Here is a 111,336-nt window from a genome sequence, read left to right on the forward strand (position 1 = left end):
ACCTGCTGTGCCGCAGCCCGCTGGGCAAACGGCCGACGGTGCTGATGCTGATCCTGTTCGCGATCATCGTGGTGATGGCGTGGGGCTATACGCAGGTCTTCACGGGTCGCGCCGCGCTGCTGCATCTGGGAGCCTTCACCGGCACGATCATGGTGGCCAATGTCTTTCTGGTCATCATGCCGAACCAGCGGATCGTGGTGGCGGATCTGAAGGCCGGGCGCGTGCCGGACGCCAAATACGGCCAGATCGCCAAGCTGCGCTCGATGCACAACAATTACCTGACGCTGCCGGTGATCTTCCTGATGCTGTCGAACCACTATCCGCTGGCCTTCGCCAGCCAATACAACTGGCTGATCGCAAGCCTTGTGTTCCTGATGGGCGTGACGATCCGACATTACTTCAACACGATGCACGCCCGGCAGGGTCGCCCGAACTGGACATGGGCCGCCACGGCCATCGTCTTTGCCGCGATCATGGCGTTGTCGTCGGCACCGATGTTCAAGGGCGACCCCTATGCCGAAGAGGCCGCCCTGCCCTCCCATCTGGAACCAGTCGTCGCCGCGGCCGGGTTCGAGGAGGTGCGCGATATCGTGCAGGGCCGCTGTGCCATGTGCCACACCGCCGAACCGCTTTGGCCCGGCCTGCGCGTGCCGCCGAAACATGTCCGCTTCGACACCGACGCACAGATCGCCGCCCATGCGCGTGAGGTTTACCTGCAGGCGGGGTTGAGCCATGCCATGCCGCCGGGCAACGTCATGATGATGCAAGATGCCGAGCGGGCACAGATCGTTCGCTGGTATCGCGGGCTGTCTACTGCCCCGACATACTGACACACAGGCCTGGCGGACCGCGCCTGCACCCGTGGGGGACGGATACAGACGCGGCCCGGAGCATACGCCCCGAAAAGCCCGCAGGGAACGGACCCGTCGCCGTATCCGCGGGACCCTGAATGTAATCCCGCCGATATTTGTTAACCAACCTTACCCACAGATGCGGTCAATGCGTCACACCGTCAGGGCGGCAAGCAGCGGGGTCCACTGTGCGCGCATCGGCGCATAAAGCTTCTGGGGCTTGTCGAAGACGGTCAGCCCGACCTCGGCCAGGTCGCCATAGGCGACACGTTCCGCAATCGTCGCGACCGGCATTTGCCCCATCTTCTCGGCAAAGGCGGCAAGCCGGGTCGCATCGCGCCCCCGCGCACGCACGCGGTTGGCCACCAGTTCGACCCCGACCTTGCCCTTTCGGATGCGCTTGATCCCGTCGATTTCCTTCAGGAACCGCCGCGTGGCATCGGCATCGAAGAACGACGGCAAGACGGGCACCACCACGGCCTTTGCCTCAGCCACCAACTGAGCAGCCGTTTCTTCGTAGAGAGACCCGGGCGCGTCCACGATGATCCAGTCGGTCCCTTTCGTACCCTTGCCCAGCATCGCGGGTTCCGACCAGTCCAGCGGGCGGATTTCCGGCACGTCTTCCGGCCGCCGCTTCAGCCAGCGCCACGATGATTTCTGCGGATCGGCATCGGCCAGCGCCACCTTCCAGCCACCGTCGGCCAACGCGGCCGCCAAGGTCACCGCAATCGTCGTTTTCCCGCAACCGCCCTTGCGATTGGCAATCAGAACGGTCTTCATCCCGTTTTCCTCCACCGCCACCTCGCGCCAACCATACCCGATGGAAATGGCTATGCAATGTATATACGGACCTTGAACCCGACCGCTTGACAGGCCGAAGCAAGCAGGCCGATCATGTCGGGCATCTGAAGGGAGTTTGCCGGTGCCGGAAACCATTGTCGTCGCAACCGACCTGTCCCCCCGTGCCGACCGTGCCGTGCAGCGCGCCTTTCGCCTTGCGAACTGGCATGATGCCAAGCTGCTGCTTCTTTCGGTCATCGATGAAGCCCTGCCCGCCGAGATCGCGACCCAGATGGGCGAGGCCGCCGAACTGCGCCTTGCGCAATTTGCCGCCTCTGTCCCCTATTCGGGCGAGGTTTGCCACGACACCCGCGTGATCGTCGACGACCCGGCGCATGGCATCCCGGCGGTGGCTGCGGAAGCGGGGGCCGATCTTCTGGTTCTCGGCCTGCATCGGCCGCGCCCCTTCCTCGACCTGCTACGCGAAACGACGATGGAGCGGATCGTGCGGCTCTGCCCCGTTCCGGTGCTGCTGGTCCATGACCCGGTCGATCACACCTACTCCACCGTGCTGGCCGCGCTTGACTTCAGCCCCGCCTCGACCGCTGCGACAGACCTTGCCGCGACCCTCGCCCCCGAGGCCGATCTTTTCGGCGTCCATGCCCTGCATATTCCCTATCACGGCTTCATCGCGCCGGTCGGCTCCGCCGGGGCCGAGGCGCCGTTTCACCGAGAGGCGGAAGACCGCCTTTCGGCATGGCGGAAGGACTCAGCCATAGCCGCGCGTCTGAAAGACGTCACCATCGCCGAAGGCGCCGCCCATCAGGTGCTGGCCGAACGGATCGCCGCGCTGAAACCGGACCTTCTGGCGCTTGGCGCCCATGGCCGCGCAGGGGCCGCGCCCTCGATCCTCGGCAGCCTTGCCAACGACATGATCCGTGAACCACCCTGCGACGTGCTGATCGCGCGGCCCCAAAAGGTATAGATCACCGGCTGGGATCGTTTGGCGGTCGCCGTCTGAACAGCCCGGCCCACCGACCGCAAACGAAAATGGGGCGGGTCCAGGACCCGCCCCATTCAAGACGTTCAAAAGACTATGGATCAACGCGTCGCGCGACGGCGGGAGACCACCATGGCGCCCAGGCCGGTCACCAGAAGCACGCCACCCGCCGGCAGCGGGACCGGATCGGGGTTCGGGCCAACATAGCCGTCATACAGGAATTCCTGCGTGTTCAGCACAACCTGCGCTTCGTTCGCGTCGACAGAGTTGAGCCAGTCGATATCGCCGAATGCCGCAATCCGGCCAGCGCCGAGATCGGTTTCGTCCCAGCCAGCCGCCACGGCCCGGCCGGTCACATCGGACGACACCACGACGTTGCGGCCGCTGACACCCGAAATCTGACCCGGGGACGACGGAGGCCAGCCCACGGCCAGATCGGCGTCAAGGTTCCCGATGGCGTTCGCGTTGTAGGTGAAGGTGCCGGACACGTCACCAAAGCCGCCAACGGTCACATCGCCGGCCAGCAGGCTGGAATCGATGATCCGTTCCACACTGTCATTCGCCGCTTCGCAGCAGGGACGTTCAAAGGTCAGGTAAAGCCCCCCGCCATTGGCGACGAAGTCAATCAGCTGGTCTTCAAGCGCCGTCCCGTAGGACGAGTTGTAGCTGAGCGACCAGACGGTGTCGAACACGCTCAGGTCAACCGGAACGCTCGAACGGCTCACATTCGTGACCGTATCGCCCTGCCCTTCAAGGATGGTCTGCACTTCGTCCTGCGCATAGCCGCGATCGCCGAAAATCAGCACATTTGCTGCAGACGCAGCATTCGCGGTCAGGGCCAAGGCCGCGACCGCAGTCAAAGTCTTCTTGATCATAGATCTAACTCCATCTGTTTTCTGGATACAATGTACCCACCCCAGCGACAGATGCCGCCAATACGCGGCACAAGTCAGGGCCGATTTCTCGGCCTATCCCCACGTCAACGTTAACACCGGTTAAGGGGCCGGGAAACAGGAAAGTGATCGAAAATCAGCCACTTAAGGTTGCACTGTGGGGGCGGGATGCGCGCATTCGGTGAGGCCGTCGAAAACCTGATCGCAACGCGGAAGCCGGGCCTCCGTGCAGTTGGCGCACAGGACCGGGGGGCCTAACGCCTCGGAACCACCCGATCGGCTTGCGGCAGCGCCAGTGGGGAACCATGATGCCAACGCGCTTGACACAAGCCGGGATGTCTCAAGAGCGGGCCTCAGGGAGCTATCGTGAGGATTTGTCATGCGCCACTTGATTGCTTCCGCTATTGCGGCAGCAGTCTTTTGCTCGGCGGCGTCAGTTTCGTTGGCACCAATCCCAGTTTCCTGAACGAAGCCTTCCTTGGCTATGTCGACAACGTCTTCATCTTCGACGAAGCGCTGTCCGACAGCGACCTTGACGCCTTCCGGCTGAACGGTGGGCCGTCGCAGGTGCCGCTTCCAGTCCCCGCCGCGCTTCTGCTCTCCGGGCTGGGCGTGGTCGCGCTTGCCGGGCGGCGCCGTGCCTGAGTTTTCCCCGGCCAACCGGGCCGGGGCCGTTCGTCAGACCTGCATTTCCTTGGTCGCGGACAGCGTCAACTCCGGGTGGTCCCGCTGCACCCGGTCGATGTCCCATTGCAGCCGGGTCATGAAGACAGCATCGCCGTCATTGTCGGTGGCCATGTGCTGCTTGTTCTTCGCGGCGAAGGCATCGACCGCGGCCTTGTCCCCATGCACCCAGCGGGCAGAGGTGAACTGGGTTGGTTCGAACCGCACGGGCAGCCCGTATTCCAGTTCGATCCGGCTGGCCAGAACCTCGAATTGCAGGGCACCGACGACGCCCACGATAAAGCCCGAGCCCATCATCGGCTTGAACACCTTCGCGGCCCCTTCCTCGGCAAACTGCATCAGGGCCTTGTCCAGATGCTTGGCCTTCATCGGGTCGCCCGCGCGGCAGTTTTTCAGCAGTTCCGGCGCGAAACTCGGGATGCCGGTGACCTTCAGCGCCTCGCCCTCGGTCAGGGTGTCACCGATGCGCAACTGCCCGTGGTTGGGGATGCCGATGATATCGCCCGCCCAGGCCTCTTCCGCCAGTTCCCGGTCAGAGGCCAGGAACAGCACCGGGTTCGACACCGTCATCGGTTTCTTCGACCGCACATGGGTCAGCTTCATGCCCCGCTTGAAATGGCCCGAGGCCATACGCAGGAACGCCACCCGGTCCCGGTGCTTGGGGTCCATGTTGGCCTGCACCTTGAAGACGAAACCGGCGACCTTGTCTTCCTCGGGCGCGATCTGGCGGGGTTCGGCGGCCTGTACCTGCGGTTCCGGCCCATAGGTGCCGATCCCGTCCATCAGTTCCTTGACGCCGAAGGAGTTGATCGCCGAGCCGAACCAGATCGGGGTCATATGCCCCTCCAGCACCGATTGGGGGTCAAGCGCGGGCAACAGCTCGCGCGCCATCTCGACCTCTTCCAACAGCTTCACCAGCAGATGTTCGGGCACATGTTCGGCCAGCTTGGGGTCGTCCAGCCCCTCGATCTTGACCGACTCCGCCACCTTGTTCCGGTCGGCACGGTCCATCAGTTCCAGCCGGTTGTTCAGCATGTCGTAGCAGCCCAGGAAATCGGACCCCACACCGATGGGCCAGCTTGCCGGCGTGACGTCGATGGCCAGCATTTCCTGGATCTCGTCGATGATCTCGAACGTATCGCGGCTTTCGCGGTCCATCTTGTTGCAGAAGGTCAGAATCGGCAGGTCGCGCAACCGGCAGACCTCGAACAGTTTCTGCGTCTGGCTTTCCACGCCCTTGGCCCCGTCGATCACCATCACCGCGGCATCGACGGCGGTCAGCGTGCGATAGGTGTCTTCGCTGAAATCACTGTGGCCGGGCGTGTCGACAAGGTTGAAGCGGAACGTGCCATAGTCGAAGGACATGGCCGAGGCCGAGACCGAAATGCCCCGGTCCTTTTCCATCTGCATGAAGTCCGACCGCGTCCGCCGCGCCTCCCCCTTGGCGCGCACCTGCCCCGCCATCTGGATCGCGCCACCGTAAAGCAGGAACTTCTCGGTCAGCGTGGTCTTGCCGGCATCGGGGTGGCTGATGATGGCAAAGGTACGCCGCCGGGCAATTTCCGGCGGCAGTTGCGGGCGGTTTGTGGGCGCGTCGAGCATGGGCGCGGATATAGGGGAGCGGGCGAGGGGAGGCAATCGGGATTGGGTGGAGCCGTCAAACGGTGATGACGGGTGGGGTCGGCTGCGGAGGCGGTGGCATGCCGCCGGGAAAGGCGTGGTGCCAGATTCCCTTGACTGCGTGCAATATGGGTTCCCCACCCATCAGGATCGCACTGGTGAGAAGTGCGCCACCTGTAGCACTCGCCACCCCAACGATGATCTGTTGGGCCATCGTATCGTTTGCATTGGCGAGCGCAGTTTCCAAAGCACGTATCTGGCGTTCCAGAAAGGCGATCTTTTCTTCCAGCGCGGCAATCGTCGCGTTGCGCTGTTCAACGGCGCCGTCAAGCGCATTTGCATCGGCAACAAGCTCTCCGATCCGCTGGAAAGCCAGACCTAGGACGCGCAAGGCTTCCATCTCGGGCGGCAGTTGGTTCGGGCGACCCGCGGCCTCCATGTAGGTCTCGATGGCCAGATCGATCTGCGCTGCCGAAAACTCCGCCGAGGCGATGGCTTGCGGTCCAAGCTGGACAAGCAGCGACACTTGATCCCTGAACCGGCTGAGGTCACGAGCAGATGTTTGCTCGATAGCTTCGGCGGGTTCCATAGGTTCCGCACCTTCATACTCCGGCAGGGAATTCGCCTCTTCGCTGGTTTCGCCCTTTTCCGCTTGTTTCCAATCGGACCAGTCTTCCGGGCGGTGCAACCCCTCGGGCAGGATGGTACTCATATCACCTAGCATCGTGTTGACCTGATCTTGTGTCAGGCCTTGCGCCATGGACAAATCCGTCCGAACAATAAATGGTATGACGGTTAGGCGCTTCGGATCTTCACGTGAGCGGACATCTGCTTTAGCCAAATTCGCTTTGTCGAGCTTCGCGCCGTGTAAACGCGCACCCCTTAGATCCACCCATCCTAAGTCTGCTCCAGAAAGGTCTGCTTGCTCAAGGTCAGCGCTCATCAGGCACGCTCGTCCGAGTTTTGCACCCCTAAGGTCTGCCTTGGTCAAGGTCGCTTCTGTTAGGTCAGCTTCCATTAGGTCAGCTGACACAAGTCTTGCATCAGTCATATCAGCCTTCCATAAAGTCGTTTTTTGAAGATTGGCACCATTCAACACAGCCCCAGCCAGGTCCTCATTCCTAAGGTCTGCATCAAAACCTTCTGAGCGCCTCCGCCTATTCCACGCCTCTACGCCGTCGAGCAGCCATTTTACATGTTGCGGGTTACCCATCGCCATCCCTCCTTGACCCTTGCATGCAGGTTAGGGGCAGCCGGCGCGGCGGTAAACTCGACAGACCGCCCCGGGGACGTACCGTCTTGGCCCCGCCGCAGAATGCAGGCAGGATCACCCCACAGGGATCAGCAAACGGAGGCCCCCATGACGCTGGAAGAGATTGCCGCGGAGCTTGTTGCAGGCGTGAAGGAGAACCGGGCGAAGGAAAATCTGGAGACGCTCTATGCGCCCGACGCGGTCTCGGTCGAACCGATCGACATGGGCCAGGGGCGGGAGGCTGAGGGGCTGGACGCGATCCGGGCCAAGCATGACTGGTGGGAAGGCGCGATGGAGATGCTGGAGGCCAGCCATGACGGGCCGTTCCTGCATGCCCCCGACCGGTTTGCCGTCTACTACAAGATGAAGACGAAGGAGATCGCCACCGGCAAGGAGCACGCGATGAGCGAGGTGGGTCTTTACACCGTCGCGGACGGCAAGATCGTGCGGGAGGAGTTCTTCTACTCCGCCGACTGACCGCCCCGCGGACGAAGGTGTCGGGCGCATCCTGAACCGATATCGCCAAGGCGCCGGGCATCGCGGCCCGGCCCCCTGCCCTATGGGGCTGCGCTCAGTCCTCCGCGCCCTCCAGATGGTCGGCGATGATCTCCACAAGGCTGCCCAGCTTGCCCTGCCAGTTCAGCGCGGTCTTGCTTTCGTCCATCGTCAACCGGCAGTTCGAACAGGACGAGACCAGCATGTCGGCCCCGGTCGCCTCGGTCTGGGCGGTCTTGATGCGGAACACCTTGTGGCGCAACTCCGCCGCGCGGCCGATGGCCTGCACGCCGCCGCCGCCCCCGCAGCACCAGTTGTAATTGCCGGTCGGCGTCATTTCCCGGAAGTCTTCCGCGAAATCCTCCAGCAGATAGCGCGCATCGTCGGCCGCACCGCCGCGGCGGGAAATCTGGCAGGGGTCGTGATAGGTCATCGAGGTCTTAAACGGCGTCAGCTTCAGCTTACCGGCGCGCTTCAGGTCCGCCATGTATTCGGTGATATGGCGCACCTCGAACGGCAGGGGGCGGCCGATGGTGTTGGCGCCCGCCCAGCGCAGCACGCCATAGGCATGGCCGCATTCGGGGATGATCAGCGTCTTGATGCCCAGTTCCTCTGCCGCCTCGACCAGCCGCATGGTCATCGTCTTCGTGATATCGCCCCGCCCGGCCAGATAGCCGAAATTCGTGGCCTCATAACCCTTGGTGGAAAACGTCCAGCTGATCCCCGCATGATTCAGGATCTTCGCCATGGCCGCCAGACTGTCGGGGTATTTCATCGCCTCGACCGAGGACACGGTCAGCATGACCTCGGCGCCCGCCTTGTCGATCGGCATCTCGGTTTCGTTCTCGTCCTCCAGCCACTCCACCCGGTCGCGCAGCTTTTCAGGCGTCAGGCCCAGGGGGCTGCCGTGATCTTTCGAGTTCTGCGCGGCCTGCATCAGGTCGGCCGGCCCCAGCCCCGCCGCGACGAAGGCCTGCCGCGCCTGCCCGATGATCGAGGCGATATCGATCCCCATCGGGCAGATCGTGGTGCAGCGCCCGCACATGGTGCAACTGTCGAACAGCAGTTCTTCCCACTCGCTCAGATCCGCCTCGGTCAGCTTGGGCGTGAACAGCGACCACGGGAAACGGGCGTTGCGATGGGCCTTTGCCAGCGGGAACAGCTTGTAGGCGGGCGTGTGGCGGGGATCGCCCGTCGCCTCGTGGAAATGGCAGGCCTCGGCGCACAGCCCGCAATGCACGCAGGCGTCGAGAAAACTGACCAGATGGCCCTCCGTCTTCGAAAGGAAGACGTCGGTTGCGGCCTTGACATCAACGGGGGCGTTCATGGCTCAACTCACCTTGATCTGGACCAGCGGATCGCCGTCGGGGTCCACGACATGGACGGCACAGGCGATGCACGGGTCGAAGGAATGGATGGTGCGCTGGATTTCCAGCGGCTGGTCCGGAACGGCCAGCTTGTGTCGGTCCATCAGCGCGGCCTCATAGGCGCCGGGCTTGCCTTCGACATCGCGCGGGCCGGCATTCCACGTGGACGGCACGACCGCCTGATAATTGTCGATGGTGCCGTTCTTGATCACCACCCAATGGGCCAGCGCGCCGCGCGGCGCCTCCATGAAGCCCACGCCCTTGGCCTCAGCCGGCCATGCGGACGGGTCCCACTTGGTTTCATTGTGGACCGACAGATCGCCTGCGCGGATATTGGCGATCAGCGCGTCGTACCAGACAGTCATCTGATCGGCGATGATCTTGCTTTCCAGCGTCCGCGCCGCCGTGCGCCCCATGGTCGAGAACATCGCCTCCAGCGGCAGGTCGAGCTGCGACAGCGCCTTGCCCGCCAGATCCTTGGTCGGCTCATGCCCCTTGGCGTACAGCATCAGAACGCGGGCCAGCGGGCCCACCTCCATCACGTTGCCCTTCCAGCGGGGGCTTTTCAGCCAGGAATAGTCCTTCTCGACATCGAGATGGCTGTAGGGCGGCTTCGGCCCGGTATAGTTGAGCTTGGTCTCCCCCTCCCACGGATGCAGGCCAGCGTCCTTGCCGCCCTTGTAGTCGTACCAGCTATGGGCGACGAATTCCTGCACCTCGTCCGGCGCGGTGATGTCGACGGGGTGGATGGTGGACAAGTCGCGGTTCAGGATCGCACCGGACGGGATCAGCCAGTCGGCCGGGTCCTCCTTGCCCGTCTCGGGGAAATCGCCATAGGTCAGGAAATTGCCGACCCCCTCCCCCCGGGCGAACCAGTCCTTGTAGAAAGACGCAATCGCCAGCGTGTCGGGCACATAGACCTGATCGACGAAGGCCTGCATGTCGCGGATGACCGAGCGGATCTGTTCCAGCCCCGTCATGTTCACCGCGGTGGCCGACAACGCCCCCTGCGCCTGAAGGCTGATCGGGGACGGCGCGCCGCCCACGAGGAAATTGGGATGCGGGTTCTTGCCGCCGAAGATCGTGTGGATCTGCACGACATTGCGCTGCCATTCCAGCGCCTCAAGGTAGTGGGCCAGCGCCATCAGGTTCGCCGCCGGCGGCAGCTTGTATTCGGGATGCCCCCAATAGCCATTGGCGAAAACGCCCAACTGCCCCTGTTCGACGAAGTTGCGCACCTTGGTCTGGATGTCGCTGAAATACCCCGCCGAGGATTTCGGCCAGGAGGAGATCGATTGCGCCAGCGCCGCGGTTTCCTTCGGGTCGGCGGACAGGGCAGAGACCACATCGACCCAGTCGAGCGCGTGCAGGTGATAGAAGTGCATCACATGGTCATGCACATATTGCGCGGCGACCATCAGGTTGCGGATCAACTGCGCATTGGGCGGGATCTCATAGTCCAGCGCATCCTCCACCGCGCGGACCGAGGCGATGCCATGGACCAGCGTGCACACCCCGCAGATACGCTGGGCGAAAGCCCAGGCCTCGCGCGGGTCGCGGCCTTGCAGGATCACCTCGATCCCGCGGACCATGGTGCCCGAACTCCACGCGCCGGTGATGGTGCCGTCCGCGGCGGTCTCTGCCTCGATCCGCAGGTGACCTTCGATCCGGGTGATGGGGTCGACGACGAGTCTGTCATTCATGGGTCAGTCCCTTTCCCGCACGGCTCAGATGGAAACGCCGCGACGGCGGTAGAAGATTCCCGTCTGGCCGCGGGTGATCCAGACCAGCACGGAATGGAAAAGCTTGCCGAAAGGCAGCCAGATCAGCATCGCGGCGACCGAGAGGATATGAAGGGCCAGAAGCGTGTCGTAGCGGACGAACAAGTGCGATTGCGCCATCAGCCCGGTCAGAACCGGCAGCATCGTCAGCAGCCAACTGACATAGTCGTCGATCCCGGACAAAAGCCGCAGCACCGGGCTGGCCACCCGCCGCACCAGCGCGGCGACCAGAGAGGCCAGCGTGATGACCGACACGACGGTGACGAAACCCGTCGGCAGGCCGGGCCATGCAAAGCCGAACAGCCCCTCCCACACAAGGATATGCTGGGTGAAGAAGAAGGCGATGATGAAAAGGCCGATATGGAACACATAGCCGTTCCAGACGGCAAAGCGCGGCGCAGCGCCAAGGCCCTTGGCAATCTTCATATGCGACACGATCCCGGCGGCGGCGGCCTGTATGCGCCAAGGTGCGCGCTCGCGGGGCTTGGACCGGTCGCGAAGGCGCGGCAGAAGCAGCAGCGCCACCAGGCGCCAGACGACACCGGCCAGAAAGACCGCGATGGCCACGTTCATCGCCGGTCCGCGGGCGAAATCCAGAAGTGTCATTCCTGCGTCCCCTCTTTTGCCTTTTGAACCGACGCCTCGGCCGCGGCCTTGCGCTTGCGCGCCAGCACCGCGCTGGCCGTACCCGCCGCGGCGCCGGCAACCACGGCCGCGCCGCCGACCAGCGCGGGCTTGCCCATCACCACCGCCGATAGCGGTTGATAGATCCCGCCCCTGTCCCAGAAATCGGGTTCGGAACAGCCAATGCAGCCATGCCCCGACTGGATCGGGAAGCTGGTGCCGCCGTTCCATTTCAGCGTTGCACAGGCGTTCCACGTCACCGGCCCCTTGCAACCCAGTTCATAAAGGCACCAGCCCTTTCGCGCACCCTCGTCATCGAAGGCCTTGGCGAACTTGCCCTGGTCGTAGAATGTCCGGCGGTAACAGCGGTCGTGGATGGAATCCCCGAAGAAGGCAAGCGGCCGGTTCAGATGGTCGAGGTCCGGCAGCTTTCCGAAGGTCACGAAATAGGCCACGGTCCCGGCGATGGCCTCTGGGATCGGGGGACAGCCGGGGATGTTGACCACGGGCTTGTCCTTGACGATGTCGGCAATGGCCTTGGCCCCGGTGGGGTTCGGGTCGGCCATCGGCAGGCCGCCATAAGCCGCGCAGGTCCCGACACCGATCACCGCCGCAGCATCGGCGGCGAGGTCTTTCAGCGTGGCAAGGTTCGTCTTGCCCGCATTGGTCGAATAAGCGCCCTCCAGCCCCGTTGCGACGGAACCGTCCACGACCAGCACGTATTTGCCCCTGTTTTCCTCTCGCGACGCCTCCAGCGCCGCTTCCGCCGGTGCGCCGGAGGCCGCCATCAGCGTCTCGTGATAGTCGAGCGAGATCAGATCGAAGATCAGGTCTTCCAGCGTGGGGCTGAAGGAGCGCGTCAGGCTTTCGGTGCAGCCGGTGCATTCCTGAAAGCTGAGCCAGATCACCGGCTGGCGGGGTTGTCCGGCCAAGGTTTCGGCCATCACGCGCGAGGCCGTCGGCGGCAGCGCCATCAGGCTGGCCAGCCACGCGGTATAGCGCAAGAGCGCCCGGCGCGAGATCCCGCGGCGGGCAAGCCCCTCGCCGATGGTTTCATGATGTGACATGGGTCTCCTCCCCCTCGGACAGGGCGTTCAGCGTGGCGGCCAGCCGCGCGGATGCGGCGGCGATGTCGGCCGGTGCGGCGGCCAACGCCTCTGGCACCGTGGCAATCTCAAGACGTTCGGTCAGCAGGCGGTCCCCCGCCCCCAGATGCCGCACCCACCAGAGCCCGGGATAGGCGGTTTCCGCCACTTCTGACCGGCCGCCGGACTGAATGGTGGCCGTCACCTCCCCCCGGCCAAGCGTCGCCTCAAGCCGTTCGCGGCCCTGGGGCGTGATCGGCAGACTGCGCAGGTCGATTGCGGCGGGTTCACCGGTAAGGGCAAGGTGGTCCAGATGCCGGGCGAGTTCGGCCAGAAGGCTGAGGACCACCGGGTCAGGCATCGGTCAAACTCCATGTCCGGTGAAGGTGCATAACCGCATCGACGGCAAGGGGCACCGCCGCGGCGACCTCCGGTGTCGGCTCAAGCCCCCATTCCGTCGAAACGGGCTGAATGGCGACCAGCGCCCGGTGCGCGGGCAAGGCCCCCGTCAGGCGTGCGGCATCCAAGAGATCGGCCAGTGCCACCTCATGTGCAGAGCGTTTGGTGCCGCGGAGCATCGCATCCATCGCGACGCCCTCAAACACACGCAACTCTCCGGGCGCAGCGCCCATGTTGCAGGCATCGACAGCAATCAGCGCCGCGGCGGCAGCGACCTCGCCCAGCAGGGCAAGACCGATGGTGCCGCCATCGCATAAAAGAATGTCCGGGGGCAGGTCACGCGCCCGAACCGCGTCAAGCACATGCAGCCCGACCCCGTCATCGGACAGCAGGCTGTTGCCAACCCCCAGCACAAGCGTGGACCGTTCTCCCGACATCGCTGTTGCGACCCCTCCCGTCGACAGCCTTACAGTCAGCATCCGCGCAGGTTGCCGCGCAAACCTTGATGCAGGTCAAGGACGGCGCGACTTGTGCCCGCACAGAAAATACCAGTTCCAGGGGGGAAGCTGGCATGTGCATGGGGATTCCGATGCGTGTGGTGAAGGTCGACGGCCTGACCGCAAAGTGCGAGGCAAAGGGAATCTGCCGGGATGTCTCGCTCTGGATGCTTCAGCACGAGACCGTCGCGCCCGGGGACCACCTGCTGACCCATCTCGACAATGCCGTTCGAAAAATCACGGAAGACGAGGCGCGGGAAACCTGGGCGCTGCTGGATCTTGTGCTAACCGCATCGGGCCCGGCCCAACCGGCTTAGGCCCTGCGAAACGCCTGACCCACTTGCCCCGCGGAAAAGAAAAGCCCCGCCAAGGCAGATGCCTGGCGGGGCCGGTCTTGCGTCAGGTCGCTGTAAGAGCGATCACTCCCGGTTGCCGAGGAACTGCAACAGGAACATGAACAGGTTGATGAAGTCGAGATAGAGGTTCAGCGCCCCCATGATCGCCGACTTGCCCAACCATTCGCTATCGGCCATCTGCGCGTGCTGGATGTAGTCCGTCTTGATCCGCTGCGTGTCGTAGGCGGTCAGGCCCGCGAAGATCAGCACGCCGAGGATCGACACCGCGAACATGACCGCAGGCGACTGCAGGAAGATGTTCACGATGGACGCCACGACCAGACCGATCACGCCCATGATCAGGAACGACCCCCAGCCGGAGATGTCCTTCTTGGTGGTGTACCCCCAAAGCGACAGGCCCGCGAACGCGATCGCCGTGATCAGGAAGGTCTGCACGATCGAAATGCCGGTGAACACCAGGAAGATCGAGCTGAGCGACAGACCCATGACGGCCGCGAACACGTAGAACACGGTTTGCGCGGTCGAGGCCGACATGCGGTTGATGCCGGCGCTGAAGCCGAACACGAACAGCAGCGGCGCGAACATGATCAGCCATTTCAGCGGCGATGCATAAAGCGCCTGACCCAGCCCGGTCAGGTATTTGTCAGCACTGATTTGCGCGACGGCGCCGGTGGGGTCGGTCGTTACCGCAAGGCCCGAAATCGCCCAGGCCGCGGCCGCGGTCACCAGAAGGCCCACCGACATGGTGCCGTAGACCTTGTTCATGTGGGCGCGAAGGCCCTCGTCGATCTGCGCGGTGCGGACACCTGCCTGACCGGCGCGGATCGTGTTGTAGTCAGCCATTGACTGCCTCCTGTTTGGTCCAATACCGGCGGCAGCATGAGAAAACGCCCCGCCATTGCCGGGAAATATCGGCAACAGGGGGCGTCATTTCAAGGCATTCCCACGCGAAAACGCAGCATTTCGTTAAGGTTTCGGCCAGCGCCTTGGCGCTTTAGCGCAACCAGCTTGACGGAACATCCCAGACCGGACGGCGCGCCTCGGCAAGGGCGTCTTCGGGCGTCAGACCGATATCGCGCAGCAAGGCCGGATCAAGGGTTGCAAGCCTGCGGCGCTGCTCTGCCGCGCGCAGGCCCAAGGCAATCCGGCGGACCAGTTGAACGGGCGAAACGCCGGAACGAAGATGGGGGACTGTCGAAATATGGGTCATGGCGACACCTTGTTAACCATTGGTGATGTGATGCGCGTCAGGCATCACGCTTCTTGATACTTATGCCGAAACCTGCTTCATTCTTCAAACGAATGATCGTTATCAATTGAATCAGGAATCGTGATGTGCCTCGCAACCTGGACATGACCGCGCTCCGCTCTTTCGTGGCGGTGGCAGAGGCTGGCGGCGTGACCCGCGCCGCGGGATATCTGAACCTGACGCAGTCGGCGGTGTCGATGCAGTTGAAACGGCTGGAACAGGCGCTCGATCTGCAGTTGTTCGACCGGTCCGAACGCCGGATTCGGCTGACGGCATCCGGGGACCAGCTCCTGGCCTATGCCCGGCGGATTCTGGCCCTGAATGACGAGGTCTATGCCCGCATGACCGCGCAGGAATTCGAAGGCGAAGTCATCCTGGGCGTACCCCATGACATCGTCTATCCGGCGATCCCGATGGTGCTGAACAGTTTCGCGACCGATTATCCGCGGGTGCGGGTGCAGTTGCTGTCCTCCTACACCACGCGCTTGCGGGAACTGTTCGCCAAGGGCGAGGTCGACATCATCCTGACGACCGAGGACGGCTGCGGCGAAGATGGGGAGACGCTGACCGAACTGCCGCTGGTCTGGGTGGGCGCCATCGGCGGCTCGGCCTGGAAACAGCGGCCGCTGCGGCTGGCCTATGAACATGCGTGCATTTTCCGCAAGGGCGTTCAGGCCGCGCTGGACAAGGCCTGCATTCCTTGGGAAATGGCCGTGGAAAGCGACAGCATCCGCACGGTAGAGGCCAGCGTCAGCGCCGACCTCGCCGTCCATACCGTATTGGAGGGGGCGATGCCGCCTTACGTGGAGCGTATCCAGCATGGCGGCGCCCTGCCCGACCTGACCACGACCAAGATCAACCTGTATGTGTCAGACCTGTCGGCAGGACCGATTGTCGAAGAACTGGCCGAGGTGATCCGCAAGGCCTATCGCAACAGCTAGGGCCACACCCGGCCAAATCGTCAGTCGGCCGCGCCCGCCATCGTGATGACGACCTTTCCCGTCGCCTTGCGTTGGCGCAGCAGGTCCAGCCCCTCCTCCACCCGGTCGAGCGGCAGGATGTGACTGACATGGGGCGACAGGCCCCCTTCGGCATACCAGGCGAACAGCCGTTCAAGGCTGCCGGTCAGAACCTCTGGCCGGAAGGCCAGATAGCCCCCCCAGTAAAGCCCCATGACGGTCAGGTTCTTCACCAGCAGATGGTTGGCCGGGATTTGAGGAACGTCACCGCTGGCAAAGCCGATGACCAGCAGCCGCGCCTCGGGCTTGCAGGCACGCATCGCGGCCCGGAACAGGTCTCCGCCCACGGGGTCATAGACGACATCGGCGCCGCCAAGCCCCTTGACAACCGACCGCAGATCGTCGGTTTCGCTGTCTACAAGTTCATCGGCACCGGCGGCCTTCGCGACGGCCAGTTTCTCGGCGCCCCGCGCGCAGGCGATGACGCGCGCGCCCATCCGCTTGCCGATCTCGACCGCTGTCAGGCCCACACCACCGGCCGCGCCCATCACCAAAAGGGTTTCGCCTTCTTTCAGTCGGGCCTTGTGATCCAGCGCGACATGGGACGTGCCATAGGCGACCTGGAACGCCGCCGCATCGGAGAACGGCATCGCATCGGGCAAGGGCACGCAGCGACCCGCCGGAAAACAGCCATAGTCGGCCAAACCGTCCGCCCCGGCGAACACCGCGACGCGCCGCCCGGCCAGCGACGGATCGACCCCCGCGCCGATGGCATCGACCGTTCCGGCCAGTTCCATTCCCAGGGTGAAAGGCGCCGGCGGTATGTCCTGATACTTGCCTTCGATCATCAGCAGATCGGCGAAATTCAGCCCGCAGGCCGCAATGCGCACGCGGACCTCTCCCGGCCCGGGTTCGGGGACGGAGAGGTCCTGCACCACCGGCCCGGTATCCTGCGTCAAGAGTCGAAATGCCCGCATGGTGTCAGTTCCTTCGCGATTGCCGGTCGACGCGTTACCTCTCCCATCGCAGACGGTCGCGCAAGGGCGAACGCCATACGGACGAGTTTGCGAAATGCAAAACAACCGGAGGGATCGGGCTTTCGCATTTTGCGAATTTCTGTGAAGATATTCGCGCATTGCAACCAATGAGCGAGCCGCATGGGACCATTTCCTGCCACCCAAGGCACCCCGGCGGGGTTCACAGAAAATTAATTCCTTTCCTTCTTAACCGCTTGGTGAGAAACTGCAGGCGAGCAAGTCCACCCAACACAACTTGGCATGCAGTTTGCTTCACTAGCCCGTGTGATGTAAGGAGTGCACCTATGAAACACCCAGTAGATGTCCATGTGGGCAAACGTATCCGGCACCGTCGCTGGATGGTCGGCATGACGCAGCAACAGTTGGCCGAACGGGTCGGGATCAAGTTCCAGCAGATCCAGAAGTACGAGACGGGCATGAACCGTGTCAGCGCATCCCGGCTTTGGGATATCGCGGACGCACTGGGCGTTCGGGTGAGCTTTTTCTTCGAGGGCTTGACGGCAGCCACGAGGAAGCAGTTGCCGAAGGTCTGCCCGATGATCTGCTGTCGGACAAGGAAGCGCTTGAACTTGTCCGGTCTTACTATGCGATTCCGGAAAACCAGCGGCGGCGCCTGTTCGAACTGGCCCGCGTGCTGAGCGACGTGGCCTGAAAGCGGCGCTTGACGGACGGCTCCGATCAGGGCTAGCGCCCTGTCTGAAGTGCAGAACGCACTCCGTCCGTATCAAAGCCCGGAGGCCCGATGCATCTTGACGATGCCGACAGTCTGATCAGTACTGCGCACGCCCTCGCCGATGCGGCGCGTGTTTCGACGCTCGCCCATTTCCGCACCCGGGCGCTTTCCCTTCAAAACAAGTCCGGCGACGGGTTCGACCCGGTCACGCAGGCCGACCGCGAGGCGGAGGCGTCTATGCGTGGTCTGCTGGCCGAATTGCGTCCCGATGACGGAATCCTTGGCGAAGAGCTGGACGATATCGCCGGGGCGACCGGCCTGACATGGGTGATCGACCCGATCGACGGCACCCGCGGCTACATGTGCGGCACGCCGACATGGGGGGTGCTGATCGCCCTGTCCGATGAAACCGGCCCGCGGCTTGGCATCATCGACCAGCCCTATATCGGAGAGCGTTTCGTCGGCGGGCTGGGTCAGGCCAGCCTGACCGGCCCCGACGGCGTCCGGCCGCTGGAAACACGCGCGCCCCGGCCCTTGTCAGAGGCCTGCCTGTTCAGCACCTTCCCCGAGGTCGGCACGCCCGCCGAGGCCCGCGCCTTCGCCGAGTTGTCCGCCCATGTGCGGCTGACCCGTTACGGGATGGATTGCTATGCCTACGCCCTGATCGCGCTTGGCCAGATCGACCTTGTCGTCGAGGCGGGGCTTCACCCCTATGACATCCAGGCGCCGATTGCAGTGATCGAGGCCGCGGGCGGCGTGGTGACCGACTGGCAGGGCGGCCCGGCGCATCAGGGCGGCCGGGTGCTGGCTGCGGCCAACCCGCAAATCCATGCCGAGGCTTTGGCAATCCTGTCCGCTGCGGGAGATTGACCCATGAACCACGTGCTGATCCGCAATGCGGACCTGATCGTCACCATGGACGACCGGCGCAGCGAACGCGCCGGGCATGACCTGCGCCTGCGCCACGGCGTCGTGGCGGAAATCGGCCCGGACCTCGCACTGGAAGACGCCGAAATCGTGCAGGCGGAGGGCTGTCTTGTCACGCCCGGCCTGGTGAACACGCATCACCACCTGTCCCAATGCCTGACGCGCGCGGTTCCCGGCGGGCAGGACGCGCTTCTGTTCGGCTGGCTGCGTACGCTTTACCCGATATGGTCGACGTTCGGGCCCGAGGAATTTCGCGTCTCGGCGATGATCGGCCTTTCGGAACTGGCCCTGTCGGGCTGCACGATGAGTTCCGACCACCAGTACCTGTTCCCCAACGGCGCGCGGCTGGACGACACCATCGCGGCGGCGGGCGAGGTCGGCCTGCGTTTCCACGCCACCCGCGGCGCGATGAGCATCGGAGAGTCGAAAGGCGGCCTGCCCCCGGATTCCCTGACCGAGGCCGAAGACGCGATCCTTGAGGACTGCATCCGCGTGATCGACGCCTTCCACGACGACCGCGATGGGGCGATGGTGCGCGTGGGCGTCGCCCCCTGTTCCCCCTTTACCGTCAGCCAGGACCTGATGCGCGATGCCGCGCTTCTGGCCCGCGACAAGGGCGTGCGGCTGCATACCCACCTGGCCGAGAATGCCGAGGATATCGCCTATTCGCAGGAGATGTTCGGCTGCCGCCCCGGCCAGTATGCCGAGGATCTGGGCTGGACCGGCGACGATGTGTGGCACGCCCATTGCGTGAAGCTGGACGGGGCCGAGATCGATCTGTTCGCCCGGACCGGCACCGGCGTGGCGCACTGCCCCTGCTCCAATTGCCGTCTTGGGTCCGGCATCGCGCCGGTTCGGGCGATGCGGGATGCGGGCGTTCGGGTCGGGCTTGGCGTCGACGGATCGGCCAGCAATGACAGCGGCAACCTGATCGCCGAGGCGCGGCAGGCCATGCTGTTGCAGCGCGTCGCCAACGGCGCCAATGCGATGAGCGCGCGCGAGGCGCTGGAGATCGCGACCCGCGGCGGTGCCGATGTACTGGGCCGTCCCGATTGCGGGCGGCTGATGGTGGGCAAGCGGGCCGATGTCGCGATCTGGGACATGCGCGGGATCGAGGCCGCCGGGCTTTGGGACAAGGCCGCGATCCTGCTGGCCGGGCCGACCCGGGTGCGCGATCTGTTCGTTGAGGGGCGGCAGATCGTCCGCGACGGCCATCTCAAGACACTGGATCTGCCGCGTGTCATCGAAACCCAGAACCGCATCGCCCGCAGGCTTGCCGGGGGCTGATAGCCCTTGTCAGCGCCCGGTTCTTCGGCGCAGACCGGAGACCTGCAGATCGGTCCGGCTCGATAGCCTTTGGTATCAGTACCGGTATGGCTGAAAGTCGACGACCTGACCGTTCTGGCTGATCGCCACCAGATAGCCAATCGCCCCGGCCGCCAGCGCGGCCAGCACCGCGGCCAGCAGGATCTTCCAGACCGACCAAGGGCGTTCGCCCTGCACCCGCCCCGTCCGCCCGTTGACCACGAAGCGATAGGTGCGCCCGCGATACTTGTAGGCCGCCAGCCAGACCGGCAGCAGGACATGCTTGAAGGTGACGCTTGAGATATCGGTATCGAGCGACGTGATCTGCTGCTGGTCCCCGCCGATGTCGAATTTCACGTCGCGCCGGATCACCCGGTCCATATAGGCCCGCGCCTCCCGAAACCCGTCCTCCAGCCCGACGGTGTAGCCCTCTGCCCGGAACCCGGCCAAAAACTCCGGCCGGTAGGGGTCGAGTTCGGACAGGTCCCAAGGCTGCAACCCGTCGGTAAAGCGTTTGGGCAGGCTGTGCGAGGCCAGAACCAGAACATCGTCGAAGAACCGCGCCACCCGGCCCGACACCGGCGTCCAGCGCACCTTGGGCACCTGGATGGTCTGTGTCTTGCCGTCCCGGATCACCCGCCGGGTTTCATAATAGACCGTCCCCCGCGCCCCGGAATAGCGCGACCGGGTATCGGCATCGAAGGTCCAGTAGGGCACATAGATGCCGTCCATCTTGCGGCCCTTCCGGGCATATTGCTTCAACCCGTTCGGTGCGAACCACAGACGGCCCAGCCAGTCGGTCATCGCCTTGTGGGCGTCGCGTTCTTCCAGCGCGAAGGGCAGAACGCCCTTGGGCTTGATCCGGCGTTGGCGACCGGTGTCGGTGACCACCGGCGTCGCGCAGAACGGGCATTCGGTGGCATGGGCATCCGGGCCCATCTCGACCTCGGCCCCGCAATTGGGGCATTTCAGGTGCCGGACCTCCTGCATCTCGGCGCCCGGCAAATCGGCCGCCAGACCGGCCTGAAAATCCAGTTCCGCAACGCTGCCCCTCCAGGGGCCGGCCATCTCGATCGCCTCGGTATGGCCGCAATGATCGCAGACCAGCCGGGCAGAGCCCGGGGCAAACCGCAGATCCGCACCGCATTGTTCGCAGGGGAACCGATGTTCTTGCGGCGCAATCGGGGGCACGGTGTCAGGCATGGGCACAGGCGAAACAAGGCATCAGTCGCGCTTACGCATCATGCGGCGGGGGCGGTGGCAGAACGGTGAAAAGCTGCGCCAGTTCGGCCACGTCCTCGGCCCGCTTCCAGCCATCCTGCCCCGGTGTCCAGACATAGGTTTCGCGGCCCACCGCCCCTTCGGACGCCATACGCCCCAGATCGGCGCGAGAGAATGGCCCGCGCGTCGCGCCATTCTCGGCGATGTGCCACACATGTTCCACCGGCGGCGGGGGCGGCATCTGCCGGGCGGACGCAACCGCAGGCGCCGCCCCCCACGGCCCGTGATGGCCCATGTTATGCGCCATCGCCATTCCCATGCCCGCGCCCAGACCCGCCGCCATGCCACCGCCCGCGGGGTTCTTGGCCGCCTCGGTCATCGCCTCGGCCGCGGAATACTGGGTGTAGCGGCCCAGATCGCCCGCCAGCCCCATCGAGGTGCGCTTGTCCAGCGCCGCCTCCACCGCGGGCGGCAGGCTGATGTTCTCGATATAGAATTCCGGCAGGGTCAGCCCGTACCCGTCCAGCGTTTTCGACACCTCGGTCGCAATCAGCTTGCCCAGATCGGCGGTGTTCGCCGCCATGTCCAGCACCGGGATGCCCGATCCTGCGATCACCCGGGAAAATTCCTGCACGATGACGTTGCGGATCTGAAAGCTGATCTCGTCCATCGTGAATTCGCCATCGGTGCCCACGATCTCCACCAGGAATGTCGCGGGGTCGGTCACACGCACGGCATAGGTTCCGAAGGCACGGATGCGCGTCGGCCCGAATTCGGGGTCGCGCAACATGATCGGGTTCTTGGTGCCCCATTTCAGATCGGTAAAGCGGGTGGTGTTGACGAAGTAGATTTCCGACTTGAAGGGCGATTTGAACCCGTGATCCCAGTGCTGGAGCGTCGTCAGCACCGGCATGTTGTTGGTTTCCAGCATGTAAAGACCGGGGGTGAAGACGTCGGCCAGTTGCCCCTCATGCACGAAGACGGCCGCCTGCCCCTCTCGCACGGTCAGCTTGGCACCGTACTTGATCTCGTGCCCCTCACGCTCGAACCGCCAGACCATGGTGTCGCGGGTGTCGTCGACCCAGTGGATGACGTCGATGAACTCACCGGAAAGGAAATCGAAAATGCCCATATGGCCCGTCCTCCGTTCGCAACACTCTGACTATAGGCGACCGAACGCCATCCGGTCACCGGTTACCCGCTTTCCTCCGGCATCAACTCTGCCGCGATGGTCTCCACGATCGGGCGCGCCTCGTCCTCGGTCATGCCGGGGCTAAGCCGCCGGTCGTAAAGGATGCGTAAAAGCATCTCGTCATGGCCAGTCAGCAGTGCGAATTCCTCATCGTCGTTGAAGATCGAGGGCCGGGCTGCCGGGCTGTCATTGGCCAGCCCCATGCCCTGGGCCAGTTCCTCGTGAATGCAGGACTGGCGCAAGCGTTCCGGATGTTCGCCGCGGATCACGGCGATGGCGCGGGAATAGGTGCTGGACGAGCCTTCGGAAAAGGCCAGGACAAGGCAGAAGGTCGACCGCGGCACATCCGTCACCGTGCGAATACCCGTGGCGTCGATCCCCGGCACCAGCCGTTCAAGCTCTGGCCCGAACGCGCGGCGCTCGTCCTCGTTCATCACCAGAACAAGATAGTTCGCATGATCGGCATCGGTCATGCGGATCGGAAGCCCCGTGAGCGCGGACAACCGGCTGGCATAGGCTGCAATATCGGCCCGGTCCGCCTTGCGACGGGACGCGGGGATGGTATCGCCGAAAACCAGCCCGATCCGGATCGGCTGGCCCCATCGGCGCAGGCGGCTTTTGGTTTCGCGGGCGACCAGTTGCCCCGAGCGCGGCACATACTCGTCATAAAGAGCGATCCGCAGGAAATTGCGCACCAGTGTCCGGCGCGAGAAGGGCACATCGTCCAGGCCGGAATCGGTCCGCAGCAGCCCACGGCTGACGAGGTCGGCCTCGACACGGGCATAGTGCCGGGCCAATGCCTCGCTTTCCGCCGAACTGCGGGCCGGTCTTTCGGCCGGATGCGCCGCCGACGGAAGATAGGTCACCGCGCGCGTCGATGTCTGGCAGCCGGCAAGGGCAGACGCCACCAGTATCAACGCAAACAGGGCTCGGGGTGCGGGTTGCACGGTCTTGTCACGCCCCCGGCACAGACCCGCCGGCCTGGGCCCGGGATTTGGCTGCGGCAAGCGTGTCGCGCAATTCGGCCTCCATCTTCCTCAGGTCCTGTTCGGCCTTGGCGCGGCGCGCCTTGCCCTCATCCGCGATCTGCAGGCTTTCCTCGATCGTCGCGACCAGTTCGGCGTTGGCCTTCTTCACCGCCTCGATGTCGAAGACGCCGCGCTCCATCTCCTGGCGCACCGTCTTGTTGGCGGTGCGCAGGTTCGTGGCGTTCGCGGTCAGCAGTTCATTGGTCAGATCCGACGCCGCGCGCACCGCTTCTGCGGCCTCTTTGGACCGCTGGATGGTCACCGCCTGGGCCAGTTGCGTTTCCCAAAGCGGCACGGTGTTGACCAGCGTGGAGTTGATCTTGGTCACCAGCGACTTGTCGTTCTCCTGCACCAACCGGATCGAGGGCAGCGATTGCATCGTCACCTGACGGGTCAGTTTCAGATCGTGCACCCGGCGTTCCAGATCGTCCCGCGCCGCGCGCAGGTCGCGCAGTTCCTGCGCCTTCATCACCTGATCGTTTTCATCGGCCGCATCGACGGCAGCCTGACACGCGGGGATCTCTGTCTCGTCGATATCCTTCAGCTTGCGTTCGCCAGCCGCGATATACAGCGCAAGCTCGTCATAGAAATTCAGTGTCTTTTCATAGAGTTTATCGAGCGACTTGATGTCTTTCATCAAGGTGTGCTCATGGGTCAGAAGCCTGTCGGTAATGCCGTCGATCTGCCCCTGCACCGTTTCATAGCGCGCCACGAAACTGGCAAAGGGCGCGGTCTTGCCCATCAGCTTTTCCCACCAGCTTTGGTCGCGGCGAACATCCAGTTCCGACACCGAGAACCCGCGGATCGTCGTCACCATCTCGCGCAGGGAGTCGCCCGCCGGACCGGCATCCTTGTTGCGCACATCGGCCAGCATGGCCTGGCTGATCTCCTGCAACTCTCCTTGGGCGGCCGACCCGAACCGGATGATCGAATTGCTGTCGGTGATGTCGAGTTCACCCATCCGCTTGCGGATCTCGTCAGCCATTTGCGGCTCCGCCGCCTCCAACGGGACCAGATCGCCCGCGGGTTCGGGCAACAGCGCGGCACTCAACTTTTCGACCTCGGCAACATCGGCGGCGGCCTTCCGGCGCACTTCATCGGGCATTGTCACTCTCCACGGTTGTGCGTGGCCGTCTCGGGGCGCACGCCTTCACGCTGCAATCTTTCGCGCAGCACCTCGATCTCGACATCCAGATCGGTGCGGTTGTCCTGCATCAGGGCCCGGGTCCGAGCCGCGAAATTCTGTTCCAGATCATCCAGAAGCGAAACGTAGTCCGCCCGGGCACTTGCATCACGGGTCCGGGCAAAAAAATCGGCGAACTTGGTGGAGGCATCCCGCGCCCCCAGAAGATAAACGACGAGGTATTTCCGGGCCGCGGTCAGATCGCGCGGGTCCTCCTCCACGGTCCGGAGCATGTCGCGCACGGTCTCTTCGAACCGGGTGATGCGGGCCTCCAGCGTGCGGTCGCCGATGCGACTGATCGCTTCCGACATCGTTTTCAGATGCGCTTCGGCCTCCTCGACGACCTTTGCCACGCGGTCCTGCTGGAAGGTGTCGATCCCCTCCATCCCCTTGTCCTTCATCGGGTCCACCCCGAAGGTCAGGCTGTGCAGGACAAGGCCCATAACCGCATAGATCGACGGTTCGAGAAAGCCCGCCCCGGGGCCCATCCCGGCAAGAAAGAGCCCTGCCCCGGTCAGCGCGGACCCCATCATCTTGCGCGGCATCGCGGGCCGCCGGGCGACCTTGCGCGCCGACCACGCATCCTCGGCCCTCAGCCCCTCGCGCGTCAGCCACGCGGCCAGCAACAACAGGCCCAGCGCGCCCAGCGTCAGGCCCATCCCCACGGGATCAGAGGAAAACGCCCGCGGTATCAGGAAGATCGGCACGAAGAACATGAAATTGGCCCGGGCGCCCGCCCGGCTGGGCCGCTTGTTCTGGAACGGATGGCGCGGGGGGATGACCCTCACGCCCTCGGTCTGCGCGGTCGGGCTGTATTTGCCGCCGTAACGCTCTGCCATCATGCGCCCCCCGTGAAGGCGACATAGATCACCAGCGCGACCAGCAAGGAGAAAGCCAGCTTTTGTAGACCGGTCTCGGACATACCCAACCCCATGTACTTCGCTCTTGCCTTATACATGGGATGCGACAGCGATACGAAAAGCAAGCCCCGTGGAAATCTGTCGGCAGAGGTTTACCGGTTGCGGCGGCGCGTGCGCGCGACCTTGGGCCGTGCGACCGCGGTTCCGGTGGGTTTCTCGTCGGACCCAAGCCCCAGTTGGTCACGCATGACCCGGGCGCGCACTTCTTCCACCTCGCCCGCCTTCAGCTCACCCAGACGGAAGGGGCCATAGCCCACCCGGATCAGCCGGTTGACCGAGAAGCCAAGGCTTTCCATGGCCCGGCGGATTTCGCGGTTCTTCCCCTCGCGCAGACCGATGGTCAGCCACGCATTGGCCCCCTGCTGCCGGTCGAGCGTCACGCTCATCGGCTGGAACCGCTCCCCTTCGACCGTTACGCCCTTGCGCAAGGGCTCCAGCGCCTCGTCGCTGGGCGCGCCCTTGATACGCACGCGGTATTTCCGCACCCAGCCGGTCGCGGGCAGTTCCAACCGCCGCTTGATTTCCCCGTCATTGGTCAGCAGCAGCAAGCCTTCGGAATTGAGGTCCAGCCGACCGACCGACATCACCCGCGGCATGTCCTCGGGCAGCGCGTCGAAGACCGTCGGCCGCCCCTTTTCGTCCCGCGCAGTGGTCACCAGCCCGGCGGGCTTGTGGTAAAGCCACAGCCGCGACGGTTCGGGCTCGGCCACCTCCTGCCCGTCGACGGCGATCTTGTCGGCCGGGGTCACGTTCAGTGCGGGGCTGGTGATACGCTGACCGTTGACGGAGACGCGCCCGGCCTCGATCATCCGCTCGGCCTCTCGGCGGGAGGCGATCCCGGCCCGGGCCAAAACCTTCGCGATGCGCTCGCCTGTGGGAGAATCCTTTTCCATGGCTGATGGTCTACGCCCGTTCCGTGATCGGGGAAAGCGGCTTGCGACCGGGCCGGCCCCGCGGCATGAGGGTGAAATGAGCCCCTTTCGCAGCCATATGGACGCGGCCTTGGCCGAGGCGCGCGCCGCCGCCGCCCGCGGCGAGGTGCCGGTAGGCGCGGTCGTGGTCGCCCCCTCGGGAGAGATCGTGGCCGCCGCTGGCAACCGCACGCGAGAGTTGTCGGATCCCACGGCGCATGCCGAGATCCTCGCCCTTCGGGCGGCCTGCGCGGCAGCGGGGTCGGAACGCCTGCCCGGCCATGATCTGTACGTGACGCTGGAACCCTGCCCGATGTGTGCCTCGGCCATCAGTCAGGCCCGCATCGCGCGGCTTTACTATGGCGCGGCGGACCCGAAATCGGGCGGTGTGGCCCACGGGCCGAGGGTTTTCGAGCATCCGCAAAGCCACCACGTGCCCCAAGTCTACGATGGTATCGGCGCGGCGCAGGCCGAGACTCTTCTGAAAGACTTCTTCGCGGACAGACGGTGACGAATACGGCCCGGCACATCGCCGGGCCGCAAGGGACCGCCCGTAAAGGGACGATCAGAGTTCGATCGGGACCAGAACCTCGGGCTCGATCACATCGACGCCCGGCAGACCCTCTTTCAGCGCATCCGCCGACTGCTCCAGCAGCGGGAAGGTCTTGTAGTGGCAGGGGATCACGGTCTTGAAGTCGAAATAGGTTTTCGCCGCATAGGCCGCCCGCTTCATGTCCATGGTGAAATGACCGCCGGCGCACAGGATGCCGATATCGGGCGCGTGCAGGGCGTTGAAGACCCCCATGTCGGCCATCACGTCGGTATCGCCCGACACATAGATGGTGCGGCCCTCACCCGAAATCATGAAGCCCGACTCCGTCCCGGTATAGACCGGCCCGTTCGGCCCGCCGATGGACGCCGAGTGGGTGGCGTTCACCATGGTCACGGCCACGTCACCCAGCTGTACGGTGCCGCCCTTGTTGAAGCCGATGACGTTGATTTTCTCCTGCTCTTCCCACCAGCTCATCAGGTCAAAGATGCCGACGGCGGGAATGCCGAGTTCGCGGCAGATCGCGACGGTGTCGGCGATATGGTCGAAATGGCCATGGGTCACCAGAAGATGGGTGGCCCCTGAAATGGCCTCGGCGCGGCGATCCTCGGGGAACATCGGGTTCCCGACAAGCCAAGGGTCGATCAGCAGAACCTGATCGCCGATCTCGATCCGAAAGCCGGAATGGCCAAGCCATGTGATTCTCATCTTACACTCCGTATATTGTTAATGAATAAGGCTTCCCTAGCAGACAAATGGCACGGGTTTAATGAACTGGACCGAACAGATTGACGCGTATTGCGAACGGACCGACCCGACCTACTGGTCGGAGCCGATCAACGCCGTGACCAACGCCGCCTTCGTGATCGCCGCGCTGGTGATGTGGCCGCGGGCAAAGGGGCAACCGCTGGCGCGGGCACTTTGCATCGTGCTCGCGGTGATCGGGGTCGGCAGCTTTCTGTTCCACACCCACGCGACGGCATGGGCTTCGATGGCGGATGTCCTGCCGATCCTTGCCTTCATCCTGCTCTATCTCTTCGCGGCGAACCGTCACTATTGGGGGCTGCCGCTCTGGCCTGCGCTGGGGCTGACGGCGTTGTTCTTCCCCTATGCCGCGGTGACGACGCCCGTCTTCACCGCGATGCCTTGGCTGGGATCGTCCGCCGCCTATGCGCCGGTGGCCCTGCTGATCCTGCTCTATGCGGCGCTTCTGGCACGGCGACTGCCGAATGTGGCGTGGGGTCTGGGGCTTGGCGGGGGGCTTCTGGTGCTGTCGCTCACCTTCCGCACGCTGGACGGCCCGCTTTGCCCGAGCCTGCCCGTGGGCACGCATTTCATGTGGCATATCCTGAACGCCGTCATGCTGGCCTGGATGATCGAGGTCTACCTGCGGGCCGTTCGCAGCGCCTGAGGCTGCGGCCTGAGGTCAGGCGACGTTCCGGCACCGCGCAAGCGCACGGCGCAGGAAGTCCTCTTCGCTTTCCGGTGTCGAGAAATGGAAGCCCTGAAGCACGTCGCATCCGATCTCGGCCAGGATGTCGGCATGCGCCTGCGTCTCGACCCCTTCGGCGACGGTACGAATGCCCAGCGTCTGGGCAATCTCGACAATCGCGCGTACGACGGTACGGGCGCCCTCGTCATCGGCAACCGGGGCCACGATCCGCCGGTCAATCTTCAGGGCAGAGGGCGCGATCTCGGTCAGGCCGATGATCGAGGCCTGTCCCGATCCGAAATCGTCCACCTCGATATCGATCCCGGCCTCGCGGATCTTGCGCAGGCCGTGTGCGAGGGCCGTACTTTCATCCTCGACCAAGATCGACTCCATCAGTTCGAAGGCAACCTTGGTCCCCTCCCCGCTCATCTCGCAGGCCAGCGACACCAGATCGGGGTCCTGAACACGCCCGGCACAGACGTTCATGCTGATCTTCGGGATCACCAGCCCGTTCGCGCGCCAGCGCGCCAGCGCATCGCGGGCCTTTCGCATGACCATGCGGTCGATTTCGGGCACCAAGCGAAGCTGTTCGGCCACGCGCAGAAACGCGTCCGGGGTCAGCAGGCCCCGTTTGGGGTGGTTCCAGCGCAGCAGCGTTTCCACACCGACGACCTCGCCGGTGCTGACGGAGATCTGCGGCTGGAAATACGGAAGGAACTGGTCGCGTTCCAAAGCCTCGTGCAGGTCCTTGGCCAGACGGCGCTCTTCCAGCAGTTCACGGTGAAGATCGGCCGTGAAGAACTCCATCCGGTTTCGCCCGCCCTCCTTCGCCCGGTAAAGCGCAGCATCGGCAAAGACCTGAAGTTCGGCGCCGAATGCGGTGATATCGTCGGCATAGGCGATACCAAAGCTTGCGCCGAACCGGCAGGGCCGGCCATTATACAGGAAGGGTTCGGCCAACTGGGCCTGAATTCGTTCCACGATTTCCCCCGCATTGCGGCGGGACATGGATGGGCCGAGAATGATCGAGAATTCATCGCCCCCGATCCGGGCTGCGAAATCGCCCGCGCGAATGTTGTCGCGCAAGACCCCCGCCACCCGCAGCAGCACCTCGTCACCCGCTTCGTGGCCCAGCGTGTCGTTGACATATTTGAAATGATCAAGGTCGATGCGGATCAGGGCACAGCCTTTCGGTCCGTCGGCAAAGGCGCCCTCCAGCCGCTTGGCCAACATCTGGTCGTAATAGCGGCGGTTCGGCAGGCCGGTCAGGCCGTCATGCAGGGCCTGACGTTCGTTCTCGGCCCGCATTTCCTCGGCCAGACGATGGGCGCGGCGCAGTTCGGCCTCGCGCTGAACATCCTGCGTGACATCGTTCATCGCCCCGGTCCAGATGACGCTGCCATCGGGGTCACGCCGCGGGATGGAGGCACCATGCAGCCAGACCATGCCCCGCTGCGGATGGGTCAGCCGGAACCGCATGTTCCAGGGCGTCAGGGATTTCGCGCTTTCCTCGGCGCGGGCCAGAACCTCTGGCACGTCGTCCGGATGGATACGCCCGAAAACGCCAGAGCCAAGCGCCTCGATCTCTGCCCGGTCGAACCCGATCAGATCCTCGAACCGGGCGCTTGTATAGGGAAAGTCGATCTGGCCGTCGGGCGCCATCCGGTATTCGTAAAGGCCAGCAGGCGCGATATCGGCCACGGCGCGCAAGCGTTCATGGGCCTTCTGCACTTCCTCGGCCGCTTGCGCTGCGCGGCCTTCGGCCTCCATCTCGCTCGTGATGTCGATAATCGAGCAATAGAAGACCCGCGTTCCGTCCGCGAACGCCGTCGGCTTGAAAGATGATACCACCCAGCGCAGGCCCTTTTCCGGATGCACGATCCGGTGACGCACGTTCGCGGCAGTCATGTCCTTGCCCGCCGCATCGCGGGTCTGTCGCAAGGCACCGAGGTCCTCGGGGTGGATATGGCGTTCAAAAGCGGTGGAATCGGTCGCGATCTCGTCCCGTGTGACACCCGTGATCTCACACAGCTTGGCGCCGAAATAGGGCAGGCTGACCGACCCGTCGGCGGCGACACGGTATTCGAACAGCGCACTGGGGGCGTTGAAGACCAGCGTGTTCAGGCGGTCGCGCGCGCGCCGCGCGGACTCTACCGCATCCGAAAGCCGGGCCTGATCGTGCTTGCGTGCCGTGATGTCGGTTAGGCTGCCGCAGATCATGGAGGGCATGGAGGCCGCGCTGCGGTCCACCTTCTTGCCCTTGGAGGCCAGCCAGCGCCAGCTTCCATCCGCATGGAGCACCCTGAATTCCGCCTCGAACGTCTCAGCCTCACCCGCCTCGATTGCGGCTTGGCGGTCGGTGACTGCTTGTGCATCGTCGGGATGGATGCGGCGCCGGAATTCGGCAGACGTAAGTTGCGTCTCGGCCGGCAGACCGAGGACGGTATTGAGGTTCTGTCCGAACCACGATGCCCCCGTCTCGGGAATACGGTGCCAGGGCACGACGCCGCCGTTTTCCGCGGCCACGCGCAAGATCTCGGCTGTCTCGACCGCCTGCGTCGGTGTGACTCGACCAGCCGGGGCCGCGGACACCGGCACCCCATGCGCCGTCAGGGTCCCGCACACAAGTTCGGCGTGATGCGGCGCCGTGCGCACCCGGCGTTCGCCGGTGGCGCGAAACCAGATTTCTGTTCCATCCGTGCCGATCAGCCGAAAGGCCACCTCGAAGCTCCGGCTTTCGCCGCGCATGACCCGGCGAAGCCCGCATAGGGCCGCCTTGCGATCCGCTGGATGGATGGATGAACGCAGTCGGTGGAAAGACAGCCGCCCCCCGTCCAAGGCATGCCCCAGCACATCTTGAATGCTATCGGAAAGCTCAATCGCGCCGGTTTCGAGATCGACCAACCATTCGCCGGCGCGCGGTCTTTCCCGCGGGACGGACACATCACTCGCCCGATTGAACTGAACCAGCGCCGCGACGGTCTTTCCCTGTTGAACGACCGGTGTCAGGAAACCGCCGCAGAGGTCCCGGCCGGCATCCCCGCGCAAGGCAACCGGCGCGTGGGCCTGCGGGCCAGCGACGCTTTCCAGCGCGGCAGAGAGTTCACCGAAAAGCGGCCCCCCGACATCGTGCAGCGTGCTGCCAATATCGGCGCCGATCCCGGCACTTCGTGCTGCGGTGTTGAGATCGATGAGGTCACCCGCCAGCGACAGAAGGACGGCGGGACAGGCGCTTTCGCCATGCATGGTCTTGAACGACTGAATGATCTGGTCCACCGCACCAAAGCCCTTGTTACCCGGCCCTGCCACAGGACCCGCATCCTTTGCGTAAAATGATTGGCGAATTGATCGAGCATTGGGTGTTTCCGCGGCGGATTTGGGGCAATTGCTAACGAAGGGTTTCGGAAATACATCCTTGGGTTGCGTCGCTGGAGCGCGGATAAATGCAGCGGCGGAACCGTGTCCGTACCCGTGCGCATCTTGTCTGGATGAGGTTCGGGGATCGAAAGCAGGGAACAATTTGCGCCTGCCGGCGCGAAGGCGCACGACCGGTGACGCGTCAGCGTCAGAGGGAACAGCCAATGGCCGTCGACGAAGTCGAGGGCAAGACGTTCATCCTTTCCCCGCCTGCGATTTCAGAACCACGCAGGTACGCGGATCACACGCGCCTTTCTGAAGGGGTCTTCGTCGGTCTGAATCGGGCTATCCCCGTCGCCTCCGGCTCTTGCCCCCCCTCTGCCCCGCCTTGCCCGCGGTCGACCGTCCCTTGGCGCTGACCGCGGCCTCGACCGCGTCGTCCACCGCCGATTGCCGGGCAAGGGGGTCGTCGGCCACGGCCAGATCCACCGCTTCGAGACGCTTGATTTCGTCGCGCAACCGCGCGGCTTCCTCGAACTCCAGATTCTCCGCCGCTTTGCGCATCTCGGCCCGCAGCCCGTCCAGATGGGCCCCAAGGTTCGCGCCGTGCATCGGCTTGTCGATCCTTGCCGTCACGCGCGACTGGTCGGTGTCGCCCTGATAGAGGCCGGCAAGGATATCATCGACATTCTTCTGCACCGTCTCGGGCGTGATACCGTGCTCAAGGTTATAGGCGATCTGCTTTTCGCGGCGGCGCTCGGTCTCGCGCAGGGCACGCTCCATGCTCCCTGTGATCCGGTCGGCATACATGATGACGCGGCCGTCGGCGTTCCGCGCTGCCCGCCCGATGGTCTGGATCAGAGAGGTCTCGGAGCGCAGGAACCCCTCCTTGTCCGCATCAAGGATCGCGACCAGCCCGCATTCGGGGATGTCCAGACCTTCGCGCAGCAGGTTGATCCCCACCAGCACGTCGAAGGCGCCGAGCCGCAGGTCGCGCAAAATCTCGATGCGTTCGATCGTGTCGATGTCGGAATGCATGTAGCGGACGCGGATGCCCTGTTCGTGCAGGTACTCGGTCAGGTCCTCGGCCATGCGTTTGGTCAGAACGGTGCAAAGGGTGCGATAGCCCGCGGCGGCGACCTTGCGCACCTCATCCAACAGGTCGTCCACCTGCATCTCGACCGGGCGGATCTCCACCTGCGGATCCAGCAGCCCCGTGGGCCGGATCACCTGTTCGGTAAAGATACCGCCGGTCTGTTCCAGTTCCCAACTTCCGGGCGTGGCGGACACAAACACCGATTGCGGGCGCATTGCGTCCCATTCCTCGAACTTCAGGGGGCGGTTGTCCATGCAGCTTGGCAACCGGAACCCGTGTTCGGCCAGCGTGAATTTCCGCCGATAGTCGCCCCTGTACATGCCGCCGATCTGCGGCACGCTGACATGGCTTTCGTCGGCAAAGACGATGGCGTTGTCGGGGATGAACTCAAACAGCGTGGGCGGCGGTTCGCCGGGCGCGCGGCCGGTCAGATACCGGGAATAGTTCTCGATCCCGTTGCAGACGCCGGTGGCGTCCAGCATTTCAAGATCGAAATTGGTGCGCTGTTCCAGACGCTGCGCCTCCAACAGACGCCCCTCCTGCACCAGTTGGTCCAGCCGCTGGCGCAGATCTTTCCGGATTTGCTGGGCGGCCTGCTGAAGCGTCGGTTTGGGCGTGACATAGTGGGAATTGGCGTAAACCCGGATCCGGTCGAACGTGTCGGTCTTCTGCCCGGTGAGGGGGTCGAATTCGGTGATCGTCTCAAGATCCTCGCCGAAAAACGACAGACGCCAGGCCCGGTCTTCAAGGTGGGCAGGCCAGATTTCCAGCACATCGCCCCGAACGCGGAAACTGCCACGCTGAAACGCCTGATCGTTGCGCCGGTATTGCTGAGCGACCAGATCTGCAATCACCTTGCGCTGGTCGTAGTCCTGCCCAACCATCAGGTCCTGGGTCATCGCCCCATAGGTTTCGACCGAGCCGATACCGTAGATGCAGGAGACCGAGGCCACGATGATCACGTCATCCCGTTCCAGAAGCGCCCGGGTCGCCGCGTGACGCATCCGGTCGATCTGTTCGTTGATCTGGGATTCCTTCTCGATATAGGTGTCCGACCGCGGCACATAGGCTTCGGGCTGGTAGTAGTCGTAATAGCTGACGAAATACTCGACCGAGTTGTCGGGGAAGAAGCCCTTGAATTCGCCATAAAGCTGGGCGGCAAGCGTCTTGTTGGGGGCAAGGATGATGGCGGGGCGCTGGGTTTCCTCGATCACCTTGGCCATGGTGAAGGTCTTGCCGGTTCCCGTGGCGCCCAGCAGCACCTGATCCCGCTCTCCCGCGCGCACGCCCTCGGCCAGTTCCGCAATGGCGGTCGGCTGGTCGCCCGATGGCTTGAACGCGGTCTGCATGACAAAGCGTTTGCCGCCTTCCAGTTTTTCCCGTTCAGCCACGGGCGGGGCGGGGGCATTCAGCGCTGCGGGTTCTGTCGAATAGGGCAAGGCGGCGATTCCTCTTCTTCTGTGCAAGAGTTGTCGCCGGGCCGGACGGGTTCAAGGGGCTTTCGGCGCGGCGGTCGCGTCATGATGCACAATCCTGTATCCCGCCGCATACAGACCTCTTGCACTTGTCGCCGGGCGTGCCCATAACTGATGCAAATTCCTATGGGGGAGGTGCAGGAAAACGATGCGTGCGCGTATCTATCAACCGGCCAAGACCGCGATGCAGTCGGGCATGGCAAAGACCGAACATTGGGTGCTGGAATTCGCGCCGGCCTCGGCCCGCGACATCGACCCGCTTATGGGCTGGACGGGGTCGACCGACACCCAGGCCCAGGTGCGCATGAAATTCGACACCCGCGAAGCCGCCGAAGACTATGCCCGCCGCCACGGGATCGAAGCCACCGTGCTGCACCCCAAGAAGCGCAAGCACAATGTCCGCCCCACGGGATATGCGGAGAATTTCGCGCCCAGCCGCAGGGGGGCGTGGACCCACTGAAAGCCCGCCACTGGGCCGCTGGCCGAAACGGCCCGATGGCGCCGTGAGCGGGAGGCCGGGCCGCTTGGCATCCACAACGTTGACATGGCGGCCCAGATCAACCAAGCACGTTGCGAGGGGCCGTTAGCTCAGTGGATAGAGCAATCGCCTTCTAAGCGATTGGTCGGGGGTTCGAATCCTCCACGGCCCGCCACCTTTTCGGATCTGCGACAGCCCCCTTCTGGCGATCGGCCGGCGCCTGCACGCCCGTCTTGAACGCGTGTTCAAACGGAGTGCCGACCCGCACCCATCACCGCCTTCTGGGGCAATACGGTATCCGCCAAGGCCGGGAAGAGCCGCGACCAGTGGCTGAAGAAGATGAACTGCCCGGCGTCCTCGTGCACCTCGAACGTGATCCAGGGGTAGTCCTCGCGGAACTCGGCGACCGTTTCGGGCGGGGCGATCGGATCGGTGGCGCCGTTGATGAAGCGCACCGGAATCGTGTCACGCGTGGCCTGAACCGCGCGTTTCCAGTCGCCACGGGCGAATTCACACATCTCCTGCGCATAGGCCCGATGAGCCAGATGGCGGGGCGATACGGCGACGCGGGTGCCCGTCAATATCGCCTCTCGTGCCGTGGCATCCGCCATCACGGCCACGTCGGGGCGTGAACTGCCATAGACCTGTCGCACGAACTCCTCCCGCCCGATGCGTGCAGCGAAGTGAAACCCGCCCCGGGCCACCAGCGGGATCAGCGACGGTGTGTAACGCGCCGTGCCCACGACGAAACGATGCCACTTGTCCATCCGGCTGTACTGCACCTCGCGCGTCATTGGCAGGACACCCGCAAAGGCGACCAAGCCCGCCACGCGCCCGGGGAACCGTTCGGCGAAGCAGAAGGCGAGGAAGCTGTCGTTCTCAAGCGATACGAGCGTCACCTTCCCGGCAGTCTCCCGGTCGAGGATCAGCAGGATATCCTCGAAGATTCGGTCCAGCACGTCTTCCCCGGCCTCCCGGCCCGAGGTGTTGCCGTAACCGGGCCGGATCGGCACGATCACGCGATAGCCGCGCCGCGCGGCCTCTTTCTCGGCCAGGGCGGGCCACTGGCAAAAGCCGTAGGTTCCGTGAAAGAACAACAGCGTCTCGCCCCCCGGCGCACCAAAGGCGCGATAGGTCACCGTCCGGCTGCCGTCACATATGAGTTCCTCGTCATCGAAGAACGGCAAGGCGCAGGCCCGCCCCTTGCCGCCGCCCACCGACGGATCGGCAAGCGGGGGGTCGCGGTACATGGAGGCACTGATCAGCGTCAGTTCAAGCTGCGATTGGGCGCCGGTCTTGTCGAAAATCCGCTTGGTCTGTTTCTTGACGGTTTCAGGCGAGACATCGCGATGGACCGCGATTTCCTTTCGGCTGAGACCCTGCAACGACAGGCCCAGAACCTCTTGTTCTGCCGCGGTCAGGTCGAAGGCGCGGGCGATCTGCCCCGCCACCCGGGAAATGGCGGCACGATCAAACAGAATGACGAATTCGCAGGCGGTCGACCCCTCGATATCGACGGGAAGCCGGCGCACGACCGACCCGGGCAGTTTCCCCCGCAGCAGGCCCTGGGCCGTCCGCCGTTCCTGCCCTGCATCACGCGGCCGGTCCGCACGAGACTGGGCCTGACAGGTCGTGTCAGGCGCCAAGAGGCTCTGGGCCTTCGGGTTCGCCCGCAGGACGACACCGTCCTTTGACAGCAGCAGCGCCGGCAAATGTTCGTAGACCGCAAAAAGCTTGTCGATTTCCGGAAACGGCGTGGTGGTGTCGAAGATGCGCTCCGCCTGCCCCACATGGCGCGAGGCCGCCTGCGGGTCGAGGGGAGAGCCGGCAAGGGGCGAGGCGACGGCAAGCGCCTTTTCCCAACTGTCGACAAGGCGTTCATAACGCTCGGGGTTCAGGGCGGTGCCGTAGATTTCGCAAATCAGATCGCTCTCCACCGAAAGCGGTGTGCGCGCGTGGGCGCCCCCGTCGTAAAGCAGTTGTCCCGGCTTGTTCATTCGGAAACCCATCGGAAAGATATATAAATATAGTGCGGACCACGGGGGCACAAGCTCCCATCGGTGGATCCGCCTGTATGTATCCCAATAATGCCATGAGGTTATGACGCTTGGGCGGGCACGCGCAACGCCGCGCATCCCAGGCTGCCCGTCGATTGCGGCGATTGTCCCGATGCGTTCATCAATGCCGCTTTTACAGGCTGATTTCCGCCGGATGCGGCCCCCGAACCGGCGATTATTTGCCGGTCCCGAGCAGCCCCAGACAGATTGAATACCCCAGCTGGGGAATGGAAGCAGGCGCGCCGATTTCACTATTGTCGCGGTAGAGCAGTCCTGACGGTTTTCAGGCGATGGTTCGGGGAAAGGGGCACGAACGCTGTGCCCCCGCCTGTCCACTGCCGGAAGCCGTGATCCAGCAAGCGCGGAGGGCCCGGCGCCGTGTCCGATTTACGGTTTGCGGCAGCAATGCACGCGACACACCCCGGCCGGGTCGAGCCGGTCGCCGCCACGTCCCCGTTCCGGAGGCAACGAAATGGTTCAGACCCTCATCGCGATCACGGCCGTCGCAATGGCCGTGACGCTGTTTCAAACCTCGGTTCTGCTGATCGGCGGGTTCATCGGGAAAGAGATGCTGGCCCCGTTCTACCGCGCAGTCCCCACATGGTGGCAGCGGATGCTGCTGGTGATCATTCCCCTGTCGGGCACCGGGAACCTGCTGGCCGCCTATGCCTTTCGGATCGATCCGATGGCCGCGGGCGTCGGCCTCGCGGTCTTCGGCATCTGGACCCGGCTTGTTGGCGGCGTGATCGTGCAGGGCAAACCGCTCGACGCGGTGAGCCTCGGGCTGGTGGCCGCGATCACGCTGCTTGGCCTGGCGCTTGGCCTGCGTGCCTGAAGCTGGGGCGCCGCCCAGTGCAGCCGCCGCCCCCTGATTTTTTGTACTGAAGAAGGAGAACCCGATGACCCGTTTTGCCTTGCGCCCCCTCATGGCCGCGGCCCTTGCCCTGGCGGCAACGCCCGTGGCGGCCGAGATGACCCTGACCTCGCCCGATATCGCACCCGACTCCGCCATCGGTGCGGATTTCGTATTTGACGGGTTCGGTTGCACCGGGCCGAACCTTTCGCCCGCGCTGGAATGGTCCGGCGCCCCCGAGGGCACGGGCAGCTATATCCTGACCGTCTACGACCCCGACGCGCCCACCGGTTCGGGCTTCTGGCACTGGTCGCTGTTCAACCTGTCCGCCGACACCACGTCCCTGCCGCAAGGCGCAGGCAAGACGGCAGACCTGCCCGATGGCGCGGTGCAGGCCCGGAACGACTATTCGCAGAACGCCTATGGCGGCCCCTGCCCGCCCGAGGGCGACGCCCCCCATCGCTACATCTTCACGATCTACGCCATGCCGCAGGACAAGCTGCCGATCGGTGAAACCGCATCGGGGGCCTTTGTCGGCTTCTTCGCGCACACAAGCGCGCTGGACAGCGCCAGCTTCACCGCGCTCTACGGGCGCTGACGGGGATCGGACCCGGCCCTGTAACCGGTTCGGCCGACGCAAAGATATCCGCGTCGCAAGTTCAAGATACGCCCGGTCCATCGGCAATGGCGGCCCACGGGGTCGCCATTGCTGTTTCACATTATGTCCCAAGGAACGAAGGTTCACGCTTCCGTGGCCGCGGAAACCGCTATTCGGGTGCGTTCGGGAAGAAGAGCTGCTGCCCTGACACCTTGTAGGCCGCAATACTGGTCTGCCCGTCGTCCGACAGCAGCCAGTCGATAAAGGCCTGCCCCTCTTCGGCATTCACGCTTGGGCATTTCGCGGGGTTCACGAGGATCACGCCATACTGGTTGAAAAGTTCCTCGTCCCCCTCAACCAGTACCGCATAGTCCTGCTTGTTGCCGAAACTGATCCACGTCGCCCGGTCGGTCATCACATAGGCGCCCATCCCGATCCCGGTGTTCAGCGTCGCCCCCATGCCCGACCCGGTTTCGCGATACCACGTCCCCGATGCCGCCGTGGGGTCGATGCCGGTTTCCGACCACAGCGCCATTTCCTTCTTGTGGGTGCCGGAGTCGTCCCCGCGTGAGGCAAAAAGCGCGCCTGACCCCGCGATCTTGCGCAGTGCCTGCCGCACCTCCGTCATCCCTGCGACACCGGCCGGGTCAGCCGCGGGCCCGACGATCACGAAGTCGTTGTACATCAGATCCGTCCGCGCGACCCCGCCGCCATCGGCCACGAATTTCTCCTCTGCCGGTTTGGCGTGAACCAGCAGCACGTCGCCGTCGCAGTTTGCGGCATTGCGGATCGCCTGCCCGGTGCCCACGGCAACCACATGCACCTTGATCCCCGTCTTGTCCTGAAAGATCGGCAGGATGTAGTCGTAAAGACCCGAATTCGCCGTCGAGGTTGTCGACTGCACGATGATTGCATCCTCTGCGGCCTCGGCCGGCAGGCCCAACAGGCCAGCCGCGGTCATTGCCGCGATGAACAGTCTTCTGGTCAGCATTTTCGCCCCTCCCTCCAGATTTACAGAACAAGGCGCCCAGCCAGATGGGCGCGGGCAACCTCTGTCTTTGGATTTTCAAAGAATTCCCGCGCAGGCCGGTGTTCTGTCACCCGGCCGCGATGCAGGAACACCACGTCATCGGCCAGCCGGCGCGCCTGCCCCACGTCGTGGCTGACAAGGATGACGCGCACGCCATTGCAGGCCGCATCACGGATGATCGACTCGATCGCGTGGCAGGAGGACGGGTCGAGGCTGGCCGTCGGTTCGTCCAGCAGCAGAACCTCCGGCTCCGTGGCCAATGCCCGGGCAAGGCAAAGCCTTTGCTGCTCTCCCCCCGACAGATGGCGCGCCGCCTGCCCGGCCTTGTCCGCCAGACCGACCCGCGCCAGCAACGCGTCGCGCCGCCGCCGATCCACGCCGCGCGCGCGCAACACGAAGTCGACATTCGCGGCCACCGAGCGGCGTAGAAGGACCGGCTTCTGGAACACCAACGCCTGCCGCCGCATAACCGCGGGCGACATCGGCAACCCGCCCCAGCGGACCGTTCCGCGACTCGGTGCGATCAAGCCGTGCAACAGGCGCAAAAGCAGGCTCTTGCCCGCGCCGTTGGGGCCCATCACCACGGTCAGACCCGTCGGCCTGAGCCGCAGGTCGAGGCCGGAAATAAGCTCGCTCCCACCAAGGGTCAGGCCCAGCCCTGTCACCTCAAGCGGCATTAGCGGCGGCAGGATCGGCCGACCCGCCGGTACGACCGGCCCCGGGGGATGCACCGTTTCACGCACAGGCTTGCCGTATCGCGGTCAGCCGCACGCCCTGAACCACCGCGTTCACCGCCAGGGCAATTGCCATCAGGACAATGCCCAGGGCCAGGGCCAGCGCCAGATCCCCCTTGGAGGTTTCCAGCGCAATCGCCGTCGTCATCACACGGGTCAGATGGTCGATATTGCCACCCACGATGATCACCGCGCCGACCTCGGCAATGGCGCGCCCGAAACCGGCCAATCCGACCGTCAGCAGGGAATAGCGCGCATCCCACAAGAGCGCCCGCACCACCTGCCCGCGCGACAGGCAGAAAGACCGGAACTGCTCGGCATATTCCTCGTGCAGATCCTCCAGAACCTGACGCGACAGGGCCGCAACGATAGGGGCGATCAAGATGGTCTGGGCAATGATCATCGCGGTCGGCGTATATAGCAGCCCCAGAAAGCCCAGCGGCCCGGCGCGTGACAGGTGCAGATAGACCAGAAGCCCCACCACCACCGGCGGCAGGCCCATCAACGCATTCACGGCCACAAGCGCCGCCTGCCGTCCCGGAAAGCGCGTAACCGCCAGAAACGCCCCAACCGGCAGTCCCAACAGGCAGGACAGCGCCGTCGCCGTCAGGCTGACGCGCAAGGACAGGCCGACGATCTCGATCAGATCGCCGTCACCCGATGCGACAAGAGACACGGCCATTCCCAGGGCCTCTCCGAAATCCTGCAAGATTTCCTCCCAGATGCAGATTTTTCGGACACGTTGAGCGTAGAAAGCGAATTGCATTGCGGCAAGCGATTTCAACCGCGCCAGTCATAGACGTAGCGTCCCGATCCAGAGGAAAAGGCCAGAGGTCTGGGCCGGGCCGTTCTGCAAAATCTCGCAGAACTTTGCATATCTTGCAGAACGGTCGAGATCCCGATCTTCCCCTCGACAGCGGCGTCCGGCGCCGGATACGCTTCGGCGTCAGGGAGGACAGGGCTTTCAGCGGCCGCTTGGGGTCATCTTGGCGTAAGGTCGGGGCACTGGGGCCGATCCGTCCTTGGGTCGACCGATGCGACACCGCGAAAGCCCATCGAGAAGAGGGAAACACCGACGACCATGCCGGAGGTGCAGGACAAAACATCACCACCCGAATTCCTGACGGTCCGGGAACTGGCCGATCTGTTGCGGATCAAGGAACGGAAGGTCTACGAACTGGCCGCCTCGGGCCAGATCCCGGTGTCACGCGTGACCGGCAAACTTCTGTTCCCCGAACGCGACATCCGCGCCTGGATCGCAGGCGGCAGCAGCGGCGGCCCGGCCCCCGCCGACGACAGGCCCCCGGAAATCTTTCTGGGCAGCCATGATCCGTTGCTGGACTGGGCCATCCGACAGTCACGCTGCGGGCTTGCCACGCGCTTCGACGGCAGTCTGGACGGGCTTGCCCGGTTTGCCGCAGGCGAAGGTGTGGCCGGTGGGTTGCACATCCATGATGCGGAAACCGGGGGCTGGAACCTGCCGCAGGTAACAGCCGCCTGTTCGGGTCAGAACGCGGTCCTTATCGCATGGGCGCGGCGCAACCGGGGGCTGGTGATCCGCCCCACGGACGTCGGCGCGATCCGCTCCATGGCCGATCTGGCCGGCCGGACGGTTGTCCCGCGCCAACCCGAGTCCGGCACCCAGACAGCCTTTGAAAAACTGCTGGCCGCGGACGGGCTGTGCCAAGGGGACCTGTCCCTTGTCGAAAGCGCCCCGACCGAGGACGATGCGGTGATGGCCGTGGCCCAAGGCAAGGCCGAGGTCGCCTTCGGGCTGGAATCGGTCGCCCGAATCTTCGGCCTGCATTTCGTGCCCATCATCGAGGAACGCTTCGACCTTTTGGTCGACCGCCGCGCGTGGTTCGAGCCGCCGCTGCAACGCCTTCTTTCCTTCTGCCGATCCGAGAGCTTCCGGACCCATGCAAAGGAGACGCCCGGTTATGACATGGGCGAGCTTGGCACGGTGCGCTGGAACGCCTGACGACCCGGGGCGAGTGCCATTTTCACGACCTTCGCCCCTAGGGTTCCGGTGACGCTATCGCGCCGGAATTTCGTCGCCGAAACCCTGACGGCGCGCCTCACACCTTGCGTCTTGGCGGAGTGTTGCCACCGGCCGGCATCGGCGCGCGTTTTCTGGAAAGCCGCTTGCCGGTATCGGCCGCGGGGTTGCGCTTTTTCGGGGCCGGTCCATCGCCACGCGGTTTCTTGGCAACCCCCTCAGCCGTCCGGTCCGCGCGGTCGCTGGCGCGGGGTTTGTCCTTAGGTTTGGCCCACCCCTTCTTCAGGGTCGAATGGCGCGCCTTGCGCGGCTTGTCCTTGACCGGGTGTCGCGCAACCTCCGCGTCGGACCGGGGGGCAGGTGTAGGCGCAGCCTCTTCGGCGCGCGGCGTCGGTGTCGGAACCTGTGCAGCCCGTGGCCCCGCGTCCCTTTCAGGAACTGGCCGCCCACGACCCGCGGACGGTTTGCCATGGGGTTTGGCGGGCCTTTGCGGTGCCGCGCCATCCCGTGATGCAGGGCGCGGCCGCGCCGGGCGCTCTTGCGGCTGACTTGATCCTTCGGGGACAGCATCCAGCTTGCGGGCGCTCACATCGTCTTCCAGAATCCCCTCCGGCCCCAGACGGTCTAGGAAGCCAGGCAGCGCAGGCTCGGCGATTTCGACAAGTGTCGTCTCGGGCATCACGCGGATCTTGCCGATCTGCGCCTTGTCGAGATCCCCGGCACGGCACAAGAGCGGCAAGAGCCAACGCGCCTCTGCCCGGCGATCCTGCCCGATGGACAGTTCCACCCAGGCCGACGGGCCGAAAGGCGCGCGTTCGGGGCGCGCCGCCCTTGCCGTGGGTGCATTCAGTTCCTCGGGCGCGGACAGGTTGGCACGGTAAAGCCGCAGGCAAGCGGCTGCGATCTGCTCCGGCCCGTAATCGGCCATCAGCTTCGCGGCAAAGGCCGCTTCGGTCTGAGACAGCTCCGCCGCCCATATCGGATCGGACAGAAGGCGGCTTTCATCCAGCGCAAGGATTTCCTCGGGGCTCGGGGCAAAGGTCCATTCGGCCCCGATCTTGGCCCATTTCAGCAGGCGTGCGGCCTTTTTCGACACCTTGTCGGGCACGATCAGGGCAGAGATCCCCTTGCGACCTGCCCGCCCGGTGCGACCGGACCGGTGCAAGAGCGCCTCGGTATTCGTCGGCAGATCGGCGTGGATCACCAGATCGAGATTGGGCAGGTCGATGCCCCGCGCCGCCACATCGGTGGCCACGCAGACCCGCGCGCGCCCGTCCCGCAGCGCCTGAAGCGCATGGCTGCGCTCATCCTGGCTCAACTCCCCCGACAGGCTGACGACCGACAGGCCCCGGTTGGCAAGGCGCGCGGCCAGACGGGCGACCGCGGCGCGGGTATTGGCAAAGACGATGGAGGTCGGCGCATCATGATAGCGCAACAGGTTGATGATGGCATGTTCGGCATCGGCCGGTGCCACCTGAATCGCCTGATAGGCAATATCGGTGTGCTGCTCACCCCGCGACAGCGTGGTGACCCGAACCGCGTCGCGCTGATACTGCTTGGCCAGATCCGCGATCGCCGGCGGCACCGTGGCCGAGAACAGAAGCGTCCGCCGGTCCGACGGGGCCTCCCCCAGCATGAATTCCAGATCCTCGCGAAAGCCGAGGTCCAGCATCTCGTCGGCCTCGTCCAGCACCACGGCCCGGATATCGCCAAGATCGAGCGATCCACGGGTGATATGGTCACGCAGACGCCCCGGCGTTCCCACGACGATATGCGCGCCGCGGTCCAGCGCCCGGCGCTCGTCCCGCGCATCCATGCCCCCGATGCAGGACACCACCCGCGCCCCCGCCTTGGAATACAACCACATCAGTTCCCGCTGCACCTGAAGCGCCAGTTCCCGCGTCGGCGCGACGACCAGCGCAAGGGGGGCTGCGGGGGCGGCCAGCCGCTCCTCCGACCCCAGAAGCGTTGGGGCGATGGCCAAACCGAAACCCACCGTCTTGCCCGACCCGGTCTGGGCCGACACCAGCAGGTCGGCCTCCGAAAGGTCCGGGGCCGTGACGGCCTTCTGAACCTCGGTCAGCGTGTCGAACCCGCGTTCGGCGAGGGCGTCGGAAAGAGTCGATATCATGGGGAGAGCATCCGTGGGAGGCCGCGCCAGCATGGCACGGTAAAGAGGGCAGGCATAGGGGATTGTGCCCCCCATGTCCAGCAAAGACTGGGCGAGGCAGGACCGTGCAGGGACCGGCGCGGCCCGCTGATTACCCTGCACTAGCTGTCTTGTCCAGCCTTCAGGGCCGCCCTCAACTCCGCTTGCCGGGCCTGGAATCCTTCGGCATCTCCGAAATCCACGAAACGGCCATAAGAGGCATGAGGCTCCGCCACGCGTCGGGCATGCTTGATCGGGCACCAGAATTGTTCGGTCCGCGCGGCGATCTCCCTCACGAAGGCGATCAACCCGTTGGCATAGCCGCAATAGATGCAGTTCAGCTTCTGCAATCCGTTCAGATAGGCCAGTTGGTGGCGGTCGATCACGATGTGATCGGCACGGCGCACTTTTTCGATCCCGTAAACGGGAAAACACACGGCCTGATACAGCATCACCGTCAGGTCCAGCAGCACAAGCGGCACGATCAGGACATAAATGAACGGCGCTGTCAGGATGAACAACGGCCGGGGATTGCGCAGAAATGTCAGCAGGCTGACCCGCAGGGCGTTGTGGCGCGCCAAGACTTCTGCCTCAAAGCGCACCCGGCCCTGCTCGATCCGATAGCGGAACTCCGCCCGCTTTTCGTCAAGCTCGTCCTGCAGGCTTTGCTGCAACTCCCGTATCCGGGCGAGCAGGCTTTCGACATTGGGCGTCATGGCACGTTCCCTTCCTGTTCGATCCAGTTGACCACAAGGGCGCGGAACGTGCCACAACCGTGGTTAATCGATCGAGACCAGTTCGATCCGGAACGTCAGGTCCTTGCCCGCCAGCGGGTGGTTGGCGTCCAGCACGACCTCCGTCTCGGTCAACTCGGCCACGGTCACCGGGATCACCTGCCCCTGTTCGGTCTGCACCTGCAGCGATGCGCCGACTTCCAGCGGCATGTCGGCGGGCACCTGCGCACGCGGGATCGCCTGCCGCGCCTCGGGCCGGGCCTCGCCGTAGGCATCGGCGCAGGCGATTTCCACGGTCTTCTTGTCCCCCGCGCTCATCCCCGGCAGCGCGGAATCAAGGCCGGGGATGATCTGCCCCGAACCCACGGTGAATTCCAGCGGATCACGCCCTTCGGAACTGTCGAAAACGGTGCCGTCCGACAGGGTGCCGGTGTAGTGGATGCGAACCTTGTCGCCCGCCTTGACCTGGGTCATCGGTCTCTCTTTCATATGTCGGGGGTGAATTTCCAAAGGCCGCGCCACCAGCGCGCGGGTGCTTTGATCGGTTACCCCAGCGTAAAGGGAAGACCGGCGATGTAAACCCCGTGCCTCAGGCGGGTTTGATCAGCCCGAAAGCGGCGCCCGTAGGATCGGTCACGATGGCAACGCGGCCGACAAACGGGATCTCGAATGGCTCCTTGATCACCTGCCCGGCGCGTTCACGCGTTTGCTCAACCGCCTTGTCCACGTCCTTGACGGCAAAGTAGGAAAACCAGTGCGGGGGTCGCCCCTCGGCCTCCTGCAGGTTGCTCATGTCCATCACGCCGAGCACGGCCTGATCCCCGCGCTTGCCGACATAATAGCCGGCCGGCCCCATCGGCACCTGCTCGAAATGCCAGCCGCAAACAGCCCTGTAGTATTTCAGCGCCCCCTGAACGTCCCGCGTCCTCAATTCGGTCCACCAGACCTTTCCGTGGTTCTGCGACATCGCATTCTCCTTCTGCGTTCGCATGGCTGTTAATGCTTGAACGTAACACGCATGTGCACGGACGCTCTTTCCCAGTTTGCGCGCCTGTGCCACTGTCGCCCGGCGAGGGAGGAGAAATGACGACAACGACCTGCATCTTCGATGCGTATGGCACGCTGTTCGACGTGGCCGCCGCCGCGCGGCAGGCCGCGGCGGAACCGGGGCGGGACCGTCTGGGCGATGTCTGGCCGACGCTGGCAGAGGACTGGCGTCAGAAGCAGTTGCAATACAGCTGGCTGCGCGCGGTCACGGGCGCCCATGCGGATTTCTGGCAGGTCACGCAGGACGGCCTCGACTGGGCGCTGGAGGCGTCCGGGCTGGACGGCGATGCCGGGTTGCGGGCGCGGCTTCTCGACCTTTACCGGGAACTGTCCGCCTATCCAGAGGTGCCGGCGATGCTGTCGGCGCTGAAACAGGCGGGCAAGGCGACCGCCATCCTGTCGAACGGGTCGCCGGATATGCTGGCGGCCGCGGTTGCCTCGGCCGGGATCGGCGATCTTCTGGACGATGTTCTGTCGGTGGAACGGGTCGGCGTCTTCAAGCCGCATCCGTCCGTCTACGATCTTGTGGGACAACGCTTTGGCTGCGACCGGGCAGAGGTTCTGTTCGTCTCGTCCAACGGATGGGATGCGGCGGCGGCCACGGGCTTTGGGTTCACGACCGCCTGGGTCAACCGCGCGGGCGCACCGATCGACCGTCTGCCCTGGCGGCCGGCACATGTGCTGACCGACCTGACCGGCATTCCCGCACTGGCGATGGGGGCGTGATGCAACGTTTTGCCGCCGATGACGGCCTGATGCTGGCCTATGACGATCAGGGCGCGGGCGCACCGGTTCTTTGCCTGTGCGGGCTGACCCGCAACATGGACGATTTCGAGCCGGTGGTAGAGCGTTTCGCGGACCGCGCGCGCATCCTGCGGCTGGACACCCGCGGGCGGGGTGCCTCCGATCACGATCCCGACTTCATGAACTACAACCTGATCCGCGAAAGCCGCGATGTCCTTGCGCTTGTCGATCACCTCGGGCTCGACCGGGTCGCGATCATCGGCACCTCACGCGGGGGGCTGATCGCGATGACCCTGGCCGCGGGCCATCGCACCCTGCTGTCCGGCGTCTGCCTGAACGATATCGGCCCGATGATCGACCCCCACGGCATGGGCTATATCATGAGCTATCTGGGCCAGCGCCCGGGCTATGCCAACTACGACGATGCCGCGGCCCAGCTTGAAACGAAGATGGCCGGGCGCTTTCCCGGCGTGACGCGCGACCAGTGGCGCGCCTATGCTCGCCGCGTCTGGTCCGAGGCGCCGGACGGGTTGGCGCTGCGCTATGATCCGAACCTGCGTCGGGCGGTGGCAGAGGCATCCGCGGCGGGGGCGATGCCCGATCTCTGGCCGTTGTTCGACGCGCTGAACGGGCTGCCCGTCGCACTGATCCGGGGGCAGAATTCGGACATCCTCTCATGTGAAACCGCCGAGGAAATGCGCCGCCGCCGACCCGACATGATCTATGCCGAGATCCCCGACCGCGGGCATGTGCCCTTCCTTGACGAACCCGCCGCGGTCGAGGTGATCGCGGCCTTTATCGAGCGCCTGACATGACCATCGACGCCATCGAGGCCGCCGCCGACCGGCTGAAGGGCCGCGCGCGGCGCACGCCGCTCCTCTCCTCTCCGTTTCTGGACGAGATCGCCGGGCGGCGGGTGCTGGTGAAGGCCGAATGCCTGCAACACACCGGCAGCTTCAAGTTCCGTGGCGGGTGGTCGGCGTTGTCGGCCCTGCCCGAGGCGGCCCGTGCCAAGGGCGTGATCGCCTATTCCTCCGGCAACCATGCGCAGGGGGTGGCGCGGGCCGCGCAAACCCTTGGCGTTCCGGCCGTCATTCTCATGCCGTCCGACGCGCCGAGCTCCAAGATCGACAACACCCGCGCGATGGGGGCCGAGGTGGTGCATTACGACCGCGCAACCGGGGACCGCGACGCCATCGGCGCCGCACTGGCCGCGGAGCGTGGACTGACACCGGTGATGCCCTTCGATGACCCCAATGTCATCGCGGGGCAAGGCACCTGCGGTCTGGAAATCGCCGAACAGGCGGCAGAGGCGGGCATCGGCGGTGCCGATGTCCTGATCCCCTGCGGCGGCGGCGGGCTGACCGCGGGCACCGCGCTGGCGCTGGAGGCCCGGGCACCGAGGCTGCGCGTCCGCCCGGTGGAGCCCGAAGGCTTCGACGACACGGCCCGGTCGCTGGCCAGCGGCCGGATCGAGCGGAACGAAAAGACCGCCGGATCGGTCTGCGATGCGATCCTGACGCCGTCCCCCGGCAAGCTGACCTTCCCGACCATCGCGCGTCTGTGCGGCCCGGGCCTTGTGGTCAGCGAAAACGACGCCCTGCGCGCCATGGCCGCGGCCTTCGCCCGCCTGAAGATCGTGGTGGAACCGGGCGGCGCCGTCGCACTGGCCGCAGCGCTTTATCACCCCGCGCAATTCGAGGGCGACGCGGTGATCGTCATCGCCTCGGGCGGCAATGTGGAACCGGCGCTGTTTGCCGAGACGCTGGGCCGCTACGGGGACGGGGCATGACCCGCTTCACCATCGCCAGTTTCAATGCCCAGAACCTGATCGGCCCGGACCAGACCTATTACCGGTTCGAGAAATACACCCCCGCCGACTATGCGTGGAAGCTGGACTGGATGGCCGGGCAACTGACCCGGATGAACCCCGATATCGTCGGGTTTCAGGAAATCTTCGATGCCGATGCCCTGAGGGAGGTCATCGCCGCCGCCGACCGCAAGGGGGAGGCATCCGACATGGCGATCCTGCCCAGCGGCGACAGCCCGTTTGGCCCCAAGGCGATCTTTCGCAAACCGGCCTATGACGCCTATGGCGACGCCGCGCTGGCCTTTGCCCCGAACGTGGCCGATGGCGGCCCCGGCGACCGGCGGCCCGGTGTGGCGATCCTGTCGCGCTTCGGCTTTGCCGAGGACCCGCAGTCGATCCAGTTGCTTGACCCGCCGGTCGACGTCCCCTTCCTACACCTCGGCGGCGGCGATGCCGGCAGTTACCAGATAAAGCGGCTTGGTCGCCCGATCCTCAAGGTCCGCGTGCCGGTCGGCGGGCAGGTGATCACCGTCTTCAACACCCACCTGAAATCGAAGCTGGGGGAGTTCGTCCGCCCCCAAAGCGCGCCCTTCTCCCCCGAAATCGACCTGCTGAATTACAACGCCGCAGGCCGGGCGATGGGCACCCTGCGCTCTGCCCTGCGCCGGATGGCAGAGGCCTGGGTGCTGCGCACGCTGATCCTGCAGGAACTGGATCAAGGCCGCCCGGTGATGGTGCTGGGCGATCTGAACGACAGCGGCCATTCGATCACGCAGGAAATCCTGTGCGGGGAAAAACCGCTGCGCGACTACACGCGGATGCGCCGCCCCGACGCGACCGCGGCAGACGATTTCTATACAGCCGAGGATGCCGCAGAGATCACCGAGAGCATCGACCGGGTTCGGCTTTACTCTGCCGAACGGCTGTTCATGCGCAAGTCGCTGCGGGATCTGGTGTTCACGACATCCTTTGGGGGCGGCTTCCAGACGCTGGACGCGATCCTGATGTCACGGCAGTTCCATCCCGAATGGCCCGACCGGATCGGCGAGATGGAGTATTTCAGCGTCTACAACGACCATATCACCGACGCGGCCAGCCCCGGGGCGCCCGAGGACCGGATCACCTCTGACCACGGACAGGTGATGGCCCATATCCGGCTGACCGAGTGATGGACGCCCGGAAACCGCTGTTGCAGCCGGTCGGGGCTTGTCCGAAGATGCAGGGCCTGACGGATCAAGGGAGACTGCCGTGAAGATCGCCGATCTGGGGGACGTGGCGCTGCATTATCGCGAAGACGGCGATCCCGACGGCGCGCCCGTGGTGTTTTCAAACTCGCTGGGCTGCGATCTGCGGCTTTGGGACGATGTCGTCGCGCTTTTGCCCGATGGCGTGCGCGCAATCCGCTATGACAAGCGGGGCCACGGTCTTTCGTCCTGCCCTGACGGGCCCTATTCAATGGGCGCGCTGGTGCGCGATGCCGAACGCCTGCTGGAATTTCTGGGCGTCGCCGACTGCGTCTTCGTGGGACTGTCCATCGGTGGCATGATCGCACAGGGGCTGGCGGCGAAGCGGCTGGACCTCGTGCGCGCCATGGTGATTTCCAACACCGCCGCCAAGATCGGTACGCGAGAGATCTGGGCGGACCGGATCGACGCCGTGCGCGCGGGCGGCATCGCGGCGCTGACCGAGGGCACGATGGAACGCTGGTTCACCCGCCCCTTTCGCGAAAGCCCCGACTGCGCACTCTGGCGCAACATGCTGACCCGCCAGCCGGTGGAGGGGTATCTGGGCTGCTGCGCGGCAATCTCCGGCACCGATTTCTACACCACGACCGCGGGCCTGACCCTGCCGACGCTGGCGATCGCCGGCAGCGAGGACGGATCGACCCCGCCCGATCTGGTGCGAGAGACCGCGGCGCTGGTGAAGGGATCGACCTTCCACCTGATCCGCGGTGCGGGCCACCTGCCCTGCGTGGAAAAGCCCGGCGACTATGCCGAGATTCTCAACCGTTTTCTGAAGGACATCGGCCATGCCTGACCGCCACATGACAGAATTTCTGTTCGTCCACGGCTCCAACCACGGCGCGTGGTGCTGGCGCGACGTGCTGACCCCGCTGGAACGGGCGGGCCACGCCGCGCGCGCCATCGACCTGCCCGCCGCGGGCCTTGACCCCACCCCGCCCGAGGGCGTGACGATGGACGACTACCGCGACGCCGTGGTGGCCGCGATCACCCGCCCGACGATCCTTGTGGGCCACTCCTTCGGCGGCATGCCAATCACCTTTGCCGCGGCGGCCGCGCCCGAAAAGATCAAGGCGCTGGTCTACCTGACCGCATGGGCCCCGAAAGAGGGCGACAGCGCCCGCGACCTGCGCGCGCGCTATGGCTGCCGCAACCTGATGTCGGCGATGCGCCTGAGCGAGGACAAGGCGACCTCCACCTTCGCCGACGAGACGCTGGAGCCATTGTTCTATCACGACTGCCCGCCGGGCACGGTCGACTATGCCCGCGATCACCTTGTGCCGCAGGCCACCGCCCCGGGTCATGCGCCCGCACCGGCCCTGCCCGGGGGGATCGCGCGCCACTATATCCGCTGCACAACCGACAAGATCATCCCGCCCGAGGCACAGGAAGACATGTCGCGCGACTGGCCGGCCGATTGCATCCACGACATCGCCTGCGGTCATTCGCCCTTCTTCGCCGCGCCCGACCGGCTGGCGGAGATTCTGGCCGACATCGCCGGGCGAAGCTGACCCCCGACCATGAGCGACAAGGAAAACCGCCTGCCGATCGTCTTCATCCTGATCACGCTGGTGCTGGACGCCATCGGGATCGGCCTGATCCTTCCGGTGATGCCCGACCTGATCAAGGATATCGAGGGCGTCGGCCTGTCGGATGCCGCCGTCTGGGGTGGCATCCTCGCCACCTGTTTCGCGATCATGCAGTTCCTGTGCGGCCCGCTGATCGGCGGTTTGTCCGACCGGTTCGGGCGGCGGCCGATCCTGCTGTTGTCGCTCGCCACGATGGCGCTGGACTACGTGGTGATGGCGCTGGCGGGATCGATCTGGCTGCTGCTGGCGGCGCGGGTCGTCGGCGGTGTCACCGCCTCTACCCAGGCGACGGCCAGCGCGTTTCTGGCGGACATATCGAAGCCCGAGCAGAAGGCCGCCCGCTTCGGCATGGTTGGCGCCTCCTTCGGGATCGGCTTTGTCATCGGGCCGCTGATCGGCGGTTTCCTGGGAGAGCTTGGCCCCCGCGCGCCGTTCTGGGCCGCCGCGGTTCTGGCCACGGCGAACCTGACCTTCGGCTGGTTCGTGCTGCCCGAAACCGTCACCGACCGCATCCGGCGAAAGTTCGAATGGCGCCGGGCCAACCCGCTTGGCGCGTTCCGGCAGATCGGCGCCCTGCCCGGCGTGCGGCCGCTTCTGCTGCTGTTCTTCCTCTATGAATTCGCGATGTGGATCTATCCCGCGATCTGGGCCTATTTCACCCAGTACAGGTTCGGCTGGTCGCCCGGCACGGTCGGGATTTCGCTGGCCATGTTCGGCATCGGCGTGGCCGCGGTTCAGGGCGGGCTGATCCGGGTGATCCTGAAGGTGCTGGGGGAGCGTGTGACCGTCTGGTACGGGCTCAGCTACAACTTCGTGGCGTTCCTTGCCATCGGCTTCGTCGACAGTTCCACCGCGGTTCTGGTGATGACCCCGCTGATCGCGCTGGGGGCGGTGGTCACGCCCGCGCTTCTGGGGATCATGTCCAAGGCCGCCGGCGACGACCAGCAGGGGGAGCTACAGGGGCTGATCAGTTCGATCCGTTCGATCTCCATGGTCGTGTCACCCCTGGTGATGACCCAGCTTTTCGCCGCCTTCACGCGGGACGGCGCGCCCTTGATCCTGCCCGGCGCGCCCTTCCTTCTGGCCGCGGCCACGATGATCGTCTGCGGGGTCGTCTTCGCCGCGCGCCCACGGGCCGGCACCACCGCGACACATGCCGAATAAGGAGGCCCCCATGCGCCCGATCAAAGCCGCCGTCTGCCGCGAATTCGGCGCCCCCCTGACGATCGAAACCCTGCACCTGCGCCCGCCCCGAACCGGTGAGGTCGAGGTCACGCTGGAGGCCGTTGCGGTCTGCCATTCCGACATCTCGATGGCCGAGGGCGGGTTCAACCGCAGCCTTCCCGCCGTCTATGGGCACGAGGCAGCGGGGCGCGTAACCGCCGTGGGCGAGAGTGTGACAGGCGTGGCCCCGGGCGACACGGTGATCGTAACCCTGATCCGGTCCTGCGGCACCTGCCCCACCTGCGCGACGGGTCGCCCGACGATCTGCCGGACCAAGCCCAATGACGGCGACACGCCGATCTTCACGGCGGACGGCGACCCGATCCATCACGGGCTGGACACCGGCGCCTTTGCCGAGGCCGTCGTGGTCCATGAAAGCCAGATCGCGAAGATCCCCGACACCGTTCCGATGGAGTCCGCCTGCCTGATCTCCTGCGGGGTGATCACCGGGCTGGGCGCGGCGGTCAACACCGCCGCCATTCGCCCCGGCGAAACGGTCGTGGTGATCGGCGCGGGCGGCGTGGGGCTGAACGCCATTCAGGGCGCGCGGCTGGCGGGTGCCGCGCGGGTGATCGCCGTGGACCTTCTGGCCGACAAGCTGGCGGTCGCCAAGGACTTTGGCGCCACCGATGGCGTGCTGGCGAGCGATGCGAAACCCTGGAAGGCGGTGCGCGCCATTGCCCCCCGCGGCGCCGATGCGGTGCTGGTGGCCGTGGGCGCGCCTGCGGCCTATGACACCGCGCCGCGCTATTTGCGCGCGGGCGGGCGGATCGTGATGGTGGGCATGCCCCATGCGGGCCAGACCGCCGCCTATGAACCGATGGCGATTGCCCTTCTGGGGCAGGATCTGCGCGGGTCGATGATGGGGGATACGGTGCTGACGCGCGACATCCCGTGGATCATCGACCTGTACCAGCAGGGTCGGATCAAGCTGGACGAGCTGATCTCGGGCCGCTGGACGCTCGACCAGATCAACGAGGCGATTGCCGACACGAAAACCGGCGCGGCCCGGCGCAACGTGATCCTGTTCTGAGGCTCAGAGGATGTCCAGCACCAGCTCTGGCGGGCGGCCCAGCACCGCGCGGCCATTGGCAAAGACAATGGCGCGTTCGATCAGTTTCGGGTTTGCGGCCATCGCGGCCAGCAATGTCTCGTCGTCATCGTCCTTCGACAGGCCGAGGTCACGGAAGAGCGTTTCCTTCACGCGCATCATCTCGATGGCGCGCAGACCCAGCGTTCCTTGCGTGGCGCGCAGCTCCTCAAGGCTGGGCGGATCGTCCAGATAGCGGCGGATCACCGGGGTGATCCCGCGCCCCTCGATCAGCTTCAGCGCCTCGCGCGACTTGGAACAACGCGGATTGTGCCAGATGACGACCTCGGTCATGTCCACTCCTCCCGGCCCGTGCCCACGGCCTCGGCCACATTGGCAAACCCGTCGCGGGCCAGCAACCGATCCAGCCCCCGGGCGATGTCGCCCACAAGGCTGAGCCCGTTGTAGACCAGCGCGGTGTAAAGCTGCACGGCAGAGGCACCCGCCCGGATCTTGGCATAGGCGTCTTCGGCCGAAGACACCCCACCCACCCCGATCAGCGGCAGCGCGCCCCCGGTCAACTCCGACAGCCGCGCCAGCACCCGGGTCGACCGCGCAAACAGCGGCGCACCCGAAAGCCCACCCGCCTGCCCCGCATCCGCGCTTTTCAGGCCCACACGGGCCAGCGTTGTGTTGGTCGCGATGATCCCCGACAGACCGCTGGCCAGCGCAACCTCGGCAATCTCCGCGATCTCGGCATCGTTCAGATCCGGCGCGATTTTCAGGAAGACCGGGATCGGCTTGGGCAGGTCTGCACGGACGGCCATCACGCCCTCCATCAGCGCAGTCAGCGCCGCCTTGCCCTGCAAATCGCGCAGTTTCTCGGTATTGGGAGAGGAGACGTTGACCGTGGCGAAATCCACATGCGCGCCGCAATGGGCCAGCACCGCGGCATAGTCCGCCGCCCGATCGACGCTGTCCTTGTTCGCGCCCAGGTTCAGGCCGATCACGGCGTCCTTCGGCCGCGCGGCCAGCCGGGCCCCGATCGCCACCATGCCGTCATTGTTGAAGCCGAAGCGGTTGATCGCCGCCCGATCCTGGGTCAGGCGAAACAGGCGCGGGCGCGGGTTTCCGGGCTGCGGACGCGGGGTGGCCGCGCCGACCTCGATAAACCCGAACCCCGCCCGGGCCAGCGGCACCAGAGCCTCGGCATTCTTGTCGTAACCGGCGGCAAGGCCCACCGGGTTGGGCAAGCGCAGCCCCGCCACCACCGTTTCGAGCCGTTTCGTGGCGACGACCCCCGGCAGCGGCACCAGCCCCGATTTCAGCGCCGTCAGCGACAGGCTGTGCGCGCGTTCGGCATCCATCCGGTGAAAGGCGGCAAGGCCAAGACGCTCCAGCGGGGTCATACCACGCCCTCTGGGAAGATATGGCCCGACGCGCCCATCGGCAGCGATTTGTCCCAGACCACATCGGCCATCCGAAGATCGCGGTAGAGATGCGGGAACAACGCCCCCCCGCGGGATGGTTCCCATTTCAGGGCATCGCCCATCCGCTTGGTGTCGACGGCCACCAGCACAAGATCGCTTTCGCCCGCGAAGTGCCTTGCCGCCGTTTCGGCCACCTGCTCGGCCGTCGAGAAATGGATGAAGCCATCGGCAAGGTCCACCGGGGCACCGGCGGTCCGGCCCACGGCGCGAAAGGCATCCCATTCGGGGCGGCGGAAGATCTTGTACATCAGCATGCAGCCGGAATGCCCGTAGAAGTGACTTCGGTCAAGCATCTACAGCTTTGACAGACCCACCGGTCTGCCCCACCTTTCATCCATTGATCACACAGGGAGAATCCCGATGAAGATGCGAGTCCTTTCCACCGTGGCGGCGCTGGCCCTGACCGGCGGCGCGGCCCAGGCCGACTTCACATTGACCATCCTTCACACAAACGACTTCCACGCACGGTTCGAACCGATCTCGAAATACGACTCCGGCTGCAGCGCCGAGGACAACGAGGCCGGCAAATGCTTTGGCGGCACCGCGCGTCTGGTTACCGCGCTGGCCGAGGCCCGGGCCACGGCGGAAAATTCCATCCTCGTCGATGCGGGCGACCAGTTTCAGGGCACGCTGTTCTACAACCAATACAAGGGCAAGGTCGCGGCCGAGATGATGGAAAAGCTCGGCTATGACGCGATGGCCGTCGGCAACCACGAATTCGACAACGGCCCGGAGGTTCTGCAAGCCTTCGTCGATGAGGTCGACATTCCGATCCTGATGGCCAATGCCGATCTGTCGGGCGCGCCTGAACTTCAGGACATCATCGAGAAATCGGTGGTGATCGAAACCGGCGGCGAAAAGGTCGGGGTCATCGGCCTGACACCGATGGACAATGACGAATTGTCGAGCCCGGGCCCGAACATCGTCTTCACCGATCCGGTGCAGGCCGTGCAGGCCGAGGTCGACCGCCTGACCGCGGATGGCGTGACCAAGATCGTGCTGCTCAGCCATTCGGGATACACGCTCGACAAGCAGATCGCGGCCGGAACGACCGGTGTCGACGTGATCGTGGGCGGGCACAGCCACACGCTGTTGTCCAACACCAGCGACCGGGCCGCGGGCCCCTACCCGACCATGGTGGGCGACACCGCCATCGTGGCGGCCTATGCCTATGGCAAGTATCTGGGCGATCTGACCGTGACATTCGACGATGCGGGCAAGGTAATTTCGGCAGAGGGTGAGCCGATCCTTCTGGATGCCTCGGTCGCGGAGGACGCCGACATCAAGGCCCGGATCGCCGAACTGGCCCAGCCGCTGGAAGAACTGCGCCAGCAGGTCGTGGCCGAAGCCGCCGAACCCATTGGCGGCGAGCGCGCCGATTGCCGGACGCGGGAATGCCCGATGGGCAATCTGGTGGCCGATGCGATGCTGGACCGGGTGATGGATCAGGGCATCCAGATCGCGATCCAGAACGGCGGGGGGCTGCGTGCCTCGATCGATGACGGTCCTGTCACGATGGGCGAGGTGCTGACGGTGCTGCCGTTCCAGAACACGCTGTCGACCTTCTTCGTGTCCGGCCAGACGATCATCGACGCGCTGGAAAACGGGCTGAGCCAGGTCGAGGAGGGCGCCGGCCGCTTCCCGCAGGTCTCCGGCATGCGCTTTGCCTGGGATCCGGCGGGCGAACCCGGCAACCGCGTCCGCACCGTCGAGGTCATGGAAGATGGCCAGTGGACCCAGATCGACCGCGCCAAGACCTATGGCATGGTGTCGAACAACTATGTCCGCAATGGCGGCGACGGGTATTCGGTGTTCAAGACCGCCGACAATGTCTACGACTTCGGCCCCGATCTTGCGGATGTGACGGCCGAATACCTCGCCACCCGGTCGCCCTATCGGCCCTATACCGACGGCCGGATCACCGTGGCGCAATGACGATACGGGCCGGGGGCATCGATCCGCCCCCGGCCTGCCCCTTATTCCCGGCGCCGACTGGACAGCGCGAAGGCCCCGATTGCGGACAGAACCAGCGGCAAGCTCGCTGGCACGGGCACGGCACCTGGTTGCAGATAAAAGATGACGTCGGGATCGGTCAGGTTTTCGTTCAACCCCTCGTCGGCGCGTATCTTGCCGATTCCGGGGGCGTAGTACTTGAACTCCCTGAGGCTTGGGTCGATCGCCGTGGTCTCATACATGATGATCACGTCTTCGAACCATCCCAGCCCGGGGATCTCGACATCCTGATCGACGGCGTAGACCAGCGCCTCGTCCAGGGCCTCGTCGGCGGCGGCGTATTCCTGATAATAGCTGAGGCCCAGCGTCGGGGTTGCGGGCATCATCCAGCCCGGAAGCGCGCCGTTTTCTCCCGCGATCCAGGCCGAGTGATCGTCGGTTCCGATCAGGTTTCCATCGTCGTCGTAGTAATAGTTCACCACGTCCTCGCCGAAGTACCAGACATTGCCGGAGGTGTCGGCGGCGTAGTAGTCGTAGGTATCCTCGATCAGGACATCGTTCTCATAGGCACTGTCCCGGATCGTTCTCATAGGCACTGTCCCGGATCGCGACGGTCTGAACCCCGAGGATTTCCCTGCCGTCACCGACAACCCTTTGCACGGATTTCTCGACAAAGGGGTTTCCGTCCTCGTCGACACCGGTGGCCAGCGTGACCTTGGTCTCTGTGTAGTTAAGGGGGAAGTAGGTATTGACCGGGCTCTCTCCGGTGAACGCCTCCGGGTTGAATGCCGGAAGCATCGTGGTTGCAGACGCGGCCAGCGGGGCCAGAAACGCGCCGCCGAGCGTGACGGCCAGAATTGTGCGTAGGGTCATCGGGCAACTCCCTTGCCTGTTTTGAAAGTGCCGTCATCAGGCCGAATGGCGCGCCTTTGGTCGATCCGACCTCTGGCAGACAGGGGCGCGGTGCCATCCCGCATGGGGCGATCCGGCAAATGGCAGATGGACCGGACGCGGCGCTTTTGGCAGATTATCCGCGTCGCAATCCGCAAGGGTGGAGCCCCCGGAACATGAAACCCAAGCTTTCGCGGGCAACGTGGTTGCTGATCCTGTCTGTCCCGGTTCTGTCCGCCGGCATGCTGGGCATCGACATGATCATCGAGGGCACCGTTCCCCGGCTTGCTGAATTCGCGCTTGATTTCGCCGAGAAGTGTTTCCTCTTCGGCAGCATGGTCCTGATCGCGATGATGGTCGGCCGGGTCGATACGCTGGAGGCCGACAGCGTGGCGCTCCGCCGCGATCTTGCTCTTGCCACGCAAGCGGGCGAGGCGTGGCGCCAACAAAGCCGGAAGCTGATGCAGGGGCTGTCGGATGCCATCACCCAGCAATTCGACCGCTGGAACCTCAGCCCGGCAGAGGCCGATGTGGCGGGCCTGATGCTGAAGGGGCTGTCGCTGCGCGAGATTGCGGGGCTCCGGCAAAGCTCTGAGGCGACGGTGCGCCAGCAGGCCCAGAACGTCTATCGCAAGTCGGGTCTTGCCAACCGGGCCGAGTTGTCGGCCTATTTCCTGGAGGATCTGTTCGCCGTGGCGGGCAGCGGCCTGTCCCCTGATGCAGAAAACGGCGCCGTCACGAACTGACCGCCCAACCGCACACCCGTTGACGCATTACGCTTGCCAGAGGACGCGGACGACCGGTAACGGGAGTGTATGCAAACCTGTTTCGCCAGTACCGGATTCCGCACGGCATGACCGCGCGGAAGGGATTCCTGCTTGGCGGCGAAACCGTGCCGCCCGGCGCGCGCGCCACGGTCGATCTGCCGGTGTCGGTTCTGTCGGACCACACGCCGGTGACGATGTCCGCCCATGTGATCCACGGCCGCCGCGCCGGCCCCGTCGTCTTCGTCACCGCCGGCGTGCATGGGGACGAGGTCATCGGGGTGGAAATCGTCCGCCGCCTGCTGGGGCTGCCGGCGCTGGGCAATATGCGTGGCACGCTGATCGCCATCCCGATCGTCAACGCCTTCGGCTTTCTCAACCTGTCGCGCTACCTGCCCGACCGGCGCGATCTGAACCGTTGCTTTCCGGGGTCGGCGACCGGGTCGATGGCCGCGCGTCTGGCCAAGCTGCTGATCGATGAGGTCGTGGCCCGCGCCGATCTGGGGATCGACCTGCATTCGGCCGCCATTCACCGCACCAACCTGCCGCAAATCCGCGTCACCCCCGGCGATCCCGACCTGATGCGGCTGGCACGTATCTTCGCAGCACCCGTCATCCTGCGCTCCGACCTGCGCGAGGGATCGCTCCGCCAGGCAGCGCAGGAGCGCGGCGTCAGCATGCTGCTATACGAGGCGGGAGAGGGCCTGCGCTTTGATGAAACCGCGGTCCGGGCCGGTGTCTCGGGCATTCTGCGGGTTCTGCATGATCAGGGCATGATCCCGGCAAAGGGCGTGCCGCGCGCGCGCCGCCCCTCGCTCGTCTGCCGCGCCTCGCGCTGGCTGCGCGCGCCACAGGGCGGGCTGGTCCGCATGTTCCGCTCCGAAGGGGATGTGGTGGCGGAAGGGGAATTGCTGGCCATCGTCTCCGACCCGTTCGGAGAGATCGACGCCGAGATCACCGCGCCCGAGGCCGGGATCATTGTCGGCCGCGCCGTGCTGCCCGTGGTGAACGAGGGCAACGCCGTGTTCCATCTGGCCGCGATCACCCCCGACGACCGGGCCGAAGACCGGATCGACGCCTGGACCGCGGAACTGGAAACCGACACCTTGTTCGATGAGGACGAGATCCTCTGACGCGCGCGCTACCAGCGGCCGCGCATCGCCCGCCACAAAAGCCCGCCGCGCCGGCGAAAGTCCGACGGGACAAGCCGCCCCTCTGCCACCCGCGCGGGGTCATCGACCGCGCGCGTCAGGATCGGCCCGGCCAGCCATGCGATCCGGGCCGCCGGGATCGCGCATTCGGGGATCGCGTCCCGCTCTGCCTTCAGGGCCGCCAGATCCGCCGCCGCCCGCGCGGCCAGTTCCCGCACCGCGCCCGGTCGCCCGTCAACCAGCGGCACGCGCCCCCGCGCCTCCAGTTCCGGCACGGCAACCAGCCAGTTCGCGACGCCCATCGCATGGCCGAGCCGCCTGAGCGCGGCCTCCCCCCTTTCCGCGCCGAGAACACGCGCCGCCACCCAGAGCAGCGCGCCCGACGTCGCATCGATATGCGTCTTGAACGCGGCGGCATCGTCGAACGGGTCGCGATAGATATCCCAGCGGCGCGCGGCGACGAGCCCGTCAAGAAGCCTTGCCTCCTCCGCCCCCAGAACCGACGCCAGCGGGGTCGCAACCTCATGCGCACGCACCGTGCCCCCGGCCGCGATTTCGCCCAGCACGTCGCGCCACCATTGCAGGCGCATCTCGGCAATCATCGGCTCCGCCGTCACCCAAGGGGCGCGGGCGACCTCCACATTGAAGGCGAACAGCGGGAACAGCCGGGCCCGCGCATCCACCGGCGCCGCCATGGTCGCGAGAAACCGGTCGGGATCGCCACGGCGGACGATATCGGCGCAGGCATCCAGGCTCACGGATGGGGCGCCTTGTCCCGCACCAGTTTCCAGACGATCGCGTCCAGCAGCGCCTCGAACGAGGCATCGACGATATTGGCCGACACGCCCACCGTGGCCCAGCGCCGCCCCTGCCCGTCTTCGCTGTCGATGATCACACGGGTCACGGCCTCGGTCCCGCCATTGGTGATGCGCACCTTGAAGTCGACCAGCTTCATGTCGTCGATATAGGACTGGTAGGGTCCCAGATCCTTGGCCAGCGCACGCGACAACGCGTTGACCGGCCCGCTGTCGGTGCCATCGGGCCCAAGGCTTTCCGAGACCGACAATTTACGCTCCCCGTCCACCAGCACGACGACCACGGCCTCCGACAGGCTTTTGGGGCGGCCCTGTTCGTCGCGGCGGCGTTCCACGGTCACGCGATACCGCTTGACCCGGAAGAATTCGGGCAACTGCTCCAGATGCCGCCGGGCGATCAGTTCGAAACTGGCCTGCGCGGTATCATAGGAATAGCCCTGCCCCTCGCGCGTCTTGATCTCGTCCAAGATCGCGGGCAGGCGCGGGTCGTCCTTGGCGATCTCGATCCCGGCCTCGGTCAGGCGCTTGCGCAGGTTCGACTGCCCCGCCTGGTTCGACATCGGGATGACGCGGGCATTGCCGACCAGCGCGGGGTCAATATGTTCGTAGGTCGAGGGGTCCTTCAGGATCGCGCTGGCATGCAGCCCCGCCTTGTGCGCAAAGGCCGAGGCGCCCACATAGGCCGCCGCCTTGCGCGGCACGCGGTTGAGGATATCGTCCAATAGGCGCGAGGCCCGGGTCAGCCCGGCCAGCGCCTCGTCCGTCACGCCGGTCTGGAAACGGCTGGCATAGGGTTCCTTCAGGGTCAGGGTCGGGATCAGCGTGGTCAGGTTGGCATTGCCGCAACGCTCCCCCAAGCCGTTGAGCGTGCCCTGAACCTGCCGCGCGCCCGCATCGATGGCCGCAAGGCTGCCCGCGACCGCATTGCCGGTGTCGTCATGGGTGTGGATGCCGATGGCCGTGCCGGGGATACCGCCCGCGATGATCTCTGCGGTGATCTCGCCCACCTCATGGGGCAGCGTGCCGCCATTTGTGTCGCACAGCACGATCCAGCGCGCCCCGGCCTCATACGCCGCCTTGCAGCAGTCGAGCGCATAGGCGGGGTCGGATTTCCAGCCGTCAAAGAAATGTTCCGCATCGAACAACGCCTCGCGCCCCTGGGCCACCACATGGGCGATGGATTTCGCGATGTTCTCGATGTTCTCGTCGTGGGTGATGCCCAGCGCGGTGGTGACGTGGAAGTCATGGGTCTTGCCCACAAGGCACACACTTCCCGTGCCCGCATTCATCACCGCGGCCAGCACTTCGTCATTCTCCGCGCTGCGGCCCGCGCGTTTGGTCATGCCGAAGGCGGTCAGTTTCGCGCGGGTCTGCGGGGCGGCGTCGAAGAACGCGCTGTCGGTGGGGTTCGCCCCGGGCCAGCCTCCCTCGATATAATCCACCCCAAGATCGTCCAGCGTGGCCGCGATGCGCAGCTTTTCGTCGGTGGAAAACTGCACCCCTTGGGTCTGCTGCCCGTCGCGAAGGGTCGTGTCGTAGAGGGAGAGGGGTTCCTTCGTCATTGACGTGCCTCCATCCCCATCTGCCCCTGTTCGGGCCGATAGCCCGGACAGCGCCCGACCGTTCTACGGGCGCTGGGGCATGTCATGCAGACCAACGGGCTCACGCGACCCCCTCCAGCTTCGCCGCATCGAACCCGGCGCCCGGCACCAGTTCGACGCCTGCCTTGCTCATCCGGACCTCGACACCCGCCGCGACAAGCGCCGCCTTCAGGCGGTCCACTTCCGCGAAGTTCTTTGTTTCCATGGCTTTCGCGCGTTCTGTTGCCAGCCGCTCCGCCCAACCGTCAAGATCGCTGGCACCTGCGTCTGCCCAATCCCCCAGATCGTCGCCCAAAAGGCCCAACAGCCCGGCCGATGCTTTCAGGGCCGCCGCCTCACCTGCACCGGCCAGCGCGTGCAACGCCGCAATCGCGCCCGCGGTGTTCAGATCGTCCCTCAGCGCACCGATCACCTCGGGCGCGGGGCTCGACGCGGGTTCGATACCCGCGGTGAGCCCACGCCACTTGCGCAGCGTGCCCTCTGCCTCCCGCGCCTTCTCCGCCGTCCAGTCCATCGGCTTGCGGTAATGCGTGCCCAAAAAGACGAAGCGGATCACCTCACCCGGGATGCCCTGTTCCAGCAGTTCATGCACGGTGAAGAAGTTGCCCAAGGACTTGGACATCTTCTTCCCCTCCACCTGCAACATCTCGTTATGCATCCAGACCCGCGCGAAATCGCCGCCCGGATGGGCACAGCAGCTTTGCGCGATCTCGTTCTCATGGTGGGGGAACATCAGGTCGTTGCCGCCGCCGTGGATATCAAAGCTCTCACCCAAAAGCGCATGGCTCATCGCCGAGCATTCGATATGCCAGCCCGGCCGACCACGGCCCCAGGGGCTGTCCCACCCCGGCTGATCGTCCGAGGACGGCTTCCACAGCACAAAATCCATCGGGTCGCGTTTGTAGGGCGCAACCTCCACCCGCGCGCCCGCGATCATGTCGTCCAGCGACCGACCCGAAAGCCGGCCATAGGCGTCATAGCTTTTCACATCGAACAGCACATGCCCCTCGGCCGCATAGGCATGGCCGCCCGCGATCAGTGCCTCAATCATCGCGATCATCTCGCCGATATAGGCGGTGGCATGGGGTTCGATGAACCGCGGATCGGCGGAGTAATCCACGCCCAGCGCCGCCATGTCGTGGTGATACCACTCGGTCGTCGTGCGGGTCAGCTCGTCGATGGAAATCCCCCGCTCCGCCGCCCGGGCGATGATCTTGTCTTCCACATCGGTGATGTTGCGCACATAGGTGACGTGGTCGGCCCCGTAGTGGTGCTGCAACAACCGGTAGAGCACGTCGAACACCACCGCGGGACGGGCATTGCCCATATGGGCGCGGTCATAGACGGTGGGCCCGCAGACATACATCCGCACATTCGACGGGTCGATCGGCTGAAACCGCTCTTTCTGCCGGGTTTTCGTGTTGTAAAGGCGGATGTCGGTCATGGGCAAAATCCTTCACGCGCGTCCCGCGGCGGGTTCTGGCACATATCCAAGGTGAAGGAAATACGACGCCGGCCCGCCCGATCGGGTGTCAGCCGGGAATGCAGCAGGGGGTGTTGCAGCGGTTCGTCATGGCAGTGTCATAGCAGCGGGTCCAAACTCTGCCAAGACCGCGTGAACAGTGCCCCGAGTCGAAGGAGCGCCCCATGACCGAAGACCAGATCATCGCCTTTTGCGACGCCCTGCCGGGGGCCGTGCGTGACCACCCCTTCGGCCCGGAAACCGACGTCTGGAAGGTCGGCGACAAGATCTTCGCCCTGATGGCCGTGGGTTCTGCCCATGTCTCGCTGAAATGCGCCGACCCGGACTATGCCGAGATGCTGATCTCGGTCGGGCGTGCGGGCAAGGCGCCCTATCTGCCGCGCGGCGGCTGGATCTATGTCGATGCGACCGCGCTGGACGATGACGAGATGACCCATCGCCTGCAGGAAAGCTACGACACGGTGCGATCGCACCTGCCCAAGCGGGTGCAGGCCGAACTGGGCTGAGGCGTCGCGGGCCCTTGTCCTGTCCTTTCGCCGGCACTAACCCGGCCCAAGACAACTGACGGGACATGGGCGATGAACCACGACGATCTGGCGCATTGGTCGAAACGCGCGGCCGACTGGATCCGCGCGTATCACACCGGGCTGCGCGACCGGCCCGTCCGGCCCCGGGCCACCCCGGGCGAGACGGCGGCGAAACTGCCCGCGCAGGCCCCCGAGACGGCGGAGCCGATGGACGCGATCTTCGCGGATTTCGAGGCGCTGGTGCCCGGCGCCATGACCCATTGGCAGCATCCGCGCTTCTTTGCCTATTTCCCGGCAAATGCCGCGCCCGCCTCGATGCTGGCCGAGCAACTGGCCAACGGGATGGCGGCGCAATGCATGCTCTGGCAGACCTCCCCCGCCGGGACCGAGATCGAAGAGGTCATGGTCGGCTGGATGCGCGACGCGCTGGGCCTCTCCCCCGAATTCACCGGCACGATCCATGACAGCGCCACCACCGCCACGCTGTCCGCGATCCTGACCATGCGCGAACGCGCCTTGGGCTGGGCCGGGCTGGATGAGGGGCTTTCGGGCCAGCCGCGCCTGCGGCTTTATGCCAGTGGTCAGGCCCACAGTTCCGTGGACAAGGCCGCACGTTTGTCGGGGATCGGGCAGGCCAATCTAGTCAGGGTCGCGACCGATGCCGATGATGCGATGGATCCGGGCGCGCTTGACGCCGCGATCCGGGCCGATCTGGCGGCGGGATATCGGCCAGCGGGTCTGATCCTGTGCGTCGGGGCGACCGGCGTCGGGGCCTGCGACCGGATCGAAGAAACACTTGCCGTCGCCCGGGCGCATGACCTTTACACCCATGTCGATGCGGCATGGGCCGGATCGGCGATGATCTGCCCGGAATTCCGCCCGCTCTGGCATGGCATCGACGGGGCGGATTCCATCGTGGTGAACCCGCATAAATGGCTGGGCGTGCAATTCGACTGCTCCCTCCAGTTCCTTGCCGATCCTGCGCCGCAGGTACAGACGCTGGGTTTGCGACCGGACTACCTGCAAACGCTGGGTCAGGCACAGGTCACCGATTTCAACGAATGGACGGTGCCGCTGGGCCGCCGCTTCCGGGCGCTGAAATTGTGGTTCGTGCTCAGGGCCTATGGGTTGGAGGGTCTGCGCGCCCGCATCCGCAACCATGTCGCCTGGGCGGCAGAGGCGCGCGATGCCCTGGCTGCCCTGCCGGGGGTCAAGATCGTCACGGAACCGCGCCTGTCGCTGTTCTCCTTTGCGCTGGACGACGATGCCCGGACCGAAGCGTTGCTGCGGCGCATCAATGATGACGGGCGGATCTACCTGACGCAGACGCGCCATGCGGGCCGGTTCGTGATCAGGGTTCAGGTCGGGCAGTTCGACTGCACCCGCGACGACGTGATGATGATCCCGACCGTGGTCGGCGCGCTGCTGGACTGAGCCCGCACCGCACATGGGTGCGCCGGGACTGTCTTGACTTCCGTTCCGGTTGTCCGACACTCGACCTGTGGAGTCGCGCGCTTGCGAGTGTCGGGCCATCCCGTCGCGATCCGGCCTTTCGGGCCTTGGCCCGCTTGGTCCGAACACGGGCCCCAGTGGGCGGCACTGGCGGCAGACCCGACAGACCGCAGCGCCAAACCCGGAGGGAGAAGCAATGGATCCCGTCCACGAAGCGTTACGCCGATGCGTTCTGCACGCATGGACGAACCTTGCCGGCCAGCAGGCGTTCAAGAACGTGGCCATCGACCAGAACCTGATCGACTGGAAGATCGAAGGCATGGCGACGGCCAACGAACAGATCTCGGCACGGCTCAGTTGCGGCGACAGCGCCAATCGTATGTGCGAAATCCTGTCGGGATCCGCGATGGCGAACATCAAGAGCGCGGATAACGCGAATGCGGTGGACTTGTCCGACGACCAACGGGTTCTGGGCGCGCTGCGATCGATGAAAAGCCTGCCGGGATATATCCTTGTCCGGATCAACGTCTCGGGCGGTGCGGCCGGCCATGCCTATATCTTTCTCAGCCTCGACCGGGGCACCAACGATCCGTTGACCGGGCATATCTACCAGACCAATGTCGGCATCCATCGCGACACGGCCTTCGGACTGAAGCAATGGGTCGAGGATCCGAAATCGCAGACGGTCGTCGATCTGGCTGAGCATTTCGAGGAGTTGAGGTCCCTTTGCGGGATCGGCGACGGGCCGCATACCCTTCCCAACCTCGTCTACGAAAAACAGTTCACGCTGACCGACACGCCGCTGAAACTGTCCGACGCACTGGGCATCCAGAGTGCAAGGCAGACCGGGAACCCGGCCTCGGTCAGCTTCATGTGGACCCCGATGAACGGGTCGGTGCTTTACAAGAACGTCGTCAAGATCAGGGCGATCACAGAGGCCGGACAGATCAAGGCCCAAGGCACGTTCTTCTAGGCTTGGGATGACCTAACAGGCTGCTGAAAAAGCACACGACATGCGTCTACGGTCGAGAGCTTTCGGAACATCGTCCCCAAGCTGGTCCGGGCGACCAGCCCGGGCCGCGCCCGACCCTCCCCGCGGGAGGGCGCATTGGCGATGTCCTCCAGATCCCGTAAGTCGTTCGGACTTTTGAGATTAACCGATCGGCACGAGCGCTTCGATGCGCCCACCCAGGGTCGGGCGCGGCCCTACTCGCCTTGCTGCACCGTTGCTTACAACGAACGGTATTCTCTTGCGATGGCGGGATTTCTGGTTTTTCAGCAGCCTGCTAAAACCGGAACGAGGCGCGAAGCCCCGCGGTAGTGGCATCGGCCCCGGTGCCAGAATTACCGAACTCGTCGAAATCTTGATAGGTCACCTCGGCCCCCAGAACGAAGGACGGCGTCACCGAGAAATCCACCCCCGCCCCAAGCAGGACACCGGTGCCCTCGCCCAGCGACGTCTCTGCCGTGGCGGCCCCGGCGGTCGCATAGGCCATCGTCCGCCCGAAATCGAACCCGTACTGGCCCTTCAGCCGAAGGACGTGGTCGATATCCTCGTCCATGACCGTCAGGTCGGGGCGTGCGTAATCGACCTCGATCCCCATCACGTGCCGGCCAAGATCCCAGCGATAGCCCGCGTGAAAGCCCGTGACCGCCCTGTCGTCGTCGCCACTGGCACTGTCCAGATCCGAATAGACGAACTGAATACCCGCATAGCTGCCTTGCCAGTCACCGCCGGTTCCGGACGAACCGACGTAAGACAGAACCGGCCCCTCTTCCGCAGCCCCGGTGCCCTCGGCCGCCGCGGGCATGGCAAGAACCGCAGCCAAGCCGAGCGCGAGCAGCACGGATTTGCGATGCGGTCTCATGACGGGCCCTTCGGGTTTGGGGGATTCGCAATGAATCCCGCTGCTTTGGGGTAATTCTACATTCAATTTCTTAACCCTGCTATCACAATGAAATTTGATGGATTTTCCGGGGCCGAACGTGACGCAGACGCGACAGGCCCGGATGGCTTGCCATGCAGAAATGCCGCCCATAGCCTTGGGGACAGCCCCCTTCGCCTGCAAGGTTCCCATGATCCACCTGCGCCTGATCCCCCTGCTGCTGTTGCTCCTCTGGCCAACGGCCAGCCTCGCCCAGTCGGACCGGTGGCCGGACCATGCGGACCTATACGTCAACGATATCGCCGGGATCATCGACGCCCCGGCAGAGGACCGGTTGCGGGCGATCTTACGGGCGCTGCGGTCTGACACCGGTGTCGAGATGACCGTACTGACGATCGGGGCGCGCCGGGATTATGTCGAGGGCGAAACCCTGGCCGGTTTCGCGAAGACCCTGTTCAACATCTGGGGCGTCGGCGATGCCGAGCGGAATGACGGCATCCTTGTCCTTGTGGCACATGACGACCGGGCAATGCGCATTGCGCTCGGGTCGGGCTATTCCAGCGACTGGAACACAGTCGCGCAGGCGGTGATCGACGACAGCTTCCTGCCCCGGTTCCGGGAAGACCGATATTCCGCGGGGATCTTGGAAGGCACCGAGGCCACCATCGCCCGGATTGCCCGCCCCCACGCCGCGGGCGCGGAACCGCCCCAGGGTACCAGTTTCTCCCTGCGCGATCTGGCTGTCCTTGCGGGCTTCTCGATCCTTGCGGTGTTTCTGGTTCTGAAAAGGAAGCTCGGGGATGTCGGCTACCGTATGCGCCGCTGCCCGAACTGTGGGCAGAGGGGTCTGCACCGGGACCGGCGGGTCCTGTCGAAAGCCACCCCAAACACGCCGGGCCTGCGCGAGACCGAGATTACCTGCCGCAACTGCGACTATCGCGACCGTAGGACCGAGGACATTCCGCCCCGATCCGCAAAGGGCGACCCCGGTGATTTCGGCGGCGGCACGTCCTCTGGCGGCGGCGCCAGCGGGCGTTGGTAGAGGGCTCTGGACAAGCCTTGCCCGGCCCGGCTAGCTCTCGGTGCGAAGAAGACGGGGTGGGAGACTTCCATGCAGATCAGTGAGACCAAGGCCATCGTGACCGGGGGCGCATCGGGGCTGGGGGCCGCGGTGGCGCGTGCCTTGTGTGCCGAAGAGGCAGCGGTCACCATCCTAGACCGCGACACGGACCAGGGTATGGCACTGGCCAGCGAAATCGGCGCGGGGTTTCAGCCCGTCGACGTGACAGAGGAATCGTCTGTCGAACAGGCGATTGGAGAGGCCGCGGCACAGATGGGCGGCATCACCGCCTGCATCAATTGCGCCGGCGTCGTGATCGCGGAACGCACACTGGGCCGCAACGGTCCCCACGCGCTGGAAACCTTCCGCCGGACCGTCGAGGTCAACCTGATCGGCAGCTTCAACGTGCTTCGGCTGGCCGCAGAGGAAATGGCGAGGAACGCCCCCGACGGCGACGGTTGCCGCGGGGTGATCGTGAACACGGCCTCTGTTGCGGCCTTCGACGGGCAAAAGGGTCAGGCGGCCTATGCAGCCTCCAAGGGCGGGATCGCGGCGATGACCCTGCCGCTGGCCCGCGACCTGGCCAGCCAGAACATCCGGGTGATGGCCATTGCGCCGGGCGTATTCCGCACGCCGATGCTGGAAAGCCTCGGGCAAGAGGTGATGGATGGCCTGGCCGCGGACGTGACCGCGCCGCAAAGGCTGGGCGAGCCGCAGGAGTTCGCAGCCCTTGTCCTGCATATCCTCGGCAACTGCTATCTGAACGGAGAGGTGATCCGCCTGGACGGGGCGCTGCGGATGCGGTGACCCACAGTAGAACCGTGGGCGGCGGCCCCACGGTTCACGCCTGCGTCCCCCGCCGCCGGTCGCGGCGACCGCCCGGCGGGGGAATTCATGAACATCCGGGCCGTTTTACGCCCTCACGCGACGTCCCACTCCAGCCCGACATTGGCGATGACTTGGAAGGTCGCGGCCCCGTCGGTCATCTCCCACCAGCCGACCTGACCGGTGTCCTTCCGCCACAGGACATCATCGGTGCCGTCGCCATTGAAATCTCCGACATCCGCGACAGACCAGTCCGTGACGGCCCAACCGATGGCGCGATAGGTCTTCTGCCCATTCTCCATCTCGAAATAGCCGACATGGCCGGTGTCCTTCCGCCAAAGGATGTCGTCCGTATCGTCGCCGTTGAAATCGCCCGTGCCCGCGACAGACCATTCCAGCCCGGCCCAGCCGATGGCGCGATAGGTCTGCTGCCCATCGTTCATCTCGAAATAGCCGACATGGCCGGTGTCTTTCCGCCACAGGATGTCGTCCGTCCCGTCGCCGTTGAAATCGCCCGTGCCCTCAACCGTCCAGTCCAGCCCCGACCAGCCGATGGCGTGATAGGTCTGCTGCCCTTCGTTCATCTCGAAATAGCCGACATGGCCGGTGTCTTTCCGCCACAGGATGTCGTCCGTCCCGTCGCCGTTGAAATCGCCCGTGCCGTCAACCGTCCAGTCCAGACCTGACCAGCCGATGGCGTGATAGGTCTCTTGCCCATCGTCCATCTCGAAATAGCCGACATGGCCGGTATCCTTCCGCCACAGGATGTCGTCGGTATCGTCACCGTTGAAATCGCCCGTGCCCTGCACGCTCCAGTCGGTGCCGGCATAGCCGATGGCGTGGAAGGTCTCGTCGCCGTCCTGCATCTCCCAATAGCCGACATGGCCGGTTTCCTTGCGCCAGAGCACATCATCGGTGCCGTCGCCGTTGAAATCCTGACGCGTGTCGGCCCCCGACGCATAAAGCGGGTTGGCGGTGACAAAGACATCCTCGGCATAATTGGTGTCTCCCACCACGAAGTTGTCCGCATAGGACAGGAAGGTGATGAACTGGCCGTCTGCGGAAATCGACGGGTCGCTGCTACTGCCGTTCCCTTCGGCCCCGTCGCTTGCGACCGAGACGCGTGCGGTTTGCCCGGTCTGGCGGTCATGCACGAAGACGTCCAGCATGCCGTTCGTATCTTCTTCGACCAGGTTGGTGGCCCAGGAGTCGAACACCACAAAGCGCCCATCGGCCGAGATCCCGGCAAACCGGTGGAAGGCACTGCCATTATTGGCTTCGGCCCCGTCGCTTGCCACCGAGACCCGCTCGGTCTCGCCCGTCAGGCGGTCGTAGACGAAGATGTCGTCCTCTTCGTTCGTATCGCCGGTAACGAGGTTGCTGGCGTTGGAGTTGTACACGACGAAGCGGCCATTGCCCGAGATCGCCGGATTCCGATGGTCGCCATCACTGACACCATCGTCGAACGCGGCGGTCACGAGTTCGGTCTCGCCCGTCTGGCGGTCGTGCACGTAGATCTCGCCCGTGGCATTGGTATCGCCGGCCACCAGATTGGTGGCGCTGCTCAAGAACGCGACATAGCGGCCATCATCCGACAGGGAGGCGTTGGAGGACGACAGATCAGCTTCGGAGCCATCGCTTGCGACCGAGACCCGTTCGGTTTCGCCCGTTTCAAGGTCACGAACGAAGACGTCGGTGTAGCCGTTCGTGTCATCGTCCACGAGGTTGGTGGCCTCTGACGAAAAGGCGACGAAACGGGCATCCGGCGTCATGGCGACCCCATAGCTCGCGCCGTCAGCGTCGGTCCCGTCGCTGGACAGGGCGACCTGCTGGGTCTCACCCGTGTCACGGTCGTGAATGAAGACATCCCAGGCCAGTTCGTTGGATCCGTCGTCCACGAGGTTCGTGGCCGTGGAATCGAAAACGACATAGCGACCATCGGTGGAAAACGCCGAAATACGGGTCGCGTAGCTGAAGCTGTCGGCCTCGGACCCATCGCTTGCGACCGAAACCCGCTCGGTCTCGCCTGTCTGGCGATCGTGAACGAAGACGTCTTTGACCCCGTTGGTATCCCCGTCCACCAGGGTGTTGGCAGTCGCGTGAAACGCAACGAACCGACCGTCGGGCGAGAGCACGGGATTGTCGCTGCCGGTATTGCTCTGAGTTCCGTCGGTGGCCACCGACACGCGCGTGATCTCTGTGGGCAGTGTTGCATCGGTCACCGCCGGAAGGGCGCTGGCAACGGCCTCGAATTCGTCCATGTTATCCTCCGTCTTAAGGATTTTCGCCTAATCGAGTAGCGTCAGACCGACTGCAACGGGCTGAAATCCCTGAACAATTGCGAAATCAGCTTGCGCAAAAACCCAAACGGAAGAGCGTTTATCCCCAGCGCGCAAGAAATCGTTAAGACCGCACAACTCTAGGCCTTGCGGGGCTTGAGTCGTCAACCTCGATCTTGTCGTGCGAAAATGCCGCGGATGTGCTGCGCGGAAGGCCGCCTACCCCGCGCTTTCGGCCTTTTCGGCCAGCGTCATCCATTCCTCTTCGGCCTCCGACAGCGCGGTCTGCCGTTCGACCAGGGCCTCACTGGCCTTCCGAAACTTGACCGGTTCGCGGGTGAAGAGGTCCGGGTCGGCCAGGAACTGCTCCAGCTTCGCGATCTCGGCCTCCAGCCGCTCGATCACCGCGGGCAATTCTTCCAGCCGGTGTTTCTCGGTGAAGCTCAGCCCCTCGGGCTGTGACGGCGCTTTCGATTTCGGCGCGGCCTTGGGCGTATCCGGTTTCGGTGCGGGTTTCGCGGGGGTCGTCTGCTCCCCCCGCTGGGCGCGATAGTCCGTCCAGCCGCCCGCATAGACCGTGGCCCGCCCGTCCCCTTCCATCGCGATGGTGGTCGAGGCGACACGGTCTAGGAAATCGCGGTCGTGGCTGACCAGCAGCACCGTACCGTCATAGTCCGACAGCAGTTCCTGCAACAGATCCAGCGTCTCGACATCCAGATCGTTGGTCGGTTCGTCGAGCACCAGAAGGTTGCTTTCCCGCGCCATGATCCGCGCAAGAAGCAGCCGCGCCCGTTCTCCGCCCGACAGCGATCTTACCGGCGCCCGCGCCTGCGCATCGTCGAACAGGAAGTCCTTGAGGTAGCCCACCACATGCCGGGGCTGTCCGCGCACCAGAACCTGATCGGCCTTGCCCGACACCCGCATATCCGGATCGCCGGTCAGGCTTTCCCACAGGGTCATGTCAGGGTCGAGCGCCGTGCGGTTCTGATCGAACACCGCCATTTGGATATTGGTGCCCAGCACCACATCGCCGGTATCGGGGACCAATTCCCCGATCAGCATCTTCAAAAGCGTCGTCTTGCCCGCGCCATTGGGGCCGACCAGCGCCACCCGTTCGCCCCGCTGGATACGCAGGGAAAACTCGCGCAGGATCGGACGGTCGCCGAAACGCTTGGATATCCCGCGGGCCTCGATCACCCGCTTGCCCGATTGCGGACCGGATTCCAGCGCCATCGCCGCGGTGCCCTGCCGGCGGATCATGCTGGCGCGTTCCTCGCGCAGGCCCTGCAGTGCGCGCACCCGGCCCTGATTGCGCTTGCGCCGGGCCGAGATGCCCTCCACCGCCCAGCGCGCCTCGGCCTTGATCTTGCGGTCAAGCTTGTGGCGCGCCTCGTCCTCCTCGTCCCAGGTCTTGTCGCGCCATTCCTCGAAATGGGCGAAGCCCTTGTCCTGCCGCCGCACCTGCCCCCGGTCGATCCAGAGCGTGGCCCGGGTCAGCGTCCGCAGGAACGCCCGGTCGTGCGAGATCAGCACATAGGCCGATTTGGTATCCGCAAGCTGCGCCTCAAGCCAGCCGATCGCCTCGATATCCAGATGGTTCGTGGGCTCGTCCAGCAGCATCAGCGCCGGGGCCTCGGCCAAGAGCTTGGCCAGCGCCGCGCGCCGGCGTTCCCCGCCCGACGCGGTTTCGCACGCCCCGGCGGGGTCCAGCTTCAGCCCCTCGGCCACCATCTCCACCCGGTATTCTTCGCCATGGGCCAGACCGCTGGCGGCGAAATCGCCCAGCGTGGCAAAGCCCGACAGGTCCGGTTCCTGCTCCATATAGCCGACGGTGGTACCGGGAGAGAGAATCCGCGCGCCCGAATCCGGCTCCACCATCCCCGCCATCACCTTCATCAGCGTGGACTTGCCAGACCCGTTCCGCCCCACCAGCGCCACGCGGTCGCCCGGCTGGATCACCAGATCCAGACCGGCAAAGACGGGATCGCCCCCAAAGGTCAGCGCGATGTCGGAAAGTTGCAAAAGCGGAGCACGGGCCATGGCCGCTGCCTACGGTGCAGGCCATGCGCGGTCAAGACGGGCTGCGCCCTCGACCGGGCGGGACAAAGCGGTCATGCTTGGGCCATGGAACCGCAACCGATCCCGGCGCCCGCGGCCCGCGCCCTGTCGCGATGGGCAGGCTTGGCGTATCTTCTGATTATCCTGTGTGGCCTGTCCGGTGAATTGGCCATTCGCGGGCCCCTGATCGCGCCCGACGACGCCAAGGCCACGGCCACGGCGATCCTTACTGCAGAACCCCTGTTCCGACTGGGCCTGTTGCTGGATCTGGCGATGCTGCTGTCGGACGCGGCACTGGCGGTGCTGCTCTATCTGCTGTTCCGGCCGGTGCATGCGGGGCTGGCCCTGACGGCGATGGTGTTCCGGCTGGTCCAGACGGCGGTGCTGGCTGCAAACCTGATGAACCTTCAGGTCGCCCTGACCCTGATGAAGTTGGGGGACGTCCATGCAGCGCTCGCCCTTGCCCATCTGAACGCCCATGCGGCGGGTTACGATCTGGGCCTCGCCTTCTTTGCTGTCACCTGCATCATTCTGGGGCTTCTGGTGCGCCGGTCCGGCTGGTTTCCGGCCGGGCTTGGATGGCTCTTGACGGCAGCCGGGGCGATTTATGCTACCGGCGCCGCCATCCGTTTCGGCAGCCCCGAACTGCTTTCGCTGGTTCAGCCGCTTTACGCTATCTGTCTGATCGCAGAGTTGGCGTTTTGCCTGTGGCTCCTGCTGCGCGGGCCGCGAGTGCGTCAGTGACCGCCGGGCCGATCACTCTGTGCCGGGCCGATGTCGAGGTCCTGAAGCACCTCGACCGCCAAGCCATAAATGCGGGAGGCGATCTCGATCATCTCACCCCGCGCCTTGCCGGACCAACGGGTTCCGGTGTCATAGGCCAGGTTGTCCACCAGACGGTTCGACAGGCCCAACACGATCAGATCGGACGCTTCCGGCGACAGGCCCTGAATCGCGGTCTCAACCTCGCCAAGCAGGTGTCCAATCACAGTTTCCAGCAGTTTCGGACAGGCGCCGACATTCTCGTTCGACATTTTCCGCTCCACGAACGACTGCGCCCGTTTCGCGGAATGATGGATAGGGGCGCCTTCCTTCCGCGCGGAAACCGACTCAACCGACAACCGCAGCGGGAAATTATTCTCAGACCCACTCCAAATCAATAATGCGGTCCGTGAATATCGGCCGCGTGGCGCCGGCGCATCACCGCCCGGGGTCCGCCGACAAAGCCACCATGCGGACGGTTTTCCGGCGCCTGCGTGCGTGGCGGGCCCGGTCAGCTTCCGGCGGCGCGCAACAGCCGTTTTCGCGCGGGCGGGATCGCGCGGATTTCCAGCCCGGTGAAGACATGCAGCGTGTTGAGGTCCCGGTCGACCACCGCATGGTCCGACACCCAGCCCCCCATCACCAGGTAACTGCGCAGAAGCGGCGGCATGCCCAGCATCGCGCGCTTGGCATCGGGTTTGCCCAGCCTCAGGTTCTGGGCAAAGCGGAACACGTTCGGCGCCTTGACCCGCGGCAGCCAGCGTTTGGGCGCAAGATGGCGCTCTTTCAGCAGGGCGAAGGCATCCATATAGGCCTCTGCCTCCGTCCCTTTGAAGGAGGAGCAGCCAAACAGCATCTCCACCCCCTCTTCATCGACGAATCGGGTCATCGCGCCCCAGGCCACCCGCAGGATGTCGGGGTCCTTGCAGTCGGGATGGATACAGAACCGACCCATCTCGACCATCGGACCATCGAAGGACGCCAGGCCCGACAGTTCGTAATATTGCGCGGAATAGCTTTGCCCGATCTCGGACCCGCCCTTCAGCGGCAACAGGCGGAAACAGCAGACAAGCCGACCAGTCCGCGTTTCCTCGACAAGGACGTGACGGCACATTGCGTCATAGGCATCGGCGTCAAGCCCGCCGGGCTGGGTCTCGGTCGCGCGGAATGTGAGATAGCGCAAGCGCTGGGCGGCTTCGACGTCGTCCGGGGTTTCGGCAAGACGGGCCGCGTACCGGCCCTTGCGTAGTGACAACATTGTAACCGCTCCACGACTGGCGGGCCGTGACAGCCCGCCTAGATATCCATCCGGGCGCGTTATCACACAAGACATGACAATTGTTTGACGGCAGAAGCGAGACGAAATGACCCAGAAGACTGCGAAATCCGATGCCGAGTGGCGAGAGGAACTTTCCGACCTCGCCTACAAGGTGACACGCAAGCACGGGACCGAGCGGCCCTTCACCCATGACGATTTTCCGAAAGGTCCGGGCACATACCGCTGTGTCTGCTGCGGTGCGTCCTTGTTCGACCAGAAGGACAAGTTCGACAGCGGGACGGGGTGGCCCAGCTTCACCCGACCCGTTTCCGACAAGGCCGTGGGCGAACAGACCGACCGCAGCCTGTTCATGACCCGGACCGAGGTGCATTGCAGCGCCTGCGCGGCGCATCTGGGCCACGTGTTCCCCGACGGACCGAAGCCGACCGGCCTGCGCTACTGCATCAACGGTGTCGCGTTAAGCTTCGACAAGGCCGACGGGGCGGATTAATTGGCCGTGAACTGTTCCGGCGTGACCTGTCCGATATTGCCCAGAAGCTGGCGCAGGAACGAGATGCCCTGAATGTTGGATTCGGTCACCCGGCGGTTCAGGGCGATCACGCGTCCGTCTTCCAGCCCGAACCGTTCGATATTGGCGACGGTCCCGTTGCGGTCAAAGGAAATCGCCACGACCTGCCGGTCGGTGATTTCCGGCGCGCGGTATCCGATCGTCCGCCACCGGCTTTCGACATAGTACCAGGCATTGTCCCGCATCACGCCGCTGACGGTGGGGGAGCCGACCACATCGGCGACCGTGTCGCGCGTATCGACGCCGACGACGATCTCTTCCAGATCGGCCTCTGTCGGCGCGTAGCCGTGGTTGCGTATGATCGGCGTACAGGCCGAGAGGGTCACGGAAACCACCGCGACACATACAAGTCCAGCGACACCTGCCCGGGGCCTTCCCATGCAAACCTCTTGTCTTGGGGGCCTAAGCCACCTAATCCGCTTACAGAATGAAAGCCTCCGGTTCAAGAATGGAAGGCCATCCGCAGACATGCCGGAAATCACCGATACCAAAATACGACTGGCCCGGCTGAGCGAACGCGCGCCAACCCGCTTCCGCATCGTCCCCGATGCGGAAAGTTGCGCCGAAATCGCCGAACGGCTGGGCCTGTCGGCCCTGCGCAAGCTGCGCCTCGAAGGGGAACTGGTGCCCGAAGGTCGCGCCGACTGGCGTCTGGCCGCGCATCTGGGCGCCACGGTCGTACAGCCCTGCGTGGTGACACTCGCCCCCGTGACCACACGGATCGAAACCGATGTGACGCGGGTCTTTCGCGCGCGCATGCCCGATCTTCCGTCGGGCGATGAGATCGCGATGCCCGAAGACGACACCGAGGAGCCGCTGCCCGATGTCCTCGACCTGTCAGCGCTGCTTGAGGAGGTGTTGGCGCTTGCGCTTCCGCTCTACCCGCGTGCCGAAGATGCCGAACTGGGAGAGGCCGTCTATGCCCCGCCCGGCGCGAAGGCGCTGCGCGATGCCGATGTGAAACCATTCGCCGCGCTGGCCGATCTGAAGAAGAAGCTCGACGGTTAGGACAAGGCGAGAAAACACTTGCGCCCTGCAAGAATCGCAGTATGTTCCCGGCCTCGCTTGCTTGATGGGTAGGACGCCGCGCCGCGGGCGCCTTTGTGGCGCGTTTCCCCAATAAATGAATGACCGGGGCCCCGCGCCCCCGAAACACCGAGGTTGAGACATGGCTGTCCCTCAGAATAAAGTTACGCGTTCGCGCCGCAACAACCGCCGTTCGCACGATGCGCTGGTGCCGGGCAACCCGGCCGAATGCTCCAACTGCGGCGAACTGAAACGCCCGCACCACGTCTGCGCGGCCTGTGGCCATTACGACGACCGTGAGGTCGTGGCCCAGACGGAAGAGTTCGACCTGGACGAAGACGACGCGGCCTAAGCCGAAACGGCGGGCGCGCGTTTTCAGATGACTGTCGAACAGAGCTCAAAGCTGCGCGCCGTCACGCAGACCGTGATTTCGGTCGATGCGATGGGCGGCGACCGCGGCCCGTCTGCTGTCGTGGCCGGAATCGCCAAATCGGCGGCAAAGAATCCTGAACTTCGGTTCATCCTGCACGGGCAGCACGACGTGCTGGACCGGCTGGTTGCCAAGCGCAAGGTCCTGAAGGGCCGCGTGGACATCCGCGACGCGACCGGCGTCGTCACGATGGATGCAAAGCCCAGCCACGTGATGCGGCATGGCAAGGACACCTCGATGTGGTCCGCCATCAACAGCGTGCGCGAGGGCGAGGCGACGGTTTGCGTCTCTTGTGGGAACACCGGGGCGCTGATGGCGCTGTCCATCGTTCGGCTGCGCAAGCTGCCCGGCGTCAATCGCCCGGCCATTGCCTGTCTCTGGCCGTCGCGAAACGCCCATGGCTTCAACGTGATGCTGGATGTCGGCGCCGATGTGCGCGCGGACGAAAACGACCTCCTGCAATATGCGCTGATGGGGACGTCCTATGCCCGCAACGGGTTGGGGCTCGAATGCCCCCGGATCGGCCTCCTCAATGTCGGTACGGAAGAGAACAAGGGCCGCGCCGAACTGAAGGCCGCCCATGATCTGATCGCCGACTGCGCCGACAAGGCCAATTACGAATTCATCGGCTTTGTCGAGGGCGGCGATATTCCCAGCGCCCATGTCGATGTCATCGTCACCGACGGCTTTACCGGCAACGTCGCCCTGAAAACCGCAGAGGGCACCGCGCGCCTTGTCGGCGATGTCCTGAAGGATTCGTTCAAGGCGACGCCGCTGTCGCGCGTTGCCGCGCTCCTCGCCTACACGTCGCTGCGGCGCCTGAAGAAACGCATCGACCCGCGGCGGGTGAATGGTGGCGTCTTCCTTGGCCTGAACGGCACGGTGGTCAAGTCGCATGGCTCTTCCGACGCGACAGGTGTATCGGCGGCTGTCAAGCTGGCCTTCGATCTTGCGAGATCGGGGTTCACGGACCGGCTGGCGGCGCGGGTTGCATCCGCGAAATGCCCGGTTCAGAATGATTACAAAGACGTGGCCGAGGGGTAGGGTGTCGCATGGGTATGAGGGCCATTGTCAGGGGCGTCGGGCATTATCTGCCTGAAAAGGTTGTCGAAAACGCCGAATTCGAGAAAACGCTGGATACGTCGGACGAGTGGATCAGGAGCCGCTCGGGGATCGAGCGGCGGTGCCTTGCGGCCGAGGGGCAGACCACGTCGGATCTGGCAATCCGGGCCGGCCGCGCCGCGCTTGAAAATGCCGGCCTGACGGCGGACGACATCGACGCCATCGTCATGGCGACATCGACCGCCGATCTGACCTTCCCGGCCGCCGCGACCATGGTTCAGGCCGGCCTTGGCATGACCCGGGGCTTTGCGTTCGACGTTCAGGCGGTGTGCGCGGGGTTCATATTCGCGCTCGCCAATGCCAATGCGCTGATTTCCACGGGTCAGGCCCGCCGCGTGATGGTCATCGGCGCGGAAACCTTCAGCCGCCTGATGGACTGGGAAGATCGGTCGACCTGCGTTCTGTTCGGCGACGGCGCCGGCGCGCTGATCCTTGAGGCCGGCGAAGGCGCCGGCACCGCCGCAGACCGCGGCATCCTTTCGGTCGACCTGAATTCCGACGGTCGGCACAAGGATATCCTGTATGTGGACGGCGGTGTGTCAACGGGCCGCACCGGCCATCTGCGCATGGCCGGCAAGGAAGTCTTTCGCCACGCGGTCGAAAAGCTGTCGGACACGGCCCATGCCGCGCTAGAAAAGGCGGGGCTCACCGGCGAGGATGTCGACTGGCTGGTGCCGCATCAGGCGAACCTGCGGATCATCAAGGCCACCGCCCAACGGCTGCAACTGCCGATGGAACGGGTGATCGTGACGGTTCAGGATCATGGCAACACCTCTGCGGCGTCGATTCCGCTGGCGCTTTCGGTTGGCAGCGCCGAGGGCAAGATCCAGCCCGGCGATGTCGTGGTGACCGAGGCGATCGGCGGCGGCCTGGCCTGGGGCTCGGTCGTTCTGCGCTGGTAAGGCGCCGCGCGAACTCCCGACCTCAAGCCGTTGAGATTGACTCGGAAATTCTTTTCTTCCTAAGGTTTTGAATATTAAGGGTGGCGCGAGTCGGGGAGGAAACGGCCATGTCGGGACAAACGCTTACACGCATGGATTTGACCGAGGCGGTGTTTCGCGAGGTGGGCCTGTCCCGCAATGAGTCGGCTGAGCTGGTCGAAAGCGTGCTTCAGCACATGTCCGATGCCCTGATCCGCGGAGAGTCCGTCAAGATTTCATCCTTCGGAACCTTCTCCGTCCGGGAAAAGGCCGCGCGTGTCGGCCGCAATCCGAAAACCGGCGAAGAGGTCCCGATTTCCCCCCGCCGCGTTCTGACGTTCCGCCCATCGCACCTGATGAAGGATCGCGTGGCCGCGGGGAATGCGGGAAGAAAGGCGTAAGTTCCATTGACGACCGATAAATCGCCCGACGCGTTTCGCACGATCAGCGAGGTATCGGCGTGGCTGGGGACTCCCGCTCATGTGTTGCGCTTCTGGGAAAGCAAGTTTTCCCAGATCAAGCCGGTCAAGCGCGCAGGCGGGCGGCGTTATTACCGCCCTGCCGACATGCTGCTTCTGGGCGGGATCAAGAAGCTTCTGCATGAAGACGGGCTGACGATCCGCGGCGTTCAGAAGATCCTGCGCGAACAGGGCGTCAAGGCCGTGGCCGCGCTGTCCCCCGCGGTGGAGGAAGGCTTTGTCATCGACATGCTGGATGACGAGGCGGACACGCCCCCCCTTGTCCCGGACACCGGGGAGTCGGGGCCAGACATCGCGACATTCCATCACGAGGACACTCTGCCCACGCCAGAGCCCCCTGCCCCGCAATCGTTCGATGCGGACGAGGCTGCCCCCGACCTCGGCAGCCGTCCTTCCGAACCGGCGCAGCCCGAGGCGGTAGACCCCGACGCGGACGAGCGGCGCGATGAATTGCCGCCGGTGGATTATCTGGAGACCGCCCGCGAAAATCAGGACGAGGCGGGGCCGGACGACATCGTCACGGGTCTTGGCGGGGGGCACCCCGAAACCTCCACCACCCGCGCAGAACAGGCCGCCGAACCCGCCGCCACCGCGCCCCCGGTCGAGGAACCGCCGGAACCGGCCCCTGCCCCAGAAAGCCCCACAGCGGCGGCCGAGCCATCGGAAGAACCCGAAGCAGAGGAAGAGCAATACAACCTGCTGCTGGAGGAGACCGAACCGGAGGACGCCGCTCTCCCCGACCAAGTCGCGGTTGAACAGGACGAAGAACCGGCGGAAGCGGAGATGGCTGGTTCGGCAACCCCCACCCTCGACGCGGAGGATGACGGCGCCGAGGCGCCCGGCCGGGCCGACGAGCTTCAGTCGGCCCTGGTTGCCGAGACCGACATGCCGGACGCCGAGGCCGAGGATGACGAGGCCGCCGCCCCTGCCCCGGACGAAAGCGGCACGGGCATGTTTTTCCACCGCACCGAGGGGGCGGAGGGCGACACGCCGTCCGAAGCCGCCGCAGCCGAGCCTGAGGAAGCGATCCCCCCACAGGAACCCGCCACCGACGGACGGCCCGAACCGGAACCGGAGCCATCCGAGGAGCCGGAGCCGGCCACGGAACCCGAACCGTTGGGCGCGGATATCCCGATCGAGGATCCGGCCGACGACGATCCGGCCTTTGTTCCCGATGCGCCGCCCCTTCGTTCGCTCGTGGCCCGGCCCGCGCTCGGCACGGCGCTCTCGGCCGATCCCGAACGTGCGCAGGCCGTGATGGCGCAGCTTCAGGCACTGGCTGCACGGATGGAAACCGGCGCCGGATCAAAGGCCGAATAAGGGGTGTTTTGACGCTTGCCCCTGCGCGCAAACATGGTATGAAACGCCCCACGTCGGGCTATGGCGCAGTCTGGTAGCGCGTCCGTCTGGGGGACGGAAGGTCGTAGGTTCAAGTCCTGCTAGCCCGACCAACATCACAACCGCCCGCGCGCCAACCGGCCGCGGGCGGTCGTGTATCTGGCCCGGGCGCAAGAAGGGAACTGCGATGACCGGCACCGGCGTGCTGCCAGCCCAGACCATTCGCGAGCTTGTCCAATCCGGGGCCATCGGGATCGAGGCCCCCTTGGCCGAGGGCCAGATTCAGCCCGCCTCGCTCGACCTGCGGCTGGGATCGGTGGCCTATCGGGTCCGTGCCTCGTTCCTGCCGGGCCGGGGCCGCACCGTGCACGACCGGCTGGCCGATCTGGAAATGCATCGAATCGACCTGTCCGGTGGGGCCGTTCTTGAAAAGGGCTGCGTCTATGTCGTGCCGCTGATGGAGCGACTGGCGCTGCCCGACGATATCCAGGCCGTCGCCAATGCCAAAAGCTCTACCGGGCGGCTCGACCTTCTGACCCGCGCGATCACCGATGAAGGGGTAGAATTCGACCGGATCCGGCCGGGCTATGACGGCCCGCTATATGCCGAGATCTGCCCGCGCTCCTTCTCGGTCCTTGTCCGTCCGGGTCAGAGATTGAACCAGATCCGGTTCCGCCGCGGCCAGGCCGTCCTTTCAGATACCGCATTGCAGGATCTGCACGACAGGGTCGGCCTCGTCACCGGGGGACCGGCCGTGATCTCTCAGGGGCTCGGTTTTTCGGTCGATCTCAAACCCTCTGGCAGTGATCTGGTCGGCTATCGGGCCAAGCCGCATTCCGGCGTGATCGATCTGGACGGCATCGGCCGCCACGACCCCGCCGATTTCTGGGAAGAACTGCACACCGACCGCGGCCAGATCATCCTGGACCCCGGCGCCTTCTACATCCTCGTCAGCCGCGAGGCCGTGCATATCCCCCCCGACCATGCCGCCGAAATGGCCCCCTATCTGGCGATGGTAGGGGAATTCCGGGTGCATTACGCAGGCTTCTTCGACCCCGGCTTCGGCCATGACGCGGCGGGCGGCACAGGCTCCCGCGGGGTGCTGGAGGTCCGCTGCCACGAAGCGCCCTTCGTGCTCGAACACGGGCAGGTGGTGGGACGGCTGGTCTATGAACGCATGGCGGCCCGGCCGGAAACGCTCTACGGGCAAGGGATCGCATCGAATTATCAGGGCCAAGGGCTGAAGCTGTCGAAGCACTTCCGCGCGGGCTGACCGGTCTTCGGTTTGAGCGACAGCAGAAGGCCGCGCCCGACGGACGCGGCCCGTTGATCTCACAGGCCCCGATGGCGCCTCAGACCGCCTTGCGGCGCAGCGCGATAAGACCACCGATCCCCGCAACGAGAAGCGGCAGGGAGGCCGGGACCGGCACGTCAGCCGATACTTCGGTCAGGGTGATACCGTCGATCTGCAAGTACGATCTGGAACCGGTGGCGAGGACGAAACCGATATCGTGAGACGTTGCGGTCGCAACGAAGTTCACTGATTCATCGTACCAGCTGCTCCCGACACTGTGCAACGCACCGGTACCAATACCCACGCCGTCAAGCAGGGCCTCTATCCCGTTGTCGCCGTCATAGAGCGGCGAGGAAAACCCGAAATTCGCCGTTTCCCAACCAAGGGTATAAGCCTGCCCCACGATCAGGTCGGTAACGGTCTGGTAAAACGATTCTATGAAATTCCCTGCGTCATCGCGAGCAATACCGACCCAGGTTCCGCCGTCTGACGAGTTCGTCGCCGCGACGGCGTAGTTCGTTCCCAGAAAACCGGCGGCCGCGTCAATCTGGTTCGTATCCGGAGATCCCAAGCCGATCGTCCATCCGGACGGCACGCCGTTGTTTGCAAGTGAACCGCTGAGGGACCCGTTCGTCAGCGTTGCGGCAGAAACCTGCCCCGCCACCAGCGCCAGTGCGCCGACAGTCGTCAATATCACAGTTTTCATGTTCTTCCCCAATTAAGCAATAAGTGTCGCCAGATGCATCCCCAACAACAGGTGAAAAGCTAACACAGAACAACTCGACTTCAATTGATCCTTTCACGCTGCCGCCAGAGCAGCAGCGCGTTCATACATGGAAAGTACGGAATTCGTTGGAAGAAAGCGGGTAGCGCGATTGCCATCAGATCGCATTCTGGCGTCAAGCGGATCGCCCTGCCAACCGCGATAAGCTCCACAATATCAGGGTCGTCCCCGAAGCGCCGGCTTGATTTTTCGGGCCACCTTGACCGCCTGTCGCGTGCGCTTGACCGCCGTCTTCGCGCGCGCCTCGACCTTCGCGGGGTCTTCACCCTCTGGCGTCATATGGCGGGCATATTCGCGGGTCGCGATGTCAAGGCCCACCTCGATACCCTTGTGGGCTGCCTTGTGTGCCAGACGGCCGGCGGCGAATTTCAGGCCCAGAACGACCAGATGCGGGGGAAGAACGATCATTGCCTTGGTCCCTCAGCTTTCGTCCTCGAACATTTCGCCCTGCCCGTCCTCGTCGGTTTCGTCCCGGTCGGGGCCGGGCATCGGGCGGCTGTCCAGCAATCCGGCGGCGCGCAACTCCTTCAGGCCCGGCAGGTCGCGGGCGCTTTCCAGCCCGAAATGGTCAAGAAACTCCTCGGTGACAATATAGGTCACCGGGCGGCCCGGTGTCATCCGTCTTCGGCCAAAGCGGATCCATTCCAGTTCCAGCAGTTGATCGATCGTGCCCCGGCTGACGCTGACACCGCGGATTTCCTCGATCTCGGCCCGGGTCACGGGCTGGTGGTAGGCGATGATCGCCAGCGTCTCGATCGCCGCACGGGAGAGCTTGCGAAACTCCACCGTTTCCTTCTGCATCAGGTAGCCAAGATCCGGCGCGGTCCGGAACGCCCAAAAGTCCCCGACCCGGACCAGACGCACCCCCCGCCCCTCGTATCGGCGGGCAAGATGCGCCAAGGCCTCGGCCGCGTCGCAGCCATGGGGCATACGGGCGTTCAGATCAGCCACACGCAACGGGTCGGCGCTGGCAAACAGGATCGCCTCGACCATGCGTTCCTGCTCCGCCATCGGCGGAGCCTCGAAAAGGCTCTCCTCCTGTTCCGGGGGAAGGTCGGACATCAGCGGGTTTTCCGGCGAATCTGGATGGGCGCGAAGGTATCCCCTTGGCGTAGCTCAAGCATGCCCTGCTTGACCAGTTCCAGCGAGGCCGCGAAATGGGCGGCGGTGGCGGCGCGGCGGCGGGTGGGGTCAACCTCCCACCCTTCGGGCAGCCATGACGACAGGTCCACCCATTCGCCCGCATAACCCAAAAGCCCGCGCATCCGCTCCAGCGCCTCTTCCATCGTGTAGACCGTGTCGCGGTCAAGGATATAGGGGCGGAAGTCGTCCTTTGTGCGAATACGGGCATAGGCCTGCATCAGGTCCAGCAGCGTGGCGGTATAGCTGACCCTGCGAATGCGCGTCACGTCTTCGGGGATGCCGCGCACGAAGAAATCCCGCCCCTTCCGATCGCGCCCCATCAGCCGGGCCGCGGCGGCGCGCATCGCCTCCAGCCGTTCAAGCTGAAACGCCAGATGGGCGGCCAGTTCCTCCCCCGTCGGCCCCTCATCAGTCGGATCGGGGGGAAGCAAAAGCCGCGATTTCAGGAAGGCAAGCCACGCCGCCATGACAAGATAATCGGCGGCGAGTTCGATGCGCAGCGCCTTGGCTTTCTCGATGAAGACAAGGTACTGCTCGGCCAGTTGCAGGACAGAGACGCGCCGCAGGTCGACCTTTTGCGTCCGCGCAAGCGTCAGCAACATGTCCAGCGGCCCTTCGAACCCCTCGACATCGACGATCAGCGCCTCCGCCGCCAACCGGTCGGCCACAACATCGCGCGGCGGCCCCTCGTCGAAGCGGTCGTCCCCGGCCTCAGCCATCGCGACCCCGATCCATCAGGCGCTGCAACTCTGCCATGATGCCCGGAATGTCGGCCGGTTCCGCCGGGCGGCGCCGGGCCAGCGCCCGGCCCAGACGCGCCGAGGCGCTGCGCGACAAGGTTCCGCAAGCGTCGGCCACGATGGTCATCTCTTCGAAATTGCCGTTGCAATGCAGGACGGCGTCGCATCCGGCCGCCAGGCTGGCCTTGCAGCGGCTGGGAAGATCGCCGGACAGGGCCTCCATCGAGATATCGTCGGTCATCAGGAACCCGCCAAAGCCGATATCGTTGCGGATCAGCGAAATCGCCGTGTGCGAGGTGGTGACCGGGTTGTCCGGATCGATCGCGTCAAAGACGATATGGGCGGTCATCCCGAAGGGCAGGTTCGACAACGACTGGAAGGGCACGAAATCGGTCGATTGCAGCGCCGTCCAGGACGCATTGACCCGCGGCAGTTCCAGATGGCTGTCGACCAGCCCGCGACCGTGGCCGGGGATGTGTTTCAACACCGGCAGAACGCCGCCCCGGCGCAGCCCTTCGACGGTTGCGCGCGAGATCGCCGTGACGACATGAGGCGTGGTGCCATAGCAGCGGTCCAGAAGCACCTCATGCGTTTCGGCGCGGGCGATGTCGGCGACGGGCACGCAGTTGACGTCGATCCCGACCCAGTTGAGTTCCCACGCGATCAGCCGCGCGCGCAGCATCATGGAGCGGGAGGCAAGTTCCCGCCCCACGGCCTCGATCTGCTCGGCAGCGGGCAGCCAGGATTCCCAATGCGGCGGGCGCAGGCGCTGAACCCGACCGCCCTCCTGGTCGATCAGGATCGGCACATTACGCCCCACGACCATCCGCAGTTCCGATGTCAGCGACCGCAGCTGGTCGGGTTCGACCACGTTGCGGGCGAACAGGATGAACCCCACCGGGTTCACCTCGGCGAAGAACTCCCGCTCCTCATCGGTCAGTTCGGGCCCGGAGCAGCCCAGAATGCATGCCCCGACGCCCTTTCTCACCGGGCCACCACGGGAATGCAATCCGCGCCCTCGGCGGTCAGCGCGGCACAGAACCGACGGGCGTCGTCAAGGTTTTCGAACCCCGCGGCGCGCAGCCGATAGAACACCTGATCCCCGCTGCCCGCCTGCTGCACGACGCGCGACTTGGTCTCGAAAAATGCCGCAAAGCGCGACCGTCCGGCCAGCCTGTCCCATCCGGCGCGGGCGTCCTCGGTCGAGTTGAAGGCCCCCAGTTGCACCAGCGCGGTTCCGGCGATCACCTCTGCCGCGGGTAACTCACCCGAGACGCGCGGCTGGGCCAGCGCAGCCGTCGCCGCGGCAATCGCGGCGCGGGCGGCCAGATCGGTATCGGGCCGCGGTTGGGGCCGCGGCGAAACGCGCAGCGCACCGGGCGGCAGGTCCAGGACCTCTTCGCCCAAGACCTCTTCGCCGGTCAGGGGGGCCTGTTCCATATCAGCGCCCAGGGGCAGTTCGTCGGAGATATCGATCAGCGCGATGTCAGCAAGAGGCGCGTCCGGTTCCGGCACCGCGCCGGTCACCGCGCGAAGGTCCGTCCCCCGCCCGCGCGGGAACGCTGCCTGCGGCAGGTCTTCGTCGGCCAGTGACACCGGTTGCGGTGCAAGCCGCAGCGTATCGGGCGGCGGGGCGGCCTCGCCCTCTGCCGCGACGCGGTTGACCGCCAACCCCTGATGCTGGGCCAGTTGTCCGCCGGGATTGTCGGGTGCCACGCGCATCGGCCCTTCCAGCGCAACCACCACCGGCACGCCGGACACGTCCCGCACCATGATCTGGATGCCCCAGTTCACCAGCCCCGCCACCAGCGCAAGGGAAGCAACGCCCCCCGCCCAGTTCAACACCGTCTTGATCGGTGGGAAAGAGGCACTGCCCCCGAACCCGCCGACCGAATTGAAATCCATATCTGCCATTGCCGCCTCATCGCCCGGCAACATATGCGTCACGCGGGTCGGTTCTTGCCTGTCTCACACACCGCCCGGACGCGCCTTGTGGTCAGCGCATTTCCTCAAGCGGCTTGACGCCAAGAATACCCAAGCCCGCCGAAATCACAACGGCGACGGAACGGGCCAGCGCGATTTTGGATTGGCTTGTGGCAGGATCGCCCTCTTGCAGGAAGCGCACCTCGGGCACCTCGTTGCCACGGTTCCAGAGCGCGTGGAGGTCCGACGCCAGTTCGTACAGGTAGAACGCAACCCGGTGCGGTTCATGGGTGCGCGCCGCGATCTCGACCAGACGGGGCCATTCGGCCAGCTTTTTGGCCACGGCCAGTTCCGCCTCATGCCCCAGTCTGGACAGGTCGGCGCCTGCCAGCGTCGCGTCATCCGCGGCAATCCCGGCCTCGGCCGCCTTGCGCAGGACGGAACAGACCCGGGCATGGGCATATTGGACATAGAAGACCGGGTTGTCCTTCGACTGCTCCAGCACCTTGTCGAAATCGAAATCCAAGGGCGCGTCGTTCTTGCGGGTCAGCATCACGAAGCGGGTCACATCCGGCCCCACCTGATCGACCACATCGCGCAGCGTCACGAAGGTGCCGGCGCGTTTCGACATCTTGAAGGGTTCGCCGTTCTTGTAGAGCTTCACCAGTTGGGTCAGCTTGATGTCAAGCGGCACCGTGCCATCCGACAGCGCCGATACCGCGGCCTTCATGCGCTTCACATACCCGCCGTGATCTGCACCGAACACATCAATAAGCTGGTCGAAGCCCCTGGAAATCTTGTCGAAATGGTACGCGATATCCGGGGCGAAATAGGTCCATGACCCGTCCGATTTCATGATCGGCCGGTCGACGTCGTCGCCGTGGTCGGTGGATTTGAAGAGGGTCTGTTCGCGCGGCTCCCAGTCCTCGGGCGTCTTGCCCTTGGGTGGTTCCAGCACGCCGACATAGATCAGCCCCTTGCCCCGCAGCGCGTCGATGGCAGCCTCGATCCGGCCGGTGCCGTACAGCGATTTCTCGCTGAAAAACTGATTCATCGTCACGCCAAGCGCGGCCAGATCGGCGCGGATCAGGTCCATCATCCGGTCGGTGGCGAAATCGCGGATCTCTGCCAGCCAGACATCCTCGGGCTGATCCACGAAGGCGTCGCCGACCTTGTCCTTCAGCGCCTGCCCGACCTCGATCAGATAGTCGCCGGGATAGGTGCCGTCCTCGAACGCGACCTCTTGGCCATGCGCCTCCAGATACCGCAGATAGACGGAGCGGGCGAGCACATCGACCTGCGCGCCCCCATCGTTGATATAATATTCGCGGGTGACGTCATGCCCGGAATAGGCCAGCAGGTTCGCCAGCGCATCGCCGAAAACCGCGCCTCGGGTGTGGCCGACATGCAACGGACCCGTGGGGTTGGCCGAGACATATTCGACATTGACCTTCTGCCCCTGCCCCAGACCGGAGCGGCCAAAGGCCGTGCCCCTACCCAGCACCTTGGCCACGACATCCCGCCAGACATCGGGCGAAAGCCGCAGGTTGATGAAACCGGGCCCGGCGACCTCGGCCAGATCGACGCGCGGATCGTCGGTCAGGCGCGCGGCCAGTTTCTCGGCGATATCGCGCGGCTTGGCCTTTGCGGGCTTGGCCAGCACCATCGCGGCATTGGTCGCCATATCCCCATGGGCAGGGTCGCGGGGCGGCTCCACGGCCACGTTGGCAGTATCCAGTCCCGCGGGCAGGTCGCCCGCCGCGGCCATCGCGTCGATGCTCTCGATCACCAGCGCGCGCAAGTCGTTAAAGAGGTTCATCTGCATCCCTTTCGGCTTGGCGGCGGTTTATCACCGGGCGTCCCGGCGTCAACCGGCGGCTTTCGCGGGCGCCTCCTCGGGCGGGACCATCGCAACCAGACGACTGCCGGCGGTATTGCGCGCCTCTTCCTCGTCCGAAATGACGCGGGGCACGCCGCCGGGGCCGATCTGCATCAGGATCACCGCCTCGGGGTTTTTCTCGCGCCACTGCTCAAGCGTGAATTCCTCGGACAGCTTCGTCGCGCGAAAGCCCCAGCCCTCGGTCATCAGGCGGTTGATTTCCCAATAGCCCTGCCCCTTGCCGATGGGTCGCCCGCCCAGTGTGGTCGGCAGGGCATGGCGGCTGCTCTCCTGCTTGGTCCGGCGCAGTTGGAAGACGTTTTCCCGCCCGAATTCCGGGGCGACATCGGTGGCAACCAGCGTGTTATAGGCGTCATTGTCGGTCGCGGCGATGACGGTGCCATAGCTGACGAGTTCAACGCTGTGCTCTGCCGCTTCTGACAGGATATCGCCGTAGAAGACCGGCACCCCCGCCTCGCGTGCGCCCCGCAGCCTGGCATGGTTCGGGTCGGCAATCAGAACCGGCACCTCGGCCTTTTTCAGCGCCTCGGCAAAACCGGTGGCCCAGCGGGAGCCCCCGACGAAAATCACCCCCGGCGTCGACGCCCCGGTCAGCCCCAGCCAGCGGGCCAGCGGCGTCAGCGTGAACCCATGAAGAACCACCGTCGCCGTCACCAGCGCAAAGGCCAGCGGTCCGATGCGTGCGCCGTCTTCCAGCCCCAGCGCCGTCAGCCGATCCCCGAAAAGTCCCGCCACCGCCACCAGCACCACGCCCCGCGGGCCGGTGAAGGCCACCAGCAGCCGTTCGCGCCACGGCACCGGCGAGAACAGAAGGGACACAAGAACGGTCAACGGCCGCACGATCACGATTGCGGCCAGAACGAACGCCGCCGACCGCCAGTCCAGCGTCGAAAGCGCCGCGAGGTTCATGTTCGCGGCCAGCAGGATGAACACGCCCGAGACCAGCAGGATCGTCGCATGTTCCTTGAACCGGCGAAGTTCGGTGTAGGACGGCAGATCGGCATTGGCGATCACGAGGCCCATCAACGTCACGGCCAGAAGACCGCTTTCATGCAGGACCGCATCGGACAGGGCAAACACGGCCAGCAGAACCGCGAACAGCACCGGCACCTTCATGAATTCGGGCACAAGCGCGCGGCGGAAGGCCGTCGACAACCCCCAGCCGACCAGCCCGCCCAGCAACAGGGCAAAGGCGATGCCGCCGGCAACCTCGGCCGCCGCAAGGCCGGGCGAAAAGTCGGACTCCATCACGATCAGGACCTGGAAGGCCAGCACCGCGGCCAGCGCACCGAAGGGGTCGTTGACGATGGCCTCCCAGTTCAACAGTTGCGCAGGGCGCCGGGCCAGCCGCGCCTGCCGCAGAAGGGGCGCGATCACCGTCGGGCCGGTCACGATCAGGATGCCGCCGAACACCCATGAACTGCCCCAGCCAAGCCCCGCGACGTAGTGCAACGCCACCGCCGACAGCAGCCAGCCCAGCGGCCCGCCGATCAGCACAAGCCGCCGCACGCCGGGCGCGGCGTCGCGCAGCGAATGCAGGTTCAACGACAACCCGCCCTCGAACAGGATGATCGCCACGGCGATGGACACCATCGGCCCCATCAGGGCCCCGATATCGCGCGCAGGGTCGAAAAGGCCCAGCAATGGCCCAACGATCAGCCCTGCAATCAGCATCAGCACGATGGCAGGCATCCTCAGCCGCCATGCCAGCCATTGCGCCCCAACGCCCAGCGCGCCCACCAGCGCAAATGCCATCACCGGGGCCAGCGCCCCTTCGGAACCCGTTGTCATCGTTCCCCCTGCCCTGCGCCGCCGATCAGGCGCGCATGTTCCGCCATCGCGAACCGGTCGGTCATGCCGGCGATATAGTCCGCGACGATCCGGGCAAGGGTAGTCTCATCTTTCGCGGCCTCCACATCCTCGCGCCATTTCTGCGGCAGAAGCGACGGATTCCCGAGGTAGAGCGGGAAAAGATCGCGGACGACCTGCGTCACCTCGGCCCGCACCTTCATGACCGAGGGGGCCCGATACATCCGGTGAAACAGGAAGGTCCGGAATTCGCGGATATCGGCGGCCAGCGCGTCGGGGAAACGCACCACGGGACGCCCCAGCGCGCGGATATCCTCGGCGCATTCGGCACCGGAGTCCGCCAGCGCTGCCTTGGCCAGGTCGATCACCTCTGCCACCATCACGCCGAACACCCGGCGCAAGGCTTCATGCCGCCGCCGCTTGGGGTCGAGACCGGGATAGGCCCGGTCGACCTCCGCATAGCAATCGCCGACGATGGGCAGGGTGGCCAGTTCGTCCTCGGTAAACAGCCCCGCGCGCAGACCGTCATGCAGGTCGTGGTTGTTATAGGCGATGTCGTCGGAAATCGCGGCCACCTGCGCCTCGGCGCTGGCATGGGTATGCAGTTCCAGATCGTGCACCGCGTTGTATTCGGCCAGCGCATAGGGCAACTCGCCCGTCACCGGCCCGTTATGCTTGGCGATGCCCTCCAGCGCCTCCCATGTCAGGTTCAGCCCGTCGAATTCGGCATAGTGGCGTTCCAGCCGGGTGACGATGCGGATGGCCTGCGCGTTGTGGTCGAACCCGCCATAGGGGGCCATCCGTTCCGACAGCGCGTCCTCCCCGGTATGGCCGAAGGGCGTGTGGCCAAGGTCATGGGCCAGTGCCACGGCCTCTGTCAGTTCGGCGTTCAGCCTTAGCGCGCCCGCGATGGTGCGGGCCACCTGCGCCACCTCGATCGAATGGGTCAGCCGGGTGCGGTAGCTGTCGCCCTCATGCACGACGAAAACCTGCGTCTTGTGCATCAACCGCCGGAAGGCAGAGGAATGAATGATCCTGTCCCGGTCACGCTGAAAGCACGATCGGAAGGCACTTTCGTCCTCGGGGTGCAATCTTCCGCGGCTTTTCGCGGGATCGCAGGCATAAGGGGCCAGCATGCGGGCCTCGTTGCTTGTTCCGTCCTGTTGGGGCCATATATTCACGGCAAATCGATAGAGACAGGGAAAACTGCCGAAATGGACCTCAACCTCCCGCCGAAAGTGACCGACCGCGCCTTCAAACGCCTGACCGAGATCGGTGCCGCGACGCAAGGAAAAGCCCTGCGCGTCGCCGTAGAAGGGGGCGGATGTTCCGGCTTTCAATACGCGATCACGCTGGACGACGTGGCCGAGGATGACCTGGTTCTGGAAGGCGGCGGCGAAAAGGTCGTGGTCGACGCGGTCTCCCTGCCCTTCCTGTCGAACGCCGTCATCGATTTCTCCGAGGAACTGATCGGCGCGCGGTTCGTTATAGATAATCCGAACGCCAGCAGTTCCTGCGGCTGCGGCACGTCATTTTCAGTCTAGGGGCCTCGCGCCCCGGAAAGGCGCCCCGAATGGACAGCATTACCGCCCTTCTTCCCCGCGACCGGTTCCTCCCGCTCAGCCCGGAAACGACATCCTCGGGCCAACCAAGGCGTGCGGGGATCGAGATCGAGTTCGGCGGCCTGACCGAAGAAGAGGCCGCCGGTGTGGTTGCGCGTGAGTTGGGCGGCACGCAGCGGCAGGTTGCGGCCCATGACTGGCTGATCGAGGGGACCGACTGGGGCGATGTCGAAATCTGCCTCGACACGGTTCTGCGTGAAAAGGCGGGCTCGGCGGTCATGGATCTCGGGCTCGACCTCAGCCGGGCGGTCGTGCCCATCGAAATCGTCACGCCGCCGCTTGGCCCCGACCAGTTGCCCGCGCTGGACAAGTTGCGCAGCGCGCTGCGATCCGCTGGCGCACAGGGCAGCCGGGACGGTCTGCTGTTGGGCTTCGGGGTACATCTGAACCCTGAAATCGCCGATGCGACGGTCGAGGCGATCCTGCCCGTCGTCCGTGCCTTTGCCCTGATCGAGGACTGGCTGCGCAATGCCGACCCGATCGACCCGGCGCGGCGGGTTCTTCCCTTTGTCGATGCCTATCCGCGCAGTTTCGTCGACCGGCTGGCCAAGGACGGCCCGAACTGGTCGCTCACCGAGTTCATCGACATCTATCTGAAGGAAACGCCGACGCGGAACCGCGGGCTCGACATGCTGCCGTGCTTCCGGCACCTTGATGAGAACCGCGTGGCCAAGGCGCTGGACTCGGCCGGCGGGCTGGTCGGGGCGCGGCCGACCTTTCACTATCGTCTGCCCGATTGCCGGATCGACGAGGGCGGCTGGCGGCTGGCCTATGAATGGAACCGCTGGACACTGGTGGAGCGTCTGGCGGCCGATGCCGACGCGCTGAACGCCTTGGCGCGCGACTGGATCGAGTATCGCGAAGCATTGACCACCACGCGCCCCGACTGGCTGGCCCATGTCGAGGAACGCCTGTGCGAGCTGGAATTGTGGGAAACCGCATGACCGGAAAACCGCTGATTGCCGTCACCACCTCGGCCCGGTCGGGCTGGCGCATCTATCCGCTTGTGGCGTTCAACATATGGCTGGCGGGGGGGCGCAGCGTGCGCTGGGGCGCCGGACGGCCCGCCGACCTTGACGATGTCGACGGGCTGATCATCGGCGGAGGCGATGACATTTCGCCGGACCTCTACGGGATGCAGCTTGTCACCTCTGCCCGGCTGGACCCGGCCCGCGACGCGCTGGAACGCCGTCTGGTCGAAGGGGCCATTGACCGGGGCAAGCCCGTTCTGGGCATTTGCCGCGGCGCGCAGATGATCAACGTGGCCCTTGGCGGAACCCTCGATCAGGATGCCTATGGCACCTATACCGCGTCGAAAAAGCTGTGGACGATCCTGCCGAAGAAAGAGGTCAGGGTCTGCGACGACACCCGGTTGTCGGACATTGCCGGGCCCGCACCGATGCGGGTCAACGCGCTGCACAGCCAGGCGGTATCCGATCTGGGCCGCGATCTGCGCGTGGCCGCCCATGACCGCGGCGGCATGATCCAGGCGGTGGAGCGGACCTGCGATCCCTTCGCACTGGGTGTGCAGTGGCACCCCGAACATCTGTTCTATGCCCGCCGCCAACGCGCGATCTTTGGCGCACTGGTGGCCGCCGCGCGCGCCTGCCGCGAAGATCACGCACAGTTGACCGCCGTGGACGAGATCGCCCGAAAGGCAGATTTTCAAGGCATCTTTCAGGGATAGCCCCGATGCCACCGGGCCGGAACCCCAAAATGCGGCACATCGCCCCATTAAAAAACGAACAGAAGAAAGCGACGGAAACCGAGGACGGGACCGTTATAAGGGTCGCGTGCGAACGTAAATGCAACCTTCGGGTTCAAAGACTGGAGTATTCCATGCGCAAGCTTCTGATCACGGCGGTGCTCGCCGCCCTGCCCGCCGCCGCTATCGCGGACGAAATGGCCGAAAAGACCGTTGAAGCCCGCCAAGGCTATTACAAGCTGCTCGGCGCCAACATGCACATTCTCGCCGGCATGGCCAAAGGCGATATCGCCTATGATGGCGCACGCGCCCAGACCGCTGCCGACAACCTGATGACCCTGACCCAGTACAATCTGGGCCATCTCTACACGCCCGGCACCTCGTCCGAAGACGTCAAGGGCAGCGACGCCCTGCCGAAGATCTGGAACGACTTCGCCGGCGTTCAGGAAAAGGGCATGGCCTTCGTTGCCGCCGTTGAGGAACTGAACGCGATGGCCGGCCTTGACCGCGCCTCGCTCGGCAAGGCCGTGCAGCAGGTGGGCGGCGCCTGCAAGGGCTGCCACGACAACTACCGCGCCAAGGACTGATCCATGAAAGATGCGAGCACCGAAGAGACCGCCCCCAACGCAGGGGCGGGGGCCGACAATCTGGAAACCGTCAAGGTCTGGGATCCGGTCTTGCGGATCTTCAAATGGTCCCTGACGATCTGCGTCATCTCCGCATGGGTACTGGGTGAGTTCGGGCCCGACGTGATGACGCTGCACTTCTGGTTCGGCTACGCGGTGCTCGGTCTTCTGGCGTTTCGGGTGCTCTGGGGCTTTGTCGGCCCCGAGCATGCCCGGTTCGGCAATTTCCTGTACGGCCCCGTGTCGATTGCGAAATACGTGTTCGGCATGTTCCGGCGAAAGCCCAGCTACTGGCCCGGCCACAACCCCTTGGGCGGCCTGTTCGTCTTCATCCTGCTTGGGGTTCTGGCGGTGCATGCCACCGTGGGGCTGTTCGTCGACCCCGACGATTACATCAATGTCGGCCCGCTTGCGAAATATGTCAGTTCAGAGGCCCGGCGCACCGCCGTCGGCCTGCACGACACTCTAAGCTGGGTGGTGCTGGGCGTTGTGGCGCTGCATGTCGCAGCCATCACCTTCTACAGCAAGTGGAAGGGCGAAAACCTCGTCAAGCCGATGATCACGGGCAAAAAGACCATCCGCAAGCACTGACGGGCTGGACATCGCGCTTCGGCCGCGTCACGCCCCGGCAACATGAACCGTTACGACTGCCTGATCCTTGGCGCGGGCGCCGCCGGCATGATGTGCGCGGCCCATGCCGCCGCCAAGGGCGCGCGGGTGCTGGTGATCGACCATGCCCGCGCACCGGGGGAAAAGATCAGGATCTCCGGCGGGGGCAGGTGCAATTTCACCAACCTGTACGCGGGCCCCGAAAACTACCTCTCCGAAAACCCCCATTTCGTGAAATCGGCCCTGGCCCGCTATACCCAGTGGGATTTCATCGACCTTGTCGGCCGCCACGGAATCGCGTGGCACGAAAAGACGCTGGGGCAGCTTTTCTGCGACGGCAAGGCCACGCAGATCGTCGACATGCTGCTGGCCGAGATGCAGCGGACGGGGGCGTCTTTGCGGCTACAGGGATCGGTGACCCAAATCACCCGGACCGGACGGGGCTTTGCCGTCACGCTGGAAACGGGTAAGGCGCTGGCTGCCGAAACGCTTGTGCTGGCGACGGGGGGCAAGTCGATCCCCAAGATGGGCGCCACGGATTTCGCGCATCGGATCGCCCGGCAGTTCGGGCACCGGATCACCGAAACACGGCCCGGACTGGTGCCGTTCACGCTGTCGGGGCCATTGCGCGACGGTCTGGCGCCGCTGTCGGGCCTGTCGGTTCCGGTTCAGGCCCGCGCGGGCGGGGCCTCTTTCGAAGAGGCGATGCTGATCACCCATCGTGGCCTGTCAGGCCCCGCGATGTTGCAGGTCTCCTCCTATTGGCGGGAGGGGGAGGAAATCGCGCTGAACCTTTTGCCCGGCCTCGATGCCGCAGGGCGCCTGCGTGACTTGCGCACCGGGCAGGGCCGGAAATCGGTTGCCAAGGCCCTTGCCACCCTGCTGCCTGCGCGGCTGGCCGATCATGCGGCCGGGCGGCTTGGCCTGTCCTGCAACATGGCGGACCTGTCCGATACCCGGCTGGCCGCGCTGGTCGAGGGGCTGACCGACTGGCGCCTGAAACCCGCGGGGACCGAGGGCTATCGCACCGCAGAAGTCACCCTTGGCGGCATCGCCACCGATGACATCGACGCCCGCACCATGGAAAGCCGCAACGTCCCCGGCCTCTACATGATCGGGGAAGCGGTGGACGTGACCGGCTGGCTGGGCGGGTACAATTTCCAGTGGGCGTGGTCGTCGGGCTGGGCGGCGGGCACGGCCATCGCCGCGCGCCTTGCCGACCGGGGCACAGCAGGTTCCTGACCGCCAAAGCCCCGGTCGCAGGCATGGACTTTGCCCCGGCGCACAGGGATAGTCGCGGGCAAGAGCGGAGGGACAGAGATGCAGATCGCCACCTTCAACGTCAATGGCATCAAGGCGCGGATCGAGACGGTGCTGGACTGGCTGGATCGGGAACAGCCCGATGTCGCCCTGTTGCAAGAGATCAAGTCCGTCGACGAGGCCTTCCCCCGTGCGCCGTTCGAGGATCGCGGCTACAACCTCGAAACCCACGGGCAAAAGGGGTTCAACGGTGTGGCGATCCTGTCGAAACTGCCGTTGGAGGACGTGACCCGCGGTCTGCCGGGCGATCCCGACGACGAACAGGCCCGGTGGATCGAGGCGACGGTCATCGGCGCACAGGCGATCCGGATCTGCGGGCTGTACCTGCCCAACGGAAACCCCGCCCCGGGACCGAAATACGACTATAAACTCGGCTGGATGGCGCGGCTGGAGGCACATGCGCGCGATCTGATGGCCAGCGAGGATCCGGTGCTGATGGCCGGCGACTACAACATCATCCCGCAGGACGAGGACGCCGCCCGCCCCGAGGCCTGGGCGAAAGACGCGCTGGCCCTGCCCGCCTCGCGCGAGGCATTCCGCCGGATCGTCCATCTGGGCTTCACCGAAGCGTTCCGCGCCCGCACCCGGGGCACGGGCCACTATTCCTTCTGGGACTATCAGGCCGGCGCGTGGGACCGGAACGACGGCATCCGGATCGACCATGTCCTGCTGAGCCCGCAAGCGGCCGACCTGATGACGGACTGCCGGATCGAGGCAGAGATGCGCGGGCGGGAAAAACCCTCCGACCACGTGCCGGTGTGGGTGACGCTCGACGCGTGACAGGACAGGCGCGAAAGACGCCCGCTCAGGTCTTGGGCGCCGCGCTCAACGGGTAGCGTGCAGCGACGTCGTGCTCGTAGACCCAGTCGAACCGGCTGAGCGCCGCGCCGGGCGCCAACGCCCCGCCAAGGCGCAGCGCGGTATGGGCCGCCGCCCGCAGCACGGGCGACCGCAGGTGATAGTTGCGCGCATTGCGGGTTGCGGCATCGACGATGCGCACCGTGCGCGGCCGCCGCTCTGCCTGATAGGCGGCAAAGGCAGCCTCGGCATCCCGGTGGCGTTCCAGCGTGCCGGCAAGAACCCAGGCATCCTCCAGCGCCATGTTCGCGCCCTGCGCAAGGAATGGCAGCGTCGGATGCGCGGCATCGCCCAGAATGGCCGCCGACCGGTTGTGCCAGACCGGCGCCACGGGATGGCGGAAAAGGCCCCAGAAATTGACCTGTTCGACCTGCGCCAGAAGCTCTGGCACCCGGCCGCCGAAATCGCGGAACGCCGCACGCAACTCGTCGGGATCGCCGGGGCGGTTCCAGCCCTCCTCCGTCCAGACGCTGCGCTCCTCGACGGCGACGATGTTGATCAGCATGCCGCCCCGCAACGGGTAGCGCACCAGATGCCGGCCCGGCCCCATATGAACATGAGCCACGGGGGCGACAGGCCCGCTTGCGGGCACCAGGGCGCGCCACGCCACCTGGCCGGTAAAGGCGGGCCGGGCAGCGCCGTTGAGCGCGGCCCGCACCACCGAATGCAAACCGTCGGCGCCGATCAGAAGACCCGCGGCGACCTCTGCCCCCTGCGCGGTGGTCAGGTGCACCCGATCCCCGTCGAAGTCGAGCGCTTCGATCCGCTGCAAAAGACGGATCTGCACCCCGGCATCGCGCGCAGCCTTGGCCAGCATTTCCACCAGGTCGGCGCGGTGAATGAAGAAATAGTTGGCGCCATGGGCCGACAGGTCGATGCGCACGACCTCTGCCCCGTGGCGATAGTCGCGCAGCATCACCTCGCGGCCACGCACACCGATATCGGATAGTTCAGAACCCAGCCCCAAGGCGCGGAGCACCGTCGCACCGTTCGGGCTGATCTGAAGGCCGGCTCCGACCTCGCGGATCGCCTCTGCCTGTTCCAGCACGACCACATCGGCACCACGACGGGCCAGCGCAATCGATACGGCCAGCCCGGCGATCCCGGCCCCCAGAACGGTAATCTTCCGACCGCTCAGGGGCATGCAGTTCCTCCCACCCTTCGGTCCGGGCGGTCAGTCGTCGCGATGCACACGCTCACGCCGTTCGTGCCGTTCCTGCGCCTCAAGGCTGAGGGTGGCAATCGGGCGGGCGTCCAGACGCTTGAGCGAAATCGGCTCGCCCGTCTCCTCGCAATAGCCGTACTCGCCGTTTTCGATCCGCCGCAGCGCGGAGTCGATCTTGGCCACCAGCTTGCGCTGGCGATCCCGGGTCCGCAGTTCCAGTGCGCGGTCGGTCTCTTCGCTGGCGCGATCGGCGATGTCCGGGATATTCCGGGTCGAGTCCTGAAGACCTTCAAGGGTCTCCCGGCTTTCGCTCAGTATATCGTCTTTCCAGGCAATCAGCTTGCGACGAAAATATTCGAGCTGACGCTCGTTCATGAAAGGCTCGTCCTCGGCCGGACGATAGTCTTCTGGCAAGAAAACTTCGGCTTTCATCCCTGCTCCCTCTTCCGGGCCGGGTGAAACCTCACTCATATCGACCTCTCCCCCGGCGCACCTGGGGCGCATGTAGCCCAATCGCCGTCTCGTGTCACTAGAATTGTGGGTGCATACAACCCGCTTGAAGCTTTGTGAAGGGGCGCTATGGTCCGCGATGAAATCAATTGAACAAAAGGCCGTAAGTGCATGAAATTCGGCTCCACAGACAGCTATGTCGCCGCAGAGGACCTGACGGTCGCAGTCAATGCCGCGGTGACGCTGGAACGCCCGCTGCTGGTGAAGGGCGAACCGGGCACCGGCAAGACGGAACTCGCCCGTCAGGTTGCCCAAAGTCTGGGCATGCCGCTGATCGAATGGCACATCAAATCGACGACGCGGGCACAGCAGGGCCTGTACGAATACGACGCGGTGAGTCGCCTGCGCGACAGCCAGCTGGGCGACGAACGCGTGCATGACGTGGCCAACTACATCAAGCAGGGCAAGCTGTGGCAGGCCTTCGCGGCGCCGCAGAAAGTCGTGCTGCTGATCGACGAGATCGACAAGGCGGATATCGAGTTTCCGAACGACCTGTTGCAGGAACTCGACCGGATGGAGTTCCACGTCTACGAGACCGGAGAGACGGTGAAAGCCCTGCAGCGACCGGTGGTCATCATCACCTCGAACAACGAAAAGGAATTGCCCGATGCGTTCCTTCGGCGCTGCTTTTTCCACTACATCCGGTTTCCCGATGTCGAAACAATGAAAAAGATCGTCGAGGTGCATCACCCCGGCATCAAGCAGGACCTGCTGCACGCGGCCCTGACCCAGTTTTATGAATTGCGCGAGATGGACGGGCTGAAAAAACGCCCCTCGACCTCGGAAGTGCTGGACTGGCTGAAATTGCTGCTGGCCGAGGACATGGATCCCAAGGATCTGAAGCGCGACGGCAAGAACGCCCTGCCCAAGCTGCACGGCGCGCTGTTGAAGAACGAACAGGACGTGCAGTTGTTCGAACGTCTGGCCTTCATGGCGCGGCGGGGAATGTAGGGGCCGATCACCCCGCGGCGGCAATGCCGCAGCGCCCGACAATCTGCGTCTGCCGCGTCCCCTGCCCTTGTGCCGGGACGGGTCGTTGTCCAAACTGGCCCGCAGCCGACCTTGTCCCAGTACCTTGCGAAAGCCTGCCCCCTTGTCCGACTGCATCGTCCGTCCGCTGCGCCCCGAAGATGAGCCCCAGTGGCGCAGGCTCTGGACCGCCTATCTTGCCTTCTATGAAACGACCGTGCCGGAGGAGACGTATGCAACCACCTTCGCCCGGCTCTTGCATGGCGGCGATCCGGATATGGGCTGCCGTCTGGCCCTGATCGGGGGGCAGCCCGTGGGGCTGGTGCATTTCATCTTTCACAAGCACTGCTGGAAGCCCGAGGGCGTGTGCTATCTGCAAGACCTCTACGCCGATGCAGAGGTTCGTGGGAAAGGCGTGGGCCGCGCCCTGATCGAGGCGGTCTATGCCGTGGCCGATGCGCGCGACGTGCCCTCGGTCTACTGGATGACACAAGAGTTCAACGCGACGGCCCGCACGCTTTACGACCGGATCGGCGCGGTCACGCCCTTCATCAAATACGTGCGTCCCTGACATGCGGCGCGGCATCGGCCTTCTGCTGACGGTGATGGCCCTTGGCGCCTGTTCCGGCCCGGTGACCGACCTGCCCTCTCGCCTGCCGCCCTCGCCCGCGACGCTGCCCGAGATGCGAACCTTCCCGGCCACGCAGGTACGTGCACCCAGCCGGTCGAATGCCCGGATCGCACAGGATTTCCTCGACCTCAGCTTCATGATGGAAAGCGGGCGGAAACTGCCCGTGATGACCCGGTTCGAAGAACCCGTCACCCTGCGGGTCGTGGGCGATGCCCCGCCCAGCCTGGAGCCCGACCTTGCCGCCCTTCTGGGCCGTTTGCGCCGTGAGGCGCGGATCGATATCCGCAGGGTTTCCGCCGCCGAAACCGCAGGGATCACGATCGAGGTCGTATCCCGCGCGCGCCTGCAAAGGCTTGTGCCCCAGGCCGCCTGTTTCGTGGCCCCCCGCGTGACCGGCTGGGACGAGTATCGCCGCGCCCGGCGCACCGCCCGCGTCGACTGGACGACGCTGACGAAACGGGAGCAGGTCGCGATCTTTCTGCCCGGCGATGTCAGCCCGCAAGAGGTGCGCGACTGTCTGCACGAGGAACTGGCGCAGGCGCTGGGGCCGTTGAATGACCTGTACCGGCTACCGGACTCGGTGTTCAACGACGACAATTTCCACACCATCCTGACCGGTTTCGACATGCTGGTCCTGCGCGCCTATTACGCGCCGGAACTGGCCAGCGGAATGACGCGGGAACAGGTCGCCCGGAAGCTTCCGTCCATTCTCGCCCGTCTCAACCCCCGCGGACAGGGCCGCGCCGTCAAATCCGTGGCGCCAACCACCCGCGACTGGATCGAGGCGGTGGAAACCGCACTGGGCCCCGGCGTCTCTGCCGGTCGGCGCCGCGCGGCCGCGAACCGCGCCGTGGCCATCGCCCGGGCACAGGGCTGGAACGACACGCGGCTGGCCTTCAGCCTGTTCGCCCTTGGCCGGCTGACGCTGGCGCAGGACGGCAAGTCGGCGCTGATCGCCTTCCTTCAGGCCGGGGAAATCTATTCCAAAAGCAGCGAGACCCGCGTTCAGGCGGCCCATGTGGCCATGCATCTGGCCGCCTTTTCCCTGTCTTCGGGGCCGGAGGGCGCGCAAACCGCCCTGCGCCTTGTCAACGGCCATCTCTCCGCCGCGACCGAGTGGCAGAATGCTGCCCTTCTGGCCACGATGCTGCTGATCAAGAGCGAGGCGCTGGACCAGCTGGGTCGCGCGTCAGAGGCCCGTGCCGTCAGGACCGAGGCGCTGGGCTGGGCTCGCTACGGCTTTGGGGCCGAGGCAGAGGTCCGCGCACGGATGGACGAAATCGCCGCCCTGCGGCCCGCCAACGCCGGATAACCCGCGCCCCCGGCAATGGCCCCTTGGGCGGACTTCGCGATTGCATAGCCCGCCGGGCGCCCTATTCTCCGCCCCATGTTCCTGCCGTTCTTCCAGACCCTGCGCAACACCGGCATCCCCGTTTCCCTGCGGGAGTATCTTGCCTTTCTTGAGGCCGTGAAGGCGGGGCTTGTGACCTATGACGTCGAAGGGTTCTACTACCTCGCCCGCGCGGCGCTGGTGAAGGATGAACGCCTGCTCGACCGGTTCGACCGGGCCTTTGCCGCGACCTTCGACGGTTTGGAGGAGATCGCCCCCGGCGAGGTGCTGGAGGCGCTGGACCTGCCCGAGGACTGGCTGCGCCGGCTTGCCGAAAAGCACCTGACCGAGGAAGAACGCGCCGAGATCGAGGCGCTGGGCGGCTTCGACAAGCTGATGGAGACGCTGAAAGAGCGGCTGAAGGAACAGAAGGAACGCCACCAGGGCGGGAACAAGTGGATCGGCACTGCCGGCACCTCGCCCTTCGGGGCCTATGGCTACAACCCCGAAGGCGTGCGCATCGGCCAGGACGAAAGCCGCCACCGCCGGGCGGTCAAGGTTTGGGACAAGCGCGAGTTTCGCAATCTCGACGACAGCGTCGAACTGGGCACCCGCAACATCAAGGTGGCCCTGAAACGCCTGCGCCGATGGGCCCGTCAGGGCGCGCATGAAGAACTGGATCTGGACGAGACGATCCGCGCCACCGCCGACCACGGATATCTGGATGTGAAAACCCGGCCCGAACGGCACAACGCGGTCAAGGTGCTGCTGTTTCTCGATGTCGGCGGGTCGATGGACGACCATATCGAGGTGGTGGAGGAGTTGTTTTCGGCCGCGCGGTCAGAATTCAAGCATCTGGAGTACTACTACTTCCACAACTGCCTGTACGAAGGCGTCTGGCGCGACAACCGCCGCCGCTGGAACGAGGTCACGCCCACATGGGACGTGCTGCACACCTATGGGCCCGATTACAAATGCATCTTCGTCGGCGATGCCAGCATGTCCCCCTATGAGATCGCCTTTGCCGGGGGCGCGAACGAACACTGGAACGCCGAACCGGGCCGCGTCTGGCTGGAGCGTGCCCGCGCGCAGTGGCCCGACAACCTGTGGATCAACCCGGTGATCGAGCGGCACTGGCAATACACCCAGTCCATCGAGATGATCCGCGAGATCTTCGACGGCCAGATGGTGCCGATGACGCTGGAGGGGATCGAGCGGGGGATGAAGGCCCTGGGACGCTGAGGCCCCTGTTCTTGCGAAGACCCTTGCGGCGACCGCTTTGCGGGAACTCAAGCGCCCGTCGGCGTTGTGATGGAAGGCGCGCTACCGCCGGGCCGATTGATCGGCCGGGCTTGCGGGCCAGCGATCACTCCTGGGTCGCGGGTACCGTCGCGCCTATGGACAGCGGCCGCGCCGTTTTCGGCGGCGACCACAAGGCATGGATCAGGCGCACCAGCGTGGCGGCATCGCGGTTGCGCGTGCCCGGGCGTTGCGGCGGCAGGCAGCGCATGCTCTCATGCTCCGGCCCGCGGCGCATCGGGCTCCACTTGACCATCTCAAGTTCGCCGTCGACGGTTTCCACCACGGCGGTGTGGTGTTCGCTGCTGCCGCGCGCCTCGGTCCAGGATCCGCAATTGGCCAGCACCACGCCGTCACGGTCGGCCAGCGTGGGCACATGGCTGTGGCCGCAGACGATGCCGTCCATCCCGTCTTCCGCGGCACGGTTCAGCGCGTTGGCATCATAGCGGGCGACCAGCGCGAGGGTATTCTTGGCAATCGCCTTGCCCAGCGACCAACGCGTGCGGCGGCCATGTTCCACCGTGATTTCCGGGCGCGGCCGGACCAGCGCCCGTTCGACCAGCCAGGCCCAGAAGCGGTCCGCCAGCTTGGATGTCCCGCGGATCACCGCCCCGTCGAACTGGTCGCCATGCATCACCACATAGCGCCGCCCGTCCGCGGCCCGGTGAATCGTGCGCTCATCGACCCGAAAGCCATAGCGGCGCAACAGGATCGGGCGGAACAGGATCGCCAGCATGTCGCGCAGGCGTTCGTCATGGTTGCCGGTGATCACCACCACCCGAACCTTGCGACGGCGCAGGTCGAACAGGTGATCCAGCAGGTCGCTGTATTCCTGGTTCCAGTACCAGCGGGTTTCCATCTTCCAGCCGTCGACCACGTCGCCGACAAGATACAGATGGTCGAAGTCGTGGGAGCGCAGGAAATCATTCAGCGCGCGGATATCGGCGCCCTTGTAGCCAAGATGCAGGTCGGAAATGAAGACGCTGCGCACCTTGCGCATCTTGCGCGGGGTTGCCGGGCTCATCCCGTCAACTCCGCCGAGTGATCGCGGAAGACCTGAGCCACGCTTTCCCAGCTATACCGTTCGCGGGCCAGGCGGTGGCGTTCCTGCCGTGTGGCGGGGACGCCAGTGCGCGGGCCACGGCGGTTTCCAGATCGTCGTCGGTCGCGCCAAGGCGGGCATCCTCGCCCACGATGTCGCGCGGGCCGGTGACGTCATAGCCCGCCACCGGCAGGCCCGAGGCCAGCGCCTCGATCAGCACGATCCCGAATGTATCGGTGCGCGAGGGGAACACGAATACATCCGCCTGCCGGTAGGCGTCGGCCAGCGGTTCCCCGGTCAGGGTCCCGCGGAACTCGACCTCCGGATAGCGGCGTTTCAGCATGTCCAGCGATGGCCCGGCGCCCACGACGACCTTGCGCCCCGGCGTCTTCAGCGAAAGGAATGCCTCGATGTTCTTTTCCGGTGCGACCCGCCCGACATAAAGCATGACTGGGTCGGCCACCGGCGCATCGGTGTCGGGCCGGGGGTGGAACAGGCTGAAATCGACACCGCGCAGCAATCGCACCATCCGGTTGCCGAAGCCCCAGCGCCGCAGTTGCGCCTCCAGCGACGGGGTGGCGACATAGGTCAGATGCGCGGGGGCATGGAACCGGCGCAGGGTGCTGATCGCCAGCGCTTCGGTCCCCGCACGCAGGCCACGGGGGGCACGCAGGGCCACATAGGCCGGGAAATTGGTGTGAAAGGCCGTCGAGAATGCCACGCCGTTGCGCAGACACCAACGCCGCGCCGCCCAGCCAAGCGGGCCTTCCACGGGGATATGCACCGCATCGGGCGCAAAGCGTTCGATCTTTTCCGCCATCTGCCGGTAAAGCGGGATCGCCAGCGGGATTTCGGGTAGGACGGCAAGGCCACGCTGCGGAATTCCCGCGGGCCGATGACATGGGTCGTACAACCGATGGCACCAAGCTGCCGGGTGATGCCCTGATAAGTGCGCACGACGCCGTTGACCTGCGGTTCCCACGCGTCGCTGACGATCAGAATCCGGTTGGGACCGGCCGGGCGCATATCCGACGCGCTCGGGTAGTGCGGCGAGACAGGGCTCACTCGTTCGGCAGTGACTGACATCGGCGCCTCGTTCCTGCAACGGGACTCAGCGGCCCCCGTTTGATTCCCCTTCGCCTAGCGGGAATATGTGACGTTGCCGTGTCAGTTCTTCAGATCGGCCATGGCGACCCGCGCCTGGCAGACAGGTACAAAACGACGCAGCTTGCAGCGTCAGTCCGTGCCGCCTGTTTGAACCGCCCCGCGACCGATGACGCAGGGCGGCCGATTGTTGTCGCTGCGCCTAGTTCAACGCCTCATCCGTGATCGCGTGGGTCCACGCGCCTTCGGGCGTCTTCGTGATCACCGGGTCAGAGCCCCCCGACAACAGCGATGCCACGGTGCGCTCATAATCCGCGGGGTCGAGCGTGCCGTTCGACCCTGCGGTCAGCTTGGCCACCTCGCCCATCATGCGGATCTGGTGCTTTTCGGTCTGGGCGCCGGTTTCATCATACTCCAGCACGATCATGGCCGCGTCCTCGGGGTGTTCCTCGGCCCATTTCCAGCCCTTCATAGAGGCACGCACGAAGCGCACCAGCTTGTCGACCTCGGCCGGGTCGGACAGCTTGTCCTCCAGCACGTAAAGCCCGTCTTCCAGCGTGGCGACGCCCTGATCCTCATACTTGAATGTCACAAGATCGTCGGCCGAAATGCCTGCATCGATCACCTGCCAATACTCGTTATAGGTCATGGTCGAGATACAGTCGGCCTGCTTTTGCAGCAGCGGATCGACGTTGAAGCCCTGCTTGAGCACCGTCACCCCCCCGTCAGAGCCGTCGGTCGGGATGCCAAGCTGGCTCATCCAGTTCAGGAACGGGTATTCGTTGCCGAAGAACCAGACGCCCAGCGTGCGGCCGGGGAAATCCTCGGGCCCGGTGATGCCCGTTTCCTTCAGGCAGGTCAGCATCATGCCCGACGACTTGAAGGGCTGCGCGATGTTCACCAGCGGCAGGCCCTTTTCGCGGGCGGCGAGCGCGGCAGGCATCCATTCGACGGTCACGTCGGCCCCGCCCCCGGCAATCACCTGCGTCGGCGCGATGTCCGGGCCGCCCGGTTTGATCGTGACGTTCAGGTCTTCTTCCTCGTAGAAGCCCTGTTCCAGCGCCACGTAATAGCCCGCGAACTGGGCCTGGGTGACCCATTTCAGTTGCAGGGTCAGGTCGTCGGCGGCCTGCGCCGTTCCGGCCATCAGCGCAAGCGCGGACACCGCTGTCAGTTTCTTCATCTTCACCTCCATGTTGTCTTTGTCGTTCAGCCCCGTTGCGACGGGTGCCAGAAGGTCACGGCCCGTTCCGCCCCTGCCACGAGGCCATAGAACGCCGTGCCGGCCAGCGCCGCCACCGCGATTTCCGCCCAGACCATATCAAGCGCCAGCCGCCCGACCTCGGTCGAGATGCGAAAGCCCATGCCCTTTATCGGGCTGCCGAAAAATTCGGCAACGATGGCCCCGATCAGCGCCAGTGTCGTCGCGATTTTCAGCCCGTTGAAGATAAACGGCATCGCCGCGGGCAGGCGCAGCTTCATCAGCGTCTGGACATAGCTGGCCGAGTAGGTCTTCATCAGGTCGCGCTGCATCGCCTCGCTTGCGGCCAGCCCCTGCACGGTGTTGACCAGCACCGGGAAGAACACCATCGCCACCACCACCGCGGCCTTGGACTGCCAGTCAAAGCCGAACCACATCACAAGGATCGGCGCGGTCCCAATGATCGGCAACGCGGCGATGAAATTGCCCACGGGCAACAGCCCCCGCTGAAGGAAAGGAGAGCGGTCGATCGCAATCGCCGTGGCGACCGACGCACCGCAGCCGATGACATATCCCGACAGCGCCCCCTTGACGAAGGTCTGAACGAAGTCGCCCCACAGGATCGGCAGGCTTCCCGCAAAGCGCGCCCCGATGGCAGAGGGCGGCGGCAGGATCACGCCCGGCACCGCCAACCCGCGGACCAGCCCCTCCCAAACCACCAGAAGCGTGATGCCGAACAGCGCGGGCACCGCGATGCGCACCGCCCATGTCCGCGCCCAGCGCGACCGCGACAGCCGGACATTCAGCGCCCAGGCCCCGGCCCAAAAGGCAAGCGCGCTCGCGAACCAGATCATCGGTTCATCCCCATCGCGCGCAGGGTGACCCGCTGGACCAGCCCGATCACCCCCACCAGAAGTGCGGCCAAAATCGCGGCGGCGAACAGCGCGCTCCATATCTGCACGGTCTGCCCGTAATAACTGCCAGCCAAGAGCCGCGCGCCCAGCCCACGCACCGCGCCCGTCGGCAACTCCCCCACGATGGCACCGACAAGGCTGGCCGCCATGCCCACCTTCAGCGAGGTGAAAAGATACGGCATCGAGGACGGCAGGCGCAATTTCCAGAATGCCTGCGCCCGGCTGGCCGAATAGGTGCTGAGCAGATCCAGTTGCATCGCGTCGGGGCTGCGCAAACCTTTTACCATGCCCACGACCACCGGGAAGAACGACAGATAGGCCGAGATGATCGCCTTGGGCACCAGCCCGGTCACGCCCACGGAATTCAGCACCACGATGATCATCGGCGCGATGGCAAGGATCGGGATCGTCTGGGACGCGATGGCCCAGGGCATCACGCTCATATCCATCGCGCGGTTATGGACGATACCGATGGCCAGCAGCACCCCCAACCCGGTGCCGATGGCAAAGCCCAGAAGCGTGGCCGACAGCGTGATCCAGGCGTGATAGATCAGGCTGCGCTTGGAAAAGGCCCGCCCCTGCAGAACCTTCTCGCCGGTGGTCTTCCAAAGCTCTGTCGCCACCTGATGCGGGGCGGGCATTTTGGGCCGGTCCTGCGTCATGGTATCGGTGACGATCTCCGTCAGTGACAGCGTCCGCTCCGCCCTTGCGGCCTGATCCAGCGTCCAGCGGCTGTTCATCATCACCGCCGCCCCGTACCACAGCGTGACGATGGCCATGACGACCGCCAGGACGGGAAGAAGACTACGCATTACGCCTCGTCCGCCGTGACTTGCGCGCGCCAAGCCGCCGGGCAAGCAGGTGAATGCCCAGCAACACCGGCGCCACCACCCCAAGGAAGGCCAGCCAGCGCAGGAAGGGCACATAGTCCAGGAGCCCAAGGTCGAGGAAATACACCAGTTCCAGCACAGCCCAGAACGCGACAAGGCCGATCATCACCGGGCGCCTTTGGCGCAGCGCCTCAAGGGCGGTGGTCGCCCGCCCCTCCGCCGCGCCGGGAAGGGCCGCGGCCGCCCGGCCGATCCGCGTTTTCACCCCAGGCTGGCCTGCCGCCGGTTGCGCGTCGTTCGTTTCATCCGTCATAGGCTTGCCCCGCCCTCAGCCCCTCGCGCACGCGATGGGCGATTTGCAGAAATTCCGGTGTGTCGCGGATATCCAGCGGCCGCTCCCGCGGCAGCGGGTTGTCGATGACATCGGTGATGCGGCCCGGGCGCGGGCTCATCACCACGATCTTGGTCGACAGATACACCGCCTCGGGGATCGAGTGGGTGACGAACAGGCAGGTCTTGTGGGTCCGCGCCCAAAGCGCCAGCAACTGCTCGTTCAGGTGGTCGCGCACGATCTCGTCCAGCGCGCCGAAGGGTTCGTCCATCAGCAGGATATCGGCGTCGAAGGCCAGCGCCCGGGCGATGCTGGCCCGCTGCTGCATGCCGCCCGACAACTGCCACGGATATTTCCGCCCGAACCCCGCCAGATCGACCAGCGCCAAAACCTGTTCCACGCGCTTCTTCTGGTCGGATTTCGCATAGCCCATGATCTCCAGCGGCAGCCGGATATTGCCCGCGATGGTCCGCCACGGCAAAAGCCCCGCCGCCTGGAACACATAGCCATAGCTGCGTTCCTGCCGGGCGTTGTCGGGCGTCATCCCGTTGACGGTCAGCCGCCCCCCCGTGGGATGTTCCAGCGCCGCCACGCAGCGCAGGAACGTCGTCTTGCCGCAGCCCGAGGGGCCGATGAAGCTGACGAAATCGCCCCGGTGCACCTCCAGCGAGACATCGCTGAGGGCCTGCACCGGGCCGTCATTGGTCTGGAACACCAGGTCGAGGTGTTCTGCCGTGATGACCGAACCGCTCACTTGCGCCCGGGCCTCACACGCCGCTCGCCGGAATGCCGGAGCGTTCCACCTTGCGCGGCGCGGTCAGTTCCTTCCAGCTCGACAACGCCTTGTTGACCGCGCCGTTGGGGTCGCGCTTGACGAATTCGCCATGGCCTTCCTGCGGTTTCACCTCTCCATCCATCACGGCCACGCGCCCGCGGGTCAGAACGTATCGCGGCAAACCCTTCACCTGCTTGCCCTCGAACACGTTGTAGTCGATGGCCGATTGCTGGGTCTTGGCGCTGATGGTCTTTTCCTTCTCGGGATCGAGGACGACGAGATCGGCATCGGCCCCCACCAGCACGGCACCCTTTTTCGGATAGCAGTTCAGGATCTTGGCGATGTTGGTGGAGGTGACGGCGACGAATTCATTGGGCGTCAGCCGCCCGGTGCCCACCCCATAGGTCCACAGCATCGGGATGCGATCCTCAAGGCCCCCCGTGCCGTTCGGAATCTTGGTAAAATCGCCAACGCCATAGCGTTTCTGGTCCGTCGTAAAGGCGCAGTGATCGGTGGCCACGACCGACAATGATCCAGACTGCAACCCGGCCCACAGACTGTCCTGATGTTTCTTGTTGCGGAAGGGCGGCGACATCACGCGACGCGCGGCATGGTCCCAGTCGGGGTTGGCGTATTCGCTGTCATCCAGCGTCAGGTGCTGGATCAGCGGCTCGCCCCAGACGCGCTTTCCCAGCATCCGCGCCCGCCGGATCGCCTCATGCGCCTCTTCGCAGGAGGTATGGACCACATAGAGCGGCACGCCGGCCATATCGGCTATCATGATCGCGCGGTTGGTGGCCTCGCCCTCGACCTCGGGCGGGCGGGAATAGGCATGCGCCTCGGGGCCGTTATTGCCCTCTTCCAGCAGCTTGCGCTGAAGCTCTGCCACCACATCGCCGTTTTCGGCATGGACCAGCGGGATGGCGCCCAGTTCGGCGCAGCGCTTGAATGACGCGTACATCTCGTCGTCATTCACCATCAGCGCACCCTTGTAGGCCATGAAATGCTTAAAGGTGGTGATGCCCCTGTCGCGAACGACGGTCTCCATCTCGTTGAAGACCTGCTCGTCCCACCACGTGATCGCCATGTGGAAGGAATAGTCGCAATGGGCGCGGGTCGACTTGTTGTCCCACATCTGCAGCGCGTCCAGCAGCCCCTGCCCGGGGCTCGGCAGCGCGAAATCGACGACCATCGTGGTGCCCCCCGACAGTGCCGCGCGCGTGCCGG

General features: G+C 65.1%; 114 protein-coding genes, 2 tRNA genes and 1 pseudogene (2 of these 117 running past the window's edge). 54 read left to right on the forward strand and 63 right to left on the reverse strand.

Annotated features, from left to right (window positions below; all coding sequences use genetic code 11):
* On the forward strand, positions 1-830 hold the 3' portion of the coding sequence (locus RGUI_RS02730; protein WP_081531647.1) for a urate hydroxylase PuuD. It extends 412 nt beyond the left edge of the window; only the last 830 of its 1,242 coding nucleotides appear in the window; its start codon lies off the left edge, out of view; its stop codon occupies positions 828-830.
* A gap of 174 nt (positions 831-1,004) precedes the next feature.
* On the opposite strand, the gene RGUI_RS02735 is transcribed toward RGUI_RS02730, so the two are convergent.
* Positions 1,005-1,631, reverse strand: a complete 627-nt coding sequence (locus RGUI_RS02735; RefSeq protein ID WP_081531648.1) for a ParA family protein — start codon at positions 1,629-1,631, stop codon at positions 1,005-1,007.
* A 142-nt stretch (positions 1,632-1,773) separates the two neighbouring features.
* Here RGUI_RS02735 and RGUI_RS02740 point away from each other — a divergent pair, with 142 nt between their 5' ends.
* Positions 1,774-2,616, forward strand: coding sequence for a universal stress protein (locus RGUI_RS02740; RefSeq protein WP_172841065.1), 843 nt, complete (start codon positions 1,774-1,776; stop codon positions 2,614-2,616).
* Between the two features lie 116 nt (positions 2,617-2,732).
* Here RGUI_RS02740 and RGUI_RS02745 read toward each other — a convergent pair whose 3' ends face one another.
* Positions 2,733-3,506 (reverse strand): VPLPA-CTERM sorting domain-containing protein, encoded by a 774-nt coding sequence (locus tag RGUI_RS02745; protein ID WP_081531650.1) that lies wholly within the window; start codon positions 3,504-3,506, stop codon positions 2,733-2,735.
* A 384-nt stretch (positions 3,507-3,890) separates the two neighbouring features.
* Between RGUI_RS02745 and RGUI_RS02750 the strand changes: the two genes are divergently transcribed.
* Positions 3,891-4,169 (forward strand): hypothetical protein, encoded by a 279-nt coding sequence (locus tag RGUI_RS02750; protein WP_156882844.1) that lies wholly within the window; start codon positions 3,891-3,893, stop codon positions 4,167-4,169.
* Positions 4,170-4,202: 33 nt separating this feature from the next.
* On the opposite strand, the gene RGUI_RS02755 is transcribed toward RGUI_RS02750, so the two are convergent.
* Both RGUI_RS02755 and RGUI_RS02760 read right to left on the reverse strand, forming a co-directional pair.
* Positions 4,203-5,810: a peptide chain release factor 3 gene (locus tag RGUI_RS02755; RefSeq protein WP_081531652.1), complete on the reverse strand. Its 1,608-nt coding sequence runs from the start codon at positions 5,808-5,810 to the stop codon at positions 4,203-4,205.
* A 55-nt stretch (positions 5,811-5,865) separates the two neighbouring features.
* Positions 5,866-7,041, reverse strand: a complete 1,176-nt coding sequence (locus tag RGUI_RS02760; RefSeq protein WP_172841066.1) for a pentapeptide repeat-containing protein — start codon at positions 7,039-7,041, stop codon at positions 5,866-5,868.
* A 147-nt stretch (positions 7,042-7,188) separates the two neighbouring features.
* Here RGUI_RS02760 and RGUI_RS02765 point away from each other — a divergent pair, with 147 nt between their 5' ends.
* Positions 7,189-7,557 carry a nuclear transport factor 2 family protein gene (locus RGUI_RS02765; protein ID WP_081531654.1) on the forward strand — a complete coding sequence of 123 codons (369 nt, stop codon included), beginning with the start codon at positions 7,189-7,191 and terminating at the stop codon, positions 7,555-7,557.
* Positions 7,558-7,651: 94 nt separating this feature from the next.
* Here the strand turns inward: RGUI_RS02765 and RGUI_RS02770 are convergent, their stop codons facing one another.
* Genes RGUI_RS02770 through RGUI_RS02795 form a run of 6 tightly spaced genes read right to left on the reverse strand, consistent with a single transcriptional unit; the run spans position 7,652 to position 13,268 of the window.
* Positions 7,652-8,902 carry a (Fe-S)-binding protein gene (locus RGUI_RS02770; RefSeq protein WP_081531655.1) on the reverse strand — a complete coding sequence of 417 codons (1,251 nt, stop codon included), beginning with the start codon at positions 8,900-8,902 and terminating at the stop codon, positions 7,652-7,654.
* A 3-nt stretch (positions 8,903-8,905) separates the two neighbouring features.
* Positions 8,906-10,645 (reverse strand): nickel-dependent hydrogenase large subunit, encoded by a 1,740-nt coding sequence (locus RGUI_RS02775; protein WP_081531656.1) that lies wholly within the window; start codon positions 10,643-10,645, stop codon positions 8,906-8,908.
* 24 nt (positions 10,646-10,669) lie between these two features.
* Entirely contained in the window at positions 10,670-11,329 is a 660-nt protein-coding gene (locus tag RGUI_RS02780; protein ID WP_081531657.1) for a nitrate reductase, read from the reverse strand.
* Entirely contained in the window at positions 11,326-12,414 is a 1,089-nt protein-coding gene (locus tag RGUI_RS02785; RefSeq protein WP_081531658.1) for a hydrogenase small subunit, read from the reverse strand. The genes RGUI_RS02780 and RGUI_RS02785 overlap by 4 nt, the downstream gene beginning before the upstream one ends.
* Positions 12,401-12,793, reverse strand: a complete 393-nt coding sequence (locus tag RGUI_RS02790; RefSeq protein WP_081531659.1) for a hydrogenase expression/formation C-terminal domain-containing protein — start codon at positions 12,791-12,793, stop codon at positions 12,401-12,403. Before RGUI_RS02790 ends, RGUI_RS02785 begins: the two co-directional genes overlap by 14 nt.
* Positions 12,786-13,268 (reverse strand): hydrogenase maturation protease, encoded by a 483-nt coding sequence (locus tag RGUI_RS02795; protein ID WP_081531660.1) that lies wholly within the window; start codon positions 13,266-13,268, stop codon positions 12,786-12,788. The genes RGUI_RS02790 and RGUI_RS02795 overlap by 8 nt, the downstream gene beginning before the upstream one ends.
* Positions 13,269-13,408: 140 nt before the next feature.
* Here RGUI_RS02795 and RGUI_RS02800 point away from each other — a divergent pair, with 140 nt between their 5' ends.
* Positions 13,409-13,645 (forward strand): HypC/HybG/HupF family hydrogenase formation chaperone, encoded by a 237-nt coding sequence (locus RGUI_RS02800; protein ID WP_256387890.1) that lies wholly within the window; start codon positions 13,409-13,411, stop codon positions 13,643-13,645.
* Between the two features lie 102 nt (positions 13,646-13,747).
* Here RGUI_RS02800 and RGUI_RS02805 read toward each other — a convergent pair whose 3' ends face one another.
* Positions 13,748-14,527 carry a Bax inhibitor-1/YccA family protein gene (locus tag RGUI_RS02805; RefSeq protein WP_081531662.1) on the reverse strand — a complete coding sequence of 260 codons (780 nt, stop codon included), beginning with the start codon at positions 14,525-14,527 and terminating at the stop codon, positions 13,748-13,750.
* A 151-nt stretch (positions 14,528-14,678) separates the two neighbouring features.
* Positions 14,679-14,894: a DUF1127 domain-containing protein gene (locus tag RGUI_RS02810; protein WP_081531663.1), complete on the reverse strand. Its 216-nt coding sequence runs from the start codon at positions 14,892-14,894 to the stop codon at positions 14,679-14,681.
* A gap of 125 nt (positions 14,895-15,019) precedes the next feature.
* Between RGUI_RS02810 and RGUI_RS02815 the strand changes: the two genes are divergently transcribed.
* The gene (locus tag RGUI_RS02815) at positions 15,020-15,874 is read left to right on the forward strand and encodes a LysR family transcriptional regulator (RefSeq protein ID WP_081531664.1); all 855 of its coding nucleotides are present in this window, start codon (positions 15,020-15,022) and stop codon (positions 15,872-15,874) included.
* 20 nt (positions 15,875-15,894) lie between these two features.
* Here RGUI_RS02815 and RGUI_RS02820 read toward each other — a convergent pair whose 3' ends face one another.
* Complete coding sequence (locus RGUI_RS02820; RefSeq protein WP_081531665.1) at positions 15,895-16,869, reverse strand: NADPH:quinone oxidoreductase family protein; 975 nt, start codon at positions 16,867-16,869, stop codon at positions 15,895-15,897.
* Between the two features lie 344 nt (positions 16,870-17,213).
* Between RGUI_RS02820 and RGUI_RS02825 the strand changes: the two are divergent.
* From RGUI_RS02825 to RGUI_RS02835, 3 genes and pseudogenes are all read left to right on the forward strand, one after another.
* Positions 17,214-17,581: pseudogene (locus tag RGUI_RS02825) on the forward strand (helix-turn-helix domain-containing protein).
* A gap of 90 nt (positions 17,582-17,671) precedes the next feature.
* The gene (locus RGUI_RS02830) at positions 17,672-18,472 is read left to right on the forward strand and encodes an inositol monophosphatase family protein (protein WP_081531666.1); all 801 of its coding nucleotides are present in this window, start codon (positions 17,672-17,674) and stop codon (positions 18,470-18,472) included.
* A gap of 3 nt (positions 18,473-18,475) precedes the next feature.
* Positions 18,476-19,816, forward strand: a complete 1,341-nt coding sequence (locus tag RGUI_RS02835; protein WP_081531667.1) for an 8-oxoguanine deaminase — start codon at positions 18,476-18,478, stop codon at positions 19,814-19,816.
* A gap of 75 nt (positions 19,817-19,891) precedes the next feature.
* Here RGUI_RS02835 and RGUI_RS02840 read toward each other — a convergent pair whose 3' ends face one another.
* The 6 genes from RGUI_RS02840 to RGUI_RS02865 form a co-directional block, all read right to left on the reverse strand.
* Positions 19,892-21,037: a TFIIB-type zinc finger domain-containing protein gene (locus RGUI_RS02840; protein ID WP_081531668.1), complete on the reverse strand. Its 1,146-nt coding sequence runs from the start codon at positions 21,035-21,037 to the stop codon at positions 19,892-19,894.
* A gap of 31 nt (positions 21,038-21,068) precedes the next feature.
* Positions 21,069-22,187, reverse strand: a complete 1,119-nt coding sequence (locus tag RGUI_RS02845) for an SPFH domain-containing protein (RefSeq protein WP_081531669.1) — start codon at positions 22,185-22,187, stop codon at positions 21,069-21,071.
* Positions 22,188-22,249: 62 nt separating this feature from the next.
* The gene (locus tag RGUI_RS02850; RefSeq protein ID WP_253798808.1) at positions 22,250-23,113 is read right to left on the reverse strand and encodes a DUF2927 domain-containing protein; all 864 of its coding nucleotides are present in this window, start codon (positions 23,111-23,113) and stop codon (positions 22,250-22,252) included.
* Between the two features lie 88 nt (positions 23,114-23,201).
* Complete coding sequence (locus RGUI_RS02855; RefSeq protein ID WP_081531671.1) at positions 23,202-24,380, reverse strand: toxic anion resistance protein; 1,179 nt, start codon at positions 24,378-24,380, stop codon at positions 23,202-23,204.
* Between the two features lie 2 nt (positions 24,381-24,382).
* Positions 24,383-25,297, reverse strand: coding sequence for a 5-bromo-4-chloroindolyl phosphate hydrolysis family protein (locus RGUI_RS02860; RefSeq protein WP_081535939.1), 915 nt, complete (start codon positions 25,295-25,297; stop codon positions 24,383-24,385).
* Positions 25,298-25,470: 173 nt separating this feature from the next.
* A complete protein-coding gene (locus RGUI_RS02865) occupies positions 25,471-26,271 on the reverse strand; it encodes a pseudouridine synthase (RefSeq protein WP_081531672.1) in 801 nt (266 codons plus the stop codon).
* A gap of 76 nt (positions 26,272-26,347) precedes the next feature.
* Between RGUI_RS02865 and RGUI_RS02870 the strand changes: the two genes are divergently transcribed.
* Positions 26,348-26,800: a nucleoside deaminase gene (locus RGUI_RS02870; protein WP_253798813.1), complete on the forward strand. Its 453-nt coding sequence runs from the start codon at positions 26,348-26,350 to the stop codon at positions 26,798-26,800.
* Between the two features lie 54 nt (positions 26,801-26,854).
* Here RGUI_RS02870 and RGUI_RS02875 read toward each other — a convergent pair whose 3' ends face one another.
* Positions 26,855-27,547: a metal-dependent hydrolase gene (locus RGUI_RS02875; protein WP_081531673.1), complete on the reverse strand. Its 693-nt coding sequence runs from the start codon at positions 27,545-27,547 to the stop codon at positions 26,855-26,857.
* Between the two features lie 61 nt (positions 27,548-27,608).
* Here RGUI_RS02875 and RGUI_RS02880 point away from each other — a divergent pair, with 61 nt between their 5' ends.
* Positions 27,609-28,250: a ceramidase domain-containing protein gene (locus RGUI_RS02880; RefSeq protein WP_081531674.1), complete on the forward strand. Its 642-nt coding sequence runs from the start codon at positions 27,609-27,611 to the stop codon at positions 28,248-28,250.
* Between the two features lie 15 nt (positions 28,251-28,265).
* Here the strand turns inward: RGUI_RS02880 and RGUI_RS02885 are convergent, their stop codons facing one another.
* Positions 28,266-31,214, reverse strand: a complete 2,949-nt coding sequence (locus tag RGUI_RS02885) for an EAL domain-containing protein (protein WP_253799260.1) — start codon at positions 31,212-31,214, stop codon at positions 28,266-28,268.
* Here RGUI_RS02885 and RGUI_RS22010 point away from each other — a divergent pair.
* Positions 31,113-31,607, forward strand: coding sequence for a hypothetical protein (locus RGUI_RS22010; RefSeq protein ID WP_253799273.1), 495 nt, complete (start codon positions 31,113-31,115; stop codon positions 31,605-31,607). The two genes, RGUI_RS02885 and RGUI_RS22010, sit on opposite strands and share 102 nt — an antisense overlap.
* A 366-nt stretch (positions 31,608-31,973) precedes the next feature.
* Here the strand turns inward: RGUI_RS22010 and uvrB are convergent, their stop codons facing one another.
* The gene (gene uvrB, locus RGUI_RS02890; protein WP_081531676.1) at positions 31,974-34,163 is read right to left on the reverse strand and encodes an excinuclease ABC subunit UvrB; all 2,190 of its coding nucleotides are present in this window, start codon (positions 34,161-34,163) and stop codon (positions 31,974-31,976) included.
* A gap of 184 nt (positions 34,164-34,347) precedes the next feature.
* On the opposite strand from uvrB, the gene RGUI_RS02895 reads away from it, so the two are divergent.
* Positions 34,348-34,659, forward strand: a complete 312-nt coding sequence (locus RGUI_RS02895) for an ETC complex I subunit (protein ID WP_081531677.1) — start codon at positions 34,348-34,350, stop codon at positions 34,657-34,659.
* A gap of 117 nt (positions 34,660-34,776) precedes the next feature.
* A tRNA-Arg gene (locus RGUI_RS02900) sits at positions 34,777-34,852 on the forward strand.
* Positions 34,853-34,922: 70 nt separating this feature from the next.
* Here the strand turns inward: RGUI_RS02900 and RGUI_RS02905 are convergent.
* Positions 34,923-36,674, reverse strand: coding sequence for an alpha/beta fold hydrolase (locus RGUI_RS02905; RefSeq protein ID WP_172841067.1), 1,752 nt, complete (start codon positions 36,672-36,674; stop codon positions 34,923-34,925).
* Between the two features lie 532 nt (positions 36,675-37,206).
* Here RGUI_RS02905 and RGUI_RS02910 point away from each other — a divergent pair.
* The gene (locus RGUI_RS02910; RefSeq protein ID WP_081531679.1) at positions 37,207-37,569 is read left to right on the forward strand and encodes a hypothetical protein; all 363 of its coding nucleotides are present in this window, start codon (positions 37,207-37,209) and stop codon (positions 37,567-37,569) included.
* A gap of 64 nt (positions 37,570-37,633) precedes the next feature.
* Entirely contained in the window at positions 37,634-38,185 is a 552-nt protein-coding gene (locus RGUI_RS02915; RefSeq protein WP_156882846.1) for a YbhB/YbcL family Raf kinase inhibitor-like protein, read from the forward strand.
* Positions 38,186-38,354: 169 nt separating this feature from the next.
* Here the strand turns inward: RGUI_RS02915 and RGUI_RS02920 are convergent, their stop codons facing one another.
* The 3 genes from RGUI_RS02920 to RGUI_RS02930 are packed head-to-tail and all read right to left on the reverse strand — an operon-like array spanning position 38,355 to position 40,658.
* Positions 38,355-39,176 carry a substrate-binding domain-containing protein gene (locus RGUI_RS02920; protein WP_081531680.1) on the reverse strand — a complete coding sequence of 274 codons (822 nt, stop codon included), beginning with the start codon at positions 39,174-39,176 and terminating at the stop codon, positions 38,355-38,357.
* A 20-nt stretch (positions 39,177-39,196) separates the two neighbouring features.
* Positions 39,197-39,892 (reverse strand): ATP-binding cassette domain-containing protein, encoded by a 696-nt coding sequence (locus tag RGUI_RS02925; RefSeq protein WP_081531681.1) that lies wholly within the window; start codon positions 39,890-39,892, stop codon positions 39,197-39,199.
* Positions 39,893-39,950: 58 nt separating this feature from the next.
* Positions 39,951-40,658: an ABC transporter permease gene (locus RGUI_RS02930; protein WP_081535942.1), complete on the reverse strand. Its 708-nt coding sequence runs from the start codon at positions 40,656-40,658 to the stop codon at positions 39,951-39,953.
* A gap of 381 nt (positions 40,659-41,039) precedes the next feature.
* Here RGUI_RS02930 and RGUI_RS02935 point away from each other — a divergent pair, with 381 nt between their 5' ends.
* Positions 41,040-41,930, forward strand: coding sequence for a helix-turn-helix transcriptional regulator (locus tag RGUI_RS02935; protein ID WP_253798817.1), 891 nt, complete (start codon positions 41,040-41,042; stop codon positions 41,928-41,930).
* Between the two features lie 97 nt (positions 41,931-42,027).
* Here RGUI_RS02935 and RGUI_RS02940 read toward each other — a convergent pair whose 3' ends face one another.
* From RGUI_RS02940 to RGUI_RS02955, 4 genes are all read right to left on the reverse strand, one after another.
* The gene (locus RGUI_RS02940) at positions 42,028-44,079 is read right to left on the reverse strand and encodes a DEAD/DEAH box helicase (RefSeq protein WP_081531683.1); all 2,052 of its coding nucleotides are present in this window, start codon (positions 44,077-44,079) and stop codon (positions 42,028-42,030) included.
* 140 nt (positions 44,080-44,219) lie between these two features.
* Entirely contained in the window at positions 44,220-44,813 is a 594-nt protein-coding gene (locus tag RGUI_RS02945; RefSeq protein WP_081531684.1) for a hypothetical protein, read from the reverse strand.
* 63 nt (positions 44,814-44,876) lie between these two features.
* The gene (locus tag RGUI_RS02950; RefSeq protein ID WP_081531685.1) at positions 44,877-45,305 is read right to left on the reverse strand and encodes a peptidylprolyl isomerase; all 429 of its coding nucleotides are present in this window, start codon (positions 45,303-45,305) and stop codon (positions 44,877-44,879) included.
* 115 nt (positions 45,306-45,420) lie between these two features.
* Positions 45,421-45,798 (reverse strand): VOC family protein, encoded by a 378-nt coding sequence (locus tag RGUI_RS02955; RefSeq protein ID WP_172841068.1) that lies wholly within the window; start codon positions 45,796-45,798, stop codon positions 45,421-45,423.
* A 116-nt stretch (positions 45,799-45,914) separates the two neighbouring features.
* Here RGUI_RS02955 and RGUI_RS02960 point away from each other — a divergent pair, with 116 nt between their 5' ends.
* The 8 genes from RGUI_RS02960 to RGUI_RS02995 all read left to right on the forward strand — a co-directional run bounded on the left by RGUI_RS02960 (position 45,915) and on the right by RGUI_RS02995 (position 53,519).
* A complete protein-coding gene (locus tag RGUI_RS02960) occupies positions 45,915-46,604 on the forward strand; it encodes a haloacid dehalogenase type II (RefSeq protein ID WP_081531687.1) in 690 nt (229 codons plus the stop codon).
* Positions 46,604-47,437 (forward strand): alpha/beta fold hydrolase, encoded by an 834-nt coding sequence (locus RGUI_RS02965; protein ID WP_081531688.1) that lies wholly within the window; start codon positions 46,604-46,606, stop codon positions 47,435-47,437. The genes RGUI_RS02960 and RGUI_RS02965 overlap by 1 nt, the downstream gene beginning before the upstream one ends.
* Entirely contained in the window at positions 47,434-48,414 is a 981-nt protein-coding gene (locus RGUI_RS02970) for a threonine/serine dehydratase (protein ID WP_081531689.1), read from the forward strand. The genes RGUI_RS02965 and RGUI_RS02970 overlap by 4 nt, the downstream gene beginning before the upstream one ends.
* Positions 48,411-49,601: an endonuclease/exonuclease/phosphatase family protein gene (locus tag RGUI_RS02975; protein WP_081531690.1), complete on the forward strand. Its 1,191-nt coding sequence runs from the start codon at positions 48,411-48,413 to the stop codon at positions 49,599-49,601. The genes RGUI_RS02970 and RGUI_RS02975 overlap by 4 nt, the downstream gene beginning before the upstream one ends.
* 79 nt (positions 49,602-49,680) lie before the next feature.
* A complete protein-coding gene (pcaD, locus tag RGUI_RS02980; protein ID WP_081531691.1) occupies positions 49,681-50,469 on the forward strand; it encodes a 3-oxoadipate enol-lactonase in 789 nt (262 codons plus the stop codon).
* A gap of 7 nt (positions 50,470-50,476) precedes the next feature.
* Entirely contained in the window at positions 50,477-51,184 is a 708-nt protein-coding gene (locus tag RGUI_RS02985; RefSeq protein WP_172841069.1) for an alpha/beta fold hydrolase, read from the forward strand.
* 9 nt (positions 51,185-51,193) lie between these two features.
* Positions 51,194-52,426 carry a TCR/Tet family MFS transporter gene (locus RGUI_RS02990; protein ID WP_081531693.1) on the forward strand — a complete coding sequence of 411 codons (1,233 nt, stop codon included), beginning with the start codon at positions 51,194-51,196 and terminating at the stop codon, positions 52,424-52,426.
* Between the two features lie 10 nt (positions 52,427-52,436).
* A complete protein-coding gene (locus tag RGUI_RS02995) occupies positions 52,437-53,519 on the forward strand; it encodes a Zn-dependent alcohol dehydrogenase (protein ID WP_081531694.1) in 1,083 nt (360 codons plus the stop codon).
* Positions 53,520-53,522: 3 nt separating this feature from the next.
* Here the strand turns inward: RGUI_RS02995 and arsC are convergent, their stop codons facing one another.
* The 3 genes from arsC to RGUI_RS03010 are packed head-to-tail and all read right to left on the reverse strand — an operon-like array spanning position 53,523 to position 55,260.
* Complete coding sequence (arsC, locus tag RGUI_RS03000) at positions 53,523-53,870, reverse strand: arsenate reductase (glutaredoxin) (RefSeq protein WP_081531695.1); 348 nt, start codon at positions 53,868-53,870, stop codon at positions 53,523-53,525.
* Complete coding sequence (locus tag RGUI_RS03005; RefSeq protein ID WP_081531696.1) at positions 53,867-54,925, reverse strand: quinone-dependent dihydroorotate dehydrogenase; 1,059 nt, start codon at positions 54,923-54,925, stop codon at positions 53,867-53,869. Before RGUI_RS03005 ends, arsC begins: the two co-directional genes overlap by 4 nt.
* On the reverse strand, positions 54,922-55,260 hold the full coding sequence (locus RGUI_RS03010; RefSeq protein ID WP_081535943.1) for a DUF952 domain-containing protein: 339 nt from the start codon (positions 55,258-55,260) through the stop codon (positions 54,922-54,924). Before RGUI_RS03010 ends, RGUI_RS03005 begins: the two co-directional genes overlap by 4 nt.
* 106 nt (positions 55,261-55,366) lie before the next feature.
* On the opposite strand from RGUI_RS03010, the gene RGUI_RS03015 reads away from it, so the two are divergent.
* Positions 55,367-56,941: a bifunctional UDP-sugar hydrolase/5'-nucleotidase gene (locus RGUI_RS03015; RefSeq protein WP_081531697.1), complete on the forward strand. Its 1,575-nt coding sequence runs from the start codon at positions 55,367-55,369 to the stop codon at positions 56,939-56,941.
* Between the two features lie 41 nt (positions 56,942-56,982).
* On the opposite strand, the gene RGUI_RS03020 is transcribed toward RGUI_RS03015, so the two are convergent.
* The gene (locus RGUI_RS03020; RefSeq protein ID WP_081531698.1) at positions 56,983-57,549 is read right to left on the reverse strand and encodes a VPLPA-CTERM sorting domain-containing protein; all 567 of its coding nucleotides are present in this window, start codon (positions 57,547-57,549) and stop codon (positions 56,983-56,985) included.
* Complete coding sequence (locus RGUI_RS03025) at positions 57,521-57,832, reverse strand: hypothetical protein (protein ID WP_081531699.1); 312 nt, start codon at positions 57,830-57,832, stop codon at positions 57,521-57,523. The genes RGUI_RS03020 and RGUI_RS03025 overlap by 29 nt, the downstream gene beginning before the upstream one ends.
* Positions 57,833-58,026: 194 nt before the next feature.
* On the opposite strand from RGUI_RS03025, the gene RGUI_RS03030 reads away from it, so the two are divergent.
* Positions 58,027-58,596 (forward strand): LuxR C-terminal-related transcriptional regulator, encoded by a 570-nt coding sequence (locus RGUI_RS03030; protein WP_081531700.1) that lies wholly within the window; start codon positions 58,027-58,029, stop codon positions 58,594-58,596.
* A 107-nt stretch (positions 58,597-58,703) separates the two neighbouring features.
* The gene (locus tag RGUI_RS03035; RefSeq protein ID WP_081535944.1) at positions 58,704-59,747 is read left to right on the forward strand and encodes a succinylglutamate desuccinylase/aspartoacylase family protein; all 1,044 of its coding nucleotides are present in this window, start codon (positions 58,704-58,706) and stop codon (positions 59,745-59,747) included.
* Between the two features lie 8 nt (positions 59,748-59,755).
* Here the strand turns inward: RGUI_RS03035 and RGUI_RS03040 are convergent, their stop codons facing one another.
* The 3 genes from RGUI_RS03040 to cysS all read right to left on the reverse strand — a co-directional run bounded on the left by RGUI_RS03040 (position 59,756) and on the right by cysS (position 63,625).
* Entirely contained in the window at positions 59,756-60,523 is a 768-nt protein-coding gene (locus tag RGUI_RS03040; protein WP_081531701.1) for a squalene/phytoene synthase family protein, read from the reverse strand.
* The gene (gene cimA / locus RGUI_RS03045) at positions 60,520-62,142 is read right to left on the reverse strand and encodes a citramalate synthase (RefSeq protein WP_081531702.1); all 1,623 of its coding nucleotides are present in this window, start codon (positions 62,140-62,142) and stop codon (positions 60,520-60,522) included. Before cimA ends, RGUI_RS03040 begins: the two co-directional genes overlap by 4 nt.
* Positions 62,143-62,242: 100 nt before the next feature.
* Positions 62,243-63,625 carry a cysteine--tRNA ligase gene (gene cysS, locus RGUI_RS03050; protein WP_081531703.1) on the reverse strand — a complete coding sequence of 461 codons (1,383 nt, stop codon included), beginning with the start codon at positions 63,623-63,625 and terminating at the stop codon, positions 62,243-62,245.
* 203 nt (positions 63,626-63,828) lie between these two features.
* On the opposite strand from cysS, the gene RGUI_RS03055 reads away from it, so the two are divergent.
* From RGUI_RS03055 to RGUI_RS03065, 3 genes are all read left to right on the forward strand, one after another.
* A complete protein-coding gene (locus tag RGUI_RS03055; protein WP_081531704.1) occupies positions 63,829-64,170 on the forward strand; it encodes an MmcQ/YjbR family DNA-binding protein in 342 nt (113 codons plus the stop codon).
* 72 nt (positions 64,171-64,242) lie between these two features.
* Complete coding sequence (locus RGUI_RS03060; RefSeq protein ID WP_081531705.1) at positions 64,243-65,625, forward strand: pyridoxal-dependent decarboxylase; 1,383 nt, start codon at positions 64,243-64,245, stop codon at positions 65,623-65,625.
* A 214-nt stretch (positions 65,626-65,839) separates the two neighbouring features.
* Complete coding sequence (locus tag RGUI_RS03065; RefSeq protein WP_081531706.1) at positions 65,840-66,616, forward strand: hypothetical protein; 777 nt, start codon at positions 65,840-65,842, stop codon at positions 66,614-66,616.
* A 313-nt stretch (positions 66,617-66,929) separates the two neighbouring features.
* On the opposite strand, the gene RGUI_RS21660 is transcribed toward RGUI_RS03065, so the two are convergent.
* A complete protein-coding gene (locus tag RGUI_RS21660) occupies positions 66,930-67,511 on the reverse strand; it encodes an outer membrane protein (protein ID WP_172841070.1) in 582 nt (193 codons plus the stop codon).
* A 208-nt stretch (positions 67,512-67,719) separates the two neighbouring features.
* Between RGUI_RS21660 and RGUI_RS03075 the strand changes: the two genes are divergently transcribed.
* Positions 67,720-68,571, forward strand: a complete 852-nt coding sequence (locus tag RGUI_RS03075) for a YgcG family protein (protein ID WP_172841071.1) — start codon at positions 67,720-67,722, stop codon at positions 68,569-68,571.
* Positions 68,572-68,640: 69 nt separating this feature from the next.
* Positions 68,641-69,396, forward strand: a complete 756-nt coding sequence (locus tag RGUI_RS03080; RefSeq protein ID WP_081531708.1) for an SDR family NAD(P)-dependent oxidoreductase — start codon at positions 68,641-68,643, stop codon at positions 69,394-69,396.
* Positions 69,397-69,509: 113 nt separating this feature from the next.
* On the opposite strand, the gene RGUI_RS03085 is transcribed toward RGUI_RS03080, so the two are convergent.
* Both RGUI_RS03085 and RGUI_RS03090 read right to left on the reverse strand, forming a co-directional pair.
* Positions 69,510-71,675 carry a VCBS repeat-containing protein gene (locus tag RGUI_RS03085; RefSeq protein ID WP_081531709.1) on the reverse strand — a complete coding sequence of 722 codons (2,166 nt, stop codon included), beginning with the start codon at positions 71,673-71,675 and terminating at the stop codon, positions 69,510-69,512.
* A gap of 237 nt (positions 71,676-71,912) precedes the next feature.
* Complete coding sequence (locus RGUI_RS03090) at positions 71,913-73,733, reverse strand: ABC-F family ATP-binding cassette domain-containing protein (protein WP_081531710.1); 1,821 nt, start codon at positions 73,731-73,733, stop codon at positions 71,913-71,915.
* A gap of 84 nt (positions 73,734-73,817) precedes the next feature.
* On the opposite strand from RGUI_RS03090, the gene RGUI_RS03095 reads away from it, so the two are divergent.
* A complete protein-coding gene (locus tag RGUI_RS03095) occupies positions 73,818-74,495 on the forward strand; it encodes a DUF4386 domain-containing protein (RefSeq protein ID WP_081531711.1) in 678 nt (225 codons plus the stop codon).
* Here RGUI_RS03095 and RGUI_RS03100 read toward each other — a convergent pair.
* Complete coding sequence (locus RGUI_RS03100) at positions 74,489-74,785, reverse strand: hypothetical protein (RefSeq protein WP_081531712.1); 297 nt, start codon at positions 74,783-74,785, stop codon at positions 74,489-74,491. The two genes, RGUI_RS03095 and RGUI_RS03100, sit on opposite strands and share 7 nt — an antisense overlap.
* Positions 74,786-75,024: 239 nt before the next feature.
* On the reverse strand, positions 75,025-75,771 hold the full coding sequence (locus tag RGUI_RS03105) for a GNAT family N-acetyltransferase (protein ID WP_081531713.1): 747 nt from the start codon (positions 75,769-75,771) through the stop codon (positions 75,025-75,027).
* A 106-nt stretch (positions 75,772-75,877) separates the two neighbouring features.
* On the opposite strand from RGUI_RS03105, the gene msrB reads away from it, so the two are divergent.
* Positions 75,878-76,282 (forward strand): peptide-methionine (R)-S-oxide reductase MsrB, encoded by a 405-nt coding sequence (msrB, locus tag RGUI_RS03110; protein WP_081531714.1) that lies wholly within the window; start codon positions 75,878-75,880, stop codon positions 76,280-76,282.
* On the opposite strand, the gene RGUI_RS03115 is transcribed toward msrB, so the two are convergent.
* Positions 76,279-76,740: an outer membrane protein assembly factor BamE gene (locus tag RGUI_RS03115; protein WP_081531715.1), complete on the reverse strand. Its 462-nt coding sequence runs from the start codon at positions 76,738-76,740 to the stop codon at positions 76,279-76,281. The two genes, msrB and RGUI_RS03115, sit on opposite strands and share 4 nt — an antisense overlap.
* 88 nt (positions 76,741-76,828) lie before the next feature.
* Here RGUI_RS03115 and RGUI_RS03120 point away from each other — a divergent pair, with 88 nt between their 5' ends.
* The 8 genes from RGUI_RS03120 to RGUI_RS03155 all read left to right on the forward strand — a co-directional run bounded on the left by RGUI_RS03120 (position 76,829) and on the right by RGUI_RS03155 (position 82,948).
* On the forward strand, positions 76,829-77,368 hold the full coding sequence (locus RGUI_RS03120) for a DUF177 domain-containing protein (protein ID WP_156882847.1): 540 nt from the start codon (positions 76,829-76,831) through the stop codon (positions 77,366-77,368).
* A gap of 160 nt (positions 77,369-77,528) precedes the next feature.
* Positions 77,529-77,738, forward strand: coding sequence for a 50S ribosomal protein L32 (gene rpmF, locus RGUI_RS03125; protein ID WP_081531716.1), 210 nt, complete (start codon positions 77,529-77,531; stop codon positions 77,736-77,738).
* Between the two features lie 27 nt (positions 77,739-77,765).
* Positions 77,766-78,860 carry a phosphate acyltransferase PlsX gene (plsX, locus tag RGUI_RS03130; RefSeq protein ID WP_081531717.1) on the forward strand — a complete coding sequence of 365 codons (1,095 nt, stop codon included), beginning with the start codon at positions 77,766-77,768 and terminating at the stop codon, positions 78,858-78,860.
* 8 nt (positions 78,861-78,868) lie between these two features.
* Entirely contained in the window at positions 78,869-79,840 is a 972-nt protein-coding gene (locus RGUI_RS03135) for a beta-ketoacyl-ACP synthase III (protein ID WP_081531718.1), read from the forward strand.
* 107 nt (positions 79,841-79,947) lie between these two features.
* Complete coding sequence (ihfA, locus tag RGUI_RS03140) at positions 79,948-80,259, forward strand: integration host factor subunit alpha (RefSeq protein WP_081531719.1); 312 nt, start codon at positions 79,948-79,950, stop codon at positions 80,257-80,259.
* A 6-nt stretch (positions 80,260-80,265) separates the two neighbouring features.
* Entirely contained in the window at positions 80,266-81,657 is a 1,392-nt protein-coding gene (locus RGUI_RS22015) for a MerR family transcriptional regulator (RefSeq protein WP_253798822.1), read from the forward strand.
* A gap of 54 nt (positions 81,658-81,711) precedes the next feature.
* Positions 81,712-81,788 (forward strand) — tRNA-Pro (locus RGUI_RS03150).
* Positions 81,789-81,862: 74 nt separating this feature from the next.
* Positions 81,863-82,948, forward strand: coding sequence for a 2'-deoxycytidine 5'-triphosphate deaminase (locus RGUI_RS03155; RefSeq protein WP_081531720.1), 1,086 nt, complete (start codon positions 81,863-81,865; stop codon positions 82,946-82,948).
* Between the two features lie 79 nt (positions 82,949-83,027).
* On the opposite strand, the gene RGUI_RS03160 is transcribed toward RGUI_RS03155, so the two are convergent.
* From RGUI_RS03160 to RGUI_RS03200, 9 genes are all read right to left on the reverse strand, one after another.
* Positions 83,028-83,675 carry a VPLPA-CTERM sorting domain-containing protein gene (locus tag RGUI_RS03160; RefSeq protein ID WP_081531721.1) on the reverse strand — a complete coding sequence of 216 codons (648 nt, stop codon included), beginning with the start codon at positions 83,673-83,675 and terminating at the stop codon, positions 83,028-83,030.
* Positions 83,676-83,909: 234 nt separating this feature from the next.
* On the reverse strand, positions 83,910-84,161 hold the full coding sequence (locus RGUI_RS03165) for a hypothetical protein (RefSeq protein WP_081531722.1): 252 nt from the start codon (positions 84,159-84,161) through the stop codon (positions 83,910-83,912).
* A 12-nt stretch (positions 84,162-84,173) separates the two neighbouring features.
* The gene (gene scpB, locus RGUI_RS03170) at positions 84,174-84,815 is read right to left on the reverse strand and encodes an SMC-Scp complex subunit ScpB (protein WP_081531723.1); all 642 of its coding nucleotides are present in this window, start codon (positions 84,813-84,815) and stop codon (positions 84,174-84,176) included.
* Complete coding sequence (locus tag RGUI_RS03175) at positions 84,815-85,615, reverse strand: ScpA family protein (protein WP_081531724.1); 801 nt, start codon at positions 85,613-85,615, stop codon at positions 84,815-84,817. Before RGUI_RS03175 ends, scpB begins: the two co-directional genes overlap by 1 nt.
* Positions 85,608-86,624 (reverse strand): beta-N-acetylhexosaminidase, encoded by a 1,017-nt coding sequence (gene nagZ, locus RGUI_RS03180; RefSeq protein ID WP_156882848.1) that lies wholly within the window; start codon positions 86,622-86,624, stop codon positions 85,608-85,610. Before nagZ ends, RGUI_RS03175 begins: the two co-directional genes overlap by 8 nt.
* The gene (locus tag RGUI_RS03185; protein ID WP_081535947.1) at positions 86,621-87,550 is read right to left on the reverse strand and encodes an SPOR domain-containing protein; all 930 of its coding nucleotides are present in this window, start codon (positions 87,548-87,550) and stop codon (positions 86,621-86,623) included. The genes nagZ and RGUI_RS03185 overlap by 4 nt, the downstream gene beginning before the upstream one ends.
* 82 nt (positions 87,551-87,632) lie before the next feature.
* Entirely contained in the window at positions 87,633-89,378 is a 1,746-nt protein-coding gene (argS, locus tag RGUI_RS03190) for an arginine--tRNA ligase (protein ID WP_081535948.1), read from the reverse strand.
* Between the two features lie 48 nt (positions 89,379-89,426).
* Positions 89,427-91,250: a sodium:proton antiporter gene (locus RGUI_RS03195; RefSeq protein ID WP_081531726.1), complete on the reverse strand. Its 1,824-nt coding sequence runs from the start codon at positions 91,248-91,250 to the stop codon at positions 89,427-89,429.
* Positions 91,247-92,404, reverse strand: coding sequence for a deoxyguanosinetriphosphate triphosphohydrolase (locus RGUI_RS03200; RefSeq protein WP_081531727.1), 1,158 nt, complete (start codon positions 92,402-92,404; stop codon positions 91,247-91,249). Before RGUI_RS03200 ends, RGUI_RS03195 begins: the two co-directional genes overlap by 4 nt.
* A 78-nt stretch (positions 92,405-92,482) precedes the next feature.
* Here RGUI_RS03200 and RGUI_RS03205 point away from each other — a divergent pair, with 78 nt between their 5' ends.
* The 7 genes from RGUI_RS03205 (at position 92,483) to xth (ending at position 97,930) form a co-directional block, all read left to right on the forward strand.
* Positions 92,483-92,812, forward strand: coding sequence for an iron-sulfur cluster assembly accessory protein (locus RGUI_RS03205; RefSeq protein WP_081531728.1), 330 nt, complete (start codon positions 92,483-92,485; stop codon positions 92,810-92,812).
* A 29-nt stretch (positions 92,813-92,841) separates the two neighbouring features.
* Positions 92,842-93,834 (forward strand): amidoligase family protein, encoded by a 993-nt coding sequence (locus RGUI_RS03210; protein WP_081531729.1) that lies wholly within the window; start codon positions 92,842-92,844, stop codon positions 93,832-93,834.
* Entirely contained in the window at positions 93,831-94,577 is a 747-nt protein-coding gene (locus RGUI_RS03215) for a gamma-glutamyl-gamma-aminobutyrate hydrolase family protein (protein ID WP_081531730.1), read from the forward strand. The genes RGUI_RS03210 and RGUI_RS03215 overlap by 4 nt, the downstream gene beginning before the upstream one ends.
* A 152-nt stretch (positions 94,578-94,729) precedes the next feature.
* Complete coding sequence (locus RGUI_RS03220) at positions 94,730-95,182, forward strand: cytochrome c (RefSeq protein ID WP_081531731.1); 453 nt, start codon at positions 94,730-94,732, stop codon at positions 95,180-95,182.
* A 3-nt stretch (positions 95,183-95,185) separates the two neighbouring features.
* The gene (locus tag RGUI_RS03225) at positions 95,186-95,812 is read left to right on the forward strand and encodes a cytochrome b/b6 domain-containing protein (RefSeq protein WP_081531732.1); all 627 of its coding nucleotides are present in this window, start codon (positions 95,186-95,188) and stop codon (positions 95,810-95,812) included.
* Positions 95,813-95,854: 42 nt separating this feature from the next.
* Positions 95,855-97,072 carry an NAD(P)/FAD-dependent oxidoreductase gene (locus RGUI_RS03230; RefSeq protein WP_081531733.1) on the forward strand — a complete coding sequence of 406 codons (1,218 nt, stop codon included), beginning with the start codon at positions 95,855-95,857 and terminating at the stop codon, positions 97,070-97,072.
* Between the two features lie 78 nt (positions 97,073-97,150).
* Entirely contained in the window at positions 97,151-97,930 is a 780-nt protein-coding gene (gene xth / locus RGUI_RS03235; RefSeq protein ID WP_081531734.1) for an exodeoxyribonuclease III, read from the forward strand.
* Positions 97,931-97,955: 25 nt separating this feature from the next.
* Here the strand turns inward: xth and RGUI_RS03240 are convergent, their stop codons facing one another.
* Together RGUI_RS03240 and dksA are read right to left on the reverse strand one after the other, a co-directional pair.
* Positions 97,956-99,152, reverse strand: coding sequence for an FAD-dependent monooxygenase (locus tag RGUI_RS03240; RefSeq protein WP_081531735.1), 1,197 nt, complete (start codon positions 99,150-99,152; stop codon positions 97,956-97,958).
* A 30-nt stretch (positions 99,153-99,182) separates the two neighbouring features.
* The gene (gene dksA, locus RGUI_RS03245; RefSeq protein ID WP_081531736.1) at positions 99,183-99,605 is read right to left on the reverse strand and encodes an RNA polymerase-binding protein DksA; all 423 of its coding nucleotides are present in this window, start codon (positions 99,603-99,605) and stop codon (positions 99,183-99,185) included.
* A gap of 189 nt (positions 99,606-99,794) precedes the next feature.
* On the opposite strand from dksA, the gene RGUI_RS03250 reads away from it, so the two are divergent.
* The 4 genes from RGUI_RS03250 to RGUI_RS03265 all read left to right on the forward strand — a co-directional run bounded on the left by RGUI_RS03250 (position 99,795) and on the right by RGUI_RS03265 (position 103,855).
* Positions 99,795-100,634 carry a MoxR family ATPase gene (locus RGUI_RS03250; RefSeq protein WP_081531737.1) on the forward strand — a complete coding sequence of 280 codons (840 nt, stop codon included), beginning with the start codon at positions 99,795-99,797 and terminating at the stop codon, positions 100,632-100,634.
* Between the two features lie 142 nt (positions 100,635-100,776).
* Entirely contained in the window at positions 100,777-101,223 is a 447-nt protein-coding gene (locus RGUI_RS03255; protein WP_081531738.1) for a GNAT family N-acetyltransferase, read from the forward strand.
* 1 nt (position 101,224) lies between these two features.
* A complete protein-coding gene (locus RGUI_RS03260) occupies positions 101,225-102,595 on the forward strand; it encodes a DUF2927 domain-containing protein (RefSeq protein WP_081531739.1) in 1,371 nt (456 codons plus the stop codon).
* Between the two features lie 75 nt (positions 102,596-102,670).
* A complete protein-coding gene (locus RGUI_RS03265) occupies positions 102,671-103,855 on the forward strand; it encodes a VWA domain-containing protein (protein ID WP_081531740.1) in 1,185 nt (394 codons plus the stop codon).
* Between the two features lie 124 nt (positions 103,856-103,979).
* On the opposite strand, the gene RGUI_RS03270 is transcribed toward RGUI_RS03265, so the two are convergent.
* The 8 genes from RGUI_RS03270 to hydA form a co-directional block, all read right to left on the reverse strand.
* Positions 103,980-104,936 carry a UDP-2,3-diacylglucosamine diphosphatase gene (locus RGUI_RS03270; protein ID WP_081531741.1) on the reverse strand — a complete coding sequence of 319 codons (957 nt, stop codon included), beginning with the start codon at positions 104,934-104,936 and terminating at the stop codon, positions 103,980-103,982.
* Positions 104,937-104,940: 4 nt separating this feature from the next.
* Positions 104,941-105,936, reverse strand: a complete 996-nt coding sequence (locus tag RGUI_RS03275) for a glycosyltransferase (RefSeq protein WP_253798825.1) — start codon at positions 105,934-105,936, stop codon at positions 104,941-104,943.
* 324 nt (positions 105,937-106,260) lie between these two features.
* A complete protein-coding gene (locus RGUI_RS03280; protein ID WP_081535949.1) occupies positions 106,261-107,241 on the reverse strand; it encodes an ABC transporter substrate-binding protein in 981 nt (326 codons plus the stop codon).
* A gap of 26 nt (positions 107,242-107,267) precedes the next feature.
* Positions 107,268-108,113, reverse strand: a complete 846-nt coding sequence (locus tag RGUI_RS03285) for an ABC transporter permease (protein WP_081531742.1) — start codon at positions 108,111-108,113, stop codon at positions 107,268-107,270.
* The gene (locus tag RGUI_RS03290; protein ID WP_081531743.1) at positions 108,110-108,985 is read right to left on the reverse strand and encodes an ABC transporter permease; all 876 of its coding nucleotides are present in this window, start codon (positions 108,983-108,985) and stop codon (positions 108,110-108,112) included. Before RGUI_RS03290 ends, RGUI_RS03285 begins: the two co-directional genes overlap by 4 nt.
* A complete protein-coding gene (locus RGUI_RS03295) occupies positions 108,978-109,316 on the reverse strand; it encodes a hypothetical protein (protein ID WP_081531744.1) in 339 nt (112 codons plus the stop codon). The genes RGUI_RS03290 and RGUI_RS03295 overlap by 8 nt, the downstream gene beginning before the upstream one ends.
* Complete coding sequence (locus RGUI_RS03300; protein WP_081531745.1) at positions 109,306-110,088, reverse strand: ABC transporter ATP-binding protein; 783 nt, start codon at positions 110,086-110,088, stop codon at positions 109,306-109,308. Before RGUI_RS03300 ends, RGUI_RS03295 begins: the two co-directional genes overlap by 11 nt.
* Before the next feature lie 13 nt (positions 110,089-110,101).
* On the reverse strand, positions 110,102-111,336 hold the 3' portion of the coding sequence (gene hydA / locus RGUI_RS03305) for a dihydropyrimidinase (protein WP_081531746.1). It continues 220 nt past the right edge of the window; the window shows 1,235 of its 1,455 coding nt (coding positions 221-1,455); its start codon lies beyond the right edge, outside the window; the stop codon is at positions 110,102-110,104.

Source organism: Rhodovulum sp. P5 (genome assembly GCF_002079305.1).
Classification (GTDB): domain Bacteria; phylum Pseudomonadota; class Alphaproteobacteria; order Rhodobacterales; family Rhodobacteraceae; genus Rhodovulum.

Coding starts and splice junctions, on each gene's coding strand:
- RGUI_RS02735 (WP_081531648.1), bottom strand. CDS start 1,631: ATGAAGACCGTTCTGATTGCCAATCGCAAGGGCGGTTGCGGGAAAACG.
- RGUI_RS02745 (WP_081531650.1), bottom strand. CDS start 3,506: ATGATCAAGAAGACTTTGACTGCGGTCGCGGCCTTGGCCCTGACCGCG.
- RGUI_RS02755 (WP_081531652.1), bottom strand. CDS start 5,810: ATGCTCGACGCGCCCACAAACCGCCCGCAACTGCCGCCGGAAATTGCC.
- RGUI_RS02760 (WP_172841066.1), bottom strand. CDS start 7,041: ATGGGTAACCCGCAACATGTAAAATGGCTGCTCGACGGCGTAGAGGCG.
- RGUI_RS02765 (WP_081531654.1), top strand. CDS start 7,189: ATGACGCTGGAAGAGATTGCCGCGGAGCTTGTTGCAGGCGTGAAGGAG.
- RGUI_RS02770 (WP_081531655.1), bottom strand. CDS start 8,902: ATGAACGCCCCCGTTGATGTCAAGGCCGCAACCGACGTCTTCCTTTCG.
- RGUI_RS02775 (WP_081531656.1), bottom strand. CDS start 10,645: ATGAATGACAGACTCGTCGTCGACCCCATCACCCGGATCGAAGGTCAC.
- RGUI_RS02780 (WP_081531657.1), bottom strand. CDS start 11,329: ATGACACTTCTGGATTTCGCCCGCGGACCGGCGATGAACGTGGCCATC.
- RGUI_RS02785 (WP_081531658.1), bottom strand. CDS start 12,414: ATGTCACATCATGAAACCATCGGCGAGGGGCTTGCCCGCCGCGGGATC.
- RGUI_RS02790 (WP_081531659.1), bottom strand. CDS start 12,793: ATGCCTGACCCGGTGGTCCTCAGCCTTCTGGCCGAACTCGCCCGGCAT.
- RGUI_RS02795 (WP_081531660.1), bottom strand. CDS start 13,268: ATGTCGGGAGAACGGTCCACGCTTGTGCTGGGGGTTGGCAACAGCCTG.
- RGUI_RS02800 (WP_256387890.1), top strand. CDS start 13,409: ATGGGGATTCCGATGCGTGTGGTGAAGGTCGACGGCCTGACCGCAAAG.
- RGUI_RS02805 (WP_081531662.1), bottom strand. CDS start 14,527: ATGGCTGACTACAACACGATCCGCGCCGGTCAGGCAGGTGTCCGCACC.
- RGUI_RS02810 (WP_081531663.1), bottom strand. CDS start 14,894: ATGACCCATATTTCGACAGTCCCCCATCTTCGTTCCGGCGTTTCGCCC.
- RGUI_RS02820 (WP_081531665.1), bottom strand. CDS start 16,869: ATGCGGGCATTTCGACTCTTGACGCAGGATACCGGGCCGGTGGTGCAG.
- RGUI_RS02830 (WP_081531666.1), top strand. CDS start 17,672: ATGCATCTTGACGATGCCGACAGTCTGATCAGTACTGCGCACGCCCTC.
- RGUI_RS02835 (WP_081531667.1), top strand. CDS start 18,476: ATGAACCACGTGCTGATCCGCAATGCGGACCTGATCGTCACCATGGAC.
- RGUI_RS02840 (WP_081531668.1), bottom strand. CDS start 21,037: ATGCCTGACACCGTGCCCCCGATTGCGCCGCAAGAACATCGGTTCCCC.
- RGUI_RS02845 (WP_081531669.1), bottom strand. CDS start 22,187: ATGGGCATTTTCGATTTCCTTTCCGGTGAGTTCATCGACGTCATCCAC.
- RGUI_RS02855 (WP_081531671.1), bottom strand. CDS start 24,380: ATGCCCGATGAAGTGCGCCGGAAGGCCGCCGCCGATGTTGCCGAGGTC.
- RGUI_RS02860 (WP_081535939.1), bottom strand. CDS start 25,297: ATGGCAGAGCGTTACGGCGGCAAATACAGCCCGACCGCGCAGACCGAG.
- RGUI_RS02865 (WP_081531672.1), bottom strand. CDS start 26,271: ATGGAAAAGGATTCTCCCACAGGCGAGCGCATCGCGAAGGTTTTGGCC.
- RGUI_RS02870 (WP_253798813.1), top strand. CDS start 26,348: ATGAGCCCCTTTCGCAGCCATATGGACGCGGCCTTGGCCGAGGCGCGC.
- RGUI_RS02875 (WP_081531673.1), bottom strand. CDS start 27,547: ATGAGAATCACATGGCTTGGCCATTCCGGCTTTCGGATCGAGATCGGC.
- RGUI_RS02880 (WP_081531674.1), top strand. CDS start 27,609: ATGAACTGGACCGAACAGATTGACGCGTATTGCGAACGGACCGACCCG.
- RGUI_RS22010 (WP_253799273.1), top strand. CDS start 31,113: ATGCCCCAGCACATCTTGAATGCTATCGGAAAGCTCAATCGCGCCGGT.
- RGUI_RS02895 (WP_081531677.1), top strand. CDS start 34,348: ATGCGTGCGCGTATCTATCAACCGGCCAAGACCGCGATGCAGTCGGGC.
- RGUI_RS02905 (WP_172841067.1), bottom strand. CDS start 36,674: ATGAACAAGCCGGGACAACTGCTTTACGACGGGGGCGCCCACGCGCGC.
- RGUI_RS02910 (WP_081531679.1), top strand. CDS start 37,207: ATGGTTCAGACCCTCATCGCGATCACGGCCGTCGCAATGGCCGTGACG.
- RGUI_RS02915 (WP_156882846.1), top strand. CDS start 37,634: ATGACCCGTTTTGCCTTGCGCCCCCTCATGGCCGCGGCCCTTGCCCTG.
- RGUI_RS02920 (WP_081531680.1), bottom strand. CDS start 39,176: ATGCTGACCAGAAGACTGTTCATCGCGGCAATGACCGCGGCTGGCCTG.
- RGUI_RS02925 (WP_081531681.1), bottom strand. CDS start 39,892: ATGCCGCTTGAGGTGACAGGGCTGGGCCTGACCCTTGGTGGGAGCGAG.
- RGUI_RS02940 (WP_081531683.1), bottom strand. CDS start 44,079: ATGATATCGACTCTTTCCGACGCCCTCGCCGAACGCGGGTTCGACACG.
- RGUI_RS02945 (WP_081531684.1), bottom strand. CDS start 44,813: ATGACGCCCAATGTCGAAAGCCTGCTCGCCCGGATACGGGAGTTGCAG.
- RGUI_RS02950 (WP_081531685.1), bottom strand. CDS start 45,305: ATGACCCAGGTCAAGGCGGGCGACAAGGTTCGCATCCACTACACCGGC.
- RGUI_RS02955 (WP_172841068.1), bottom strand. CDS start 45,798: ATGTCGCAGAACCACGGAAAGGTCTGGTGGACCGAATTGAGGACGCGG.
- RGUI_RS02960 (WP_081531687.1), top strand. CDS start 45,915: ATGACGACAACGACCTGCATCTTCGATGCGTATGGCACGCTGTTCGAC.
- RGUI_RS02965 (WP_081531688.1), top strand. CDS start 46,604: ATGCAACGTTTTGCCGCCGATGACGGCCTGATGCTGGCCTATGACGAT.
- RGUI_RS02970 (WP_081531689.1), top strand. CDS start 47,434: ATGACCATCGACGCCATCGAGGCCGCCGCCGACCGGCTGAAGGGCCGC.
- RGUI_RS02975 (WP_081531690.1), top strand. CDS start 48,411: ATGACCCGCTTCACCATCGCCAGTTTCAATGCCCAGAACCTGATCGGC.
- RGUI_RS02985 (WP_172841069.1), top strand. CDS start 50,477: ATGACAGAATTTCTGTTCGTCCACGGCTCCAACCACGGCGCGTGGTGC.
- RGUI_RS02990 (WP_081531693.1), top strand. CDS start 51,194: ATGAGCGACAAGGAAAACCGCCTGCCGATCGTCTTCATCCTGATCACG.
- RGUI_RS02995 (WP_081531694.1), top strand. CDS start 52,437: ATGCGCCCGATCAAAGCCGCCGTCTGCCGCGAATTCGGCGCCCCCCTG.
- arsC (WP_081531695.1), bottom strand. CDS start 53,870: ATGACCGAGGTCGTCATCTGGCACAATCCGCGTTGTTCCAAGTCGCGC.
- RGUI_RS03005 (WP_081531696.1), bottom strand. CDS start 54,925: ATGACCCCGCTGGAGCGTCTTGGCCTTGCCGCCTTTCACCGGATGGAT.
- RGUI_RS03010 (WP_081535943.1), bottom strand. CDS start 55,260: ATGCTGATGTACAAGATCTTCCGCCGCCCCGAATGGGATGCCTTTCGC.
- RGUI_RS03015 (WP_081531697.1), top strand. CDS start 55,367: ATGAAGATGCGAGTCCTTTCCACCGTGGCGGCGCTGGCCCTGACCGGC.
- RGUI_RS03020 (WP_081531698.1), bottom strand. CDS start 57,549: ATGAGAACGATCCGGGACAGTGCCTATGAGAACGATGTCCTGATCGAG.
- RGUI_RS03025 (WP_081531699.1), bottom strand. CDS start 57,832: ATGACCCTACGCACAATTCTGGCCGTCACGCTCGGCGGCGCGTTTCTG.
- RGUI_RS03030 (WP_081531700.1), top strand. CDS start 58,027: ATGAAACCCAAGCTTTCGCGGGCAACGTGGTTGCTGATCCTGTCTGTC.
- RGUI_RS03035 (WP_081535944.1), top strand. CDS start 58,704: ATGACCGCGCGGAAGGGATTCCTGCTTGGCGGCGAAACCGTGCCGCCC.
- cimA (WP_081531702.1), bottom strand. CDS start 62,142: ATGACGAAGGAACCCCTCTCCCTCTACGACACGACCCTTCGCGACGGG.
- cysS (WP_081531703.1), bottom strand. CDS start 63,625: ATGACCGACATCCGCCTTTACAACACGAAAACCCGGCAGAAAGAGCGG.
- RGUI_RS03055 (WP_081531704.1), top strand. CDS start 63,829: ATGACCGAAGACCAGATCATCGCCTTTTGCGACGCCCTGCCGGGGGCC.
- RGUI_RS03060 (WP_081531705.1), top strand. CDS start 64,243: ATGAACCACGACGATCTGGCGCATTGGTCGAAACGCGCGGCCGACTGG.
- RGUI_RS03065 (WP_081531706.1), top strand. CDS start 65,840: ATGGATCCCGTCCACGAAGCGTTACGCCGATGCGTTCTGCACGCATGG.
- RGUI_RS21660 (WP_172841070.1), bottom strand. CDS start 67,511: ATGAGACCGCATCGCAAATCCGTGCTGCTCGCGCTCGGCTTGGCTGCG.
- RGUI_RS03075 (WP_172841071.1), top strand. CDS start 67,720: ATGATCCACCTGCGCCTGATCCCCCTGCTGCTGTTGCTCCTCTGGCCA.
- RGUI_RS03080 (WP_081531708.1), top strand. CDS start 68,641: ATGCAGATCAGTGAGACCAAGGCCATCGTGACCGGGGGCGCATCGGGG.
- RGUI_RS03085 (WP_081531709.1), bottom strand. CDS start 71,675: ATGGACGAATTCGAGGCCGTTGCCAGCGCCCTTCCGGCGGTGACCGAT.
- RGUI_RS03090 (WP_081531710.1), bottom strand. CDS start 73,733: ATGGCCCGTGCTCCGCTTTTGCAACTTTCCGACATCGCGCTGACCTTT.
- RGUI_RS03095 (WP_081531711.1), top strand. CDS start 73,818: ATGGAACCGCAACCGATCCCGGCGCCCGCGGCCCGCGCCCTGTCGCGA.
- RGUI_RS03100 (WP_081531712.1), bottom strand. CDS start 74,785: ATGTCGAACGAGAATGTCGGCGCCTGTCCGAAACTGCTGGAAACTGTG.
- RGUI_RS03105 (WP_081531713.1), bottom strand. CDS start 75,771: ATGTTGTCACTACGCAAGGGCCGGTACGCGGCCCGTCTTGCCGAAACC.
- msrB (WP_081531714.1), top strand. CDS start 75,878: ATGACCCAGAAGACTGCGAAATCCGATGCCGAGTGGCGAGAGGAACTT.
- RGUI_RS03115 (WP_081531715.1), bottom strand. CDS start 76,740: ATGGGAAGGCCCCGGGCAGGTGTCGCTGGACTTGTATGTGTCGCGGTG.
- RGUI_RS03120 (WP_156882847.1), top strand. CDS start 76,829: ATGCCGGAAATCACCGATACCAAAATACGACTGGCCCGGCTGAGCGAA.
- rpmF (WP_081531716.1), top strand. CDS start 77,529: ATGGCTGTCCCTCAGAATAAAGTTACGCGTTCGCGCCGCAACAACCGC.
- plsX (WP_081531717.1), top strand. CDS start 77,766: ATGACTGTCGAACAGAGCTCAAAGCTGCGCGCCGTCACGCAGACCGTG.
- RGUI_RS03135 (WP_081531718.1), top strand. CDS start 78,869: ATGGGTATGAGGGCCATTGTCAGGGGCGTCGGGCATTATCTGCCTGAA.
- ihfA (WP_081531719.1), top strand. CDS start 79,948: ATGTCGGGACAAACGCTTACACGCATGGATTTGACCGAGGCGGTGTTT.
- RGUI_RS03155 (WP_081531720.1), top strand. CDS start 81,863: ATGACCGGCACCGGCGTGCTGCCAGCCCAGACCATTCGCGAGCTTGTC.
- RGUI_RS03160 (WP_081531721.1), bottom strand. CDS start 83,675: ATGAAAACTGTGATATTGACGACTGTCGGCGCACTGGCGCTGGTGGCG.
- RGUI_RS03165 (WP_081531722.1), bottom strand. CDS start 84,161: ATGATCGTTCTTCCCCCGCATCTGGTCGTTCTGGGCCTGAAATTCGCC.
- scpB (WP_081531723.1), bottom strand. CDS start 84,815: ATGTCCGACCTTCCCCCGGAACAGGAGGAGAGCCTTTTCGAGGCTCCG.
- RGUI_RS03175 (WP_081531724.1), bottom strand. CDS start 85,615: ATGGCTGAGGCCGGGGACGACCGCTTCGACGAGGGGCCGCCGCGCGAT.
- RGUI_RS03185 (WP_081535947.1), bottom strand. CDS start 87,550: ATGGCAGATATGGATTTCAATTCGGTCGGCGGGTTCGGGGGCAGTGCC.
- argS (WP_081535948.1), bottom strand. CDS start 89,378: ATGAACCTCTTTAACGACTTGCGCGCGCTGGTGATCGAGAGCATCGAC.
- RGUI_RS03195 (WP_081531726.1), bottom strand. CDS start 91,250: ATGACAACGGGTTCCGAAGGGGCGCTGGCCCCGGTGATGGCATTTGCG.
- RGUI_RS03200 (WP_081531727.1), bottom strand. CDS start 92,404: ATGCTGGCCCCTTATGCCTGCGATCCCGCGAAAAGCCGCGGAAGATTG.
- RGUI_RS03205 (WP_081531728.1), top strand. CDS start 92,483: ATGGACCTCAACCTCCCGCCGAAAGTGACCGACCGCGCCTTCAAACGC.
- RGUI_RS03210 (WP_081531729.1), top strand. CDS start 92,842: ATGGACAGCATTACCGCCCTTCTTCCCCGCGACCGGTTCCTCCCGCTC.
- RGUI_RS03215 (WP_081531730.1), top strand. CDS start 93,831: ATGACCGGAAAACCGCTGATTGCCGTCACCACCTCGGCCCGGTCGGGC.
- RGUI_RS03220 (WP_081531731.1), top strand. CDS start 94,730: ATGCGCAAGCTTCTGATCACGGCGGTGCTCGCCGCCCTGCCCGCCGCC.
- RGUI_RS03225 (WP_081531732.1), top strand. CDS start 95,186: ATGAAAGATGCGAGCACCGAAGAGACCGCCCCCAACGCAGGGGCGGGG.
- RGUI_RS03230 (WP_081531733.1), top strand. CDS start 95,855: ATGAACCGTTACGACTGCCTGATCCTTGGCGCGGGCGCCGCCGGCATG.
- xth (WP_081531734.1), top strand. CDS start 97,151: ATGCAGATCGCCACCTTCAACGTCAATGGCATCAAGGCGCGGATCGAG.
- RGUI_RS03240 (WP_081531735.1), bottom strand. CDS start 99,152: ATGCCCCTGAGCGGTCGGAAGATTACCGTTCTGGGGGCCGGGATCGCC.
- dksA (WP_081531736.1), bottom strand. CDS start 99,605: ATGAAAGCCGAAGTTTTCTTGCCAGAAGACTATCGTCCGGCCGAGGAC.
- RGUI_RS03250 (WP_081531737.1), top strand. CDS start 99,795: ATGAAATTCGGCTCCACAGACAGCTATGTCGCCGCAGAGGACCTGACG.
- RGUI_RS03260 (WP_081531739.1), top strand. CDS start 101,225: ATGCGGCGCGGCATCGGCCTTCTGCTGACGGTGATGGCCCTTGGCGCC.
- RGUI_RS03265 (WP_081531740.1), top strand. CDS start 102,671: ATGTTCCTGCCGTTCTTCCAGACCCTGCGCAACACCGGCATCCCCGTT.
- RGUI_RS03270 (WP_081531741.1), bottom strand. CDS start 104,936: ATGAGCCCGGCAACCCCGCGCAAGATGCGCAAGGTGCGCAGCGTCTTC.
- RGUI_RS03280 (WP_081535949.1), bottom strand. CDS start 107,241: ATGAAGAAACTGACAGCGGTGTCCGCGCTTGCGCTGATGGCCGGAACG.
- RGUI_RS03285 (WP_081531742.1), bottom strand. CDS start 108,113: ATGATCTGGTTCGCGAGCGCGCTTGCCTTTTGGGCCGGGGCCTGGGCG.
- RGUI_RS03290 (WP_081531743.1), bottom strand. CDS start 108,985: ATGCGTAGTCTTCTTCCCGTCCTGGCGGTCGTCATGGCCATCGTCACG.
- RGUI_RS03295 (WP_081531744.1), bottom strand. CDS start 109,316: ATGACGGATGAAACGAACGACGCGCAACCGGCGGCAGGCCAGCCTGGG.